The 115,343-nt window shown below is 59.8% G+C and carries 94 protein-coding genes and 19 pseudogenes (2 of these 113 cut by a window edge); 27 read left to right on the top strand and 86 right to left on the bottom strand.

Annotation, left to right across the window (positions count from 1 at the left end; translation table 11 throughout):
• The 4 genes from IVB45_RS38500 to IVB45_RS38485 form a co-directional block, all read right to left on the bottom strand.
• Window positions 1–252, bottom strand: partial view of a substrate-binding protein gene (locus IVB45_RS38500; protein WP_247337861.1) — the 5' end (the start) only. Its footprint begins 969 nt before the window's first position; 252 of the gene's 1,221 nt are visible here — the first part of the coding sequence; the start codon lies at window positions 250–252; its stop codon lies off the left edge, out of view.
• A gap of 4 nt (window positions 253–256) precedes the next feature.
• Window positions 257–1,114, bottom strand: coding sequence for a branched-chain amino acid ABC transporter permease (locus tag IVB45_RS38495; RefSeq protein ID WP_026233434.1), 858 nt, complete (start codon window positions 1,112–1,114; stop codon window positions 257–259).
• Between the two features lie 36 nt (window positions 1,115–1,150).
• A complete protein-coding gene (locus tag IVB45_RS38490) occupies window positions 1,151–2,665 on the bottom strand; it encodes an amidase (RefSeq protein WP_247360286.1) in 1,515 nt (504 codons plus the stop codon).
• Between the two features lie 420 nt (window positions 2,666–3,085).
• Window positions 3,086–3,235: an AraC family transcriptional regulator gene (locus IVB45_RS38485; protein WP_247807639.1), complete on the bottom strand. Its 150-nt coding sequence runs from the start codon at window positions 3,233–3,235 to the stop codon at window positions 3,086–3,088.
• Between the two features lie 103 nt (window positions 3,236–3,338).
• On the opposite strand from IVB45_RS38485, the gene IVB45_RS38480 reads away from it, so the two are divergent.
• Window positions 3,339–4,471 (top strand): IS3 family transposase gene (locus tag IVB45_RS38480; protein ID WP_247360333.1). Its coding sequence is split into 2 segments (ribosomal slippage): window positions 3,339–3,594 and window positions 3,594–4,471, totalling 1,134 coding nucleotides; the frame shifts between segments, so codons are not numbered across the junction.
• Window positions 4,472–4,514: 43 nt separating this feature from the next.
• On the opposite strand, the gene IVB45_RS38475 is transcribed toward IVB45_RS38480, so the two are convergent.
• On the bottom strand, window positions 4,515–5,261 hold the full coding sequence (locus IVB45_RS38475; protein ID WP_247360817.1) for an AraC family ligand binding domain-containing protein: 747 nt from the start codon (window positions 5,259–5,261) through the stop codon (window positions 4,515–4,517).
• Window positions 5,262–5,507: 246 nt separating this feature from the next.
• Between IVB45_RS38475 and IVB45_RS38470 the strand changes: the two genes are divergently transcribed.
• From IVB45_RS38470 to IVB45_RS38445, 6 genes are all read left to right on the top strand, one after another.
• Complete coding sequence (locus tag IVB45_RS38470; RefSeq protein WP_247360814.1) at window positions 5,508–6,443, top strand: ribokinase; 936 nt, start codon at window positions 5,508–5,510, stop codon at window positions 6,441–6,443.
• Between the two features lie 336 nt (window positions 6,444–6,779).
• Entirely contained in the window at window positions 6,780–7,610 is an 831-nt protein-coding gene (locus IVB45_RS38465; RefSeq protein WP_247360826.1) for a 3-methyl-2-oxobutanoate hydroxymethyltransferase, read from the top strand.
• A 109-nt stretch (window positions 7,611–7,719) separates the two neighbouring features.
• Complete coding sequence (locus IVB45_RS38460) at window positions 7,720–8,715, top strand: sterol desaturase family protein (protein WP_247360810.1); 996 nt, start codon at window positions 7,720–7,722, stop codon at window positions 8,713–8,715.
• Window positions 8,716–8,869: 154 nt separating this feature from the next.
• Window positions 8,870–9,190 (top strand): Rieske 2Fe-2S domain-containing protein, encoded by a 321-nt coding sequence (locus tag IVB45_RS38455; protein ID WP_018457738.1) that lies wholly within the window; start codon window positions 8,870–8,872, stop codon window positions 9,188–9,190.
• A 28-nt stretch (window positions 9,191–9,218) separates the two neighbouring features.
• Window positions 9,219–10,094: a sugar phosphate isomerase/epimerase gene (locus IVB45_RS38450; protein ID WP_247360808.1), complete on the top strand. Its 876-nt coding sequence runs from the start codon at window positions 9,219–9,221 to the stop codon at window positions 10,092–10,094.
• Window positions 10,091–11,326, top strand: a complete 1,236-nt coding sequence (locus IVB45_RS38445; RefSeq protein ID WP_247360806.1) for an FAD-dependent oxidoreductase — start codon at window positions 10,091–10,093, stop codon at window positions 11,324–11,326. The genes IVB45_RS38450 and IVB45_RS38445 overlap by 4 nt, the downstream gene beginning before the upstream one ends.
• 154 nt (window positions 11,327–11,480) lie before the next feature.
• Here the strand turns inward: IVB45_RS38445 and IVB45_RS38440 are convergent, their stop codons facing one another.
• The 4 genes from IVB45_RS38440 to IVB45_RS38425 form a co-directional block, all read right to left on the bottom strand.
• Window positions 11,481–11,663 carry a hypothetical protein gene (locus IVB45_RS38440; RefSeq protein ID WP_247360803.1) on the bottom strand — a complete coding sequence of 61 codons (183 nt, stop codon included), beginning with the start codon at window positions 11,661–11,663 and terminating at the stop codon, window positions 11,481–11,483.
• Between the two features lie 161 nt (window positions 11,664–11,824).
• Entirely contained in the window at window positions 11,825–13,150 is a 1,326-nt protein-coding gene (locus IVB45_RS38435) for an MFS transporter (protein WP_247360801.1), read from the bottom strand.
• A gap of 1,228 nt (window positions 13,151–14,378) precedes the next feature.
• Window positions 14,379–15,158: an enoyl-CoA hydratase-related protein gene (locus tag IVB45_RS38430; protein ID WP_247360798.1), complete on the bottom strand. Its 780-nt coding sequence runs from the start codon at window positions 15,156–15,158 to the stop codon at window positions 14,379–14,381.
• Between the two features lie 74 nt (window positions 15,159–15,232).
• A complete protein-coding gene (locus tag IVB45_RS38425; protein WP_247360795.1) occupies window positions 15,233–16,444 on the bottom strand; it encodes a CoA transferase in 1,212 nt (403 codons plus the stop codon).
• Between the two features lie 237 nt (window positions 16,445–16,681).
• Here IVB45_RS38425 and IVB45_RS38420 point away from each other — a divergent pair, with 237 nt between their 5' ends.
• The gene (locus IVB45_RS38420) at window positions 16,682–18,127 is read left to right on the top strand and encodes an aldehyde dehydrogenase family protein (RefSeq protein ID WP_247360793.1); all 1,446 of its coding nucleotides are present in this window, start codon (window positions 16,682–16,684) and stop codon (window positions 18,125–18,127) included.
• A gap of 58 nt (window positions 18,128–18,185) precedes the next feature.
• On the opposite strand, the gene IVB45_RS38415 is transcribed toward IVB45_RS38420, so the two are convergent.
• From IVB45_RS38415 to IVB45_RS38405, 3 genes are all read right to left on the bottom strand, one after another.
• Window positions 18,186–19,538 carry a PLP-dependent aminotransferase family protein gene (locus tag IVB45_RS38415; RefSeq protein WP_247360790.1) on the bottom strand — a complete coding sequence of 451 codons (1,353 nt, stop codon included), beginning with the start codon at window positions 19,536–19,538 and terminating at the stop codon, window positions 18,186–18,188.
• A gap of 226 nt (window positions 19,539–19,764) precedes the next feature.
• Window positions 19,765–20,757, bottom strand: a complete 993-nt coding sequence (gene araD1 / locus IVB45_RS38410; protein WP_247360786.1) for an AraD1 family protein — start codon at window positions 20,755–20,757, stop codon at window positions 19,765–19,767.
• Between the two features lie 10 nt (window positions 20,758–20,767).
• Window positions 20,768–21,919: a glycoside hydrolase family 88 protein gene (locus tag IVB45_RS38405; RefSeq protein WP_247360784.1), complete on the bottom strand. Its 1,152-nt coding sequence runs from the start codon at window positions 21,917–21,919 to the stop codon at window positions 20,768–20,770.
• A gap of 1,092 nt (window positions 21,920–23,011) precedes the next feature.
• Between IVB45_RS38405 and IVB45_RS38400 the strand changes: the two genes are divergently transcribed.
• Complete coding sequence (locus tag IVB45_RS38400) at window positions 23,012–23,686, top strand: hypothetical protein (protein WP_247360781.1); 675 nt, start codon at window positions 23,012–23,014, stop codon at window positions 23,684–23,686.
• Here IVB45_RS38400 and IVB45_RS38395 read toward each other — a convergent pair.
• From IVB45_RS38395 to IVB45_RS38320, 16 genes are all read right to left on the bottom strand, one after another.
• The gene (locus tag IVB45_RS38395) at window positions 23,661–25,436 is read right to left on the bottom strand and encodes a phosphoenolpyruvate hydrolase family protein (protein ID WP_247360778.1); all 1,776 of its coding nucleotides are present in this window, start codon (window positions 25,434–25,436) and stop codon (window positions 23,661–23,663) included. The genes IVB45_RS38400 and IVB45_RS38395 overlap by 26 nt on opposite strands.
• 33 nt (window positions 25,437–25,469) lie before the next feature.
• Window positions 25,470–26,582, bottom strand: a complete 1,113-nt coding sequence (gene ugpC / locus IVB45_RS38390; RefSeq protein ID WP_018457745.1) for a sn-glycerol-3-phosphate ABC transporter ATP-binding protein UgpC — start codon at window positions 26,580–26,582, stop codon at window positions 25,470–25,472.
• Entirely contained in the window at window positions 26,582–27,409 is an 828-nt protein-coding gene (locus IVB45_RS38385) for an HAD-IIA family hydrolase (protein WP_247360775.1), read from the bottom strand. Before IVB45_RS38385 ends, ugpC begins: the two co-directional genes overlap by 1 nt.
• A complete protein-coding gene (locus tag IVB45_RS38380) occupies window positions 27,402–28,172 on the bottom strand; it encodes an SDR family oxidoreductase (protein WP_026233437.1) in 771 nt (256 codons plus the stop codon). Before IVB45_RS38380 ends, IVB45_RS38385 begins: the two co-directional genes overlap by 8 nt.
• Window positions 28,169–29,110, bottom strand: coding sequence for a ribokinase (locus tag IVB45_RS38375; protein ID WP_018457748.1), 942 nt, complete (start codon window positions 29,108–29,110; stop codon window positions 28,169–28,171). Before IVB45_RS38375 ends, IVB45_RS38380 begins: the two co-directional genes overlap by 4 nt.
• On the bottom strand, window positions 29,107–29,937 hold the full coding sequence (locus IVB45_RS38370; RefSeq protein ID WP_247360773.1) for a carbohydrate ABC transporter permease: 831 nt from the start codon (window positions 29,935–29,937) through the stop codon (window positions 29,107–29,109). Before IVB45_RS38370 ends, IVB45_RS38375 begins: the two co-directional genes overlap by 4 nt.
• A 40-nt stretch (window positions 29,938–29,977) precedes the next feature.
• Window positions 29,978–30,913 (bottom strand): sugar ABC transporter permease, encoded by a 936-nt coding sequence (locus IVB45_RS38365; protein ID WP_247285568.1) that lies wholly within the window; start codon window positions 30,911–30,913, stop codon window positions 29,978–29,980.
• Between the two features lie 82 nt (window positions 30,914–30,995).
• A complete protein-coding gene (locus IVB45_RS38360) occupies window positions 30,996–32,381 on the bottom strand; it encodes an extracellular solute-binding protein (protein ID WP_247300021.1) in 1,386 nt (461 codons plus the stop codon).
• Window positions 32,382–33,147: 766 nt separating this feature from the next.
• Window positions 33,148–34,866: an ABC transporter ATP-binding protein gene (locus IVB45_RS38355; RefSeq protein ID WP_247360770.1), complete on the bottom strand. Its 1,719-nt coding sequence runs from the start codon at window positions 34,864–34,866 to the stop codon at window positions 33,148–33,150.
• A 1-nt stretch (window position 34,867) separates the two neighbouring features.
• Window positions 34,868–35,740, bottom strand: coding sequence for an ABC transporter permease (locus tag IVB45_RS38350; protein WP_247360766.1), 873 nt, complete (start codon window positions 35,738–35,740; stop codon window positions 34,868–34,870).
• A complete protein-coding gene (locus IVB45_RS38345) occupies window positions 35,737–36,693 on the bottom strand; it encodes an ABC transporter permease (protein WP_247360764.1) in 957 nt (318 codons plus the stop codon). The genes IVB45_RS38350 and IVB45_RS38345 overlap by 4 nt, the downstream gene beginning before the upstream one ends.
• Window positions 36,690–38,393: an ABC transporter substrate-binding protein gene (locus IVB45_RS38340; RefSeq protein WP_247360762.1), complete on the bottom strand. Its 1,704-nt coding sequence runs from the start codon at window positions 38,391–38,393 to the stop codon at window positions 36,690–36,692. Before IVB45_RS38340 ends, IVB45_RS38345 begins: the two co-directional genes overlap by 4 nt.
• 47 nt (window positions 38,394–38,440) lie before the next feature.
• A complete protein-coding gene (locus IVB45_RS38335) occupies window positions 38,441–39,775 on the bottom strand; it encodes an NtaA/DmoA family FMN-dependent monooxygenase (protein WP_247360760.1) in 1,335 nt (444 codons plus the stop codon).
• 1,168 nt (window positions 39,776–40,943) lie between these two features.
• Window positions 40,944–41,264 carry a hypothetical protein gene (locus tag IVB45_RS38330; protein ID WP_247360758.1) on the bottom strand — a complete coding sequence of 107 codons (321 nt, stop codon included), beginning with the start codon at window positions 41,262–41,264 and terminating at the stop codon, window positions 40,944–40,946.
• A gap of 142 nt (window positions 41,265–41,406) precedes the next feature.
• Window positions 41,407–41,799, bottom strand: coding sequence for a tautomerase family protein (locus tag IVB45_RS38325; protein ID WP_247285611.1), 393 nt, complete (start codon window positions 41,797–41,799; stop codon window positions 41,407–41,409).
• A gap of 169 nt (window positions 41,800–41,968) precedes the next feature.
• Window positions 41,969–43,651 (bottom strand): methyl-accepting chemotaxis protein, encoded by a 1,683-nt coding sequence (locus IVB45_RS38320; RefSeq protein ID WP_247360755.1) that lies wholly within the window; start codon window positions 43,649–43,651, stop codon window positions 41,969–41,971.
• 325 nt (window positions 43,652–43,976) lie between these two features.
• Between IVB45_RS38320 and IVB45_RS38315 the strand changes: the two genes are divergently transcribed.
• A complete protein-coding gene (locus IVB45_RS38315) occupies window positions 43,977–44,840 on the top strand; it encodes a LysR family transcriptional regulator (protein ID WP_247360753.1) in 864 nt (287 codons plus the stop codon).
• A gap of 15 nt (window positions 44,841–44,855) precedes the next feature.
• Here the strand turns inward: IVB45_RS38315 and IVB45_RS38310 are convergent, their stop codons facing one another.
• From IVB45_RS38310 to IVB45_RS38275, 8 genes are all read right to left on the bottom strand, one after another.
• Window positions 44,856–45,908 carry a phenylacetaldoxime dehydratase family protein gene (locus IVB45_RS38310; protein WP_018458442.1) on the bottom strand — a complete coding sequence of 351 codons (1,053 nt, stop codon included), beginning with the start codon at window positions 45,906–45,908 and terminating at the stop codon, window positions 44,856–44,858.
• Window positions 45,909–45,923: 15 nt separating this feature from the next.
• Window positions 45,924–46,661, bottom strand: coding sequence for an ABC transporter ATP-binding protein (locus IVB45_RS38305; RefSeq protein ID WP_247360751.1), 738 nt, complete (start codon window positions 46,659–46,661; stop codon window positions 45,924–45,926).
• Complete coding sequence (locus IVB45_RS38300) at window positions 46,658–47,437, bottom strand: ABC transporter ATP-binding protein (RefSeq protein WP_247360749.1); 780 nt, start codon at window positions 47,435–47,437, stop codon at window positions 46,658–46,660. Before IVB45_RS38300 ends, IVB45_RS38305 begins: the two co-directional genes overlap by 4 nt.
• A complete protein-coding gene (locus tag IVB45_RS38295) occupies window positions 47,434–48,663 on the bottom strand; it encodes a branched-chain amino acid ABC transporter permease (RefSeq protein ID WP_247360746.1) in 1,230 nt (409 codons plus the stop codon). The genes IVB45_RS38300 and IVB45_RS38295 overlap by 4 nt, the downstream gene beginning before the upstream one ends.
• Window positions 48,635–49,555, bottom strand: coding sequence for a branched-chain amino acid ABC transporter permease (locus tag IVB45_RS38290; protein ID WP_247360745.1), 921 nt, complete (start codon window positions 49,553–49,555; stop codon window positions 48,635–48,637). Before IVB45_RS38290 ends, IVB45_RS38295 begins: the two co-directional genes overlap by 29 nt.
• A 38-nt stretch (window positions 49,556–49,593) precedes the next feature.
• The gene (locus IVB45_RS38285; RefSeq protein WP_247413208.1) at window positions 49,594–50,760 is read right to left on the bottom strand and encodes a branched-chain amino acid ABC transporter substrate-binding protein; all 1,167 of its coding nucleotides are present in this window, start codon (window positions 50,758–50,760) and stop codon (window positions 49,594–49,596) included.
• A 390-nt stretch (window positions 50,761–51,150) separates the two neighbouring features.
• Window positions 51,151–52,509, bottom strand: a complete 1,359-nt coding sequence (locus IVB45_RS38280; RefSeq protein WP_247360740.1) for an MFS transporter — start codon at window positions 52,507–52,509, stop codon at window positions 51,151–51,153.
• A gap of 100 nt (window positions 52,510–52,609) precedes the next feature.
• Window positions 52,610–53,599, bottom strand: coding sequence for a nitronate monooxygenase (locus tag IVB45_RS38275; RefSeq protein WP_247285549.1), 990 nt, complete (start codon window positions 53,597–53,599; stop codon window positions 52,610–52,612).
• A gap of 114 nt (window positions 53,600–53,713) precedes the next feature.
• Between IVB45_RS38275 and IVB45_RS38270 the strand changes: the two genes are divergently transcribed.
• The gene (locus IVB45_RS38270) at window positions 53,714–54,661 is read left to right on the top strand and encodes a LysR family transcriptional regulator (RefSeq protein WP_018458434.1); all 948 of its coding nucleotides are present in this window, start codon (window positions 53,714–53,716) and stop codon (window positions 54,659–54,661) included.
• On the opposite strand, the gene IVB45_RS38265 is transcribed toward IVB45_RS38270, so the two are convergent.
• A complete protein-coding gene (locus IVB45_RS38265) occupies window positions 54,627–55,514 on the bottom strand; it encodes a LysR family transcriptional regulator (RefSeq protein ID WP_247360738.1) in 888 nt (295 codons plus the stop codon). The genes IVB45_RS38270 and IVB45_RS38265 overlap by 35 nt on opposite strands.
• A 106-nt stretch (window positions 55,515–55,620) precedes the next feature.
• On the opposite strand from IVB45_RS38265, the gene IVB45_RS38260 reads away from it, so the two are divergent.
• The gene (locus tag IVB45_RS38260) at window positions 55,621–57,120 is read left to right on the top strand and encodes a CoA-acylating methylmalonate-semialdehyde dehydrogenase (RefSeq protein WP_247360736.1); all 1,500 of its coding nucleotides are present in this window, start codon (window positions 55,621–55,623) and stop codon (window positions 57,118–57,120) included.
• A 220-nt stretch (window positions 57,121–57,340) separates the two neighbouring features.
• Here IVB45_RS38260 and IVB45_RS38255 read toward each other — a convergent pair whose 3' ends face one another.
• The 11 genes from IVB45_RS38255 to IVB45_RS38205 all read right to left on the bottom strand — a co-directional run bounded on the left by IVB45_RS38255 (window position 57,341) and on the right by IVB45_RS38205 (window position 67,811).
• Window positions 57,341–58,327: a pyridoxamine 5'-phosphate oxidase family protein gene (locus IVB45_RS38255; protein ID WP_247360733.1), complete on the bottom strand. Its 987-nt coding sequence runs from the start codon at window positions 58,325–58,327 to the stop codon at window positions 57,341–57,343.
• A 27-nt stretch (window positions 58,328–58,354) separates the two neighbouring features.
• Window positions 58,355–58,966, bottom strand: a complete 612-nt coding sequence (locus IVB45_RS38250; RefSeq protein WP_247285543.1) for a glutathione S-transferase — start codon at window positions 58,964–58,966, stop codon at window positions 58,355–58,357.
• Window positions 58,967–59,165: 199 nt separating this feature from the next.
• On the bottom strand, window positions 59,166–59,399 hold the full coding sequence (locus IVB45_RS38245) for a hypothetical protein (RefSeq protein ID WP_247360731.1): 234 nt from the start codon (window positions 59,397–59,399) through the stop codon (window positions 59,166–59,168).
• Window positions 59,400–59,516: 117 nt separating this feature from the next.
• Window positions 59,517–60,593, bottom strand: coding sequence for a carbon-nitrogen hydrolase family protein (locus IVB45_RS38240; RefSeq protein WP_247285541.1), 1,077 nt, complete (start codon window positions 60,591–60,593; stop codon window positions 59,517–59,519).
• A gap of 91 nt (window positions 60,594–60,684) precedes the next feature.
• Complete coding sequence (locus tag IVB45_RS38235; RefSeq protein WP_247360728.1) at window positions 60,685–61,668, bottom strand: molybdopterin-dependent oxidoreductase; 984 nt, start codon at window positions 61,666–61,668, stop codon at window positions 60,685–60,687.
• 88 nt (window positions 61,669–61,756) lie between these two features.
• Window positions 61,757–62,650: a LysR family transcriptional regulator gene (locus IVB45_RS38230; protein ID WP_247360822.1), complete on the bottom strand. Its 894-nt coding sequence runs from the start codon at window positions 62,648–62,650 to the stop codon at window positions 61,757–61,759.
• A 189-nt stretch (window positions 62,651–62,839) separates the two neighbouring features.
• Window positions 62,840–63,640, bottom strand: a complete 801-nt coding sequence (locus IVB45_RS38225) for an ABC transporter ATP-binding protein (protein ID WP_247360726.1) — start codon at window positions 63,638–63,640, stop codon at window positions 62,840–62,842.
• 4 nt (window positions 63,641–63,644) lie between these two features.
• On the bottom strand, window positions 63,645–64,493 hold the full coding sequence (locus IVB45_RS38220; RefSeq protein ID WP_247285537.1) for an ABC transporter permease: 849 nt from the start codon (window positions 64,491–64,493) through the stop codon (window positions 63,645–63,647).
• Window positions 64,493–65,818 carry a CmpA/NrtA family ABC transporter substrate-binding protein gene (locus IVB45_RS38215; protein WP_247285535.1) on the bottom strand — a complete coding sequence of 442 codons (1,326 nt, stop codon included), beginning with the start codon at window positions 65,816–65,818 and terminating at the stop codon, window positions 64,493–64,495. Before IVB45_RS38215 ends, IVB45_RS38220 begins: the two co-directional genes overlap by 1 nt.
• Before the next feature lie 124 nt (window positions 65,819–65,942).
• The gene (locus IVB45_RS38210) at window positions 65,943–67,508 is read right to left on the bottom strand and encodes a cation acetate symporter (RefSeq protein WP_247360723.1); all 1,566 of its coding nucleotides are present in this window, start codon (window positions 67,506–67,508) and stop codon (window positions 65,943–65,945) included.
• A 9-nt stretch (window positions 67,509–67,517) separates the two neighbouring features.
• Complete coding sequence (locus tag IVB45_RS38205; RefSeq protein WP_247285533.1) at window positions 67,518–67,811, bottom strand: DUF485 domain-containing protein; 294 nt, start codon at window positions 67,809–67,811, stop codon at window positions 67,518–67,520.
• A 400-nt stretch (window positions 67,812–68,211) separates the two neighbouring features.
• Between IVB45_RS38205 and IVB45_RS38200 the strand changes: the two are divergent.
• The 3 genes and pseudogenes from IVB45_RS38200 to IVB45_RS38190 form a co-directional block, all read left to right on the top strand.
• A pseudogene (locus IVB45_RS38200) lies at window positions 68,212–68,491 on the top strand (IS110 family transposase); the annotation flags it as partial.
• Window positions 68,492–68,516: 25 nt separating this feature from the next.
• Complete coding sequence (locus IVB45_RS38195; protein WP_247360828.1) at window positions 68,517–68,798, top strand: hypothetical protein; 282 nt, start codon at window positions 68,517–68,519, stop codon at window positions 68,796–68,798.
• 184 nt (window positions 68,799–68,982) lie between these two features.
• Complete coding sequence (locus IVB45_RS38190) at window positions 68,983–70,530, top strand: Fic family protein (protein WP_247285532.1); 1,548 nt, start codon at window positions 68,983–68,985, stop codon at window positions 70,528–70,530.
• Window positions 70,531–70,794: 264 nt separating this feature from the next.
• On the opposite strand, the gene IVB45_RS38185 is transcribed toward IVB45_RS38190, so the two are convergent.
• The 6 genes and pseudogenes from IVB45_RS38185 to IVB45_RS38160 all read right to left on the bottom strand — a co-directional run bounded on the left by IVB45_RS38185 (window position 70,795) and on the right by IVB45_RS38160 (window position 76,360).
• Window positions 70,795–70,953: a transposase domain-containing protein gene (locus IVB45_RS38185; RefSeq protein WP_247360820.1), complete on the bottom strand. Its 159-nt coding sequence runs from the start codon at window positions 70,951–70,953 to the stop codon at window positions 70,795–70,797.
• Window positions 70,954–71,022: 69 nt separating this feature from the next.
• Window positions 71,023–72,374, bottom strand: a pseudogene (locus IVB45_RS38180) (IS66 family transposase); the annotation flags it as partial.
• Between the two features lie 69 nt (window positions 72,375–72,443).
• Window positions 72,444–72,797: an IS66 family insertion sequence element accessory protein TnpB gene (tnpB, locus tag IVB45_RS38175; RefSeq protein ID WP_007601228.1), complete on the bottom strand. Its 354-nt coding sequence runs from the start codon at window positions 72,795–72,797 to the stop codon at window positions 72,444–72,446.
• On the bottom strand, window positions 72,794–73,216 hold the full coding sequence (locus IVB45_RS38170; protein WP_247807638.1) for a transposase: 423 nt from the start codon (window positions 73,214–73,216) through the stop codon (window positions 72,794–72,796). Before IVB45_RS38170 ends, tnpB begins: the two co-directional genes overlap by 4 nt.
• 619 nt (window positions 73,217–73,835) lie before the next feature.
• Window positions 73,836–74,915 carry a hypothetical protein gene (locus IVB45_RS38165; protein ID WP_247360299.1) on the bottom strand — a complete coding sequence of 360 codons (1,080 nt, stop codon included), beginning with the start codon at window positions 74,913–74,915 and terminating at the stop codon, window positions 73,836–73,838.
• Window positions 74,916–75,118: 203 nt separating this feature from the next.
• On the bottom strand, window positions 75,119–76,360 hold the full coding sequence (locus IVB45_RS38160) for a hypothetical protein (protein WP_247360301.1): 1,242 nt from the start codon (window positions 76,358–76,360) through the stop codon (window positions 75,119–75,121).
• Between the two features lie 356 nt (window positions 76,361–76,716).
• Here IVB45_RS38160 and IVB45_RS38155 point away from each other — a divergent pair, with 356 nt between their 5' ends.
• Window positions 76,717–77,016 (top strand): hypothetical protein, encoded by a 300-nt coding sequence (locus IVB45_RS38155; protein ID WP_247285503.1) that lies wholly within the window; start codon window positions 76,717–76,719, stop codon window positions 77,014–77,016.
• Between the two features lie 11 nt (window positions 77,017–77,027).
• On the top strand, window positions 77,028–77,882 hold the full coding sequence (locus IVB45_RS38150) for a hypothetical protein (RefSeq protein WP_247360303.1): 855 nt from the start codon (window positions 77,028–77,030) through the stop codon (window positions 77,880–77,882).
• Window positions 77,883–78,061: 179 nt separating this feature from the next.
• On the opposite strand, the pseudogene IVB45_RS38145 reads toward IVB45_RS38150, so the two are convergent.
• Window positions 78,062–78,497, bottom strand: a pseudogene (locus tag IVB45_RS38145) (nitrilase-related carbon-nitrogen hydrolase); the annotation flags it as partial.
• 91 nt (window positions 78,498–78,588) lie between these two features.
• A complete protein-coding gene (locus tag IVB45_RS38140) occupies window positions 78,589–79,005 on the bottom strand; it encodes a hypothetical protein (protein ID WP_247285501.1) in 417 nt (138 codons plus the stop codon).
• Between the two features lie 413 nt (window positions 79,006–79,418).
• Between IVB45_RS38140 and IVB45_RS38135 the strand changes: the two are divergent.
• A pseudogene (locus IVB45_RS38135) lies at window positions 79,419–79,628 on the top strand (transposase); the annotation flags it as partial.
• Between the two features lie 2 nt (window positions 79,629–79,630).
• Here IVB45_RS38135 and IVB45_RS38130 read toward each other — a convergent pair.
• A pseudogene (locus IVB45_RS38130) lies at window positions 79,631–81,012 on the bottom strand (IS110 family transposase).
• A 222-nt stretch (window positions 81,013–81,234) separates the two neighbouring features.
• Between IVB45_RS38130 and IVB45_RS38125 the strand changes: the two are divergent.
• The 3 genes and pseudogenes from IVB45_RS38125 to IVB45_RS38115 form a co-directional block, all read left to right on the top strand.
• Window positions 81,235–81,381 (top strand): annotated as a pseudogene (locus IVB45_RS38125) (IS3 family transposase); the annotation flags it as partial.
• A gap of 265 nt (window positions 81,382–81,646) precedes the next feature.
• On the top strand, window positions 81,647–82,552 hold the full coding sequence (locus tag IVB45_RS38120) for a hypothetical protein (protein ID WP_247360304.1): 906 nt from the start codon (window positions 81,647–81,649) through the stop codon (window positions 82,550–82,552).
• Window positions 82,553–83,996: 1,444 nt separating this feature from the next.
• Window positions 83,997–84,089, top strand: a pseudogene (locus IVB45_RS38115) (ATP-binding protein); the annotation flags it as partial.
• On the opposite strand, the pseudogene IVB45_RS38110 reads toward IVB45_RS38115, so the two are convergent.
• The 6 genes and pseudogenes from IVB45_RS38110 to IVB45_RS38085 all read right to left on the bottom strand — a co-directional run.
• Window positions 84,088–84,189: pseudogene (locus IVB45_RS38110) on the bottom strand (IS21-like element helper ATPase IstB); the annotation flags it as partial. The pseudogenes IVB45_RS38115 and IVB45_RS38110 overlap by 2 nt on opposite strands.
• A gap of 404 nt (window positions 84,190–84,593) precedes the next feature.
• Window positions 84,594–85,010: a hypothetical protein gene (locus tag IVB45_RS38105; protein ID WP_247285498.1), complete on the bottom strand. Its 417-nt coding sequence runs from the start codon at window positions 85,008–85,010 to the stop codon at window positions 84,594–84,596.
• Window positions 85,011–85,036: 26 nt separating this feature from the next.
• Entirely contained in the window at window positions 85,037–85,237 is a 201-nt protein-coding gene (locus IVB45_RS38100) for a hypothetical protein (RefSeq protein ID WP_247285497.1), read from the bottom strand.
• 678 nt (window positions 85,238–85,915) lie between these two features.
• Entirely contained in the window at window positions 85,916–86,221 is a 306-nt protein-coding gene (locus IVB45_RS38095; RefSeq protein ID WP_247285496.1) for a hypothetical protein, read from the bottom strand.
• A gap of 446 nt (window positions 86,222–86,667) precedes the next feature.
• A complete protein-coding gene (locus IVB45_RS38090) occupies window positions 86,668–87,117 on the bottom strand; it encodes a CopG family transcriptional regulator (RefSeq protein ID WP_247408862.1) in 450 nt (149 codons plus the stop codon).
• Complete coding sequence (locus IVB45_RS38085) at window positions 87,101–89,071, bottom strand: conjugal transfer protein TraG (protein ID WP_247285494.1); 1,971 nt, start codon at window positions 89,069–89,071, stop codon at window positions 87,101–87,103. The genes IVB45_RS38090 and IVB45_RS38085 overlap by 17 nt, the downstream gene beginning before the upstream one ends.
• Window positions 89,072–89,510: 439 nt before the next feature.
• On the opposite strand from IVB45_RS38085, the pseudogene IVB45_RS38080 reads away from it, so the two are divergent.
• Window positions 89,511–90,334, top strand: a pseudogene (locus IVB45_RS38080) (polysaccharide deacetylase family protein).
• A 178-nt stretch (window positions 90,335–90,512) separates the two neighbouring features.
• Here IVB45_RS38080 and IVB45_RS38075 read toward each other — a convergent pair.
• The 10 genes and pseudogenes from IVB45_RS38075 to IVB45_RS38030 form a co-directional block, all read right to left on the bottom strand.
• Window positions 90,513–90,720, bottom strand: a pseudogene (locus IVB45_RS38075) (cold-shock protein).
• A 276-nt stretch (window positions 90,721–90,996) separates the two neighbouring features.
• A pseudogene (locus IVB45_RS38070) lies at window positions 90,997–92,721 on the bottom strand (DUF3363 domain-containing protein).
• A 546-nt stretch (window positions 92,722–93,267) separates the two neighbouring features.
• Window positions 93,268–94,356: an IS110 family transposase gene (locus IVB45_RS38065; protein WP_247476073.1), complete on the bottom strand. Its 1,089-nt coding sequence runs from the start codon at window positions 94,354–94,356 to the stop codon at window positions 93,268–93,270.
• Between the two features lie 202 nt (window positions 94,357–94,558).
• Window positions 94,559–95,461: a lytic transglycosylase domain-containing protein gene (locus IVB45_RS38060; protein WP_247282171.1), complete on the bottom strand. Its 903-nt coding sequence runs from the start codon at window positions 95,459–95,461 to the stop codon at window positions 94,559–94,561.
• Window positions 95,458–95,964: a S26 family signal peptidase gene (locus tag IVB45_RS38055; RefSeq protein ID WP_247282172.1), complete on the bottom strand. Its 507-nt coding sequence runs from the start codon at window positions 95,962–95,964 to the stop codon at window positions 95,458–95,460. The genes IVB45_RS38060 and IVB45_RS38055 overlap by 4 nt, the downstream gene beginning before the upstream one ends.
• On the bottom strand, window positions 95,964–96,428 hold the full coding sequence (locus tag IVB45_RS38050) for a DUF2840 domain-containing protein (protein ID WP_247358142.1): 465 nt from the start codon (window positions 96,426–96,428) through the stop codon (window positions 95,964–95,966). Before IVB45_RS38050 ends, IVB45_RS38055 begins: the two co-directional genes overlap by 1 nt.
• A 455-nt stretch (window positions 96,429–96,883) precedes the next feature.
• Window positions 96,884–97,786, bottom strand: coding sequence for a replication initiator protein A (locus IVB45_RS38045; protein WP_247282174.1), 903 nt, complete (start codon window positions 97,784–97,786; stop codon window positions 96,884–96,886).
• Window positions 97,787–97,789: 3 nt separating this feature from the next.
• Entirely contained in the window at window positions 97,790–98,068 is a 279-nt protein-coding gene (locus tag IVB45_RS38040) for a helix-turn-helix domain-containing protein (RefSeq protein ID WP_247282175.1), read from the bottom strand.
• Window positions 98,069–98,449: 381 nt separating this feature from the next.
• The gene (locus IVB45_RS38035) at window positions 98,450–98,722 is read right to left on the bottom strand and encodes a DUF2285 domain-containing protein (protein WP_247282176.1); all 273 of its coding nucleotides are present in this window, start codon (window positions 98,720–98,722) and stop codon (window positions 98,450–98,452) included.
• Window positions 98,719–99,084, bottom strand: a complete 366-nt coding sequence (locus IVB45_RS38030) for a hypothetical protein (RefSeq protein WP_247282177.1) — start codon at window positions 99,082–99,084, stop codon at window positions 98,719–98,721. Before IVB45_RS38030 ends, IVB45_RS38035 begins: the two co-directional genes overlap by 4 nt.
• On the opposite strand from IVB45_RS38030, the pseudogene IVB45_RS38025 reads away from it, so the two are divergent.
• Window positions 99,077–99,299: pseudogene (locus IVB45_RS38025) on the top strand (helix-turn-helix transcriptional regulator). The gene IVB45_RS38030 and the pseudogene IVB45_RS38025 sit on opposite strands and share 8 nt — an antisense overlap.
• Window positions 99,300–99,481: 182 nt before the next feature.
• On the opposite strand, the pseudogene IVB45_RS38020 reads toward IVB45_RS38025, so the two are convergent.
• A pseudogene (locus IVB45_RS38020) lies at window positions 99,482–99,758 on the bottom strand (DUF2285 domain-containing protein).
• A gap of 77 nt (window positions 99,759–99,835) precedes the next feature.
• On the opposite strand from IVB45_RS38020, the gene IVB45_RS38015 reads away from it, so the two are divergent.
• Window positions 99,836–100,099 (top strand): helix-turn-helix transcriptional regulator, encoded by a 264-nt coding sequence (locus IVB45_RS38015; protein ID WP_247282301.1) that lies wholly within the window; start codon window positions 99,836–99,838, stop codon window positions 100,097–100,099.
• 514 nt (window positions 100,100–100,613) lie between these two features.
• Here IVB45_RS38015 and IVB45_RS38010 read toward each other — a convergent pair.
• From IVB45_RS38010 to IVB45_RS37965, 9 genes and pseudogenes are all read right to left on the bottom strand, one after another.
• A complete protein-coding gene (locus IVB45_RS38010; RefSeq protein ID WP_018458991.1) occupies window positions 100,614–100,934 on the bottom strand; it encodes a DUF736 domain-containing protein in 321 nt (106 codons plus the stop codon).
• 1,170 nt (window positions 100,935–102,104) lie between these two features.
• Window positions 102,105–103,028, bottom strand: coding sequence for a DUF2493 domain-containing protein (locus tag IVB45_RS38000; RefSeq protein WP_247282302.1), 924 nt, complete (start codon window positions 103,026–103,028; stop codon window positions 102,105–102,107).
• Window positions 103,029–103,358: 330 nt separating this feature from the next.
• A complete protein-coding gene (locus IVB45_RS37995; RefSeq protein WP_247282178.1) occupies window positions 103,359–104,420 on the bottom strand; it encodes a toprim domain-containing protein in 1,062 nt (353 codons plus the stop codon).
• Window positions 104,421–104,510: 90 nt separating this feature from the next.
• Window positions 104,511–104,687, bottom strand: a pseudogene (locus IVB45_RS37990) (DNA-binding protein); the annotation flags it as partial.
• A 107-nt stretch (window positions 104,688–104,794) separates the two neighbouring features.
• Window positions 104,795–104,935, bottom strand: a pseudogene (locus IVB45_RS37985) (antirestriction protein ArdC); the annotation flags it as partial.
• Window positions 104,936–105,027: 92 nt separating this feature from the next.
• On the bottom strand, window positions 105,028–106,032 hold the full coding sequence (locus tag IVB45_RS37980; RefSeq protein WP_247358141.1) for a tyrosine-type recombinase/integrase: 1,005 nt from the start codon (window positions 106,030–106,032) through the stop codon (window positions 105,028–105,030).
• Window positions 106,029–107,405, bottom strand: coding sequence for a tyrosine-type recombinase/integrase (locus IVB45_RS37975; RefSeq protein WP_247358140.1), 1,377 nt, complete (start codon window positions 107,403–107,405; stop codon window positions 106,029–106,031). The genes IVB45_RS37980 and IVB45_RS37975 overlap by 4 nt, the downstream gene beginning before the upstream one ends.
• A pseudogene (locus IVB45_RS37970) lies at window positions 107,402–108,633 on the bottom strand (site-specific integrase). Before IVB45_RS37970 ends, IVB45_RS37975 begins: the two are co-directional and overlap by 4 nt.
• A gap of 119 nt (window positions 108,634–108,752) precedes the next feature.
• Window positions 108,753–108,977: pseudogene (locus IVB45_RS37965) on the bottom strand (zincin-like metallopeptidase domain-containing protein); the annotation flags it as partial.
• A gap of 144 nt (window positions 108,978–109,121) precedes the next feature.
• On the opposite strand from IVB45_RS37965, the gene IVB45_RS37960 reads away from it, so the two are divergent.
• From IVB45_RS37960 to IVB45_RS37950, 3 genes and pseudogenes are all read left to right on the top strand, one after another.
• Window positions 109,122–110,333 carry a tyrosine-type recombinase/integrase gene (locus IVB45_RS37960; RefSeq protein WP_247358139.1) on the top strand — a complete coding sequence of 404 codons (1,212 nt, stop codon included), beginning with the start codon at window positions 109,122–109,124 and terminating at the stop codon, window positions 110,331–110,333.
• Window positions 110,330–111,269 (top strand): annotated as a pseudogene (locus IVB45_RS37955) (tyrosine-type recombinase/integrase). The gene IVB45_RS37960 and the pseudogene IVB45_RS37955 overlap by 4 nt, the downstream one beginning before the upstream one ends.
• The gene (locus IVB45_RS37950) at window positions 111,266–112,258 is read left to right on the top strand and encodes a tyrosine-type recombinase/integrase (protein WP_247297730.1); all 993 of its coding nucleotides are present in this window, start codon (window positions 111,266–111,268) and stop codon (window positions 112,256–112,258) included. The pseudogene IVB45_RS37955 and the gene IVB45_RS37950 overlap by 4 nt, the downstream one beginning before the upstream one ends.
• A gap of 88 nt (window positions 112,259–112,346) precedes the next feature.
• On the opposite strand, the pseudogene IVB45_RS37945 reads toward IVB45_RS37950, so the two are convergent.
• The 3 genes and pseudogenes from IVB45_RS37945 to IVB45_RS37935 form a co-directional block, all read right to left on the bottom strand.
• Window positions 112,347–112,994 (bottom strand): annotated as a pseudogene (locus IVB45_RS37945) (ArdC-like ssDNA-binding domain-containing protein); the annotation flags it as partial.
• A gap of 813 nt (window positions 112,995–113,807) precedes the next feature.
• Window positions 113,808–114,323, bottom strand: coding sequence for a thermonuclease family protein (locus tag IVB45_RS37940; RefSeq protein ID WP_247282180.1), 516 nt, complete (start codon window positions 114,321–114,323; stop codon window positions 113,808–113,810).
• 291 nt (window positions 114,324–114,614) lie between these two features.
• Window positions 114,615–115,343, bottom strand: the 3' portion of a protein-coding gene (locus IVB45_RS37935; protein ID WP_247358136.1) for an AAA family ATPase. The gene runs 1,743 nt beyond the window's last position; only the last 729 of its 2,472 coding nucleotides appear in the window; the start codon falls outside the window, past its right edge — the gene reads right to left on this strand; it ends in the stop codon at window positions 114,615–114,617.

Below are 115,343 nucleotides of genomic sequence, written 5' to 3'. Positions count from 1 at the left end.
CCGGCCCAAAAGTCCGCCGGAATTGTTGATTTCCTTGATCACCATTCTGGCGACGTTGGCATCCGCCTTTCCGGCAAAGCCGATTGGGCCGGTGAGATCGATCGCGATGCCGACCTTGATGGGGCCTTCGGCCGCATTGGCCCAGTCGGGGCGGATCACCCAACTGCTGGCTCCTGTGGCGATCGCACCAGCCGTGAAAGCGAAGTTCGAAAGGAAACGACGACGTGTGAGTTGGACGCGATCAGCAATCATATGACTACACTCCCCTTTGCGCGATGAGGCCTTGCGGGCGGAACTTGATGAAACAGATGGCAAGCACGAAGACGAGCACGTCGGCGACTACCGGTGCCACTGCCCAAGGTAGCGCCGCGGTAAGAGCGCCGATTACGCCAGCCCCTGCCACCGGTCCGATGAAGGAGCCGACGCCACCGACCATGACGGCAACAAATCCCTGGATCAGAAAACGAATTCCGAGATCGGCAAATAGATCGAAAACCGGCACGATAAGCGCACCGGCGAGCCCCGCTAACGCTGCGCCGAAAGCAAAGGTGGCGCCATAGATGAACGTCGTCGAAACGCCAGAGGCGCGCGCCAGCGCTGGATTTTCCAGCGTCGCCCGAACGCGCAGGCCGAAGCTTGTGCGCGACAGGAGCAGATAGCAGGCCCCCATCACCAAACCCGTGATCACGAGTATCGCGAAGCGCCAGGCCGAGATGTGCATCGTGGCGATAGCGATAGATCCGCCAATCGGCTCCGGAACCGTCAGATAGAAGCCGCCAATCAGGCCCCGCACCGTTTCTCGGATGATAAGACCGAGGGCATAGGTGCCGAGCATCGCCACGATCGGTGCCGCATAGAAGCGGCGGATAATGAGTGCTTCGAGTACAAAACCCAGCAATCCGACGAGGATCGGTGCGGCCGCCATACCGACCCAAACGGGGAGACCATGGCTATAGGCGAGATACGTAATATAGGCACCGAGCAACACGAACTCGCCTTGGGCAAAATTGAAGATGCCCATCATGCTCGCTATGACTCCGAGGCCCAGTACGATCAGGACCATGATCGCGCCGAAGCTCAGAATGTCGAATGCCGCCATGAATGCGTTAGTCATATGTTGCGATCCACCCGGACGCCATCGCAGCCCGTCTCACATCTTCTTCCAGTCGCCCATCTGTTCGAAAGCATGGGCGGCGCGGTAGACGGTGGATTCCTCGAAGTAACGACCGACCAGCATCAGGCCCACTGGTAGGCCGTCGACCATTCCGCAGGGCAGTGACATGGCTGGATGATGCGTAATGTCGAATGGCGCGGTATTGGTGAACATCTCGATGGCGCGCGTGAAATAGTCTTCGCGACTGGCGCCGGCAGGCGGCAGCGGCGTTGCCTTCATCGGCGTCGTCGGCATGAGTAGAAGGTCATAGGTCTCCAGAGCCTTGTCGTATGTTGCAGCGAGGCGGCGAGAAATATTGACGGCCTTGCCGTAAAACCTGGAACCAAAAGTGTTGTTGATGTACGTGCCGAGCAACAGGAACAGCTTGTTCGTCTCGGACAACGAGTCTGCCTGCCGCCGCCACCCGCGATGGAAATCCATCAGGGAGGTCGGGTAGAGATCGCCTCGGCTGAGACCATAGCCGTCGCCGAACATCATGGTCTGGACGGCGCCCTCGGTTCCGATCGGGGTCCAGATCGCCGCCCCCAGGAGATGCATCGGAATGGAGACGGTCTCAACAGTCGCACCGAGATCTTTAAAGCGCTTGGCTGCCTCGCGTACGCTTTCATTGACCGCAGCCTCCGCGGACGGCTGCTCGAAACCTTCCTTAAGGATGCCGATCTTCATCCCTTTGATGCCTGCACCCAAGGCCTTGGTGTATTCGTCAACCTTTGGTGCCTTGATGCGCGAATCGTAGCCGTCGTCACCGGCGATCACCTCGAGCAGCAGCGCGTTATCGGCCACTGTTGCCGTGATCGGTCCGGTGTGATCAATAAAGACCTCGATCGGCATGATGCCCGTGTAGGGAACGAGACCCCAGGTCGGCTTCATACCGTATGTGCCGCAAAACGAGGATGGCATGCGGATCGAGCCCCCCTGGTCGCCCCCGATCGCCATGTCGACCTCGCCGAGCGCGACCACAACCCCGCTTCCCGAGGAAGAACCGCCGGCCGAATAGCCCATCCTGTGTGGATTATGCACCGGACCGGTCGCATTGGTGTGGCTGCCACCCGAGAGACAGAAGGCCTCGCAGTGAACCTTGCCGGCAATCTCGGCACCAGCATCGAGCATGCGCGTAACGATGGTGGCGTCGAAGTCGGGTACGTAGCCTTCGAGGGTGGCCGACCCATTCATCATGGGCACCCCGGCCAGCATGATGTTGTCCTTCAGGGCCACCGTCTTGCCCTTGAGCTTGCCGCTCGCCGCGCCCTTCACCGTCGACTTGCGGTACCAGGCGTTGCGCGGGTTCTCCTCCGGTGACGGCCGATAGCCCGGAGTGCGTGGATATTTGACCACCGGCAATTCGTCGGGCATTGCAGCGACGAGATTGTACGCTTCGAGCGAGCCCTGCATCAGGCCTCGGAACGAGGCAACGTCCTCATCGGTCAGTGAGAGACCACACTGTTCGGCGATGCTACGAAGCTGGGTTGGCGTGGGAAGGGCGACTGACATGAGGCTCTCCTAAGAAATTTCATCCCGGCATTTGGACGTGCCGCCCATCGATTATTCTACGATGGCCACTTACTCGCCACATACTGCGGAGCAAGTGCATTCGCCCGAAGTGGGCGCGCAACGTGATCTGGGTAATATTGGGTAAAACGACTCCGGTGCTGAATGCGTTTGGCGGTGTGGAGCCCCTGCCGACCCCGCACACCTTGCCACTTCCTGTCGCGGTCACGTCGGATGTTCCGAAGATGCGCGGCGATTCAAGCAAACCAGCATCATCAGCTTGGAGTTGCAATGTGGCAGCGATCTGACAGAGTAACGCGCTGCATTAGCAGCTAGTTTCCGCAGGGAAACATCCAGCTACTTCATCTTGGAGATGTGCCCCAAACATTTAATGGCCAAACGTTGAAGGCTGCGACGTTCGATTCAGTTCCCTTCGGCGCGCCGCCAAGTATGGGGGGCCGTGCCAGTGCTGCGCTTAAATTCACGACTGAAGTGATAGACGTCGCAGAAACCGCAGCGTTCGGCGATAGCATCGAGCCCCGCGTCAGTTTCCAAAAGTAACTTTTGCGCCATCAAAATGCGCTCTCGGAGAGCCGGCTCCGGAAATCTGAACAGGGCGATAAGTGGAGTTTCTGCCTGACGGCGGGCAAGATTGGCCCGCGAATCAGGAGAGACGATGACGAGACGCGCACGCCGGAACCACACACCGGCTTTCAAGGCGAAGGTGGCGCTGGCCGCTGTCAAGGGCGACCGAACGATAGCTCAACTGGCCGAGCACTTTGACGTTCACCCCAATCAGATTACGGCATGGAAAGCCCAGCTGGAGGGTGGAGCTTCCGGAGTTTTTGGACCTGGCGGCGCCGCGCCCGCCGTGCCTGCGATCGACGTGAAGTCGCTGCACGCCAAGATCGGAGAACTGACGCTGGAGAACGATTTTTTAGAAGGAGCGCTCACCAAGGCGGGATTGCTGAGCGCAAAGCGATGATCGACCGTGAGCACGATCTGTCGATCACCAGGCAGGCGGAAGTTTTGAAGATCAGCCGTAGCAGCGTCTATTATCTGCCGCGCCCAGTGCCGCCCGACGATCTCGCGACAATGCGACAGCTTGATCGGCTACATCTGGAGTTTCCTTTCGCCGGTTCGCGAATGTTGCGAGGCCTGCTGGCTGCCGAGGGGTGCAAGGTCGGCCGCCGGCATGTCAAAACGCTCATGCGGCGGATGGGGATAGAGGCGCTGTACCGTCGTCCGCGCACCACCAAACCTGAGCCCGGGCACAAGATCTATCCGTATCTGCTGCGCGGCGTGGAGATCACGCGCCCGAACCAGGTCTGGGCAATGGATATCACCTACATCCCGATGGCGCGCGGCTTCGTGTATCTCGCTGTCGTGCTGGACTGGGCGACCCGCCGGGTTCTGTCGTGGCGGCTCTCGATCACGATGGAGGCGGCGTTCTGCGTCGAGACACTGGAGGACGCTTTGGCGCGTCACGGCAGGCCTGAAATCTTCAACACGGATCAGGGCTCGCAGTTCACCGGCTCGGCCTTCACCGGCGCGCTCGCCACCAACGGCATCGCCATCAGCATGGACGGTAAAGGAGCTTGGCGGGACAACGTGTTCGTCGAGCGACTGTGGCGCAGCGTCAAATACGAGGAGGTTTACTTGCGGGCCTACGACAGCGTGTCCGATGCCCGCGCCTCGATCGGCCGATACCTCGACTTTTACAATAGCCGACGTCCTCACTCGAGCCTTGACGGCGGCACACCGGATCAAGCCTACTTCAACCCGCTGCCAATCCGCATGGCGGCCTAACTAACCCCGGCAGAGCCTCCACTTATCGACGCGGAGATTCTGTTCAGACAACCGGGACCAGCTCTCGGATCAGCCAGCGCCGCGGACTGATCTGTAGATACCTTTGGAATAGCCGCCGCGTTTGCGCGGCACTGAGCCCGGTGACGGAGGCCAGTTCCTCGGCATGCCAGGATCGCGCTGGAGCCTGCCGCATCTTTGAGACGATGGCGCGCAATGGGTCTGGAAGACGAGACTCACCGTGCTTGGGTGAAGGCGCTGCTATGAGGTGCAGCAGTTCTGCCACAAGGTGATTGAGGGCCATATCGACGTTATCATCTCGAGCGCGCAAGACACCAAACAGCTCTTCGAACCACCGGTCGATGTTGTTCGGCGCCAATATTGTTGCGAGGGTTGCACCACCGCCGAACACCTTTCGCCGAATGGCTGCACAGTTTGGTCCGTCGATCCGTACCCATAGAACGGTCCAGGGATCGCTCTCGTCGGGCCAGTGCGCATGCGGTGTCTCGTTGGCGATCCACATCAACTGATTGCGCCCAACACTCAATGTCCGTCCCTCACTCGATACGAAGCCACGACCCGCTGTGCAGTAGAGAATGTCCTGGCCCGGATAGCTATCTCGCGCGATGTGATGGTCAGGGGCAGTGATGACTTTACCAGCCCTCAGCACCGTAAAGGCGCAGCGAGTCCAGGCGACATCAGGAAGGACATACTGATGGCTCTCAGGGAAAAATGTGCGCTGCGGTATTTTTACCATGCGCGTTTTATATAAATCAGAGCGTGCTTTGTCCATTTCTACGCACGAGCTGCACATCTATGCTCGCTCACAACGACCAATAAGCAAACTCGCCGATGGGCCATCCTGGATGCACGTTTTGTCTCCTTGGGCGGCTGCTGCGAGTATTTAGGGAGGAGCTGGTGTCAATACTCAGCGCCCGCGAACAGCGCCGTCACACTGAGCGCCGCACTTCCCTTATGCCGATATCGTGGAGGCAATCCACACAAGCGCGAGCTTTAAGCACCTTCAAGGGAGGAATCGATGGGTAAACCGAAAATCACCGTCGTTGGCAGCTTCGCAGTGGGACTTACCATTCGGGCTCCGAACATTCCCGTCTTTGGCGTCACAATGCTCGGCAGCAGTTTCGATATGGGGCCTGGCGGAAAGGGCTCAAACCAGGCGGTTGCGACCGCGCGGCTGGGGGCGGACTCCTCGCTGGTGGCCATCATCGGCAAAGACAAGTTCGCCGATATCGCAACCGATCTGTTCAAGGCCGAGGGCGTTGGTACAGCGCATGTCAAGCAGATCGCTGAAAGTCCGACGGCGGTGGGCTTCATCATTCTCAACGAGCGCGGTGAGAACTTCATCATCATGGACTATGGCGCAACCAACGCTATGGATCCGGCTTATGTAGATCGCGCCGAGAGCCGCATCCGGGAGAGCGACGTCGTCATGGCGGTGCTCGAACCCCCGGTCGAGGTAGCAATGCGAGCCATGGAGCTGGGCCGAAAACATGGCAAGAAAACTGTCCTTAATCCAGCTCCCGCCGCGCCGCTTCCTGATGAGATGTTCCCGCTAGTCGATTACCTGACGCCGAACGAGAGCGAACTTCGTATTCTGCTCGGTCTACGGCCGGACGATCCGCGCCCTTCGCGCGAGCTAGTGGAGATGCTGCGCAAGCGCGGCGCCGCCAATGTGATCGTAACCCTTGGCGACCGCGGCGTGCTCATTGTGACCGACACGATCGATACAGCCATCCCAGCCGCCGAGGTCGAAGTCGTGGACACGACTGGCGCTGGCGACGCGTTTAATTCCGGCTTCGCCGTGGCTCTGGCCGAAGGACGGGATGTGATCGAAGCCGCGCGGTTCGGGGTTTGCTGCGGCGCCCTGGTCTGCACCAAGCTCGGGGTCATTCCAGGCATGGCAACACGCAGAGCAGTCGAAGAAATGTATCGTACGATTTTCGCGTCGGCTTGAAAGGAATCAGAATGAGCCTGAACCATATGCTTCCAGATGCCGACTTGGCCTGCTCCGTCGTCAAGAGAAGCAATAGCGAGGTGAGGATCGGCTGTCAGCCAGCGTGTCGAAACCCGCCGCACTCCGTTTGGCATGGTCTCGCTGTCGCTGCAGGGCATCCGCATATCGAACCATGTGCACAGTGATGGCCGGCGGCTTGACGACTTTGTACATGAACACTCGACCGCAGGACGACACGCAGTTGATAGGTGGCAAGGCGACCCTCCGAAATTCCTTCACAGGCGCCGAATCGACGCGCCGGACCTTTGGCAAAAACTTTGAGAGCTAGTGAGCAAGATGCCGCGGATTTACGATTGGGCCGCGCGCGAAGCTGAGCGCACGGTGACCGTAGCCGATCTGTGCGCGGCCCGAGACTCGGGCAAGCGCTACACTCAAGTCACCGCTGAGACGGCGGACGAGGCAGCAGCTGCGGAGGAAGCTGGTGTCCAGATGCTGGTTGCCCGCGCCCGTAACGTGGAGGCCGTGCGCAAGGGTTCGAAACGGCTTTTCGTCACTGCGGCGCTGGGCTTTGCCGATGCCGTAACCCGGGACGATATCCTACGCACCGCATTGAAGGCGCTGACGGACGGCGCCGATGCGGTGATCACGGCACGCGGCATGGCGACTGTCTCTATGCTCGCAGCCGAAGATATCCCGGTCGTGGGTCACCTGGGACTCGTTCCAAGGAAATCGACCTGGGTCGGAAAGCTTCGCGCTTTCGGCAAGAATGCCGATGAAGCCTTGACGCTTTTTCACCGCTTCCGCCGCCTCGAAGAGGCCGGCGCTTTTGCAGTCGAATGCGAGGTTATCCCCGCCAGAGTCATGGCAGAGATCCGTCGGCGAACCGGACTGGTGACGGTTTCGCTCGGCTCCGGACCTGATGCCGACGTGATCGTTCTCTTCACCGAGGACATATGTGGTGGCGAAGGCCGGCGGCCCCGGCACGCCCGGACCTATGGGAACCTGCAAGCGCTGCAAGAGCGTGTCAAGGAAGAGCGTGTGAAAGCCCTCAGTGCATTTCGCGCTGACGTCAGTGCGAATGCGTTTCCGGGGCCGCAGGAAACCTCGATTATCCACGACGACGAATTCGCCGCGTTTATGTCAAGGCTGAAGCAAGAGGGCTTTTGAGTTTTGATCTGAGTCTCGTGCGGGCGATAACCGCGATGATGTCTCGGCGCCTGAGGATCTGGCCGCGTAGGCGAGCCTCTCTCTTCAAAACGTTGATGGAGTAGCAAATATGGATGACATCTTATACGGGGCGCGCGACAAACGCGGGAATTGGACACCGAACAAGAGGCCCGAACGCGCGCCGATTTTTGTCTGGCCAGTGCAACCGAAGAAAGTTATTCGTTGGTTGCCGGGGTACTTCTTGCCCTGGAATACCCTCTATTTCGTGATCTCGCTTGTATCGTGGATCTATCTGACACCCGCGCTTGATACGATGCGGGAATTCCGCGCTGACTGGATTTTGCTCATTCTGCTGCGCAACGCTGGGCTAACGCTCCTAGTCTATGGCAGCGTTCACTTCATCCTCTATATCCAACGGCGCCAGGAAACCAACTTCAAGTATAATGCAAAGTGGCCCGACACCGACAATACGGCCTTTATGTTCGGAAGCCAGACGGCTGAGAACGTGTTTTGGACCATGTGTAGCGCGGTGCCGGTATGGACCGCATACGAGGCGGCCACCTGGTGGCTCTACGCTAACAGCTATCTGCCGTACGTCGATTTCGGACAGCACCCGGTGTACTGCGCCATCCTCGTGTTGGTGATGCCGGTCTGGCGCGAGTTGCACTTCTATCTGATTCACCGGCTCATTCATATCGGGCCGCTGTACCACATCGTACACAAAGTACACCACAAGAACGTAAACCCGGGGCCGTGGTCGGGCTTGTCAATGTCTCCCCTTGAACACATCGCCTATTTTTCCGGCGTGCTGATCCATTTCGTCGTGCCCTCCCACCCGGTGCATGCAATGTTTCAGCTCATGCACGCAGGGTTGTCCGCCGCGAAGTCTCACACCGGTTTCGACCGGGTGGTCGTAGACGATGCGAAGGCCGTCAACACAGACAACTTCTATCACTACCTCCACCACAAGTATTTCGAAGTGAACTACGGTGAGCGTCGCATCCCGCTCGACGAGTGGTTCGGCACAGCTCACGACGGTTCTCCGGAAGCGGACGAGAGGATGTACAAACGCATAAGGGCCAAGAAGTGGGCGCGCGGCAGTTAGCTCTGATGTTGCGGAATGTCCGTCCGGCTCTCTTCTTACTAGCACTGCGCAGGCGCGGGAGCCTCCCGTCCGCCCGCCAAGGACATTTGCGCGGGTCGCGGATTTGCCAAGGCATCGGTGCAATTGTTGCGATTTAGATTCAGAGGGATAGGGAATGACTAGCCAAGGAGAATGGGTTGCCGCCTGTGCTACCAATGCATTGATGCCCGAAGAGACCCTTCGCTTCGATCATGGTAGCTGCACGTTTGTAGTTGTTTGCTCTCCCGAGGGAGACTACTTCGCGATCGATGGCCACTGCTCCCACGAGAAAGTCCATTTAGCGGATGGCATCGTTGACGGCGGAATCATTGAGTGTCCCAAGCACTTCGGGACCTTCGATTACCGAACGGGCGAGTCGCGTGCTTTGCCCGCATGCGTCGACTTGCGCAGTTACGAGGTGAAGGTCGAGAACGACACCGTCTTCATCAAGCTCTAATTGGAGCCAAAGGGCGGAATGCAGGACAATGTCGAAGCAGAGCTTGCTTATACTACAGTCCCTTTGGGCGATGGAACGGCGCCAGCCCGACGGGGTCGAACGTTCCATCGATCAGAACATAGCGATGATCCAAGAAGCCGGGTTCGACGGCATTAGCACCTCGTGCACCGATCCTGCGCGCGTCGCCCTGATTGCACGTGCCCTAGCCGGCTCGGGACTTGCAGTCGAGGGTATGTGCTTCCCGCAGACGATCGATCACCTGAAAGCTGCCATTGACCTTGCTCGGCGCCTCGATGTCGTGCATCTCGACGTCCAGCCTGACATTCGCCTGCGCCGTGTCGCCGACTGTGTCCCGCTGCTGGAAGGCTGGATCAGGGTGGCGCAAGATGCGAACATGCCGATCTACTTCGAGACGCATCGCAATAGGATGACGACAGATCTCCTGTTTACACTCGAGTTGATGGATCAGGTTCCCGAGATGCGCATGCTTGCTGATCTCTCGCACGTCCTATTGGGCCGCGAGTTTTGGTATCCGATCTCGGACGAAGACGAAGCGCAGGTGCGGCAGGTGCTCGACCGCACCTGGGCATTTCATGGCCGCGTTGCATCGCGCGAGCAGATACAAATTGAGATCACGTTCCCTCAGCACAAAATCTGGTTGGATCTGTTTCTCTGTTGGTGGAAGTATGGATTCAAGAGCTGGCAAAGGCGCGCTGGTGCGGATGCTCGTCTCGCTTTCGTCTGCGAACTTGGTCCGCAGCCTTATGCAATTACCGACCGACAAGGCAACGACAGCACAGATCGCTGGAAGGAAGCTCTCTTACTCAAATCCCTCGTGCGCAACGTGTTCGAGAGTGTGGCAAACGATGCGCCGCCTTCAACTGGCGATCGGGTGGCCACTTGAGTGCAAAATCCACAATAGTGATTGTCGGCGCGGGCGAAGCCGGCACAGCCGCCGCCATCGCCCTGCGCGAACGTGGATGGCGGGGCAGACTGGTCTTAGTAGGCAACGAATCTATACTGCCGTATGAGCGCCCGCCTCTATCCAAGGCGCTCCTGCTCGACAAAATGAACCCTGGACCCAAGCTCATTGTGACGTCACAACGCCTTGCCGAGTTGGAAATAGAGTATCTTCAGGGAAGCGAAGCGGTCTCAATTGATCGCGTGACCAACATGGTTACGCTCTCAAACGGCTCAGCGATAGCGTATCACCGTCTCCTACTGGCCACGGGAGGCCGACCTCGGAAACTGAGCGTTCCGATCGCCGAAGGAGCCGAGGTGGCGACACTACGGACGTACGAGGACGCCACGCGCATCCGCTATGTCATTGGTCAAGGATGCGACGTGATCGTGATCGGAGGCGGCTTCATCGGGCTTGAGGTTGCCGCGAGCGCCGTCTCGAGAGGTGCTTCGGTGACCGTACTCGAGGCAGGACCGCGGCTACTTACGCGGGCAGTGCCAGCTTCTATGGCCGAGTTGATCAAAGCCAAGCACGAACGTTCTGGCGTGCGCATCGAGATAGCCGCGATCGTCAAACGCATCGATAGGAGCGAAGGCCGTTCCAAGGTGGTAATGGCCGACGGTCGCTCACGCGACGCCGATCTCGTGATCGTTGGAGTCGGAGCGACGCCGAATGTCGGCCTTGCGCAAGCGGCGGGACTAGCAATCGAGGACGGTATCGCTCTGGACGAGACGCTCGCGACTTCAGATCCGCACGTTTTCGCGGCGGGTGACTGTTGTTCGTTTCCTCACCGCCTCTATGAAAGGCGAATCAGGCTGGAGGCCTGGCGCAACGCCCAGCGGCAAGGTGCGGCGGCGGCGGCGAACATGCTGGGCGAGAACCGTCCTTACGAGGACGTTCCTTGGTTTTGGTCGGATCAATACGACGAGACACTGCAAATCGTGGGCCTCGTTCCGGAAGGAGGAATCCCCATAATCAGAGACTTTGGTGCGAGGGCTCAGATCTTGTTTTACCTCGCAGCAGATGGGCGCCTGGTGGCCGCATGCGGATTCGGGAGCCTAGGTGTCGTAGCGAGAGAAATTCGTGCCGCCGAAATCATGATCGGGAGGCGGCTTAGACCTCCAGCAGACGCGCTCGCAAGGCCCGAGATGAACATGAAGAAACTAATGGGTTAGAATAGAATTCGGTATCCAAGACCGCCTCAGCGCCGATCCTGATTGCAGCCGGAGAACTGGCGTTAATCCGATGCCTATACTGCTCGCCGCTCGGGCGCGCTACGCGCCTGGCCTACGTGGTCCTCAATGACGCTGGAGCTATACGAGTGCGGGGCTAGAACGGCTGGATGCTGATGGCTGTGCTCCCTGCGCCGATCAGCTTGCGCTCGACGTCGCGCCAGGATCCATCCGCGGCCGACTTCGGGGGCGCCGCGGCCACCATCGACTGGTCGTAGATACGAGGAACGAAAACCTGCCCATTGTGCCCGCCGAGGCGAAGATTGCGACTATAGATCACAAACGTCCTTAATCTGCGGATGACGCTCGATCCAGAGCGGGCCATTTCTCCGTGTTGCAATCGGTCTGAATGAGAAGGGCCCCGTCCAAAGGCGGGGCCTTTCGTGCTGGGTATCGTTCACGCTGGGGTAGGCAGAGGTAGGAGACGAAGCCGCGCCGTGCCTAATCCCCGACGTACACGCCGCCTCGTTTCTTCGCGATCAGATAAACTATGATGCTAAGCAACGCGACGGCTGTGCCATAGAATGGAAACACCCAGGACAGATTAGAGCGTTGGAGCCATAGCAGCAGGAATGGTGTGGTACCGCCGAATATCGTTGCGCCAATAGCGTACCCGAGGGCGACGCCGGTGGTCCGAATATTTCTGGGCATCAACGTTGTGGCAATAAAGTTATATAGCGCCATATTGCAGCCGACCAGAGTTCCGCCCACCAACATAACGATGGAGAAGGTCAGAATGCTCTTCTCGGCATAGAGCAGGGATAGAAAGAACGACGGGATTAGCAGCAGGCGCATCATCACGAACGCACGCGACGGTTTCACCTTATCCGCAAAGGCACCGATTGTCGGCGAGAACACCATCCAAATCGCGCCCATGACCGTCACGATGCCATACACATAAGTGCTGTTCTCCTTGAATACGCCGTTGGCAATGTTAGGCAAACCGAAATTGTACGTGTAATTAGCGATCTGCACGCCGCCAACAACCAGAATCGCGGCGAAAAGCGACAGCCTTGCTTTCCAAAGCGCTTTCCACACTCCGCCAGTCGTTTGTTGGATGCGCGAGTCCTCGTCGACGCGATGCATAGCGCGAGCGATTAGGGTTTCTGGAAGGGTCTGCCGAAGATAGATGATGAGCAAGCCTAGAACACCTCCGACTCCAAACGGAACGCGCCAAGCCCAATCGCGCATGACTTCAGGGGACACGGCGCCGCTGACCAGGAAAGCAACCAAGCTGGCTCCGATCGAGCCCACCATGATGAATGTGCCATTGACCAGTCCAAGGTATCGTCCCTCCTGACCTGCCGGTGCCAATTCGATCGCGATCGCATTGGCAACGCCCGCTTCGGCGCCTACGGCGAGGCCTTGCACCAGGCGGAGGGAAACCAGCACGATGGTGGCAGTGATGCCAAGATCCTTGTAGCCTGGCAGCACTGCGATCATCAGCGACGATAGCGCCATAGCGGAAACAGCGATCAGCATCACGGCTTTGTGGCTGATGCGATCTGCGATGGGGCCGAGCAGCGCCGCCCCTAAAGGCCGTGCGGCAAACCCTGCTCCGAATACTGCCAGTCCCGCGAGCAGCGAGACGACAGGGTCAGTGGCTGGAAAGAAGTGCGGCGACAGGAATGCCGCCATGAAGCCATAGAGCTGCCAGTCGTAGAATTCGAGGGCGACGCCTCCGCCGAGGCCCAGAGTCATTGACCTCGTCGCGACGGACTTTTCAATCTCAACGACGTCGCCTACCGGGTGTGCTGTCAATTGCATGGTTTGCTTCCGCTCCTTTAATCAATTCGTCATGGATGATGGGCGCAGGAGTGCGAGGCGAGAGGTCATCGCCGTTCGTCGGCTTCAGTGGCGCTGATGCGGAATACAAGCGAGCACCTCCGCGCTGTGCGCGGCGAACTCAGGCGAGAAGACAGAGGTGCGCGGAGATGACGTCCCCGAGCCGTTTCGTTTTGATGTTGCAAGCAGCCTGCAATATGCGAGCGTCTGGCTCATTTCACCGTTCCCTCCTGTTGCACCCGCGCTTTGCGCGTCACGTTCGTCTTTCTATGGCGATGACGCGGTGAGTTGGCGGCATCCCCCGCGGGCGAAAAGTGCCTCTCGCTCACGGTCGCTATTTCCCAACGCCGGTCGTACTTGCCCTAGTCCGTACGTGAGGAGCACAACATGCAGATAGCCCAATGTCAATATTGCGACACAGCAATACGATATTGGGCTAGCTAATACTAAGTCTGCGAGCAGCAGAGCTCCTGGGGAAATAAGGAGCGCCTGTAAGGCTTTGGAGAATCAAGTATTATAGCTCAGCCGCCGCATTTCCCGGTCCGCTTGCGCTATCCCAATGCGCGCGTTGCTTGCCTTGCGGGCCTGAAATGCCGAACGTCTCGACGAAAAATGGCTCTTAACCGCGGACTCCGCGGGAGCGATCAGCGCCCGCCTCTCTCAACGTCCGGCGCAACTGACAACACCAACAATTCAAGTGCTAAGAGCAAAGGCAATGGACAGCGGCGTTACGATGGGCTGACTCGGGATCTCCGGTCGCCGTCCATGGGACTCACGCGCACGAGGAGGTGATCGCGTTCGCGGACATGTCGCTGTAGTCCCTAACCACCTTGACGAAGCATAGTGGAAGGCAAACGGCTGGGCCGCCGTCATCCAAGGTGTCGGCAATACTTCAGTAAATCGCTGCGCGGCCCTGTCATACGGCGAAGGCGGTTTGCGCTTTTTTGCGAGGTGCGACGAAGGTGCGCATTACTAACAGTGCGCACGAGTCAGTCGCCGTGGCGTCGCACATCGCCCGTTTTAGGAACTCAGCCACTGGGCGGTTACATCGCGAACCTAATACTGCGAACGGCTCCCTTACTCTCAAGCCGAGAGGGGAGCATGGCCAGGTAGTGGCATTTCAATTGGTAAAGACCGCCGCCTTATGGCTCGTTCTGGTGGAGCCGTTCCGCACCAACGACGGAAGGCAAAGGCCCTTCCGTCGAATATCTCATTCTCCCCGATATCTGGGCGGGCGTTTTTCAAAGAAGGCATCCATGCCCTCTTGCTGGTCCGAAGTCGTGAAGGCCACCCGAATTGCCTGTCGTTCGAATTCCACACCCGCATCCAGAGGCGTCTGATACGCGGCGAGCACCGCTGATTTGGCGAGTTCGACGGAGCGCGGCGGCTTCTGCGCAATGAGGCCTGCGATCTCGAGCGCTCGCGCGCTCGCCGTACCGGTGGGGACGATGTCCGCGATGAGCCCGGCACGCAGCGCGGCCTGAGCAGAAATTGGCTGACCGCCCAGAACCATCAACATTGCCAATGATTTTCCTGCTACGCGGGTCAATCGTTGAGTGCCGCCGTCGCCAGGGATCACGCCTATATTGATTTCTGGCTGCCCAAACTGTGCATTCTCGCCCGCCACCACGATGTCGGCGAGCATGGCCAGTTCGTTCCCGCCGCCGAAACATACACCTTCAACGGCTGCAATGATGGGCTTCACGCAGGTCGTGATATCTCTCCAATCATTCCGCCTGATAGGGTTGTTGATGGCTTCGAACCCGCGCTGCTGCATTTCCTTGATGTCCGCGCCCGCACAAAAGAAGGCGTCGCCTCCTGTGAGCACGATGCAACGTACCTCCTCGTCGGAAACGGCAGCGCGGCAGGCTTGCGCAATATGTGCGATGAGTTCATTGCTCAGAGCGTTTCGTTTCGCATGTCTATTCATGCTCAACAGCCGAACATGTGGGGACGGCGTGGACGCGATGACGAGGTCTGATGTGGTCAAAGGGTGATCCGTGAAGGTTTGGCTTGGAGTTTATGGCGCTTCTTCGCGCAAGCCGCGAACGAAGGTCACGGCGGCTAGCCGAATGCCCTTCTATTGCGGGCATCGGCAATGGTCTCGACTGAAAATCCGAATGAGGACAACACCTCGTCGGTGGCAGCACCGATCGGTGCTGGGTGGATCCGGATGCCTGGTGGGGTACGCGACAGGCTAATCGGAAGACCGGCCAACGGGACGGTTCCGCGCCCCGGTACATCTACTTGCCACATGATGCCATTGTGCGCAGTTTGGGCCTGACTGACGGCGTCCGCGATCTCATTGACGGCCGTGCAAAGGAGATCCACCTCAGACAGTCGCTGCACCACCGCCTCGGTCGTGAGTGAGGCTATCGCCTCCGCGCAATGTTCCTGAACCCTCGAAAGATTCGCAACCTGACCTTCGCGGGTTGACAGCTCAGGTCGCGTGCTGATGTCGGGTAGACCGAGCGCTTGGCACATCAGCCCAAGCGGATTGTCACGGAACAGCATAACGACCGACACCCAGCCGTCTTTAGTTTTGAAGAAGATCGACTGACTGATCCAGTTCGTCTTCGTTCCGTAAATGCTCTCGCTCGCAATTTCACAGAGTTGCATGGCGAGTGCAACATCGTACAGACAGGTCGAAACGACTTGGCCGAGCCCGGAGGTTTGACGTTCAATAAGGGCCGCGAGAACACCTTGTACAAGCGACATAGCAGCGCCGTAGTCAACGATAGGCGAATTGGTCAAGTGAGGCGGTTGATGCTCTTCAAGCCCGCCGCGAGCAAGCCCGCTGAAAGCCTGCGCCAACATATCCTGGCCGGGCCGGCTCGCCAGAGGCCCGCTTTCACCGAACCCGAACCCAGCGGCATAGACCAACCGAGGATTGCGCGCGCTCAATTCGGGGAATCCGAGGCCTAGTCGCTCCATCACGCCCGGTCGGAAGTTATGCATGAGCACGTCGGCCTTATCGACCAGCTGAAGCAGGATTTCCTTGGCGACTGGGTTCTTGAGATCCAGGGCGAGTGTACGCTTATTGCGTCCCATGGCTGCATAGTAGGAGCTCATTCCGCCAACCCGAGTCGCCTCGAAATCGAGCCCACGGGTGATGTCGCCCTGGGGTCTTTCGACCTTGATGACGTCCGCGCCGAGATCGCCCAAGACTTGGCCGGCAAGAGGGACCTGCATCACCATTCCCACTTCCAGCACGACAATTCCATTAAGGGCGCCGGCTTTCTGGGTGAGCGTGTTGTCTGCGGGTTCAGCGATCACTTGGCGACCTCTCTGATGAATCTGATTTTGGTCGGCCACGAGCCGACACACGAAAGCTACAGCACAACCCTAAGCAGGTCAAATGATATGCTAGCCCAATCAGACATTGATATATCCCAATATATGTGGAATTGGATCCCGCGGGAATTCCGGTACCAACGCCGGCGTAGAGCGATGATGAATTCGCCATCGCGCCCGCATGGCATTTTTCGACGAACCTAATTTGGATGGACACCGATGAATTTGAATTACATCGCCGGGGAATGGCTTGCTGCGTCGAACGCAGTGCCGAACGTGAATCCTTCGAACACGTCCGACGTGGTCGGGGAATTTGCGCAAGCTTCGGCAAGCGATGTGGAGCGAGCGATTGACGCGGCATTCGACGCTTTCCGAGCCTGGTCCCGTTCAACCATCCAGACCCGGCACGATTGCCTCAATGCGATCGCCGCCGAGATCCTTTCACGGAAGGAGGAACTTGGGCGGCTTCTCTCCCGCGAAGAGGGTAAGACCCTTCCAGAGGGGATTGGCGAGGTCACGCGTGCAGGACAGATCTTCCAGTTCTTCGCGGGTGAATGTCTGCGTCTTGCAGGCGAGAAGCTGCCGTCCGTTCGCGCTGGGGTGGACGTCGAGATTACCCGAGAACCCGTGGGCGTTGTGGGGCTCATTACGCCCTGGAATTTTCCCGTCGCGATTCCTGCCTGGAAGATTGCTCCTGCTCTCGCCTGCGGGAACACGGTCGTATTCAAGCCAGCAGAGCTGGTGCCAGGATCGGCGCACGCGTTAACGGAGATCATCTCGCGCGCAGGTATTCCGCCAGGTGTGTTCAACCTCGTCATGGGCCGCGGCTCCGTCGTTGGTGAGGCCATGCTGAAGAATATCAAAATTGCCGCGATTTCATTCACCGGCTCGACCTCCACGGGGGAACACATCGCGCAAAGTTGTACGACGGCTCATCCGATGAAAAAGGTTCAGCTTGAGATGGGCGGGAAAAATCCGATGGTCGTTCTGGACGACGCCGACCTCAACGTCGCCATCGAATGTGCAGTGAACAGCGCCTTCTTCTCGACGGGCCAGCGTTGCACTGCCTCCTCCCGCTTTATCGTGACAGATGGCGTCCACGACGATTTCGTTGCAGCAATGGCAGAACGTATGAAATCCCTTGTAGTGGACGACGCCTGCAGAGCCGGAACCCACATTGGCCCGGTGGTCGATCAGCGTCAGCTCGATCAAGATCTCAGCTATATTCGTCTAGGCCAGGATGAAGGCGCCAAGCTCGTGGCTGGCGGCGAACTGCTTAGTCGAGATATGCCGGGCTTCTATTTATTTCCTGCCCTCTTCGCGGAAGTCGACAATCGAATGCGAATCGCACGGGAGGAAATATTCGGACCCGTTGCAACGGTGATCCGTGCTCGTAACTATGAAAATGCCCTGGAGATCGCAAACGATACCCCGTTCGGACTGTCGGCTGGGATCTGCACTTCGAGTCTGAAGTACGCGAGTCACTTCAAACGCAATGCTCAAGCGGGGATGATCATGGTCAACCTGCCAACCGCGGGGGTGGACTACCACGTTCCGTTCGGCGGCCGTAAGGGCTCGTCCTACGGACCGCGCGAACAGGGCAGATATGCCGCCGAGTTCTACACGACAGTCAAGACGTCCTATTCCTTCGGCGGCAACATCTGACCAGGTGCCACTCCCGGAAGACACAGCACAACCAGAATGCGCTTGGCGCATTCTGGTTTCAGATGATGGACATGTCAGCTTCGTTGGTGGGCTCTAACGATCCGGCCAATTGCCGCAAGGCCCACTCGAGATCCTCGATACGATCCGGCACGCCGATCGAGATTCGCAATCCCGAGATCAGCGACGGATCGACAAGCAGAGCGGAAGACGGCGTGGTGATCACTCCGCGTTGCAATGCTCTGGCGGCAACATGCTCGACGGCGCCACTCGGCAAATCCAGCCAGACGTGAAAGCTCGGTGGATGGTTGGCCCTAACATGCGGCCGTAGGATCTGTGAAGCGAGTTTGACGCGGTTCTTCGCTTCTTGTGCCAACGACTGACGCACCTTAGCGGCAAGGCCGTTCTCGATCCACTCGGAGGCGATCATGGAGGAGATGGGAGACGCCATCCAAACGGTCGCCCGCATGGCCTGATGGATACGGGGTATATACTGTTCGGGCACGACGAGCATGCCCAGGCGTAGGCCGGGCGCCAGACATTTCGACAGCGTATTGACGTAGAACGTCCGCTCCGGAGCCAGCGAGGCGAGAGGAATGCTGGCCTGGTCCAAGAAGCCGTAGGCATCGTCCTCGATGATTAGGATGTCGTGCTTGCGTGCAATTCGCACAATGTCCTGGCGGCGAGCCGCTCCCATGATCGCGGCCGTGGAGCTCTGGACCGTGGGCATCGTGAACAGCACTCGCGCAGCGCCCGAAGCTGCCGCTCTATCGAACGCTTCCGGAACGAGGCCTTCGCTATCCATTTGAAGCCCGACCAGCTCAAGCTTGGCGAAATGAGCGTACGATTTCATGCCATGGTAAGTGGCGGCCTCGACGAATACCTTGTCACCCGGCTGACAAATGGCGCTCAGTGTCAACGAGAACCCGTGTTGCGCCCCATTCGTGACGACGAGATTGTCAGGTCCGGTATCGAAGCCGGTATCGCGCAACAGCCTGGCGAACTGGCTGCGATGATCCATCACCCCGGACTGAGAGAGGTAGCCGACATAATCGGAGATGTCACTGGGGAACGTCCACCTGCTATCTGCGAGCGCTTTCGGCAACCGCGAGGGGCCTGGTATGTTCAAGCTCAGGTCGATGACCCGCCCGCGAGACTGGAAGCTCTGGCGCTGTTCTGCAACAAACGTCCCCCGGCCAACGTGGCCAACGAGCAGGCTTCTGCGTTGCCCCTCTGCGTAGGCCTTGATCACGGTGCCGACGCTGAGACCGAGACGCTCCGCCAAGTCACGCTGAGTCGGGAGTTTCGCCCCGACAGCAAGCGACCCGGACGAAACATCCTTCTCAATAGCCTCGAGTAGACGGAGAAAAGCGGGTGCCTTGCCGGGGCGCAGTTCGGGATACCATTTTTGCATTTCAACCGCTTATCTTAGAGGACCTTGACCTTCAACTCCCGAGGCCGAGCTCGCAATCACGAATTTGGGCGAGAAGCCGCTGATTTTCAACAGATTTCCGACGTGTCGAAAGACGGCGGAGCGCTCCGGATAAAGGAGAGGTCAGTGACCGCCGCCTCGCCGCACGGTCACTCGCTCCATGAAGGACCCAAGCGTCACTTAGGTAGACCTGCCTCGATTGTGAAACCTACAGTACCTTGACTGAAAGGAGCTCCGTCTTTTCGTCCGCGATAAGTGGGTTGCGCAATGGTCGGCCAAACGCTTTCGATTCCACCTCGAAGACGTCACCGCTGCGCGGCCTGACCCCGGCGGCGAAGCTCAAAACGCTCGCGCCGAAGAAATGCACGTGAACATCACCCGGCCGACGGAAACCGCGATATTTGAAGTTGTGATGTTCAAGGTTGCGGATGGTATGTGACATGTTGTCTTCGCCGGAAATGAATTTGTCAGACCAGATCGTTGAACCGGCCCGCGATACGCGCACGGTACCCGTTACGTCACTCGGGAGCTCGCCGAGCAAGGCTTCGGGACCGTAAGAGCACTCGCGCAATTTTGAATGGGCGAGATAGAGATAGTTCTGCTGCTCCATCACGTGATCCGAGTACTCGTTGCCGAGGCTGAAGCCCACACGCAGGACCTCCCCTTGGTCGCCGATGACGTAGAGGCCCACGACCTCTGCTTCATCGCCGCCATCTTCGGCCCACGCCGGCAAACTAAGCGGATGCTCGGGAGGCACCGCCCACGAACCATCCCCCTTGTATGCCCACTCGGGCTGCACCCCGATGCTTCCATGATTCGGCTTGCCACCTTCAAGACCGAGTTTGAACATGCGCATCGAGTCGGAGAGATCATCTGCTGCTAATTTTGCGTGCATGGCATCTCGAGATTCGGCGCTTCCGAGATGCGTTAGGCCCGTCACGGAAATGGTGCAGCGGGACGGCTCCGCATGATCGAGCGGCAGAAGCAACCTCTTCTCGGCAACAATTTCGTCATAATCGACTTCTCCCACACCCCCCCGTGCCGAAATAAGTTGTTCCAAGGACGCATCCGAGCGCGCGGCTTCCAGCGCAAGCTCGCGGACGCTCGTCGCATCTTTAACGACCACCGGCCGGGCACCATCATTGAGAATGGCGCCCACCTGCCGACGGCCTTCCGGCGTCACAAATTGAACTAGTCGCATCTCGCGTTCCTTACACCTCAGTGGGCTGCAGGCGACCGCTGAGCATCAGCAGCGCCTCAAACAAATAATAGCTACCGAAGATAAGCTCGGCGTTTTTGACGTAGTCCTCGGGCCGAGAATCTTCCCGCTTGTTGAAGCAGCCCTCGACCAGCATGCCGACGGGTCTGTTGTCATCGTCTCCCAACGGGGTGAGATAGCCATCGACGAGAGCGGCGGCCGTCTTTTCCGCAGCATCTTTGTATTTTTGACGCTTGCCTTCACAGGGCGCGACCGTACTCAGCTTGAACAGAGTAGATGCCATGAAGGCGCTCGCGGCTGTGTCTCGTTCAGTATTCGGGGCCGCAGGATCGTTGAAGTCCCAGTAAGAAATGCCATCGGCTGGCACGTGATCAATCCACCAATCCGCACCCTTGACTGCGGCAGCAAGGAAGCGCTCGTCGATGCCTCCCGAGAGGCAACTGATGGTCGCACCCAGCACGCCCCATGCCTGCGCCCTCGCCCAAACGCTGCTTTCGCTGTATCCCTTATGCGTATAGCGTTGAAGCACTTCGCCACTCTGCACGTCTAGGGAAGAGGATTGAACGAAGGCACCATCTTCTCGTTGATGGATTGAGAGAACCCGGGCTGTATGTTTGGCGGCGACGTCCAGCATTTGGCTGTCGTTCGACTCCCTTGCAGCCCAAAAGAGCAGCAGAGATACGACCAAGCTATCGATGCTGCTTGCGGTCGCTCCAACATGTGATCCTTCTTCGGCATTCGCTCCGAGCGGCACCAAACCCAGCTTGGGGTCGAATCGATGTTTGATATCTCTTGCCGCCGCGAGACCCAACTCTCGCGCTGACTTGCTTCCTCCGAGCAGCGCCCCCAGGCCGGCACCGTAGTAGAACGTCGCAGCCTTGAAGGCTGTGTCGGCATTTACGCGGGATACGAGACGCTTACAGACTTCGTCAGCCAAATGCTTGTAGCGCTCGCTTTCCTCGTCTCGCGACGCAAGCCACAACATTCCGAGCCAGTAGCCGCCGGTCCAATCACCATGAGCTGTCGTTTTCCAGATTCCGGTATTTGGATCAGCCCAATGCGGGAAACCATCGCCCACCTGCTGCGCTGTCGAACGAATGCGATCTTTGATGCGCTCGATCGCTTCATCCCAGTTCCTAGTCATCTCACGTCCTTGTTGCCAATTATCGGGGCGCCCTCTGTGGCCACTCCATACACATGGCAAGGGTTGCACGATTATTGAGATATATCAATTGCGGATTGGTTCAGCTCTCTTGGTTGACATCGGGGCATTGCCCTCTTATGGTCGCCCGACTAGCCCGCACTTGCTTGCCAAATTGCTCGTCGGGTCACGATTGATGCGACGGTCTCGATCACTGTCCTAAACGGCGCTCACATGGCCACTCGCGACCGGCTATCGGTCCGAGCCGCAACGGGCATCGGCCTCGAATACTGCGAACGTTCCCCCTGCAGGAGCCGCGCGAATTCGTCCTCACAAGGCTAACGCAACGCCCAACAAGTTTCGGCTACGATCTGGCCGGAGGCTTCGCGGTCGGAATGTACGAAGATCGGGCGGCGCCACCCGGCAAGAGCTCTACAATTGGTACAACCCTCTGTCGTGCCTAACAGGAGGCCGGACATGCCGAAGATCACCCTTCCGAGACTGACGCGCGTGGAGGCTGAGCAGATATCAACGAGCATTGGAACGAAGACCTGCAGGTGCGTCGAGCCTGCGAGCGCCTCGGCCGACATGAGAGACCAGCTTCAGTAGATCGTTCGAGACGAACATTCCGCAGGTCATAGCCAAGATGAACAAGTTCTATCTTGAGCACCAAGAAAGTCTGCGTGCTTCTCCATCGCCGTCCTAGTTGTGTCCGGGATCGAGGACTTCGACTAGGAGGAGATCGCCGCGCCGTACAGACTTATCGGGTGTCGCACGCAGAATGCCGACCTGCTTTTACCTGCAATCTGATTAGTATGTCCGCGGAAGGACCGGATGGAGCCGCACTCCTGCGAGTGCTTCGAAGATGGTCCCCCGCAGTTCAAAAAAGCACGCCTGCTCGGAAAGCTTCTGACGGAATGGGTGGCATCGCATGCCCTCACTGGCCCGGAACCTGAAAAAGAGGCCGCTGCTGGACTTCTCCAACAGCGGCTTAAGTCGAGGGAGGAAGCAGACAAGCCCGGTCTGCCAGCGGATCCGGCGTGCGCTCACATGTAGACCGGGTTCAAATCACGTGTAAGATCGGCGAATGATACGATGAGTAAAATCGGGTATAATGCGTTGAAAGTGACAGGCGTCGGGAAACTTGCCAGTCTTCTGCCCGTCGGCCGTAAAGGTGCGTCGTTGGAAATCTACGCACCATCTTTGCGCAGCCTTCCGAAGGGCTCCATACTCGTGATGGCTACCTTGCCCATTATCGATTGGAATGACTGTCTGCTGCGCGGCTTGCAAAACGTTTCCGAGATAAAGCGCGCCCACACGTACGCGGCCATCATGATGATCGATCCGTTCGCGTGTTGGGAGGACGTTGCCGAAGCGTTGAAAAAAGCTGGGGTCAGCGGAGTAGTAAATTTCCCACCAGCGTCCATGATTGAGCGATCTGCGGCTGGCGAACCGGTCGATTCCGGCCAGGAGCTCGAACTTCGGCGCATGGAATGGTTTGCTAGCCTGGGGTTTAAGATCTTGTTCGCCGCTGCCGATGATGCTGCGATGATATCGGCAGAGAGACGACTTGGTCCGCATCTCCATGGCATTGTCTACTTACCGGAAACGGCTCTCACGCTGAGGATTTGCGACGAGATGGAATTGGCCAGGCTTGACCAACAGGGGTCGTCGATCCCGAAGTTCGCGCTCTTGGACGTGACAGCTTCAAGGCGGCCGGTGGGCAAAAACAAGAGGGCAACTGCTACTCCAAGATCCTCAGCCCCTTGATCTTGTTGTACAGAGTTTTTCTTGAAAGCCCCAGATACCGGGCAGTCTTCCCTCGATGCAGCTTGTTTCGTTTCAAGCCCTCGATGATCCACTCGCGTTCGGAGAACGCGCTTGTCGGCTTCAGAGGTGATGACGCCGTCAAGAGTGGCCTCAGGACATCAGCCGTAATGTGCGTTTGTTGCAACGTCACCAGCTGATTCACGATCTGGCGTAATTCTCTCAAATTGCCCGGCCAGTTGTGGCCTGCGAGCGCCAAGAACGCAGAATTTTCTATACCGAGCGTTTGGGCATTCGAATCTCCTTTAGCCTCCACCGTGAAATGCTGAACAAGTTGCGGAAGGTCCTCGAGACGATCGGGCAGCGGGGGTAACCCAATATCCAGCCCGGCAAATAGCGCAACAAGCCGAGGGCATAGTACAGCGTTAAGAGCCCCCCCGCGAGCAACGGTTGCAGTTGCAATGATCCGTGCAGAGGAACGTGCCAGTGCTACGCTATTCAGCGGCGTGAAACTGCCGGTTTCCAGATAGTCGGCAAGACGCTCTTGCCCGTCCCGCGACAATTGATCGACATGCATGAGCAGGATCGTAGAATCCGTTGCGGTTTCCAGGAGCGACACTTGGCGTCGCCTGGTCTCAGTCTGCCCGGCGCCGAACAGGACGCCGACCGTATCGATGGCTGGGCCGGGCCGACATTGAAACAGCGCAGGCTTGGTCAGTTTCTTGTCGCTGAAGGCGTGGACCAGACTGGCTATTCGTCGCTTTCCTGACCCCGCCTCGCCCCACACCAGCACAGGACTGGGATGGCCTGCCAAGCGCCTTGCGGTCTCGAGCACGCGCTTCATGATTGAGGATTGCGCGATCACACCGTGCCTGAATCCGCTCAGTTGGAGCTGACGCTCGAGAAGATCGACCTTCTCCCGCAACAAGTGAATGGTCTTGAAGCCTGAAGTCACCTCAAGGACCGACATTTCCAACGGGACGCGGTCGAGCGACGAGCCGCCGATGAAGCCCTGAACACCTGTTTCGCGGCAGATATCGAGGAGTTCGTCAGGCTTCGTAATTGGCCCGCCCCCCATCAGGCAGATCGTGTTCCTGTCGATGGATTGAGCGACGCGAGCAACAGCGCTTGTGCGCGCGGCAAGCTCCGACAGGCTGATCGTGGGGTCGCATCCGCTTTCGATCGGCCGGTTGAGATTGAAATTGATGCAGATGGCCTCGACGCCGGCTTCGACCATGCGCCTTGCCTCGGGCTGGGTGCGCGTATAGCCGATTGCCATCAGGCCGTGTTGTGCAGCTTTGACCAGGAGTTCGATTTCCCGCTCGTAGCCAAGGCCGGACTTTTCCAGCAGAGATCTTCTGTAGTCATCGATGTGGATCACGGAAGGAAAGTTGGTGACCCCGGAAAAGCCCCACCTGATAATGCGCTCGAGAAAGCGGTCGATGTCGAGCTTTGGATCGAAGGTACAGGCCCCGAAAAAGACTGGCAATTTCGTTGAAGGCAGGATCTCGGTCCGACCGAAGCCAGCCACGAATTCGTTGCTGTTGCGGATCGGAAGAATTGAGGCAGGTGAAGAGCCACCCATTGCGCGAAACCGGCCAGCATTGAGCGCAAGCACGAAATCCGCGCCCGCCCGCTCGGCAGCTCTGGCGGCCATGCCTGATCCGATCCCCGCCCCGAGTACAAAAGAACGAGAGTTCCGGAAGAACCGCCTGATCCCGCCGCCCTTGACCTGGTCCACCCGCGTGTGCATGCCGTCCCGCCTCCTGCAGGGCAGGTCGGAAGGCTAGCTCCAATTTGCCGGCGCATGCAACCGTCGCAGCGCATTTCCGTTCATCATGAAGAGGTGGCAGTCCGCCGGCGAAGCCGCAAGACGGACCTTGCCCGACCTACTGGGCGCCGCCGCGTTCGGTGCCTTGGCAACCATCGATTCTCTGCCAGCATTGCCGTAGATGTAGGTGACGCTGCCAAGATGCTCGACGAAATCGACGTCGATCTCGATCCCAATATCGGTCTTCTCCGCCGCGGATGGAGAGAAATCATCGGGGCGAATTCCGACCGTGATCGGCTTGCCGACAAGCGACTGGTTCGGCTGGACGGGAACGAGGATTGTCGCGCCTGCATCGAGCTTGACGCCCATGCCCGTCGCGTGCGCTGATTCGATGTGGCCGCTGAGAAAATTCATCTTAGGCGATCCGATGAACCCGGCGACAAAGCGAGATGCCGGATTGTGATAGAGGTCGTGCGGACTGCCCACTTGCTCGATATTGCCGTCCTTGAGTACGACGATCTTGTCGGCCATTGTCATTGCCTCAACCTGATCGTGGGTCACGTAGATCATGGTGTTGCCAAGCTGCTTGTGTAACTTGGCAATCTGCACCCGCATCTGCACCCGCAACTCAGTATCGAGATTCGACAGCGGCTCGTCGAACAGGAACACTTTGGGTTCGCGTACAATGGCACGCCCAATAGCTACGCGTTGCCTTTGTCCGCCTGAAAGTTGCCGGGGCTTACGTTCCAGCAGATGATCGATCTGCAAGAGTGATGCAGTCTCGGTGACTCTGGCCTCAATCCCGGCCTTCGGAACTTTGGCCATACGCAGGGGGAAGGCAAGGTTCTCGCGCACGGTCATGTGCGGATAGAGTGCGTAGCTCTGAAACACCATGCCGATGTTTCGGTCGGCGGCATCAACGTCATTGACGACTTCATTGTCGATCAAGAGCCGCCCGCCGCTGATACGCTCGAGCCCTCCGATCATTCGGAGCAGTGTCGACTTGCCTGAACCCGATGGTCCAACGAACACGACGAATTCGCCATGTTCAATGATCAGGTCGACATTCCGCAGGATTTGGATCGTCCCATAGGCCTTATTGATACCTTCCAGGCGGACATCGGCCATCACGCTCTCCTCGGTCGCTGGCTTCCAATGGTGGCTCGGGCTATCGCAACCTCAGACAGGCTGGAGACGATGAAATCGGGCGATACCAGTGAGGGATCATCTCGGGGCGGCACGCCGGTCGTGACCAGCACGGTCGGAAGCCCTGCTCTCTTGCCAGCCTGAATATCAGTCTGAATCTGGTCTCCGATCATCAAGGTGGCGCTGCGTACCGTGCCCAGGCGGGAAAGTGCAGTCTCGATCATATGCGGCTCCGGCTTACCAACAATCAAAGGCTCCACTTTCGTGGCGGCAGCCACGGCGGCGATCGTAGCTCCTGCCCCGGGCTCGAACCCACCTGCCGTCGGCAACAGGAGGTCGGGGTTGGTGCCAATAAAGGCTGCTCCATTTAGGATCGCGTCGACCGCAATCCGCAGCTTCTCATGCGTAATTTGTCGATCGAGCCCCATGACCACGGCGTCGGGCTTTCGATCCGTCACCTCGAGCCCCGCGTCTGTCATGGCTTTCGTAAGGGATGGCGCGCCGATGACGAATATACGCCCAAATTCCGGGTATGTAGCGCGGATGAGCTCGGCGGCGGTGATGGCGCTGGTGACCACGTCGTTCGGCGCAATAACAAGCCCAAGGCCTGCCAGTTTGCTGACGACATCCGCTGGCGTGTGCGTCGAGTTGTTCGTCACGAAGCAGATGGGCAATCCGGCCGCCTGCCACCGTCCAAATGCCTCCACGGAATCGACGATAGCCGCGTTGCCGCGGTAGACGACGCCGTCGAGATCCGAAATGATACCGTCCACTGGCGGCCAAATGGGGGGAGAAGCGACACTAGCCATTCATCAGCATCCCGCCATTCACGTGTACGATCTGCCCGGTCATGTAGGAAGCTGCAGGACTTGCAAGAAAAACAGCAAGACCTGCGATATCCTCCGGCACGCCGACCCGTCCGAGCGGGATACGGCCCCCGTGACGTGCCTCGGTTTCCTCGCGCGGGCGCCCATGCATCGGTGTATCGATGATCCCGGGCGCAATGGCATTCACATTGATCTTGTGTGGGGCACATTCATAGGCGAGCAGCTTGGTGAGGTCGTGAACAATTGCTTTCGACAAACAATAGTCGGCGCCGCCCGCCTGGTAGTTAAAGACTGCACCTTGGGACGATAGCGAGGATCCGATATTGACGATCCGGCCCCCTTTGTCCTTCATGAAGCGCTCGATCGCGAGCTTTGAGCAGCGCAGGACCGCGACCGAGTTGATCTGGATGGTCCGCTCGATTTTGTCCGCATCGCCATTCAGGAGCGGTTGGGCAGATTTGACGCCCGCATTGTTAACCAGCACATCGAGCCGGCCAAAGTGCTTGGCGACCGCGTCCAGAACCCTGTTAACATCGTCCTCACTTGCGACATCCATCGCCATCGGTAGTACGCCGTTGCCATGGGGCAGGCTTGCCAGAGTGCTCCTGAGAGTTTCCAGGTTGGCATCGGTGGCAAGGACATTCGCTCCACCAGATCGAAACGCATTCACGATGGCAGACCCGATGCCGCCCCCGGCACCGGTCACGAGCACCGTTCTGTTTGAAACTGAGAACTGTTCGGTCATTCCAACTCCAGGATCGTTTGGGATTTCAGAAACTCGTCAACGGTCTCGGCGCTCGGCATGGAGCTTTGCGCGCCGCGTCTAGTCACACAGAGCGCGGCTACCGCCAGCGCTTTCCTAACTGCTTCTCTCAAGGGCAGCCGTTCGGCCAGTGATGCGGCGAATGCTCCGTTGAAGGCATCGCCTGCGGCGGTAGTATCGACCGCTCTCACGGGAAAGGCTCGCAGGGCAAAAGAGCGGGTCTTATCAGCATAATAGGCGCCCTGTGCCCCGAGGGTGATCAGCGCGGCACCTGGCCCGAGATCAAGAAGCTTGGACGCAGCGTGGGCGGCACCTTCAAAGTCGTCGACCTCGATACCTGTCAGCTCAAAAGCCTCTGTCTGGTTCGGTGTGACGAAATCGACACAGCTCCACGCTGTCGACGGAAGCCCGGACCTCACTGGCGCCGGATTGAAGATCAGCTCGAAGCCCTTGTCCCGCTTCAGCTCGAAGAGCCTGTTGAGCGCTCCGACCGGCATACCCATTTCGGCGACCACGATCGCATTGTGCTGAATGAATTCCGCGGCGTTCTCAATCATCTGCGGCGTGACGTTTAGGTTGGCGCCGGGATCTATGACAATCATGTTAGTGCCGTCGTCACCGACCATGACCAGAGCGGAGCCGGAGACTTCGCCCGGCGCGATTTTGATCGCGTCGGCGCAAACGCCGGCCTCTGTCAGGGACTGCAGGAGCCAATGACCCGCATCATCATCGCCAAGGCGCGTGTAAAAGTGCGGTCTCAAGCCAAGCCGAGCCGCGGCCACAGCCTGATTGGCGCCTTTCCCTCCAGGGTGACGGGTCAGCGTTCCCATCAGGCTTTCACCTGGCGTTGGCAGCCGCTCGACATTGAAGCAGAGATCGAGGTTTGTCGTTCCGAAGAACATCAACGGCCTGGCACTCATTTTACAGCACCAAAGGTAAGGCCACGCTCCAGGTGGCGCTGGCCGATGACGATCAGGATCACGGGAATGATCATCGTCACGACCAATCCTGCCGCCATGACGGGATAGAATTGCACGCCCGGGTTTAGCAGCTTGAGCAGAGCGACGGTTACCGGCGCCTTGGTCGAAGAGAGGATCAGGCCGAGCGCAAAATTGTGCCACGCGAGCAGGAAGATGAGCAGAGAGGCCCCTATCAGACCGGGCTTCAAAAGCGGCAGCACGATGTGCAACACGACCCTGACCGGCTTGGCGCCATCCATGGCAGCCGCCTCTTCGATGTCCTTTGGGATATCTTCGATATAGGAGCGGCTCAGCCAAACGATCATCGGCAGTGTGACGACCTGGTAGACCCAGATCATGCCGATATAGGTGTCATACAGGCCAATCGTCTGGAAAACGCTGAACAGGGGGATGACGACCAGTAGGACCGGGGCAAAGCGGAAGCCCAGAATGAAGAAGGCAATGTCTTCTTTGAGGGGAATGTCCCGCCTTGCCAGCACGTAGCCGGCAGGGACCCCCACGAGCAGGGACACGAAGACAGAGCCAAGCGCTATGACGACGCTGTTCGTGATCGGGGTCAGGAAATCGATCTTGATAGTGCCGTAGCTGGTTGCTCCGGCTTGGGCGACGTCAAACAAGACGCGAAAGTTTTCCAATGTCGGCGAGAACAAGAAGGTCGGCGGCCAGGTCATGACCTCTGCCTGCTGCTTGAGCGACATCATCACGATCCAGACAAGCGGGAAGGCGAGGATCAATGCGCAAATGCCGACGAGCAGGTTCAGGATCAAATTGACGGAGGCGGCGCGTTTCAGTCGCATACGTTGGCCCTCAGCTGACGCGCTGCCGCACGACGCGCCACAGCTTGACCATGGCGAACGTTCCCACCAGCACGATCATCCAGTTGACGACCATGAGGGCTGCACCACGCCCGAAGGCGAGATTCTGGAATGCGATAATGTAGGCGCGCACGGAAAGAACGGAGGTGCTATCTCCAGGCCCGCCTTGCGTAGTGCCAAAAATGATGTCGAACTGATTGAGCGATTCGATCAGCCGAAACACCGCGGCGATCAGAATGTAGGGAGCGATCAGCGGCAACTCGATATGCACAAAGGTTGCCCACCCTTTTGCGCCATTGACACGCGCGGCCTCCCTGACTTCTTCATTGATACCCTGAAGGCCTGCGAAAATGATCAGCGCAAAGAATGGCGTGTAGGTCCAGACGTCAATCAGGACGAGCGAAAACATTGCGGTGTTGGGATCTGAAATCCATGCAAAGCGGGCGATTCCTGCAAGCGAGAGCAGATAGTTAAGGATTCCGCTTTGCGGGTCCATCATCGTCGTCCACATGAGCGCTACGCTCATCGGAGGCAGCACGAGGGGCAAGAGGATGACCGGCCGCATCAGCCGTGCAACGATGACTTCGGTCGCGAACAATTTTGCAAGTGCAAGACCGAAGGCAGCCTCCGCAACCACCGCCGATCCGGCGTAGACAAGAGTGGCCCGAATGCTGTTCCAGAAATCATCCGACTTGATCAGCGCTGCATAGTTGTTGAGGCCGACGAAGTGGACCAGCGGCCGACCGAACTTGAGATCCGTTAGCGACTGAAAGACGCCATAGAAGAACAGAAAAAGAAAGCCGAGCAATATCGTGATCGCTGGCGCTATGGCTGCGATGCTCCACCAGTCAAGATGCGACTGCTCGGCGCGCGCGACCGCCTTATCGTTTGACGCAACAAGTGGGCTGGCTGAAGACTGCAGCGTCACGAGCCCGTCGGATCCTCGAAGGTCCATCTCGGTCTATCTCTAAAATGCATGGGGCGGCGATGAGCTCGCCGCCCCGTTTGTTTCACATTGACGAACGGATTTCCGAGGCAAGGGCGGCCAGCGTCGCCTTCACGTCGGCTCCGTTGACCATTTTCTGCATGGCTACGGCCCATGCGTTCATTGCTTCGGCAAAGCCGACGCGGGCTGTGAAGGCGAGTTGCGCCCGTTCCTGCACGGTTTTAAACGTGTCTACGAAATTGTTGAACTCTGGCTTTGCCGCATAATCGAGCCAGGCCTTGTCGCTCCAGGTCGAGGCGCGCGGAGAGTTGACGAGCTTGCCGGCGATGGCGCCGTTCAGCTCGACTTGCTTCGATGTCGCCCATTGGATGAACAGCCAGGCGGCTCCTTTTTTCTGGGACGCAGCGTTCATCGCAAGCGACCAGATCCAGATATTCGACTCGAAGTTCTTGCTAGTCGGAGCGTGCAATGGGGGTGCGAACGCGATTTTGCCGGACGCGGGCTTGCCAGCCACGTCGTTCCAAAACCCGAACATGTTGGAATCAATCGCCATCGCGGTGCGCCCTGAATTGATGCCATCAACGACCTGGTACCAGTTGTCATTGGCAAAGGACGGCGCCGCGCATTTCTTGATCATGTCCACATAGTCTTTGTGGAAGGCGATCGACTCGGGCGAATCCAGCCCTGTCTCCAACTTGCCGTCCTGGACGACGAAATCATGCACGCCATAGGACCTGGCAATCGAGATGGCAGCTGTGTGGATGCTGCTCCAAAAGCGCACGCCGCGCACGCCCAAAGGGGTGATGGCGGGATCCGCAGCCTTCAGCTTATCGCAGGCGGCGGACATCTCCGGCGGAGTCGTTGGGACCCCGATGCCGTATTTGGCAAGTATGTCCTTACGGTAGAACAGCTGGATGTTCTCAAAGCCATGCGGGATCGCCCACACCTGCCCGCTTCCCGGCTCGATTTGGCCTTCCTTGACTTTCCAGGTCAGCGCATCCCGCAATGCAGGGAAGAAATCCTTGTAGTCGTAGCCCGCGGCCGTGAGCTTAGCGTCGTTCAGATACTGATCGAGCGGCTCGAGCAACTGGCCCGGTGCGAGATCCCAGGCCGGTTGAATGCCCGTGCCCACCACGTCCCAGCTGCGGGATTTTGTACTGAGCTGGATGGTCAGCTTATTCCAATAGGCATCGTCGGGATAGAGTTCGGGCGTCACCTTGATGCCGGTGAGTTTCTCGAATTCCGGCAACTGGGCCGCGACCGCGTCGGCATACGGATGAATGTCGTAGGCCCAGACGATCGACGTGCCTTCGAACTGGCGCCAGTTGATGTCGTCCGCCTTAGCTTGAGAAAACGCCATGGCCGTTCCGGCCAAAAGCGTCGAGCAGATGAGAGCTTTTTTTGCAAAACTAGCCGTATGGCCGCGCAAAGCGGCGAGCGTCCTTGGCATGATTCCCTCCGATGGGCTCTTTGGCCCGCAAACCACGCGCCCCCTCCTCTTCAAGCGGCCGCGGCGTTGCCGAGGCTAATCTTCGCGCATCCAACGAAAGCGGCCTTTGAGGCTCGGATTGGGTAAGGTTGGGTAAGTCAAAAAGTCGGGCGATTGGGAAAGTATCAATTGGAAGAAGCGGAGTTTGGAATGGGCCCCGGTTGACGCCACAGCCTGGCGAGCGCTGTGATGGCTGCGTTTATACCCCAGTTCGAGACGAACAGCACTAAGGCGCACAGGGCGAGCATCGCGATCGGTGCTCCGTTGCCGTATACGATATACGGCTTCTGGAGCGCGATCCAAGCGGCGATATGATGGGCGTTAGTGCAGCCAAGTGGTATGGGCGCAGCAATATTCGCGTTGAAGCGGTCGCCGCCCTGCACGGCAATCGTGTCAGGAGAAGGCGTTCAAATGAGTCTGCACCTACTCCATCCCGTCACAGGTGGAGAAGTCGTGAGATGCCCGGACAGATCGTCGTGCATGGCAATCAGCAAGCAACATAGACTCTAGAGAAGCTTGTGCGGCTTGGACCGCCCGCATACTCGCCTTCAATGAGCCGGCTCAACCATATCGGGAGGGTTCTCGTCTATTGGTTGAGACGGATCCTCCGATCTGTTTGCGGGCAAGAGGTATCAGCAGCCCCGATGGGATTGGCGGGACATCGGTCTCGGTGGGCAGTCTATTGGTCCCCAATCCACGCTAAACCTAACCGAAAGTACTGGCGCATTCATGCGACCTCTCCGCTGACGAGGCTCGAGGAGCGATCGGTTGCGACTGGTCGGACGAGGCGAGGTACCGCAGCAATCAGACGCTTGGTATAGTCGGCCCGTGGATTGAGGAAAACCTCATCCGTATCGCCACTCTCGACGACGCGTCCATGGCGCATGACCATGACCCGGTCGCTGAGATGGCGAATCACGCCGAGATCGTGCGAGATGAAGAGATAGCTCATACCGAGCTGCGCCTTGAGATCCCCGAGCAGATCGAGCACCTGCGCCTGGATCGAGACATCCAGAGCGGAAACCGGTTCATCGCAGACGATCACGGCTGGCTTTGGCGCGATCGCACGCGCGATCGCGACGCGTTGGCGCTGGCCGCCCGAGAGCTCCAGTGGCCGGCGATCCAGGAATGCTGGCGATAGGCCCACCGACTCGAGCAGCTCAATAATGCGCAGGCGACGCTCCGACCCGGTGTTCAAATCAAGGAGGCTGTCAGATATGATGCGGCCGACGGTCCAGCGTGGATCAAAGGAGCTGAGCGGATCTTGATAGATCACGGAGATCGAGCGGCGTCGCGCCCTACGCTTGCGTTCGGCGATTTCGCTCCACGCCTCTCCCTGGAACAGGACGGCTCCCTCGTCGGGAGTATCCAGAGCCATCGCCAGGCGGGCTGTGGTGGATTTACCTGATCCTGATTCCCCCACAAGGCCCAGCGTTTCGCCTGACCGAAGCTCGAAGGACACACCGTCAACCACCGTCCGCGGGACGCCATCGGGGCCGTTGAATCGCTTCACAAGATTGGTCGCACTGAGGATGATTGCAGTGGATTCAGGCGAGGGTTGTTGTTGCAGCGGGCTCAGAGACTTGGGTAGCCGTGCAATCGCCGTGGACGACAAACGGGAGCCGCGGGGACGTCCCGAGGGTACCGCGTTCAGGAGCTGCGAGGTGTAATCGTGTTGCGGGTTGCCGAAGATCTGCGCAGCTGGTCCACGCTCGACGACCTCGCCTTCGCGCATGACCAGAACATCATCCGCCATGCGCGAGACCACCGCCAGGTCATGGCTGATCAGGATCAGAGCCTTGCCCCGTGCCTTGGTTTCCTCCAGCAGCGCCAGCACCTGCGCCTGCACGGTCACGTCGAGCGCGGTGGTTGGTTCATCGGCGATCAAGAGGTCTGGATCGAGTGCGAGCGCCGACGCAAAGAGGGCTCGCTGGCGTTGGCCACCGGACAATTGATGCGGCAGCTGCCGGGCTTTGATCTCAGGCTCAGGAACCCCAACGAGTTCGAGCAGCTCAACCACGCGGCGTTTGAGCTCCTCACGGGAGTGGACAGCACGATGGAGAAGGAGGCCCTCGCCGATTTCTCTGCCGACCTGACGGAGTGGATCGAGCGAGAGAAGGGCGTCCTGCAGCACGAAGCCGATCTTCTTGCCCCGGATGAGCCGCCATGAACGTTCATTGAGGTCAGTCAGGTCTGTCCCTGTGAAGTTCATCTCGTGCGCATGAACATGTGCGCCATGGCCCGCAAGCCCGACGAGAGCGCGCGCGGTTACGCTCTTGCCCGAGCCGGATTCGCCGACGATCGCGAGGCAACGCCCCGGTCGAAGCGAGAACGACACGCCACGCACGGCCGTGCCGTTTGGATTGTCGCGTCCGAATGACACGCGCAGCGAATCTACGTTGAGAAGACTTGGCTGAGGAGGCTGGGGAGGAAGAACATGCAACATGTCAGCCCTTTCCTTCGAGGCGGTTCTGCAGATAACGTCCGATCACCGTCACGCTGAGAGCAAAGATCACCACTGCCAGACCCGGCATGATCTCGAGCCACCACGCATAGATCACGTAGTTGCGGCCAGCATTCAGGAGCGCCCCCCATTCAGAGGCTGGAGGGGGAACACCGAGTCCCAGAAACGCAACGCCCGATGCCCAGATGATGGCCTGGCCGACGCCAAGCGTGATCATCGCGGTCAACGGGTTCATGGCATTCGGGAGGATGTGCCTTCGCACGATACGCCAATAAGGGTGTCCAAGCGCCTTGGCTGCCTCCACATATCCTGCGCCTTTAACAGACAGGACCTGCCCCCTGATCATCCGGGCATAACCCGGGGCCGTTCCGATCCCGACCGCGATGACCAACGTCAGCACAGTCGTGCCGAAAACGGCCACGAACAGAAGCGCAAGGAAAAGCACCGGTAGCGCGAAAAGTGCGTCGAGCAAACGGCTGAGAACATGATCGATGACTCCGCCGCAAAGACCGGCGGCGAACCCCAGAACGAGTGCAATTGACGCGCTCAACGCGGTCGCGCCAAGGCCGATGGTCAGGGACTGCCCTGCCCCTTCAACAATGCGGGAGTATAAATCGCGACCGGACTGATCAGTCCCCAGCCAGTGGCTGGGCGACGGGGCCTGTAGTGAGGACGTCAGGTCAATCGCCAGCGGATCATGGGTCTGTACCAGCCAGGGCGCGGCCGCCGCTGTTAAGAAGAACGTAACGATGGTTATGGCCAAGCAAACCCGCAAAGGAATTGCCTGCGCCGTTGAAAGTGCTTCCTTCCAATAGCGAGATTTGAGGACGTCTGGTAGCGCGGCAGAGCAGGTCATGCCAATTTGATCCTTGGGTCAACGATACTGTAGGCGAAATCGACGGTCACGCTGACAATGACAAACAGGCCAGCGGAGACCAGAATGACGCCGGAGACGACGGGAACGTCGCGCGTGGATGTAGCGGCGACCAGGACGCCGCCAAGTCCCTGTCGGGCAAAGACGGCCTCAATTAAAACGGCACCGGACAGAAGCTTACCGAACGCCCAGCCTGACAAGGTGATTGCTGGCAAAGCTGCATGGCGCAGGACATGACGAAACCGCACGCCGAGATCGCCCATGCCTCGCGTTCGGGCCGAAGTTACAAAGGGCAACTCGAGCAAACGCGTGAACTCACTCGTAACGACTTGCCCGAAGAGCCCAGACAGTTCCAACGCCAGCGCCAGGGTTGGAAGAATGAGGCCGATCGCCGAATTGCCTCCCACCACAGGAAAGATGCGAAGCTGTACGGCAAAGACGACGAGCAGGATGGTAGCTAGCCAGTAAGGCGGCACGGTCGCCAACAGAACCTGCATCCCGCTCAGCAGCTTCGCCCAGAAATTATCTCTCCCGGCTGCAAAAACTGTGGTCAGAATAGTGATCACCCACGCGGTTACGAGCGCGGCGACCGCAAGGAGGACGGTTGGCCCAATCTGTTCGGCAATGATGGCTGCCACTGGCCGATGCTGGTGGTAGGATTGGCCAAGGTCCCCCTGCAAAATCCCGGAGATGTATTTCGCGTATTGCAAGAAAATCGGCTGGTCGAAGCCATATTTTGCGTTGATTGCCGCAAGCTCTTGTCGAGCGGCCGCCCCTACATTGCCGCTGACGACGTTGAGGATGATTTGGGCGCGCTCACCTGGCAGCAGACATTGGACAAGGAAGGTGAATGTTGCCGCAGCCCATACGGTCGCTGCGGCGGACAGGATGCGATGTGCGAACCACACGGCCTGTCTGCGGGCTGCGACTTTCACGGGGCGGATTTCTTGTCGAAATAGCTATCATAGAAGACCGGCTCGCCGACGGAGCCGCGGTCGAGCCAAATGTCCTTTAGATGTGCTTGCACAGCTAGAGTGACGTCAAGGACTGCGAACCCCACGACAGGAGCGTCAGCGACGATCTTGCGCTCTGCTTCCTGATAGAGCGCGGTTCGCTCAGCATTGTCGAAGTGTTTTTCGGCCTTCTGAATAATGTCCCACAGTGCCCGGTCCTGGTAGCGTGAGGGATTGAAGCGATTGAGCTCACCATTAAGGTCAGGCTTCCAGGAGATGCGGAAGATTTCAGCGCCGGGAGCAACCCAGTAGAGAAGGACGACCTCGTAATCGTTCGGACCGAGATTTTTCCCGGCGAAGAAATCGGCCTGGTTCGTTGGCTGAAGCCGCACGTCGAAGCCGGCAGCCTTTGCCTGCTGTTGGATCACCTGCACGGCCTGCTCACCGTCGGGCTTCAAGAACGAACTCGAATAGGAGATGCGTACGACGAGCGGCTTGCCATGCTTGAGGCGAACGCCCCTGCTGTCACGCTCGGTCCAACCTGCCTGATCCAGGAGCTGATTGGCTTTGCCGACGTCATACCTGTATGACGGGGCAAGCTCGCTGATATATTCGGGCGAGCTTTGGCTTAGCGCGCCATTGCCTTCAAACGGCAAGGAGCCCAGGAACGAGGACTCGACCGCGGCTTTTCGGTCGGCGGCATAGGCAAACGCCTGGCGAACGAGCAGATCGTCAAAAGGCGAGCGAGCCGTATACAACGCCAAGCGCAGGGGCGTGCCACCCGTAATGTGCCGCAAGACAGTGAAGCGCGAGTTGGCATCTTTCCAAGCGACGGCTGGAACGTCGTAAGCTGCATCAGATTCCCCGGTTAGCAGAGAGCCATACCGAACGGTCTGATCGGGGAAGAACTTCCACTGGATCCCGTCAACGTAAGCCGGTCCCTGGTGCTTGGCTGTTGCCGGCGCGGAGTTGTAGTCGGGATTGCGGCGGAATATAACCTCTTTTCCCCGATTCCACTTCTCGACGATGAATGGACCCGATCCGACCGGGCTCTCGCAGTTCACCGCAAGTCCACGCTTGAGCGCCGTTGGCGACAGAATGCCCTGGGACGACTGGGCCAGAACATTGAGCAACGGCTGGAACGGCGCCTTTAGCGTTAGTCGAAGTGTCGCGGGCGCGATTGCCGCTGCCGATTCAAAGTTGTCGCTGAGATAAGGAGCGGCCGTCGGATTGCGGAGGTCCGGATTGGTGCTGAGCCAGCCATTGATGTTGTCGGCAACTGCCTGTGCATCGAGCGGTGTCCCGTCGGTGAATTTCACGTTCGGCTTGATCTCAAACGTGTACACTTTCTTGTCGTCGGAGATGGTCCATGATGTGGCCAGCCATGGCACAATCTCCCCGTCCTTGGTCCGGGCGACTAGATTGTCGCTATATTGCCGCTGTAGATACCATTGCTGGACCCATCCTCCGAACAAGCAAGGCGGCTCCTGAAAGTGGCCATATCGAATAATGCCACCGCGCCTCGTACTATCGCTCGAACCGTCCTGAGCAAAAGTGCTGGGCGCATAGGCGATCTGCGACAGCGTGGAGAGCGCGATTGCAATGGCTGCTGCCTTTTGCTTTCTGTAAGCGTGTGGCTGGCGCGCGAGAAACGCAGATGATTGTGTGTCGGACAGAGACATATCGAACTCCAAGCTATTGATAGTGAAACCGCGAGGCAGACGGGCGATCAGGCCGTCGCCCGCTCTTGCGACGGAACGCCCCCTGGGAGCGAAAGGCCGAAACGGTCACGCAAGGTTTCTTCCCGATACTCGGTGCGAAACAGTCCGCGGCGCTGCAGTATTGGAACGACATGATCGATGAAGGCGGGCGCACCATCCTCCAACACATCTGGGATGATGTTGAAGCCATCAACTGCGCCGGCGCGGTACCATGCCTCGATCGAATCGGCGATCTGTTCCGGTGCGCCCGCGATCACGCGATGGCCGAAACCCTGAACGCTGCTTATGATCTCCCTAACTGTCCGGCCTTGGCGTGCCAAGCTTTCGATGGTGCGGTGATGACCGACCGAAAATGGGACATCATTCGGATCGGGCAGCAGTTCCTCGGGAATGGGTTTGTCAAGGCTGAGCTTTTCGGGCGCCACATTGATGCCTCGCGCCAAAGCGACGAGCGCGCTGGGCAGATCGAGTAATTCGTCGATCGCTCTCTTGCGGCGATACGCCTCCTCTTCCGTGCCGCCAACGAAGGTGACCAGGCCCGGCAGTATGATCGGCGCCGTCCGCCGGCCGAGTTGATGCGACAGCGCACGCAGGCGTCCGGCCTCGCGCAGCGCTGTCTCCAGGTCGCCCGCAGCAGCGAACACCAGATCGGCGCTGCGCGCAGCGAGCCGCAATCCGTCGTCCGAGCCTCCCGCTTGAACGATGATCGGGTGCACTTGTGGCGAACCGGGGTGCGTGAGCGGACCGCGGACGCTAAAGATATTGGTGTTGGGGTCGAGCAGTCGAAACTGGGGATTGGCGTAGATTCCAGAGGTCTGATCCCCGACGATTGTTCCATCTCCCCAGCTCAGCCATAGCCCTCGGACGGTTTCGACGAAGTCTTCGGCGCGCTTGTAGCGCTCCTCGCGACCGAGCTCGCGCCCACCGAAATTGCCGACCGTCGCGGGGCTGGAGGTGGTGACTGCATTCCAGGCGACGCGGCCGCCGCTAATGACATCAAGTGATTGGAAACGACGCGCCAGGTTGTACGGCTCATTGTACGTCGTCGATGCGGTTGCAATCAGTCCGATGTGTTTCGTCTCACGTGCGATTACCGTGAGAACAAGCGTAGGTTCAAGCCCGTTGAGCGGCGGTCGGCGGGTAATATCCCAAGATATTGCCGGGGTATCTGCAAGAAACACCGCGTCGAGCAAGCCGCGCTCGGCCACCTTCGCTGCCCGAAAATAATGCTCGATGTCAAAGAAAGCGCTCGGATTGGTGCTCGGCCAACGCCATGCTGCGGCGTGTCCGCCTGCGCCGTGAAGATTAAGCCCAAGATGAAGCGTTCGGATTGCAGAAGACATGAATTCTCCAGGCGCGGGATGGCATGCGCAGTTCAAGGGGTGTGTTGGCTCGGCTACGCTATCTGGCTGCTTCTTGCGCTCCCGCGCAGAGAACGTGCGGCATCTGAGGACGCGGCGAGGGCGCCGGTCGAGATTAGCGGATCAGGTGAAGCAACTCGCGCGCTCAAAGAGCCCGAACACTCGCCCAAGCGCGAGCCAGCTGGACCTCTGACGAATTCGATCGAGCGACGGTTGGCCGGGGGACATCGCGTATTGTACCTGCCCGAACCTCTGCTGGTGAGCCTTACAATGCGTGCAACTCGCGCGATGACCAAAGCTGCTGTCATGACAACTCCACGGCCGACACCGGCGGCCTTCGATCGCGAGAGAATCAAGCGACGGGACATCAAACGCAATAGTTGCGTATTTCAATCTGCTACCGCGCGCTGGCATACTCTTCTACGACAGCCTTGTTGTCTTCGAGCTTGCAGGATTTGTGCGCGTGCAGCCTGCTTGTCGCAGTTTCGGAGCACGATCCCAAAGTCACGCCGAGGCGAGTGATTGCAAATCTGGTATGTCTCTTGGAGCACCGTCGTTCGGGGCGCGCGCACGGTGTTGGCGAGGGATCCTCGCGTGTCCCTCGATAGGGTAGAAGAATTCTCGGGCCGATCGGCAAGGGACATAGCCCCGCGGCTTGCCGGGCCCCCTTGTTGCGCGGGCAGCGCTCTCCGCCCGAGCATCGCCAGCATGAGCTTTAGTGGCCTCGCGTGCCTCTGTGGGGTGACTGTCAAAGCGTGTCACTCGAAACGTGATCGACTTGGGCGCGCGAGATCAAGCGTCTAGAGCAATCGTCTTGCCTCCTGACCAAGCCTGCGCTCGCATGTCTCTCGAAACCGGCGCGATCAACAGGGAGCTGAGATAGGGCGCTCCGCCAACCCAGCAGCGACGCCGCTGCGCGCTGCTCGATAGCTCGTTCGTCGCGGCGCTTTGCTCGTCAATCGCCGCGGGCTGCCGACGTCACATAGTTGCCCACGTTGCTCACGACCTTCTTGATCGAGGCAGGATGCTGACGACTTCGCCGGAGATGCCGTCGGCTCAGCCACCCGGGTTGCGCTGCGCTTCTGGGACACCGACCTGACTGGTCCACCGCTGCTGTTCATTCGTAAGCAGCTCTTGACGTGTAATGGAATTAAAGCCCGCTTGAAGCGAACCTGTCGCGTGCATCCTGAATAGAATGCGACAGATCCCGCGACAGCTCAATGATCGGTCCAGCTGCGGACGCACCATCAAGGTCGCGCATAATGGCCCCGATGCAGCAATCGGCTGCTTCCAGCACCGCTAATGAGACCGACATTTCTGCGGGGGTGCGAACCCGAGCAAAATCGAATTGCGCCAGAGCGGCACCTAGTTCGCGAAGGTGTTCAGCGGCGGAATTGTACGCTGCCAACCTGGGTTTGGGAAAGCAAGGAGAAATCTTGTTGGCCTTCTGGGGGAGGAAATCCGCAGCCAAGCGGCAATTCCGGCCCCGAATCGCTTATGTCAGTCGAACGGGACAACGCGTTTCCGTTCATGGGCGAGGCAGGCGTCTCGGCTCGGTGCGGGCCGGCGGGGTCGGTTCCCTGCATCAACACTGCGGGAAACTTGCTCCAGGCCTAGTGTAACTCGCCGGTAACGAACTGGGCTCGTCCCATGCCGAATGACCAATCTTCGTCCGCATTGATCACGAAGCTTATCATGAGGTCAGTTGGCGCTACTCCACAGGACGACGACAGCCTCTCGGCCAGGACGCGATAAAACTCCAATTTGGACGCCTTGTCGCGCGGTCGGCTCGTCAACTGCAACATGACCAATTTATCGGTCCGATTGATATCAAGACCTGTGTCAAGCGCGACGATGCTGGACTTGGGGTGCTGATGCACCACCTGATAGCGGTCGCGGGGCGGCACGTGGAGCGTTTCGACCAGAACTTCGTGAGTGACATCCAAAAGCCGTTGGATCTCCGCATCACTTCGTCCCTCGATCAAATCGAACCGTAAAAATGGCATGGCGATGCTCCTCACTGCCGGCTCAACTAACAAAGCTGCGGCGGGCAACCAAGGTGGACCGAGCAATAAAAAGCTGCAATACTCGGTGTATGTTTTCTCTGGCGAAATCGACATCATCATTCAAGATGACGGTCATCTATCTTTAAGATGGACGACGGAGCACTCCAACTCACGCGGCCCGAACACTTGCCAGGAAGCGATCGACATCCGCTTTCAGCAAAGTGGACTGGTGGTTCAGCCCACCTGCAGCCGCAAGCACACCAGCCGCAGCCACCCCGGTTTGGGCAGACGCCTCGCTCACCCCGACGATGTTGCGCGTTACGTCTTCGGTGCCTTGCGCGACCCTCTGGATGCTGCGTGCGATTTCGCGCGTCGCGACACCCTGTTGCTCCACGGCGGATGCAATCGCAATTGCGATCTCGTTGATCGAGGATATCGTGCCGCTCACGCCCTCGATTGCTTGGACAGCCTCGCTCATGGCGCCCTGCATGCCGTTGACTTGGGTCGAGATCTCCTCCGTTGCACGTGCGGTCTGCCCTGCGAGCGACTTCACCTCGCTTGCCACGACGGCAAACCCCCTTCCCGCCTCGCCGGCACGGGCGGCCTCGATGGTTGCATTTAGCGCCAGCAGGTTCGTCTGGCTTGCGATCGCAGTTATTAACTGAACCACGTCTCCGATCTTTGATGTCGCGGCTACAAGACCTTGAATTGTGATATTAGTCCGTTGCGCCTCTTCAACGGCGCCTCCGGCGACCTTGGTCGAACGCGCCACCTGATTGCCTATCTCGGCGATCGAGGCCGAGAGCTGCTCAGTGGCCGACGCGACCGACTGCACGCTTGAGCTGGCCTCTTCTGCAGCAGTCGCAACCACTCCGGACTGGCGGCTGGCAGATCTCGCCGTCTCCGACATGCCTTGGGACGTCGTCCTCATAGCGGAAGCCGAGTGAGAGAGGGCATCGAGTGACGTGCTTACACCTTGTGCGAACTCGTCGGCCAGCTTGCCCAGGAGGCCCCGTTTTTCCGTCTCGGCCATCAATTTCATCTCGTCCTGTTCCTGGCGAAGGCGAGCGGTCTCTATCATGGCGTCCTGAAACACTTTGACGGTCGTCGCCATCTCTCCCACTTCATCCGCACGCGAGAGCGCAGGAATCGCCGATCTTGTATCGCCACTGGCGAGCTTTCGCATCGCCCGCGTGAGACTGGCGATCGGCCGCGTGATACTGCGGCTGAGAAGAATTGACGTGGCCACGACAAGCGCAAGGGCTATAAGGATGAGAAGGCCAATGCGCTTTGCTTCTGCCATGAATATCGCGTCTACGTCGTCCAGATAGATGCCGCCCGCGACTGCCCAGTCATAGGGCTTGAACCCCACGACATAGGCGATCTTGGGAAGTGGGTCGCCGACGCCGGCACGGGGAAAGCTAAAGGCGACAAAGCCGGATCCGCCGGACTTCACAAGATCGACTTGCAGCCGGGAGAAAAAGACACCGTTGGCATCCGAGGTGTCCTTCATGCTCTTGTTCTGAAACTTGGGATTGGGATGCGCGACCAGTACGGAATCCATGTCGAGGGCATAGAAATAGTCGTCCTTGCCGAAACGCAATGATTGAAGCAGTTGCTTGCTCCGTTCCAAGGCCTGCGCATCGGAGAGCCCTGCCGCTCGGGATCCCTGGTAGTCCAATTCAAGCACCTGCTTCGCCAGGAGGACGAGCTGCTGAAGCTTGTCTTTTCGGTCCTCGAGCAGGCTGCTCTTGAGGGCCGACAAGCCGACCCCGGCCACGGATGCAACACCTAGAACAGAGAGAACCACCATCAACATCAGCCTGGAAGAAATCTTGAACTTGGCAAGCATGAAAAATCCTCAACACGCTGAGTCCGACCATCACTCCGCCTCATCTATCGCACATTGATAAAAATTGCCTTTAGCCCACAGGGCCACCTTGATATCAGCGCCAGTCGAACAAGGGCGCAGGGATGCGAGTTTATGCAAGCCTCGTTGCGATGACTCCGGTTCGCGGCGAACCATTACCAGTTGAGATGACGGTCATCTCTTCTCTAGATGACGATGCGCGCCGCATCGTTCCCCAATGCGTCTTTCACGCGGCCCACATTGGTCGTTAGGATGTTTGTGACGACATTCAAAATGTTGCCGCTGCTGGCTTCAAGAGTGGACTGGAATGGATCTCTCCGATCTCAAAGTGTTCGAGACGGTTCTGCGTCTTGGAAGTATCAGCCGTGCGGCAACGCAGCTGTGTACTGCTCAATCCAAAGTCACAACTCGTATCCGAGTGCTTGAGGGCAAGCTTGGCATTTCACTCTTCGAGCGTCACGCACGGGGCGTAACGCCAACCCCGGCAGCCCACAGGGTCCTCCCCTATGTCGCTAGGCTTTCAAAACTTGCCGCGGATGCCCGAGCTGCGGCACGGGATGATGGTGTGCCGAGGGGCACTCTGCTGATCGGAAGCCTCGAGACGACCACCGCGTTGCGATTGTCTCCGCTTCTGCCAAGGTTTGCCAGCGCCTGTCCCCACGTCCAGCTCACGATCACGACCGGAAACACTACACGCTTGTTGAATGACGTCCTCGAGTATCGTCTCGACGGCGCGTTTGTCGCGGGCCCGGTCGATCACCCGGACCTGCATCAACGGCCTTTCTTCCACGAGGAGCTCGTGCTGGTAACGGCCCCTTCGGTCCGGACAAAGGACCTGGCTGCCATCGGGCCCTTTAAGATGATCGTCTTTCAGACCGGCTGCTCTTATCGCACCCGTCTGGAGACGATGCTGATGGAAATGGGGATCACTCTGTCCGAGCCGCAAGAGCTTGGTTCTCTCGACGCCATCATCAGTTGCCTCTCCGCCGGCCTTGGTGTCACCTTGATGCCGCGAGGTGTCATTGCAGCTGCCGCCCGGGACGGCAGGGTCGCTGCGCATGCGTTGCCGCCTTCCCGGACGGCCGTTGAGACGGTGTTCGTCTGGCGAAAGGATGTCTATGTATCGAGCGCGATGACAGCCCTGTTCGATCTGATCGAATCCTGGCCGTAACTCGAGCCGTCCAGCCTAGGACCGCCGCTCGCCTTCGAAGTAGTTCAATAGGCCCGTGCCTGGTGCGCAGTTGACATACTCGAAAAGCTGGTTGTTCTCCGGCAGCACGAAGACTTCATGCCAGGTTCTGAGCTGGTTCTTCGCGCCGAACTTGCGGTAACGGGCCATTGCGGCGCGGAAGATCGCCCCGTGCGACGGATGATGCTCAGCCCAGTTCTCCATGTGGCCGAGCGAGAGAAAATATCCGAGCGCATGAGTCTCGAGCTCGGGTGCCCCGCCGACATCGCATGTTTGCTGAAACCGCAGCGAGCAGCAACCCGTTGCCTCAGGACTTTCGCGCAAGAAGTCCATTCCGCGTTCGAGGGGAGCTCGCAGGTCGCGCATGTAATCTTCGGTTTGGTCGGCATCGCAGCGCCCCCAAAAGGCCGCCGATCGAATGACGGTGAGGTTCCGGGGCGTAGCGATCCGCCACCGATTGGACCTGGTCTCGCGCGGCGTCGCCGATGGGAGCTCAGGCAGCGCCGACGGCAAGGGATCGACCGCGGCGAGTGGGATCCGGTCGCGCATCGCGCCGTAGTAGCCGCAATACGGTGTCGGATAGAGCGCCACTTCGTTAGAGCGACTCATTCCGGCTGGATAATCGTTCCAATACAGCGTCTCAAGGCGCTCGATCGGAACGGTCAAGCTCTCACGGAAGTAGCCCGTTGCCTCCGAACACCTCGCCGAATCGTTCCACCAATTTGCCACGCGACTATCTTCGAGCCAATCATCACGACGGGTCCGGTCAACCCAATAGCTCGCAACCACATGCGTATAGAGGCCGTTGTGATCGACGAACCACGCATGATCGTGCACGTGCGGGCCGTTCGGCAGGCTGACGGCTTCGGACATCCACCGTATGAAGCCGGACTTGTAGACGGCTTCCGCGTTCGGTCCCTGGATGCCGTGAAATGCAACACACAAGGCGTCGCATTTGCGTGGGAAACCGACGGACCAACGCTGGACCACCGGCTCGAAACCTTTCGGCTTACGCAGCGGATTGATCCGCTCCAACACCTGAAAATTCATAGCGAGCTCCGTTCCCTAGTGGATTCCAAAATATGCCTTGTGAAGCTCGGAGTTCTCTTTCAAGAGTTCAGCGCTTCCTTTGGCGACAACGAGTCCTTGTGCCAGCACGTAGCCGTAATCGGCCACGTCGAGCGTTTGACGCACGTTCTGCTCGATCAGCAGAACCGAAAGTCCGGCTGTCTTCAGTTGTCGGACTATTCCGAAAACCTCCGAGACAAATAACGGCGACAGTCCGAGCGAGGGCTCGTCGAAGATCACGAGTTCCGGATCGGCCATCAGCCCTCGCGCGATGGAGAGCATCGACCGCTCACCGCCGGACAGTGTTCCCGCGAGCTGGCTTCGCCGCTCCTTCAGACGCGGGAACACCTCGAACATCTCCTCCATCCGGGTCGCAACGCGCCTGTCGTCACGCATGATCAATCCGCCCACCTTGAGGTTATCAAGGACGCTCATGCGCGGCATCACGCGATTGCCTTCTGGGACCGTCGCGATCCCGAGGGCCGCGATCTTGTGGGTAGGCATGTTTGTAGTCGCTACGTGCCCAAAGCGAACCTCGCCTTTCCGGATCCGGGTCAACCCGAGGATGGCCCGGATCAATGTGCTTTTGCCGGCGCCGTTGGCCCCCAGGATGGCCGTTACCGTACCGGGCCTGACCTCGATGGTCACGTTCTTCAGAACGTCAGCGCGATCGTAGCCGGCGTTGATCGCATTGGCCGACAACGTCCGCGCCGCGGTTCGTCGCACGCTGATCATTGCCCTATCCCGAGATAAGCTGCCTGCACTTCGGGGTCGGCTATCAACCCGTCAAAACTGCCTTCGAAGACTTTTCGGCCGAAATTGAGCACGATGCAGCGATCGGAGACACGCCGGATAACGTCCATTTCGTGCTCCACCAGGACCACGGCGAGTTCCGGCATCTCGGACCTGAATGCGAGGAGATCGTCCATGAGTTCGCGCGTCTCATCCGGGGTCATACCGGCGGAGGGCTCATCCAGCAACAGCAGGCGCGGCCTGCCGATTAGCGCCCGGCAGATCTCGATCCGCCGACGATCGATCATCGGGAAAGAGCTCACAGGCTGGAACAGCCGGTCGGCAATCGCGGCGTTGAAGCGGGACGCAATCTCGCGTGCGCGATTGACCGTCTCCCGCAGCTCTCTGCCCCACCGCGCGCGCCGAAACAGATTTGTAAGGAGACCGAGATCGCAATGGCAGAGGGCTCCGACCGCAATATTGTCGAACACGCTCTGATCGAGCATCAGCCTCGATCGCTGAAAGGTTCGCGCGACACCGGCACGACCGATCATCTGGGGCGCACAGCCAAAGAGGTCGCGGCCATCGAGCCGGATCGTTCCCGCGTTCGGGTCGTAAAGTCCCGTGATGACGTTGAAGAATGTCGTCTTGCCCGATCCGTTGGGCCCGACCAGCCCGATCGTCTCGCCGCGGCCGATTTCGACGTCGAAACGGTCGAGCGCGACCAGCCCGCCGAATGTCTTGGTGAGACCGGAACAATGCAGCAGAGTGCTACTCATTTTGGCGCTCCGTCGATGAAGCGGGACAGGTCCCTCACCGGACGTGGCAGGATGCCGCCCGGGCGGAACAGCAAGATGACGAGCACGAGCAAGGCGAACAGCAACAGGCGGAATTCCTGGATCGACTGCAGTTTTTCCGGCACTTCCAGGATGATCAGGGCGGCTACGACGGAGCCCCACAAATTGCCGATTCCGCCCAGCACCACGATTGAGAGCATCAGCAGGGAGTCCCCGAGGCTCGCGCCGTTGGGTGTCACGAACCCGTTCATCATCCCGTAGAGCGCTCCAGCCATGCCGATGATGGCGTTGCCGAGGACAAAGCCGACGACCTTCCACAGCCGGATCGACAGGCCGAACACCGCCGCGGCGGTCTCATCGCTGCGGACAACGTCCAGGGCGATGCCGACCCACGAGTTTTCCAGACGACGGACGAGGATGAACACGAGGCCGAACATGCAGACCGAGAGCGTTGCATAGGGCAGATAGAACGACACGCTCCATGGACCAATCTGTTTGAGCCGGGCGAAATCGAGCCCCATGATCGAGAAGCTTCCGATCTTCAGCCCCTGGGGCCCGCCGAGGACGTCGTTGACTTCGAGCCAGGTCCGCAGCAGCACGCCGAATGCGATCGTCACGAGCGCGGCATAGTGCCCGCGCGTTCGCAGCACCGGCAGCAACAGCACGAGGCCGATTGCACCCGTCACAATCGCGCCGATCAACGGCGCAAATGTGCGCGGAACGGTGGTGTATGCAGTCACTAGGGCGGCCGTATATGATCCCACGACGAAGAAGGCCGCGCCTGCGAAGTTGGCGATGCCGGCGAATGCTAGCTGCAAGTTGAGAGCGATGCAGGCAGTGGAGAAGATTGCTACCGTTGACAACATGAGAAGCGCGTAGTGATCGGCGTGAAACAGGACAATCAGGATCAACGCACACAGCAATGCCATGCCATTGGCAACGCCTCGGTAGTCGCCGCAGGTGGCGGCAATCTCCCGGCCGATCTGCGTTCGATCCGACACTCCAAACGCCAGAACGAAGGCTGCGAGCAAGGCGAGAACGACGGGCTGGGATTCGGCGTGCATCATCACGCCGCCGCCGGAAAACAGGAGCGCCACCACGGCTGCGACGAGGGCGCGCGGATGACGACGAATCCCCGGGACGGAGAGCGAGGGAGCCGGGCTTGAAAGGCTGCTCATGTCACACCCGTTCGCTGCGCTGTTCTGCAATGATTCCTGTCGGGAACAACGCAATCAGGATGATGATGACGGCAAAGGCCACCACATCGCGATAAGCGCTCGAGATCGGCATCGCCACCACAACCAGCGTCTGCACGCCGGCGAATAGAAATCCCCCGATGATCGGCCCGATCAGGCTTCCAAGTCCGCCCACCACAGCCGAGGCGAATCCGATGATGCCGAGCAGAACGCCCATGTTGAAGCTGATCTCGCGGTAATACAGCCCGAGCATGCAGCCGGCAAAAGCGGCGAGCCCCGATCCCAATGCGAAGGTCCCCAGCACCACGCGCTGCTGGTCGATGCCTGCAAGGCGTGCAACCTCGTCATCCTGGGCCACGGCGCGGATCGAGAGCCCGAACCGGGTGCGGGTCACGAACAGATGCGTTCCCACCACCAACAGCAGTCCGGCACATACGATGATCACACTATCGATACCCACACTGAAGGAACCGGCATTGATCATGCCACTCGGCAACAGAGCCGGAAACGGCTTCGGGTTGCCGCCGTTGGGCACGCCAAGCCGGATGGCCTCGCGTAGCACGGTGCCGGCCATTAAGGTCGCGAGCAGCACATTGATGCTGGGGGCGCCGCGCAAGGGGATCACAAGAATCCTCCCGATCACGATGCCCGCGAGCGCCCCGGCGCCGACCGCAGCCGCCAAACCGGTGAGCAAGGCCAGCGCAGGGGGCAGCGCAAAGAGAGCTCCCGAAACGCCGGCGGCTCCCAAGGCTGAAAAACTTCCGAGCGTCACGACGTCACCATGCGAGAACTTGATGACGTCGAGCACCCCGAAGAAAAGCGAAAATCCAACGGCGATCATTGAGTAGATCACCCCCAGCATGAGGCCGTTGAACAGCTGCTGCGCTACGATCCCGATGTCCATCAATGTCTCCGCACGCTAGGGCGACGCATGACGTCTGGTCAATTGAGGCGGAGTTTTCGTTTGCTGGCGGCATATTCGCTATCCGGCCAATAGACCCATTTACCATCCTGGGCGACATAGACGTTGGCCCTCAGAATGTTCTGCCTGTGGTCGTCGAAATTGATCTCGCCGACCAGCGACTTGTATGCCTTGGTCGTATTGAGCAGGTCCTTGACCTTGGCGCGGTCGGGGCCAACCTTCTCGATCGCATCCATGATCAGAGTAGCGGCGGAGTAGGCGAAGGGGCCATAGGCGTCCGGGTCTTCGCGAAAGCCCGCCTTGGCGTATGCGTCGAGAAACGCTTGACCCTGCTCATATTTGGTGATGGGAGCACCGTTGTGGAAGGAAATCGTTCCTTCCGCCGCGGCACCTGCGCCTTCCAGGAAGCCTGCGTTCATGATGCCAGAGACGCCCGCAAGCTGAGCGGTGACACCGACCCGATCCATTTGAGCCCGCAATCGGACGCCTAGCGGCGTCAGGCCGCCCACCATGATCAGATCTGGCTTCAGCTCCTTGATCTTGGTGAGCTCAGCCGTGAAGTCCTGCTGATCCGGGCTGACCGGAAAAGTCGCGACGATCTCGCCGCCGGCCAATTTGAGATATTCGCTGAAATATTTGTTCTGTCCCTTGCCGTAGTCGGTGGTGTCGTGAACGACAACATATTTCAGGAAACCCTGCTTGGTGAGGAACTCCGCTGCGAGCTTGCCTTCATTGATCATCGTCCCGTTGACGCGATGAATTTCGTGGTAGTCGTTGCCATAGGTGATCTCGGGCAGGATGGCGCCCCACACCACGACCGGCAATCCGAACCGGGCATAGGTATCAACCGTCGCGATGCCTACGGCAGAGCAATAGTGGGTCACACCGGCGATGATGCTACGATCCGATGCGGCCTTGGTTGCGACCTGGATGCCGATATTCGGCTTGCATTCGTCGTCCAAGGTGACGAGCTCGAAAATGTACTTTGCCGATGGGTCGGCGTTTCTCAATTGCACGGCCAACTGCGTGGAATTGCGGCCCCCGATACCGGGAGCTGAATTCCCGCCCGACAATGGTCCAATAAACGCAAGCTTTACGGTCTCCTTGGCCAAGACCGGAACTGTTCCGGTCGCCACCGCGACCAGCGCGCCGCATGTCAGCAGCAACAATTTGTTTATCAGCTTCATTGGCAATGCCCTCCCCTGCTCGGAAAAACTGTATCCATCCCGCACGAGCGAGACAGTGCGAATTTTCGCAAATGGGCGTGCGCAACGGAGCACGAGCAGGTGGACCGGCGATGATCGCCTACAATCAAGACAGATTGCTGCTGCTTTGGGCAACGGGTTGCCTTCGACGAGGCGGATGCGGACGCAAAAAAACACCCCGTTGCAATCGGCAACGGGGTGACTGGGTCGCAGGACATCTGCGACAAGTCGAGGGAGGTAGTCTTCGCAATCACGACAGCCAGGGGCTCATCGCAGACGTCGAATTACTCCTTCATACCATCGCCACGGCAAATTCCCGCGGGGTGTTCGTGCAAAGGGTCTTGCACGAACACCTTGATGGCAATTGGCGGCTCATGCGATCTGGCGGCTGGCTGCCGGTGTGTTGCCGAATTCACTGGAAAGGTCGACTGCGACAGTCTTAGGCAGGCAGAGGACATTAACCGCCGCGGTCATCAGTGCGATCGCGATGGGATAGATCAGGCCGGCGTAGATGTTGCCGGTGTAACTGACGAGCGAGAGGCTGATCAGCGGAACGAAGCCGCCGAATATCCCGGTGCCGATGTGATAGGGAAGCGACAGCGAAGTATATCGCAGCCGCGCCGGAAAGAGCTCGACGAGAAATGCGGCATTCGGCCCGTAGACCAGCGCTACGAAGATGAGTTGCGCCAGGATTAGCGCGGTGACGACCACGTAATTGTGCGCAGCCGTGGCGCTTGCAATCCCCATGTAGATGGGGACGTAGAGCGCGGCGGCGAGCAGCAGGCCGGTGACAATCAGCGGGCGGCGTCCGATGCGGTCTGACAGGGCTCCGCTCACGACGATCAGGGGCGTGCCAAGGGCTAGAGCAACGGCGACGCAGACATTTGCCGTCAGGAAGTCCACCTTGAGAACGCTCTGCAGGAAATACAGCGCATAGAATTGTCCGGTGTACCACACGCATCCCAGACCCGCCGTCGCGCCGAAGAGAGCATAGAGCGCATAACCCAACCCTTGTCTCGTGCCAAAACTTTCGCGAACCGGCGCGCGCGAGACCTTGCCGGCCTGGCGCATCTGCTCGAAAACGGGCGATTCGCTCAGCTTCAGACGAAGATAGACCGAAAACACGACGAGAAGTGCAGACAGCAAGAACGGGATACGCCAGCCCCAAGCACGGAAACCTTCCTCCCCGAGCGATAGCCGACACGCCAGCACGACCAGAATTGCAACGAAGAAGCCCAAGGTGGCTGTGGTCTGGATAAAACTGGTGAAGAAGCCTCGACGGTTTACCGGTGCATGCTCAGCCACATAGATGGCAGCGCCACCGTACTCGCCCCCGATGGCCAAGCCCTGTACCAAACGGAGCAAGACCAACGCGACAGGTGCAGCAAAGCCGATAGTTTCATATGTCGGCAAAAGGCCGACCGCGGTGGTCGAAATCCCCATTAAGATAAGTGTCAGCAGAAACGTGTGCTTGCGTCCCAATCGGTCGCCAAGACTGCCGAACAGGATGGCACCGAACGGCCGGATGACGAATCCGGTCGCAAAGGTCGCAACACTGATCAAGACGGCGGCGGTGGGATCATTGGCGGGGTAAAAAAGGGTCGAAAAGAACACGGCAAGGCTTCCATAGAGATAGAAGTCATACCATTCGATAACCGTGCCTGCACTTGAGGCAAGCACCACCGTCCAGATGCTCAGGTTCGGGGCGTCCGCTTTAGATTCGCTCATCATATCTCTCCATCGGCCTTGTTGGGCACGTGTTTTCCCGGGCGCGCGCGCCGCAGCGCACGCCCCTTCTCCACCCGGCAATACGTAGAAAGTTGCGGACCCGTTAGGCCGCGATAGAATTTCGCGTCGGCGCATAGCGCGCAAGACATGCGCTTGCTTCTGCCGAAATTCGCTTCACCAGCTCACCGGCGGTTGGAATGTCGTTGATGAGACCGATTGCTTCTCCGACCGTGACATTGGCCGTATCGTAGTCGCCGGAGACCCACGCCTTCTCGACGCGCTGCAGCTCGGCTTCTTGCAGTGTGCGCAGCTCGTCTTCCCGGCCATGCCACCTTTCGATGAAGCCGTTCTTCATCAGGCGTCCAGTGTACTCAGAGGGCCAAGCCTTTTTGCGGACAACGTCGTAGACACGTGTCCGGATCGTTTCATCGCCGGTGGCTGCCAGCACCTTTTCCTTGGCGTTGCGATGAATGACCGATTCTTGCGTGGCCCAAAACCGCGATCCGATCAAAGCACCGTCGGCACCTAGCATTAGCGCGGCGGCGAGACCGCGCCCGTCAGCAATGCCTCCGGCGGCAAGAAGGAGAACGCGCGGCGCTCGTTGCGCGATCATATCGGCGACTGCAGGAACGAACGGCATCGTCGAGCGCGCCGTGAGTCCGTGGCCGCCGGCCTCCGTACCCTGTGCGATGATAACGTCCGCGCCGACGTCGATCGCCCGCTGGGCATGCTCGAGCGTATGCGCCTGACAGATCAGGGGGATGCCGGCCTGCTTCACTTTCGGGGCATATGGCGCAGGATCCGAGAACGACAGCATGATCGCTTTCTTGTGCCGCTCCAGAGCGAGATCGAGCAGACCCGGATCGTTCGCCAGCGCCCAGGTGATGAATCCACAGCCGACGTCCGGCCGGCTCACCTTTGCGGACTGTTCTTCGAACCAGGCGCGGTTGGCATAGCCGCCGCCGAGAAGGCCGAGAGCACCTGCCGCGGAAACCGCGGAGGCCAGCTCGCCGCCGGAGGCCGGATCCATCGGCGCCAGCACGATCGGGTGCTCGAGCCCAAAAAATTCGGTCAGTCTCGTCTTGATAGCCATGTCTCTTCCTCTCCTAGGCTTATGCCCGTCTCGGATGCTGGGAAGCTAGATTGGCTGTTGACAACATAAAAGTGATTATTATTGATCAGAGTCATCATTCCGGGAGATGACCACATGGACAGCACGGATCTGAATTTCTTTTCCGCGGTCGCCACGGCCGGCGGAATCGGCCGCGCCGCCCACAATCTCCACACTGTGCAATCGAACGTGACCCAGCGAATTCGAGCGCTGGAGAACCAGCTCGGTGTCCGACTTTTTGATCGGTCCAAGAAAGGCGTTACGCTCACCTCCATGGGCAACAGGCTGCTTCCTTACGCCAAGCGCATCAGCGATCTGTTGGCCGAGGCGCATTGCGCAGTGAAGGACGAGGCGTGGCCGGGCGGGGAGCTGCGCATTGGATCAATGGAGACGACGGCGGCGTTGCGCCTACCACCGTTGCTCACCCATTACGGCATCGCTTATCCCGATGTTGACGTCCAGATCGAGACAGGCCCGACCGCAGCGCTGGTCGACTGCGTATTGTCTCGGAAGCTTGACGGAGCTTTTGTCTCTGCACCGGTCACGCACGGTGAACTGACCTGCACACCGATCGTGGAGGAGGAGCTGGTGCTGATCACGCCGCCGATGGTGACGTCCCCCCAACACCTCGGCAAATTCCTGGCTTCGGGAAGCGGCCGGAAGGTGATCGTGTTTCGTGCCGGTTGCTCCTATCGACAGCGTCTGTCCGAATATCTTGCGCATCGTGGTTTCGTCGACCTGCGCTGGATGGAAATGGGAACGCTCGACGGAATCATCGGTTGTGTGGCGGCTTCGGTCGGGCTGTCATTGGTGCCGCGCGTCGTCGCTGATTCTGCCGAACGACAGGGCTTGATCCGCCTGCATTCGCTGCCGAACGGGACCGGCAGGGCCACCACGGTTTTCGTTCACCGCAAGGACGCATTCGTGTCCTCCGCCCTGCGGGCGTTCATGGAATGCGCCGGATCGGGAACGAACCAAACAGCCCCGCCCGAGCAACCGGCAGTGGCGCTCAAGCAGCCTCGAAAGACGACCTCGCCGCCTTGACTGATGCCACGATAAAGCGATGCACTTCTGCAACCCGCCGCGTTTCGTGCGTATCGGGATGCGACGTCAGCCAGTAATTCCGCACGAAACGAATGTCGGGAAGCAGACGCTGCAATTCGGGATAGCGCTGGGCCACGTAATCATGAAGGATTCCGACGCCGTGTCCACCACGAACGGCCTCCATCTGCGCAACGACGCTACCGCATTCATAGCGTCGCGACATGAGCCGGCCGAGCACTGAGGCATAGTCCAATGCCCTGCTGTAGACGAAATCCTCGACCTGGGTGACGAACAGGCGGCCGGCAAGATCGGCCTGCGTCTTGATGGGACCCTCGCGCGCGAGATAAGCATCAGCAGCATAGACACTGAGCGTGTAGTCGGTGAGTTTGGACAGGATCAGCTTACCCTGCTTGGGCCGGTCCAGCGTGATCGCAACGTCGGCCTCGCGCCTTGACAGGGAGAATGTGCGCGGAAGCGGCACGAGTTGAATGACAAGGCCCGGGTGCTTCGCGGCCAGCGCGCCCAGCCGATCGGCCAGGAAGTAGTTGCCAAGCCCGTCCGGTGCCCCTACGCGCACGGTTCCGGTGAGGGCCTCGGCGGCGCCTCCAATGCTCGATCCCACTTTGAGGAATTCGCTCTCTGCGCGCTCGGCAGCGGCGACAAGCGCCTCGCCCGCCGCCGTCAGCGCGCACCCTGTAGTGTGTCGTTCGAGCAGTTTGGCATTCAAGCTACTCTCCAGCGCGGTCAGTTGCCGGGCGACCGTTGCATGGTTCAGCCGTAGGCTTTTCGAGGCCTTCAGAATCTGGCCGGCACGCGCCACTTCTAGGAATATCCGAACGCGCTCCCAATCCATTGACTACACTTTCTGCACAACGGAGCCGCGAATTCGGCCGTTGATGCCGCATTTTTATGCGCTGCATATCTGGCTCGATCAAGCATCATGTTAGGGAGAACAGCCAATGCCCGTGACTATTCTGAACTTCATCAATGGCGAGCTGGTGCCGAGCCGGGGCCCTCGCACCGCGCCGGTTTACAATCCCGCGACCGGCGAGCAATCGGCAACGCTCGGACTTGCCACGACGCAAGACGTGCGGTCGGCCGCTGCAGCCGCCCGCAAGGCCTTCCCGGGCTGGGCAAACACACCGCCACTGCGTCGTGCTCGTATTCTCAACCGTTTCCTGCGGATCATGGAGGATCGAATCGATGAACTTGCCCAAGTGATCACCGCCGAACACGGCAAGGTGCTTTCGGACGCGAGGGGCGAGATCCAACGCGGCATGGAGGTGGTGGAGTTCGCGACCGGCGCGCCGCAACTGCTCAAGGGAGAGATCACCGAGAATGTCGGGACCCGTGTCGACAGCCACTCGCTGCGTCAACCGCTCGGGGTGGTCGCTGGCATCACGCCATTCAATTTCCCGGCAATGGTCCCGATGTGGATGTTCCCGGTTGCGCTGGCCTGCGGCAATACGTTTATCCTCAAGCCATCAGAGCGCGATCCCTCGGCCTCGCTCGTGCTTGCGCAGTGGCTGAAGGAGGCCGGGCTGCCCGACGGCGTGTTCAACGTCGTGCATGGCGACAAGGAAGCGGTGGATGCCATCCTAACGGATCCCGATATCGTGGCGGTCAGCTTCGTCGGCTCGACGCCGATTGCGCGATACATCTATGAGACGGCGACCAGCCACGGCAAGCGCTGCCAGGCGCTGGGCGGCGCCAAGAACCACATGATCGTGATGCCTGACGCCGACATGGACCAGGCCGTCGACGCTCTCATGGGCGCGGCTTATGGCTCCGCCGGCGAGCGCTGCATGGCGATCTCGGTAGCCGTTCCGATCGGCGACACCACCGCCGATCGTCTGATCGAAAAGCTGGCGCCCAAGGTCCGCGCGCTTAACATTGGTCCCGGTACCGACCCCGAGGCCGAGATGGGCCCGCTGGTGACGAAACAGCACCTCGACAAAGTCCGAGGCTATATTGACGCCGGCGTTGACGAAGGCGCGAAGCTGATTGTGGACGGGCGCGATTTCCATCGCCAGGGCTACGAGAAGGGCTACTTCATCGGCGGCAGCCTGTTTGATCGCGCGACCACGGACATGAAGATCTATCGCGAAGAGATCTTCGGACCGGTGCTCGTGGTGGCCCGGGCCAAGTCTTATGACGAGGCGGCCGACATGATCAACCAGCACGAGTTCGGCAACGGCACCGCAATCTTTACCAGGGATGGCGATGCGGCGCGTGAGTTTGCGCATCAGATCCAGGTCGGCATGGTGGGCATCAACGTACCGATCCCGGTGCCGATGGCATTCCATTCGTTCGGCGGATGGAAAGCCTCTCTGTTCGGCGACCATCACATGCATGGCCCCGAGGGCGTTCGCTTTTATACCAAGCTGAAAACGATCACGACCCGTTGGCCGACCGGCATCCGGGCCGGCGCCGAGTTCGTGATGCCGACGATGTCCTGAGCTTCTCCGAATGGAAGGCCGTGGCAGCTCCACGGCCTTCTCAACCCGCCAGTTGGCAGGCCCCCAAATGGTGAACTCTGGCAGTCGCGCCAGAGAGCTGAATTCGGCCGATCAATCCGTGAATATCGCCCTAGAATCGTCGGGCCGCGATCAGATTGGCCCTGCCGATCTCCATCGGCGCCTCGAGACTGTCATGCTGGCTCTCCCCAGCTCCGTTGGGTCACTGGAAACGCTCACCTCTCGGCCAAGCTCCCGTGGTGAGCGCCCTCGGAGAATATTCGACCACCTCTCCGATGAGAGGGATCGCCGCAGCGCGCACTCTCCGGCCGGCCGTGACATGAAGCCGCCAGGCGCGCTCGGCGCCCTTGAAGCCCTGAATCGGCGGATCATTCCAGAGCAACTCGATCGTCCCGTGCAGAATTAGGACATCGCCGACGACAAAGTCGACAAAAAGCAGTCCCGCCCTGGGATTGGACATAAAATTCCCAAGCGTGTTGAAAAAGGAATTACCCGCAAAGTCCGGAACGGTGATCTGGTTATCCGCCACGTGAATGAAGCCTGGCTTACCGCCGCGGTGAGAAATATCGCAATCGAACGATGATCCGTCATCTGAAGCCGCACATGAGGCGACGAAGAAGGTCGCCGACTGGCGGATCAGCTCTCGTGCCGCATCGTCCAAGACGGCGAACGCCTCGACCTCGCCGGGACCGAGTTGCTCCGGCGCAGCGGATGGTGCCGCGCTGATATGGCGCGTGTGGATGTATTGAGGGCAATTGCCAAAGCTCTGCACGACCGCCACCTCGAAACTTGTCTGGTCGAGGGTGATCAGCGTTCCGTTCATGCGGTTTCGCCGACGATTGGTCAGGTCTATGCCCAGCACTCCCAAGCTGGCGCCCACGGAAAGATTCGTTCCGAGCAGGTCGAAGGTTTTCGGTAACGATTCGATGCGCAGCCGTCCTGGATCCGGTGAAGAGACGAATCCGCGCGGGCCAAACAGGACCGAAGGGATCGGCCAGCCCGCTCGGTCCGACGAGCCGACAAGGAGGTATTCGAGTCCTGCGAAGAATTCACGGTGCTGATCGGGCATCCATGTGCGGATGGAGGTTTTCCCGCGCTCGCTCATTCTGTCGGCCACGCCGACGCGTCGCTGCACGTCGATCTCGCCCTGGTGAAAAGGAGACGAGCTCCGTTCGGAAAGGCTGGTCATGACCGCACCTCGAAGAAGATTTGCCGATCAGCTCGCAGGCGCGCTTGGCATCCGCTGAAAATTCGGAAGTGCTTCCAGCCGCCCCAGCCAGGCGACAATGTTCGGGTAGGAGGACAGTTCAATGCCTCCCTCCGGAGCGGCCCGTGTGTAGCTGTAGCAAGCGAGATCAGCCACGGTCGGATGGGTTGCCGCGAGAAATTCGTGCTTCGCAAGATGACCATCCATCACGCTGAAAAGACTGCTGGCGACCCCGGCCGCTTGCCGGCCATCGACGGGCAAGTTGAACACCTTGCCCAGCCGAGCTGTTGCTGGTCCATATGCCAGCTGTCCCGCTGCCACGGACAGCCAACGTTGCACGGCAGCCGCACTGACCGGATCTTCCGGAAGCCACGTCTCGGTAGTGTCGTAGCGCTTGGCCAGATAGATCAGGATTGCGTTGGAATCGGCAACGACGGTGCCGTCATCATCGACGACAGGTATCTGCCCGAACGGGTTCATTGCGAGATAGGCCGGCGTCTTCCGCTCGGCAGGGGGCGTTGGGATCAACTCGTAAGGAAGCGAGAGAAGCCCGAGCATGAGCTCGACCCGGTGGCTGTGTCCCGACAATTTACCGCCATAGAGCTTGATCGTAGCTGACATTCCCAACTCGCTTTCGCTATTCAAACGATGTCTCGGTACTTATCATTTCCCATTCGGACGATAATCGAATGTTCCTTCAATTTACCATTGCGGTTTTTGCAACGATCCAGACGAGCAGAATGACTGGCCGCCTTTTTTCCCTCTGAACTCGCGCAACACGTTCTTCTGAACCTCTCCGATCGTATTCCGGGCAGCTCGCTCACGCAGAAATCGTTGATCGGCAGGTTGTAGGGAACCAGCCGTCCTTCAGCACCGCCACGCCATCCCTTTCCCCTGCAGCGCCTCCTGCCGTCGGGACGGCGGCCGCGACAACTCGCTCGCCGAAATCAGGATGTGGCAGTCCGACGACGGCGCTTTCGAGCACATCTGGAATGCGGTCGATCTCGAGTTCGAACTCCTTCGGATGAACGTTGTAACCGCCCGAAATGATCACATCCTTCGCGCGCCGACCTTCAAAGGGAGCCGACGGCGGAACGCACGAGTTCTGTCGGTCGCTGCTCCAACAGCTCGCTGAGAACGCGCTTCATCTCGGCCCCCTTTGATGGATCACTCAGTCCGCAACTGCCCGCTCAAGCTCGGCCACTCTGGGTCTGACCGTCTCCTGCTGCGAGGACTGGACCGGCCGTTCGTCCCCCTCGCCTGTTTCCATGTCGATAAAAACGGCCGGCTCGCGCTGTGAACGGTCAATCGTCAGCGAAAACACATCGAAACGATTGTAGTAGCCTACGACATCGTGAAATTGCTTCGGTTCGACGCATTGCGCGACGTCAATATCGGCATATGCGATGCCTTCGCTGTCTGAGAGGACGTCGCTGATAATCTGCCCTGTTGGATCGAGGATCATCGATACAGCATGCGGTGTGCCCTCGATCAGATCCAGCATGGCGGGGTTAGCCTGTCCGAGCGCGTCCTTCATACCTACGTCCATGCAGGCGGACGAAACGATGTTGAAGCATTTGGCTTCAAACGAATGAGCTCCAGCCCGGATCTCGATGGCCCTGCGTAGGTCATAGCCCCCCTTCTCCTTGGAGGGACGCGTCGGCCAGATCGGCGGGTAGGTCGAAATATGAACTTGCTCGCCCTGCGCCATCAATGAATAGCGGGCAAGTGGATTCGTATTCTCACCACAAATCAGCATGCCAATGCGGCCGATGGAGGTCTGCGCGACGCGCAACCCACGCGCATCTCCGGCAGCCCAGACCAGCTTCTCGTAAAAGGTCGGAACGAGTTTGCGATGATGATTCAGGATCGATCCATCTTGGCCGATCAAAAGATTGGAGTTCCAGATACAGCCAAGGCTGGCAACCGTCCCTTCCGTAAAACCGATAGAGACCACGACGTTGTGGCGCTTGGCCGCCATCCTGACCTTTGTCAATTCCGCGCTGTCGAGCCGCAATGCCTGGGCCGACAACGCTCTGAAGAAATCATGAGACATGATCGGCGCCTGCAGCGCCGCCCACACGGGAAAGCCGGGAATGAACGATTCCGGGAAAGCAACCAGCGAGGCACCGTTGCGTGCCGCTTCGGCAACGAGGTCGCAGGCCTTGTCTGCACTTTTGGCCGCGTCGAGGAAAACTGAAGATGTGTGGCACGCGGCAGCTTTGAAGCGCGGCAAATTCGACGGCATTTGAGACGATCCTCTCGGTTTCTGACACCACAGGTTAGTCTTTCGCCGGCGGTGGCGAATGCGGAAAATCTGCACGAGCGGTTGCGCGTCTTCAGACGACCAGGACCGGCACGCGATAGATCGCGTTGCGTCGGCCGCCGGCCGGCTGATTCTCGCCCGATCGCGAGATCGCCCGAGACAGGAGACCGCAGCATCCCTCTTTTACTATCCAATCACAGGTGAACTTGGTCCAGGATCGTCCTGACACCTTCTCCAAGCGGCATCCCTGCCAGTTCCGCCCTTCATCGGCGCTCAGTTCGACCGCCGCAATTCCGTCGTCACCCCAGGCCCATCCCCAGACCTGCAAAACCTCGTCACGCCTGAGCTGACGATTCGGCTTTGGCGCCACGATGACCGATTGGGGGGCGATCGCCCACACCGGCTGGGTCGAGCCGTCCGGCGCGAGGTCGTTGTACCATGTGGTGGTGAAGACGCCCGGAGCCCGCTCCGAGCGCAATTCGAGCTTGCGGAGCCATTTGACGCTGTTCGTGCCGTAGAAGCCCGGGACCACCAACCGCAACGGATACCCGTGCTCAGGAAGCAGCGGCGCTCCGTTCATCTCGTAGGCGAGCAAGACGTCGTCGGATATCCGGGAGAGCGGCAGATCCTTGATGTAATGTCCGCACGCGATGCCTCCGAAGTCGCCGGAGTCCGCCCCCTGTGACCAAACGAAATTTGCGCTCCTCGCCACGCCCGCTGATCCTAGCACATGATCCAGACGAACGCCCGCCCAGCGCACGTTGCAGACCCGCTGCGTGGGCTTGTCGGGCGCCAGCGGGCTACCTGCACATTGATGCACCGAGACCACCTCGGTCTTTGGAAGCGACTTGAGCTGACCGACGGAGAAGCTCGCGGGCGTCTCGACCAGGCCGGCGATTTCCAGCGTCCAATCATCCCCATGAGTGACATCGAGAACACCGAGATGGCACAACACGATGCAGCCTTCGACTGGCGTGATGCGGTCGGTCAGCAGATGCGGTTCAGAGGGAATTCGGCCGAAGAAGCCGCGTACCTTGTACGTAAAGTCGTCAGCCATCGCAGCGCTCCCTCGCGCCGGCATTCTAGTACATCACGGGAGGACGTCGACCGTAAGAAATTCCGCAGATACACTTGCGCGTATTCGATCACTCGAATTCGTTCAGGTACGCTCTGTCCGCCTTGAAGATCTCATGAAGGAACCGCAGCAGCGTACGGACCCTACCCATATATTCGATATCCTCATGGACGGAAATGTAGAGCGATCGCGTGACCACCACATCTTTCATGAGCCATACAAGGCGAGGATCCTTTTTTGCCGAGAAGAAGGGCAGAAGGCCGATGCCACGCCCGACAGCGATCGCATTCTGCTGGGCTGCCATGCTGGTCGATCGAAAGACGACGCTCTCCGGCACCAGGACGTCGTGAAGCCACTGCACCGGCTGGATAGCCACGAGATCGTCGACATAATCAATGAAATCGTGACGCTTCAATTCTTCCATGGTGCCCGGCGTCCCCCGTTCCACGATGTACCTGGACGACGCGAACAGCCCAAGCTTGAACTCGCCAGCTTTTTTGACCGAAAGTTTGGGGCCCACGAGGGGAACGAAGCTGATGCACACATCCGCCTCGCGTTTGGTCAGATTGATCAGATGCCTTTCGGTCACAAGCTCCACGACAACGCCCGGGTGCTTCTCATTGAATTGGACCAATTTTTCTGCAAGATAGAAGGCGGCAATACCCTCCATGCTCGTCAGCCGCACGCGACCCGCGGGCTCGGCGGGCGTGGCGCGGAAATCTTCCGATATCACCAGGGCCGCGCCCTCAATTTTCTCGGCCTCTTGGTAGAGCTTGTGCCCGTCCTCCGTCAGCACGAACCCGTTCGGCTTGCGGTCGAAAATCTTGATACCAAGATCTCGCTCAAGCTCTGAAATGCGCCGGCTGACCGTCGTGTGGTCGACTTTGAGGCGCCGCGCGGCCGGCATCAACCGCCCCTGCCGGGCGAGTTCAAGGAAGAATTTCAGGTCGTTCCAGTCGAACATTCGCTCCTGCGTGCCAATCCGGAAGAGGCCAACGACGAAAATCCGACGGTAGGTGACCGCCTCGCCCGCCCGATCAAACAATCTTCTACGGCGGCTTTCAAGGTGCCTGAAGGCGATTTCCGTGCCTTCGGTGCCTGAAGCCACGGGGCGCAGCCCGCTCTCGCGCTCCAGCCGCAACGATCTCGGCCGTTATAGCTCTACCATTCCCTGAGGCACGCATTCTCGTCGATACAGATACTCGAGAATTTCCTTTCTATACTGCAGACTCCCGGCGTGGGTCGCCAGTTTGAGCCGGTCCCGCGGTCGCAAAGTATCAATCTCCCAAATCCGGCCGATTCGCGCAGCCGGTCCGTTCGAGAGCGCGACAATTCGATCGCTCAGGAAGATCGCTTCGTCTATGTCGTGCGTGACCATTACAACTGTGGTCGGGGTCTTTTCCACGATGCGAACCAGTTCGTCCTGAAGGCTCGACTTGGTCAGCGCATCGAGCGCGCCGAACGGCTCGTCCAACAGCAGCACCTTAGGCTCGACCGCAAAAGCGCGAGCGATGCCCGCCCGCTGCTTCATTCCACCTGACACCTCGAATGGGTATTTGTTGATGGCGTGCTCCAGGTGAACAAGCTTCAGCGCCTGCTCTGAGCGATCCTTCAATTCGGATGCCGCGGCACCCTTGAAGGCCTGTTTGACCGCAAGGCGAACATTTTCGTAGCAAGTCATCCAGGGCAATAGAGCATGGCTCTGGAAGACCATTGCGCGCTCCGGCCCCGGGCCAGAAATCGTCGTCCCGGCGCAGCGTATTGCACCCTTTGTAGGCGCCAGAAGGCCAGCAACAATGTTTAGCAACGTGCTCTTGCCGCAGCCTGAATGGCCGATCAAGCAGACAAACTCGCTGTCTTCGATAGCGAGCGAGATTCTATCCAGCGCAAGAAGCCCCTTGCCAGAACGGTCAACAAACGACATTGACACATCGTTGATCTCGAGATCCGCCATGGTTCTATTCCCGGAAGCTGAGGCTTTCGCCTATTCGCTTGAGCAAAATATCTAGCGCCAATCCAATACCGCCGACCAGGACGATGGCGACGATCATGCTCGCGATCTGGAGATTATTCCATTCGTTCCAGATGAAGTACCCGATGCCGCTCTGTGCGCCGACCATCTCGGCAGCCACGATGACGAACCAGGCGATACCGATCGAGATCCTCATTCCCGACAGGATCATAGGCACACTGGCGGGAAAGACGACGCGCGCGACATGCTCTAATCGTGGAAGACCGAATACGCGCGAGACGTTCAGCCATTCAGCCCGCACGGAAGCTGTCCCGGTTGCCGTGCTGATCAACATCGGCCAGACTGCACAGATGAAGATGATGAAGATCGTCGAGACGGTGCTGTCGCGGAACGTATAGAGCGCCAGCGGCATCCACGCGAGTGGCGATACCGGCCGCAGGATCTGAATGAAAGGATCCAACGCGCGATGGCAAGCAGGCCATAGACCGAGCAAGAAGCCTAGGGGCACCGCGACGAGTAAGGCCAGCGTGAAGCCCAGTGCTACGCGGCCCATGGAATAGGCCAGATGCCATGCGATGCCCAGATTGTTGGGATTGTCGTGATCGAAGGCGTGTGTGATCAGATCCCGGCCGCGGAGCGCGACGATCCACGGTGAGGGGATCGCACCGGCCTGCTGACCCGGCGCGCTCTGGCCGGCAAGGCGGGCATATTCGGCGTCGGCAGCGCTAACACCTCCCGACGAACCGGCGGTGAACCAGCCCCAGACGCTTACAAATACGATGAAGATCGCGACCGAGGATACCCAGGGCTGCTGCAGCCGGCGTGACACCTCCATCAGCCCCCCTTCCGGACCGAAGACAGGTAGTCCTGCGGCTTATTGGAATCGAATTCGTTCCCGAGAATCCTTTCGGTGCCGAAGCCGACCGCTGGCGGCGTCACGCCCTGCTCGCGCATGATCCGAGCGGCATCGGTCGCCAGCATCACCTTTTCGGCGAGCACCTTATAGTCGACATCCTCCTTTAGCATGTTCCAGCGCCGGAGCTGGGTCATCAGCCAAACTGCTGCCGAATATTGCGGAAACGGCTGATAATCAACCCGCCGCGGATCTTTCCGGATGGTGCCAAGGCCGTCGGCATACGTGCCGCTCAAAACCTGCTCGAGGACAATTTCGGGAGCATTGAGATATTGCGGCTCTGACAGCACCTTCGCCATGCCGACCCGGTTCTCCGGCTTCGAGACATGAAGACTGGACGCGATGATGGCGCGGTAGAACGCCATGAATGTGTTGGGATTTTGCTGGATCCAGCTTTCCGCGGCGGTGACAGAGCAACAAGGATGTCCATCCCAGATATCCTTCGAGATCAGATGAATGAAGCCAGCGCCTTCGTAGACCGCGCGCTGACCGCCCGGCTCTCCGCCGAAAAAACCATCGATGCTTCCGACGCGAAGGCTCGCCACGTATTCGGTCGGAGGTACGATGCGGTATTTGACATCTTGGTCCGGATCGAGCCCGGCGGTAGCCAAATAGTTGCGCAGCTGCAGGGTCTGGTGACTTTGCTCGAACGGGACCGCGAATGTGAAGCCCTTCCAGTTCTTGGGATCCCGATTGTCCTTGTGCTTGTTGGCCAGGACGAGGGAGTTGCCGTTCTGGTTCAAGATGGTCAGCACCTTGATTGACTGGACGTTACCGCCGAGGCCGGCTGTCATCGTCAGGGGGACCGGCATCACCTGCTGCGAGACGTCCAGCTCGCCGTTGAGCATCTTGTCGCGGATCAGCGCGATACCGGCGATCTTCTGCAGACTGACATCCAGACCTTCCTTGCGGTAGCTGCCGAGCCTTTCGCCGTAGATCAGCGGAACGGCGCAGGTGATCGGGAGGAAGCCAACAGCCAGCTTGGTTTTCTCGAGAGGCCTTCGCTCCTGGGCAATTGCCTTCAAGGTGTCGATTGGCAGGATGCTGGAGAGAGCGCCGATGATCACCCCAGCGCCAACGGTGCGAAGCAGTTCCCGCCGCAAAACCGGCTGCGGGAAAAGGCCATGCAGAAGTGCCTGCTGGACGCTTTCGGACACGGCCTCTTCGACAGTCGGCTGCGCGGGAGCATGCGCTCCGCAACTGCACAGGCTGCCGATGAAGCGATGGTGATGTGATGCGTCGCGCATTTCTGTCCCCCTGGTCAAAATGTCCGGCTCAAAATCGTAACATTGACGCTCGAAGGGCCAACGGCGAAATTGTGCAGGAGCATCTGCAGTTCCGCGCATGCCATTCGGAATTCCCAGCTCTGGTTCACTCCGCCGATTGCGGCATCGTCCTTGAGCGCCCGAACAGGATGCGATGCTGCATCTCGTCGAAGCGGCCATCCGCGTTCGTTTCCCGCGTTAACAACGACACCGCGATCGCCACGGCAAACGATAGCGGCATGCTGATGATGGCCGGGTTACGCAGCGAGACGAACCACCAGGCGCCGCTCACCTGGGCCAGCGGCTTACCGAGCACATCGACCTGGATGGTCGGTGACAGCGCAATGAGCACCAGCGAGCTTAGCGTGCCGATCATGATGCTAGCGACGGCCGCTGGCGTCGTGAAGCGACGCCAGATGATAGCGAGGACCAGTGATGGAAAATTGGCGGCACAGGCGATGGAGAAGGCGAGCCCGGCCATGAAGGCCACGTTCTGGCCTTCGAAGGTGATGCCGAGCACGATTGCCAGCACCGAGATGGCAACGGTGGCGATCCGCGCCACTTTGAGCTGCTCAGCCTCCGATGCCGTACCGTGGCGAACGACGTTGGTCCAGACATCATGGCACAACGTAGCCACACCGGAAAGCGTGAGGCCTGCCACCACCGCCAGCATGGTGGCAAACGCAACTGCGCAGATGAAACCGAAGAAGGCGTCGCCGCCGACTGTGAGGGCGAGCAGAGGTGCAGCCATGTTGCCGCCACCGCCGGCTTTCATCACCGCCTCCGGGCCGACCAGCACCATGGCCCCAAAGCCGATGATGAACACCATCAGGTGGAAGAAGCCGATCAGCCCGGTGGCATAAAGTATCGATAGTCGCGCGGCCTTGGAGTCCCGAACCGTGTATACCCGCATCAGGACGTGCGGCATCGCCGCGGTGCCGAACATCAGCCCGAGGCCGAGTGAGATCGCGTCCCATTGCCCCGAAACCACCTTCGAACCTGGCTGCAGCACTCTTGTGCCGTACTTCTCCGCCGCTGCGGCGAACAGCTTGAGCGGGTTCATTTCGAAATGCATCAGGACCAGGACTGCCAGGATCACTCCGCCGGCGAGCAGCAGCGCCGCCTTCACCACCTGCACCCAGGTGGTGGCGAGCATGCCGCCGAACAGCACATAGATGAGCATGGCAGCACCGACCAAAGCCACCGACCAAGTGTAGGGCAGGCCGAACAGCAACTTGATCAACGATCCGGTCGCGACCATCTGGGCGATCAGGTAGAACAGGATCACCGCCAGCGTACCGACCGCCGCGGCGAGCCGCACCGGCTTTTGGCTGAGCCGATAGGCGACCACGTCCGCGAACGTGAATTTCCCGACATTGCGCAGTGGCTCGACAATCAGAAAGAGGATGATCGGCCAGCCGACCAGCCATCCAATCGAGTAGACCATGCCATCGAAGCCATTCGAGGTGACAATGCCGGCAATGCCGAGCAGCGCGGCCGCGCTGAGGAAGTCGCCAGCGAGCGCCCAGCCATTCTGCCATGCAGTGATCTCGCCGCCCGCGGCAAAGAAGTGCTCCGTGGTACGGGTGCGCCGCGCCGCCCAGTAAGTAATCAGGAGCGTCAGGACCATAAATGCGAAGAAGAAGCCGATCGAGAGCGAGTTGTTGGCCATCGCGAGGTCCTATCGTTCGAGGTCACGAAGGCTGGCATCAAATACCCGGTTCGCCCACAGCACATAGATGAGGCAGAGCAGGAACGATGAAACGATGACGAGAGGGCCGAGCACGATGCAAAGCGAGAGCCCGGGCGCAAGCACAGTGCCCAAAAGCGGCTTGTCGAATGCGAACAATGCCATGAAGCCGAAATAGATCGTGATCATCGTCGCACAAAGCAGCAGCGCGATCCGGAGGCGCCTCCGCGCGAGGGTGACAGAACGAGGCGCGACGCCGGAATTGACGGAAGTCTGCGCGTCCATCCACCCTCCAGAAGGTCTTGATATCGACTACCGGTCAGCTTCCGCCGAGCCGCAAGCGTCGGGAACCACGAAACTTTGCAATGTACTGTGCAGATTTGCGGCCTCGTCGAAGGCGATGCTGTGTCGTCTCGACGGTCGCGGCGACAACAACCATGCCGGCAATGACGGCGCGCCTGCGACGGCATTGATCCTTGCATGCAAGGATTACGTTGGCGGCGCGGGCTTGGGCAGGCGTGAGGGCGGCACCACGATGGGTGGCGTGAGTCCGAGCTGCGGACATGCAGTCAAACCGGAAACCTCGCAGAATAGCGGGCGCGACCTCCATCGGTACCGGAAGTACAAGAGGAGTTCTATCGGGGTTCTCGCCCAGCGCGTCACACTGCCGATCTACTCGACTTTCCAGGCCCTGCACCGCGTCCGCGGTCGATTTGTCGGTCAGCGCACCCGTCCATCAAACAGACCCGTGCGTTCCTCTTGGAGCGAGGCATGGTGTGCGGCAAAGCCTACATTCCCTGTTCGAGTTGCCCGGTATCTTGGCAATTAGCGCCAATGTTTTTTCGCCTTGCATGTTGCGCATCATCGAGGGTTTAGCGGAAGACTCGCGTCGACTGGATGGGCGTATCGAGGGACTATCGAGCGGGATCGAAACGCTGGCCAGTCAAGACCGGGCCTGCCAGCGAGCCGAGCTAAGCGGACCCCACCAGCATGACGAACACGCTTGCTCATCCCGATGTCATCGGCGACGGCCTCTCTCTTGCGGTCAGGGTCGGAGCCGGGATTGACAAGGATGTGGCCTCTGCGGGCTTCTGGACGCCCGGGTCAATCTTCAAGAGCGGCAGCGCCTCGCAGGTCGTGCCGTACGGTTGGCTGGACCGCGGTCGTATGCCAAGAGAATTCGTCGTCTTCAGCGGAAAATCACGATCGGAACGTCATGAAAATGATGGCGAATTTGAAAACCAGAACGTCGGCAGATCACCGGCGCCATGACGGTTCCATCCCGGAGCGACCTGGTCCGCTACTGTAATGGCGGCCGGGTTCTCCGTCCAAAGTGAACCATTTTCATGATTATTCCGTTGAGAGATTATTTTTCACGTGGTATGATGGAATTTCGAAATCCAAGCCCTCAGTGACCAAAATTCGAGGACGGGAAATGTTTTTCAGAGGAATGTAAGTGAGCGCAGAATTTTCAGGATCGGTGAATGTTTTTCACGATAGGCGATTGCCTGAGCCCGCTGTCCCCGCGGGTTATGCCGCGCTCATCGACACTTACAAGCTGGCCGTGCCGGTCCCCCGCACCCTTTCGGCCATCGGAGCCCGGCACCGTATCATTGAACAGGATGGTTGGCGGATCTACACGCCTCGCCATGCTCCCCAGGCCTCGCTTGAGGGACACCTGACTTTTGCCCTCAAGAACGAAGGAGTCGATCTTTCCGTCCTGAAGCGGCTTTTCCTAGTCGTTAACGAGGGTGACATCGCGGAGCTTGTCCGGCAGAAGCCGACCGGCATTTACACACGACGCATCTGGTTTCTGTACGAGTGGTTGCTTGGCTGCGAGCTGAATCTGTCGCTTACAGACAAGGTCTCATATGTAGACGCCATCGATACCGACCTCCAGTTCGGAGGGATTGGCACGAATTCCGCCCGGCATCGCGTTCGCAACAACCTTCCCGGCACCCCGGAATTTTGTCCGCTCGTTTTCAAGACGGCCGCGCTGAACCAATTTCTCGCGCAGAACTGGAAGGAGCGGGCGCGCGCTGTCGTCAGCGAAGTCCCGAAGGATTTGCTCGCGCGCACCGCCGCCTTTCTGCTGCTGAAAGATTCAAAGTCTAGTTACATCATCGAGGGAGAAAGGCCGCCTCAGGATCGCATTCAAAGATGGGGACGCGCCATCGGCGAGGCTGGGCGCGCGCCGCTCGATGAGCGGGAGTTTTTGCGCCTGCAAGGCATCGTCATCGGAGACGAGCGTTTCGTGAAGCTCGGGTTCCGGCAGGAAGGAGGCTTCGTCGGAGAGCATGACCGCGATACACAGCGCCCTATCCCGGACCATATCAGCGCGAGGCATGAAGACATCGCCTCTCTTATGGCAGGATTGATCGCATTCGATCTCGCCGCCGAGAACGAGCTCGATCCCATTATCGCGGCGGCGGTGCTCGCGTTCGGCTTTGTTTATATCCATCCATTCGAGGACGGCAACGGACGCATCCATCGATATCTGATGCATCATGTCCTCGCGCGGCGCGGATTTAATCCGGCCGGGGTCCATTTTCCAGTGTCATCGGCGATTCTTGACCGGATCACCGAGTACAAAGGCGTGCTGGAAAGCTATTCCAGCAGGCTACTTCCGTGCGTTCAATGGGAAGCGACCCCAAAGAATAATGTGAAGGTTTTGAACGATACCGGCGATTTCTACCGCTTCTTCGACGCCACCCCGCATGCGGAATTTCTCTACGAATGTGTACGCCAGACGATTGAGCTGGACCTTCCGAATGAGACGAGCTTCCTGCGCAACTTTGATATGTTCCGATCCGGAGTCGAAAACATCATCGACATGCCCGAGCGAACGCTCAACAACCTGTTTGGCTTTCTGCGACAGAATCAAGGAAGACTTTCAAAGCGGGCACGAGAGAACGAATTCGCCGAGCTCACTCAAGATGAAGTTGTGAAACTTGAGCAATTGTACGCGGACTCATTCGGTCAAAGCGGAGCCTTAAGTGACTAACGGCGCGTCTTGCGCAGAGACAGGAAGCCCATTCTTTCCAGCGGTGGTACGGGTCGTGTCCACGGTTGTGGTGTAGCTCGGTAGAGCAAAGCCACCCGGTCGTGCGCCTCTAATAGCGCCGTACCAGGCGGGCGCCATTGCACTGGCCACCGGAAATTCTCCCGTAGGATCGGGTTGCGACACGCCAACGGCAACAACGCAACCAGAGGCACCACCGATGATCGACGACATAATGCGAGCAGGCGTAAGCGCTTAGCCGCAACCCTATTGAGGCTGGCTTGACGTTTTGCGGAATCGCCACGGCATGAGGTCTTCGATGCGGCTATGGGGATGGCCGTCGATGATCGTCTCGAGTGTTTCGGCGATGTAGGCGGCCGGGTTGACGTCGTTGAGCTTGCAGGTGGCGACGATCGAGGCGAGCAAGGCCCAGTTTTCGGCTCCGACCTCATGACCGGCGAAGAGCGCATTTTTTCTGGTCAGGCAGACTGGCCGGATGGCGTTCTCGACAGGGTTGGTGTCGAGCTCGAGGCGCCCGTCTTCGAGGAAGCGGGTCAACCCCTGCCAGTGATTGAGCGCATAGCGGATGTCCTCGGCGAGCGTTGAGCCGCTGGAGATCATGGAAAGCTGCTTCTCAAACCACGGTTTTAAAGGGGCAGCGAGTGCTCCTTGCGCGCGGCCAACCGGATGTCTGGCGACGAGCCGCGCACCATGGCTTCGATGGCGTAAAGCTGCGCGATCTGCCGGACGGCGGCCTCGGCGATCGGAGACTTGCTGTTGCGCACCAATTTGACGAAGCGCCGGCGCAAATGGCTCCAGCAATGCACGAGCGTCCACGGCCCTTGCGGTCGAACGACTTCGGTCAGTCGATCATAACCGTCATAGGCATCGCATTGCAGGAAGCGTCCGCCAAAGCCATCCAGGAACTGCTCAGCGAAGGCACCGCTGCGACTGGGGGCATATCGGAACAGCACGATCGGCGGACTTGGGCCGCTGTGGCCGCGGTCGTCTGAGGCAATCGCCCAGAAGTAGCCTTTCTTCGTTTGGCCGCGCCCCGGATCGAGTACCGGCGCCTTGGTCTCGTCCATGAACAGCCGATCCGCCGTGGCCAGGTGGTGGCGCATGTGTTCCGCGATGGGCTGAAGATGGAAGCAGGCGCGGCCGGACCAGTTGCCCAGTGTCGCCCGATCAAGCCGGATGCCCTGGCGCGCATAGATCTCGGCCTGACGGTAAAATGGCGTATGGTCGCCAAATTTGGAGACGATCACGTGCGCGATGGCCGCTTCGGTCGGCAGCCCGCCGGGCACGACGTGCTCCGGTGCGTGCGCCTGCACGACGGGGCCGGAGCAGCGGCGACAGATGTATTTTGGGCGGCGTGTGATCAGCACGCGCCATTGCGCCGGGATCACGTCGAGGCGCTGGCTGACGTCCTCGCCGATCTTCGTCATGGCGCCGCAACCGCACGGGCAAAGCGTACTCGCAGGCTCGATGATCCGTTCCACCCGCGGCAAATGGGCAGGCAGGCAGCCGCGATTGCGATGAGAACCTTGATCCGGCGCGCTCCGCGATCGGCCCTTGATCACAGCCTCGGCTCTCTCCTGCGCCGCGTCCAGGATGCCTTGCGCGATCTCCACGTCTTCCAGCGGCAAGTGATACTGATCTGGCCGCAGCTTCTCGGACTTCGCGCCGAACTTCTCGCGTCGCAATTCGCCGAGAATGACCTCCAACCGACGCCGCGCCTCTTCCGACGTCGCCAGCGCCGCCTGATGTTCGCTCAAGGCCGCCTGCGTTTGCGCCAAAAGCGCTTTCAATTGTTCATTTTCGTCGCGCAGCGCCGCGATGCTCATGCGCTATTTCGAGCACATCGCCGCCGCGCGTGCCACATTCAAAATAGCTTCCGAGTCATTCTGCCGCAGTTATCCAGCCGCCTGGGGACGCCGCGCTTCTTCCGGGCGGACCAACCTCCAATCCAGCCCCTCGAACAGGGCTGCGAACATCGCCGGCGATATCCGTATCACGCCGTCTGCGATCGTTGGCCAAACGAACTTGCAACCTTCAAGACGCTTGTGCACCAACACCAGACCCGTTCGATCCCAGACCAAAATCTTGATCCGGTCCGCTCGTTTCGATCGGAACACGAAGGCTGCGCCGCTGAACGGGTCGAGACGAAGCATCTCCTGCACCTTCGCCGCAAGCCCATCGTGGCCACAGCGGAAGTCGATCGGCCGCGTCGCGATGTAAATCTTCAGATCGGCACCGGCCGCGATCATCGTGACGCTCGCATCGCGCGGATCACACGGGACAGCTGCTCGCCATCTATGGCTGTGTCCGTCCGCAGCACGACATCGCCGATCGCGATCTCAAGCTTGATCGCCGGAACCTGACGCTCCTCCAACGCACCTTCCACGACTAGCGGCGCGAATGTCGGCTGCGATACCTCGCGCGGCGGCAACACGCCTCGTTGCCGAAGCCGCCGTCGCCAATCGTAGATCTGCCAGCGCGTCGCTCCGTGCTTGCGCGCCACCTCGGACACCTGGGCACCGGGTAACAGACTCTCGGCGACGATCCGAGCTCTCTCAGCTTCCGAACGTACGCGGCGCCCCGATGGTCCTTCAAGAACCTCCAGCCGGCTCACCGATCCCCTCGTTGAGCCGTCCAAATGGACGTCCTTTTTGCTGTCCAATCCCATCCGAAACCTCCGTCCAAGCCGGAGGCTTCTTTCCCACGTTCATTCGAATTCTGAAGCAAGGGTATCGGCTTCGCGCTTACGGATGACCGCCATGGCCGAGCGCTACGTTAATCAGGCCCGCGAACGCGAGTTCGCCAGGATTGTCCGGGACGCTTGTCACAACGCGGCATCACGGGAGATGTCGATCCCATTCCCGTCGACAGGCTCGAAGAGATCGCAAGCGAAGTCGCTGCAAGAGCCTCGGCGCACTCAATCGGTCTCCCGTACGAGGATACGCTCAACTGGGAGCGCCTACGCGAACTGCTTCGCGTAGCGCACGGCGAGTCTGAGTAGGTAGCCAACCTCAATCTTCCTTCGCTCGCCTGCCCAGCGCATTAAGTCTCGGCGGTTGCTGGTAACGATCCCTCGCGCGGGTGAGGCTTACGGGCAGACGGGTCCCTGTCGCGAAAGCCAAGGTTAACGAGCTCACGCGCGGTAAGAAGAACGAGCGACGGGATAAAGTCCATGCGCCATGTCCGGGAAGGAATCGATGGCTCGCGGCCCAAGATCAAGTTCGGTGCCCATGCCGCTTGAAAAACGCTTCGCGCTGAAGCACTACCCATGCGTCGCGAACGTGCCCTCAAGGAGCCGCGGGGTTATTACCTGCAACAACTGGAACAGTCGGCTGCGGCGCATATTTAGCGGCGAAGTCCGAGCAGAGCCTGTTTCGATATTCGGCAGGCAAGGACGCGAGCACCGATGCGGCAGCCGCCGCCCTTGCGTCTCCCTTCGATTTCACGGTCAGGTAGGCGATCAACCGATGAAGGGTGAGAAAGATGGAGAAAAAATTCCGCGTATTGACGTAGAAGCAATGATTGCCTTCCAGGCTGCCCTCCCGGTCCTGCCGATGCCGCTGAACGATTGCTGTTCCCGCATCAAAGTCGGTGACAGCAAAATTGCCATCACCGAGCGGCGTGAATAAGGGAGGATTGCTGAGAAACTTGCTCAGGTCGAGCTCCTGTCCGCGCACAGCCCCGATCAGCGACATTCGATCCGCCATGGAGATGTTGCGGCGAACTTGAAATCCTTTCTGCAATTCAATGGCGCACACGACGTAGCGCGGAAGGCGAGTAGATTCCATTGCCTTTCCTTGAGCGGCCGGCGTGCACAGATCCTGCTTGACGAGCTGAGCCAGATGGGCAAGCGCGCCGGACACCCCGACCGCCTTCCCCTTCAGGAGCAGAGGAGCAGGATCTTTCTGACGGAGCTTGATTCCAATATCCAGCAGGTCGTCAAACTCATCGCCTGCAGGAAGGTCCATCTCGAGCAGGGACGACCACCCGAACGGCCAAAGCCAGATCGTCGACCGCACTTTCCGGTTCGTGTTCCACACGGCTCCATTTAGCGTTAAATCGAGATTCTTGGGCCTGCAGCGTACCGGCCACACAAAATCGCTGGCTTCTCCAAACGGAGTTATACTTCCTGGTACATTGCTAGCGACCGTCTGATAGCGCGGCCAAAGGTGATTCCGTCGCAGATCGAGTTCATTATTCAGAGGAAGCAGGACCAGGTTCGCAAGTTCGATCTTGGTGCCGCGGGTGCGCATCTGGCGGAAATCAGAAGCGGACCAAAGGAAATGGACCCTTGGATCGAAATCGGCCCCAACGAACGGCTGCGACCAGAGATGAACGTCAAAAACACAATAAACCACGCGCGCCATTTCAAATTCCTCGCAAGCGCCGCATCGGGGGTGACCACCTTCTATTGACCGTTTACCGTTTGTCTTCTCGCCCTTGGCGCGATATTCTCACAACGCTGTACAGCTGGGCTACGTGCCCAAAGATGCCGCCACTGCTTGCCACACAAGGCGAGCAAGGCGGCAACTATCTCCTGGGGCCGGCCGCAAGGCCGGTCCCAGCCGCATCATTTGGTCACGATGACAGGTTTGCTCTCTTTAAGCTCATCTCGCATGACCGCCAAACGCACGGCCTTCTCATCGAAGTACTTACCAATCGTATTCGTTGCTTTGAGACCGCCAGCGTCGTCCGGTTCCTTGACCGGATCATCCATTTCCGGCTGAATCTTCCACCAGGCAGCTTTTCTCATGAGTTTGACGAACTTGTTCTTTCTGACCAATTCCTCCGCTTTCGATCGCTTCGTCTCGTCGGATATCTTGAGCTTAAACCATCCGAGCAAAATCTTGCCGCCGTCGTACGTGGGCACTGCAAGCGAACCGAAAAACTGCTTATCGCCCTGGATCATCATGACGGGCTCGAAGTTGCCCCCGGCAGCGCGCAAAGCTTTCCGGAGCATTCTGCCGGGACTGTCAGTTTCCTGGACAACGCGGGCTTTGCGCCATTGACTGGCTATAAATGACAAACCTTGCAAAACGACGGCTGCAATGAAAGCAAGCGCGATCGCAGCGCCACAGAGCGCGAGAAACGCAATCGCACTTACACTTGATCCGATCCCTGCGAAACGCAGCTGCAAGGAAGGAAATCCAAGCGCCGCCAGAAGGAACAAGAGAACCGAGATAAAAATGCTGAGTGTGACGGACTCCGTCGCACCGAGTTCTACTTTCCATTTGGGAGCGAATAATCGCAAAATCATCAAGAAAAGCGTGCCGGGAATGATGTACGACGCAAGACGCAGCGAAACACCGCCAACGCTTTCCGTTCCGAATAGGCCGATGCTCAACTTCTTTTCCGCAACAAGCGCGCCGGCAGTCGTTTTGTTGTCCTTCACGTTCTGAAGTGAATAGCTGAGACCGAACCCCAGATTCTCGTCACGCTCTTCGATGCTGGAATCTGCCTTCAGGCACAATTTGTTCCGCACCAGCGTCGAACCGGGCTCAACGCTGCCGAGAACTATAGTGTCTTTTGTGGAGCACACGCCGCTTGTGTCGAGGGTGCCGACTTTCAAGAAGGTCGGCCCAAACAAGCTGAGACCCGCATCGATTATCCTGGCCTCGGTCGCATTCTCGATCCACACGTTGAAGCTCATCGTCTGGCCGGCGAGAATTTCATTGCGCTCTAGAATAACCGTCAACGCCGGCTTGCCGGGAGCATCGGCCGAGGCCGCAACGCCAGGAAGCACACAGGTCACCAGCTGAAGGACGATGGTCCAAAAAAAGCCACCCGGCCTACGATTTAAAAAAGAGCGCACGTGCCGCTCCCATTGAATTTCACGGTGCAGGCCCCGCGGCGCGTCACCGCATCAAATTGCGTTCTACTAAAGCTTGCAGTAAGCTAGACTTGCTCGGAGGGTAAGGCAAGCTCGTGCGGCAGCCTAGCCCAGCACCGCAAAATTGGCGCGAAAACGATCGAGCCCTTTTATGGCAACGACGCACCGCAGCCCGGTTCGCTTTTGAACGCGCTTGCCTGGTGTGGCCCCCCGGATACAACTCGACATTTTTCGTCAAGGCTCCTGCTACTCAGACTTGCCAAGACGGCATTACGGCCCGATCGTATCGGTTGCGACGAAAATCTATTGCGAGGAAAAACTTTTATCGGGAGACGGATATGGCCCCTCATCCTCCACCCTGCGCCGCCAATGAAGTCTTGTGGGGAAACCTGTGCTACCCCCGCATCGATGCGATCCGTATCGAGAGGGTCGGCGCCGACTACAAGTTCATCCTTGAGGAAGTGCCCGGCGAGCTGCTTCCCGGTTTAGCGGACAAAGCCGGCGATCAGGCCAATTTGCACGTCAAGAAGGCGGGCCCCGGTTTTGAGGTAACGATCACCTCGGTCCCGCACGGGGATGCGACCGATCTACTCAAGCAGCTGCGGCCTGATGAGCCGAACCTCAAGCTGCCAGACTGAGGCATGCCATAATGCTAAGTTTGTCCTTGAGGGTGTGCACGGCAGCGCTGCTCCTGACGATCCCCCTCGCCGGCTGCGGCCTTGTCCCGCCTACGCTCACAGAAGCGTGGGAGGCGCAAGATGTCGGCCCCGACATGGTGCTTAAGATAAAGCGCAATATTCTGTGCGAAACCATCAAGGGGATACGCAGGGTCAATCAAACTCCAACCGGATTCGGACCGCCGATACCGCCAGACTATGGCATTCAGTTGCAGTTGACCCCTAGCGTTGTGGAAAGCTCGGGCTTCACGCCGAACCTGACTTATAATCGTACGCTTACGAACGGATCGGAATCGGGCCTCTCGATCGGTAGGAGCTGGAGCGTAGGCCTTTCGGGAGAGCTTTCATCGACTGCAACACGAACGGATACAGCCTACTCCTACTGGAGTGTCGGCAGCATTGCGGGCCCCGGCAAGAACAAAGACATGTGCGACGAGCAGGCGTGGCCTATCGAACGAGACGCCAGCTCACTTCTCGTGAAGTCGGATTTGGGTATAGCGCGTTTTTTGGAGGACCACGTAAAGGCTGCCGATCTGCTCCATTCATCAAAGCCGCAGGGTGCGAAGAAGCCTGAAAAGATCGACGTTTACAGTTACGATCTGAAGTTCGTGGTTGTCTCCAGCGGCGGCGTAACCCCTCAATTCAAGCTTATTCCGCTGTCCGGCGGCGGAACGCCGATCCTGAACCTGAATCGCTCCCGCACACATGAGCTGCTGCTTACCTTCGGGCCAACGGGTCCCAATGGCTTCGCCCCGTCCCAAATCTCGTTTTACCAGCACATCAATACCCAACTGGGATCGACCCTCGCGCGCAGGCCTGGGCCCTAGAGGCGCCAGTTTATTAGCCGCAGTTGACTGCAGCAGCATCGCCGCGGGGAGCAAAGCGGACATCGCTTATACTTCCGCTCATGCCCGTTTTGACCGAGTAGCGCGGCGCTAGCGGCAAATGTCCGCGGGTACAGCCCTCCCGGTGCATGCGCTCCTCGAAGCGACTTCCGGTCGTCGCTTCACTCCGCACCGTTCAGGTCGGGCGCAAAAACATCGTGCGGAAGCGAGAAGTGCTCCACCCTCTTCGCCGGCTTGTTATTTAACAACAACCGAACGACGTCGGGGCGGGAGTAATGCCCCGCAGGGTCAGCCGCGTTCTTCGCTATGCCGATCGCGGCAAGATCGATAGTGGCATAGACGATCCCTACGCTGGTTTCAGGCAACTTCTCCGCGAGCGGACTGCCGTCAGGACCGTAGATTACGGCATGTCCGCCGCCCTCATGCACCAGGTTGCGCTTGTCCTCTGTATCGCACATCTCCTCGACCATCTCCCGGGAGATAACGGCGCAAGGCGCCAGCACGAAACAGGATCCTTTCGACCGCATAAATCTTGCTGACGGCATTGTTGGTCTCCCAGCCAAGCGCGTACGCAAAGGGCTCGTACATGGAGAGCGTTCGATGAACGCGCGGACCTGCGGCATGTAGCGTGGGACCGGCGGCCTGTTCTCCTTGCCCTTGCACTGCAGAAGCTCGTTGCCGTCCGCCTTCACGTCAAAGTGACATGCGCTTTGTTCTTTGCGTCGCGCAGCGAGTAGATGATCCGGCTACGGTCTTTGACGGCCGCGTCATACGCGCCCTGCCCGACGCAATGACCCATCATCGCGCTTTCGCGATCGAGCGCCGCCGGCGTCAAAAGACGCACGATCCGGCTGCCGTCGGCGAACGTCATCACCGATTCTTCGCCCTCGCCGTCGATATGGGGCGCGGCCGCCGCATTGAAAGCGAACCGCCGCATCGCCTTGTCGGCTTCAGCGATCGCCTGCGCGAGCGAGCCGATCTTAAGGAGCTTCAGCGGACGGCCTTGCTCGTCGCAGCGCTGCAGCCATTCTTCGTTGTTCACCCGCGCAGCTTCGATCCAGTCGGCAACGTGGCGCACACGCGCCTCGAGCGCGGCATTCGGCACGAAGCGATGAAACCTAACGCCGGACGCGAACTTCTCGCGCAGCCAGCCCGGTGCGTCAGGATCTTATTTTTCGAGAGGCTGAAGACCGTCCGGCCCATTGCGCAACGCGCGTTCCAGACAAATAGCCAGCAGTCGCGCTGTGGCCTGGTTCTGAGAACATCCGGCGAGGAAGGTGTTGATTTCACCACTGTCGACTACGTTGTATTCCAAAAACGGCGTGGGGCAAAGCCCGGTAAAGGTTTAACAACGCCACGGTTATAACACGCGCGCTTTCCTGTTTTCCAGCAAATCCGTTAAATCATTGAATCGTTGGAAAATTGTTCTGCACAGCGAGATAGATATTAGTGCGTGCTCATAAGGATTCGGCGGCCTGGTGATCGAAAGACAACGGTCCGGCTTTAACGCCGGCGAAGGTGGCGCTTGCCGCCGTCAAGGGCGACCGGACGATCGCTCAACTGGCCGAGCAGTTCGACGTCCACCCCAATCAGATCACGGCCTGGAAGGCCCAATTGGAAGGCGGCGCGTGCGGAGGTTTTTGACCTGGCAGTGCTGCGCCCGCCGCGCCTGCGATCGACGTAAAGTCGCTGCACGCCAAGATCGGAGAGCTGACGCTGGAGAACGATTCCTAAGAAACGGCAGCACCAGCTTTCGGCAACACGGGCTGGAGAACAAACCCGAATGCCTTGGCACGCCGATGCAGATTGTTGACGACCCGCGTGCGGTAGCGCGTCTCGTAGGATGAGCCCCCGGATCGACATACTCCATTCCGTGTCGCACCGCGTTGTAGAATAGGACTGCGATCTTGCGGGCCGTGGCGGTCACCGCCTTGGCCTTGCCGATGCGGGACGAGAGGCGCCTGTAAAAGGCGCCGAGCGCGGTGTCAGTGCGTCCGACGGTGACGGCAGCGAGGCGCAGAAGAGCCGCGGCCCGACCGCCGGATCGGCGCGTTCGTGACGAGAGCACTTTGCCGCCGGAGATCTTATTGCTCGGAGCCAACCCCAGCCAGGAGGTAAAATGCTTTGCACTTGGCCATGAGGTAAGGTCGTCGCCGCATTCCGCGATCAACTTCAGCGAAAGGTAAGGGCCGAGGCCGTCGATCATAGTGATGTCCTTTCCGAGCAACACGAACAGCGCCGCCCGCATGTCGAAAGCCAGAGCGTTCGCCTGATCGGTTCTGTTCCGACGCCGCGAGACTGGCGGTGCTGATCCATGATCACGACCCCTGTGGGTGCTGAGTTCCTTCAACACAGCTTCGATCCGGACATCGCAGGCTGATGCCTTCTCGCGATAGGCGTCGTAAAGGGCGAGTGCCTGATCGAGCGCATAACAGATGCTCGGCACGGTAGCTACCGGTGAGCGCCTTCGCGATCGCCTCGGCGCTGGAGTGGCAGCTGTAATGGCGTAAGCACGCCAGCGCCTCAGGGTCGCGCTCGCCGGCAAGGATCGCGCGAATGATGCCCAGGCCGGTCGCACCGGTGATGTCGGCCACAACGTGGTGGAGTTGAAGATTCATCTCAGTCAATGCTTTCTGCATATGCTGGATGTGTGAAGCCGCGTACTCCAGCAGAAGCTCCCGCTGACGCACGTAGGCTCGCAGTTCGGCAATCTGCCCTTTGGGTCGAAAGCCGGCTCGCAGCAACCCGAACGAATGGAGCCGCTGCAGCCACTGCGCGTCGCTGACATCGGTCTTGCGCCCCGGCACGTGCTTGGCATCGCGCGCGTTGACAAGAAACACAGTGAACCCCCGTGCATCGAGAAGCTCGAAGATCGGGATCCAGTAGACACTGGTCGATTCCATGACGGCGGTCTCGACGCCGCATTCTGAAACCAGTCGACCAGCCGATGCAGATCAGCCGTGAAGGTACCAAAGCTGCGTACTGGCTCAGGTGCGCGATCTGCCCTGACGGCAGCCATGTGCATGGTCGCGCCAATGTCGATGGCAGCCGCGTTCGGGTGCACCATGGGCATCGTGCGGTCGGCCCTGGATTTCGATTTGTTGCGGTTCATCTCCAATCCTCCTGCTGACACGGCGGAAGGGCTGGGCTACGCAATTTATTCATATTCCTAGACGGGATCGCCGGGACGGCGTCACCACTCTCACGTACGCAACAGCCCATGGACCAGGTTTTCTAGCGGGGTCACATGCCACCAAAATCATATCGGCCGCTCCCTTCCGGCCGCAGTCTAGCGGCAATGCGTTTCTATCCCACAGGGAGCGAGCAGCGCTGAGACCAGTTTTTTAGAAGGCGCGCTCACCAAGGCGGGATTGCTGAGCGCAAAGCGATGATCGACCGCGAGCACGATCTGTCGATCACCAAGCAAGCGGAAGTTTTGCAGATCAGCCGCGGCAGCATTTATCACCTGCGGCGTCCCATGAGACTTGGGCGAGCAAAGCATGCCGTCACCGCCGGGGTAGTCAAGAGGCTTTCTACCAAGAGGTGTGAGTTGCTTCACAATCGCGCTATGCAATGTTGGGTCGTCACGCTAGAATGCGCTCCTTGGACACATTGCGATGTGTGAAGTGGGATCACGCTTTTCACTTGCGGCCCAGCGTTGCTCTAATAGCGGGGCCGTCTTCTTAATTTGTCGCAATGATGCCCGTGCGCCGACCATGGCAGTCTGAACAAGCAGAGGGGGTAACATGCAGAGGATGGCCGTAGTACGCCTGTCACTGCCGAGCACATCTCCCAGTGCAACAAAGAAAGAGTTTTGGACCAACTATTGGCAGAGCAGCAGCCCGACTCGATCTCCCGCACCCGATGACAATGAACGGGCGCTCATTCAAGAGTTCGGGACAAAGCTCGCGCAGAAGATTTCTCGTGTGGATCGGAGTTGGAGGGACGTCCGCATCGAAGTACGCGGCGTGCGGTATGGCTCCATCGAACTGTTACTACTCGTCATCGGCGGGGAAGAGCTATTAAGCGAGATGTTCTGGACGGTGCTCGAATTCAGTGCGCCGGAGGCGTTCAACGACACCGTGAATGGCAACGTAGCCTTGCAAGCGCACGTCTCGCCAGGGCAAGGGGGACTTGCCGGCGGCGCAGGTGGGCATGGTGGGGGCGCAGGTGGGCATGGATTTAATCGGGCTCTTGCGGCCGCGAGGACGCCACTGACCGCGCTCATACTCGGCGCAGTGATCATCATCTACCTTTTGATGTGGAGGGTGGAATCGCTCGAAAAAGAGTACACCGCGTTGCACCACGACCACACGTCGGTGGTGAACAAGCTGACCGAGCAGAACACCGTGCTGACCACAGGACTAATGCTAAGGCTTGGTATTCCCGTGCCGCCCGGGAAAGACGAGCACAAGCAGGAAGGCAAAGCTGAAACTTCGACGCCGTCGCACAGTTCGCAGACGCAGGCTCCTCCCGCCTCTTCCCCGCTGCTTCCTCCTCCGGCTGGATCGCCACACACGAAAGCGGAGCCAGCGCCGCCGACACAGATATCACCATCTCCTACCTCTGAGCCACAGACGGGAACATCATCGTCCCCACAGCCAAACGTGCAGTCATCTCCACAAGGCGAGAAGCGCGGAGAGTCCCACTAATCTCTAAGATGTTCGTTGCCGTAGAAACTCGGTGGGCTGCTTGCAGTCCTGGCGTTGCCTAAGGTGCGGAATTCCTCGCATCTGAACCAAAAAGGAGGCTCAAGGTCCCATCTTCCCATTGTGAGTGAATCAGGAGGTCAACCATGTCCTACCCGATCTACCGCAGACCGCAAAGAGAGGAACTTCTCAGCCAAGGTGACATTCTGGATCCCGAGCCCTTGCGGACAACCTTGAAGAGGCATCAGCGCCGATCATTTACCCTATCGATCTCCATCGCGACGGTGGCATCAATCTCCGCGGGTTCGTGCGTGGTTGCCGGAGGACCGTGAAATTCGAAATGACTAGGCTTCCCAAGCTTGGGCGGAGGAATGGGGGACTTGCGCTGGGCGCGGATTGCGCCATCGTCGCCGGCGCGACAGACAGAAAGGCGACGGCATGAACGGCCTCGGTCTCTCAGGACGCATCACCGTGATTTCCGGCGGTTGCGGCGACATCGGCCGAGCCGTGCGCGAGCCGCAAGTCTCCTCGTGCGCGAACTAAGGTTGAATCTGATGCTTCGCCTCGCTGGTCAATTTGAAGGCACAAGCGACGCTTTCGCGGACAACGAAAGAATTGGGTTGGAGGCGTCGCGTGCAAGAGGTCGTGATGCACGCCAATCTCCGCCTCGCCCGGATCGGCTATTCAGCCCACCCAGTCAATGGCCGTGCACTCGACGAAGTTCTAGTGATGAACGCGAACTATAGACTATCTCAACGAACTTCCACGCTGAAGGCAGGACCGTCTCATCCCATGTGTTACCGAGTGGGTCCGGGTCCACATCGATGCGGGTTGCCACAATCATAAGGTAGTGTCTTACATATGCCGAGCGAAGCTCGGCAGCTTGCACACGTAGTCAACTTCCATTTTGGAACCCTGAACCCATGCTCCCTTGCAGAGTCGGTAAACCGGGCGTACCGCTGAGGTTGATGTGAAGATCAAAAAGAACTGGTTGAGTGTCGGCGGGACGTGCTCGAGTAAGGCGCCACTTTCGCCCGTGTTCAGCACGAGACAGCTTGCCGCCGAGGCTGCCGTCAACGGACATGTATTTTGCTTCAAGCGGAGGATTGAATGGGACACGACGGGCCCCGTCTTTTGCAGTGTCTGTGACCACGATCGAGCCTCGCCGGACTTAATCTCTTGGAGAGCGACAATTTTGGTCGCCCTTGCCCGATGAACTCAGCACGCAATGGAACGAACAATCTCGCTTCTCACCTGAGTGTGTCGTCTCGGCTTCCGATCGGAGCATTTCGTACCCAACACTTGACCATGCGCCTTTCGGACGTCTAGCTCTATTGTTGTATTATACCGATGTCGATTGATGCAACTCTCAGCGCATTCACGCTGAAATCTCGCGTTTGGCCCCCTTTCTTCGGCTGATTCCAGCGCATGCGCCCGACTGCTAACGCAGCGGAATGCCGTTTTGGTGGGCGGCGCCGGTACCGGCAAGACCCATCTGGCTATCGCTATCGCCACAAGCTGTATCCACGATGGTGCCCGTTGTTGGCGAGCGGAAGCTTAGCGATGCTGAGCTGGTACTTGATCGATCTTGCCTGCTTCTCGCTGATGTCGGTGGTGAGCAGATCGCCGACAACGCGCTGCGACGCGGCTATCAGGCCTCTGTCGAAGAACGGCATACCTCTCTGGCGCCCGCACGCATAGGACGGCATCGCAGCGGAAGCGGCGGGCGATTACCTGAAGCTGGACGACCGCACCGAGAGCGGCAGATGGGTCAGCCTCGCGACTACCGGCTATGGACACGTCGGGACACCGTTCCGGACGATGGACACAGGACCGACGCTTCACGCGTCAAAATCGAGGTCCAGCGCACCTCGCATCCGGGATCTTGGAGCTGATCGAAGCAACAGCACCTCTCCCCGATATGTGCTCCGATATGTGCTGAGATGTCAGCACTTCTCGTTCCAGCTCTCCAATAAAAAGAAAGCCACAACGGCATCGAAAATCCTCCTTCGGCAACCTGATTGTGGGGCGCGGCCATGATCACCTACATAGTCGGAGAGTGCGGTGCGCACGATCGGCTCTTAGAGGACCGGCGCCGCCCCAGTCGTTCGGGCTCGCGCCGGCGTAGTTCGACAGAAAGGGATCGTGCCGGCACTGGCGATGGCAGCTCAGGAGCTCTCGGGTCCTCTCGCTGGACTTGGCCCGTGCTCGGCCGCGGCTCCATCAGCTCGAGCACCGCTCGTCCCTTGTCCGTGATGCGCCACCCTCGATTCACTCGCTCGACGAGTCGCTGCGAAAAAAGATCGAGCTCGGGCACGCGGGCGCCCATTCTCTTGGTGCGCGCCGCCCAATCCGGACCGCTCGTGGCCAAAATGGCCATGTCTCGCTTGAGATCCGGCATGGATGCGAACCCGTCCGGGTAGCCGACAAGGATCTTCAACACCGTGACCTGGAAATTCACATGAGCGCTATCAGAGTTGTCTGCATCTACCGCCACATCGTTGGCGCGGAGCGAAGAGCTTCCATGCCGACCTGCCGAAGGCGGTTCACCGTGATCTCACCTCTGTTGGCGGCCTCCAAGATCTTGGAAGCGACATGGGCCCGAGTGCCGGTTTCGCTGCGAGGCAGACTGTCGCAAACCTCCTCAAGAACAGCACGCAAAAGCGCAGTGGTCGTTGCGTCCAACACTTGGCGACTCCGGAAGGCGCAAAGAATGGTAGCAGAGAAAGCACGGTGAACCCCTCAAAGAGACTACTAGCTGATTCCAAAGTCGAGTATGAACTTCACCACAGTCGTCGTTGCTTGTTGATTGTCCAAGACGTTGCCGCCATGCCGTCGAAGCAGGACAGTTGTGCTGGTCTGGCTCCGCCACGCCAGCGCTGGAGGAACCGCCTCCGTGATGGTATTCAGCGCTGGAGCGGCTCTTTTTGACGATTTTCGCCGCGATGTCGGTGCGATGTCTCGCCACTTGCCAGAGTGTCTATTTTCCCGCGGCGAATCCATCTCCGGGGCAGCCGCAGCGGGCGTTCCGGTCCAGACAGACCGCCGGTGTTTATGTCCGATCGTTTTTCTTTCTTTGAGATTTCCTTTAAGCGCCGTGGGCGAAGCTGGTCATGGTCCGTCAGCACGAGCGAGGGCACGCCGGTTATAGCAGGCTCACGAAGCAGTCGAGCCGCCGCCGGATAGGAAGCGAACAGGGCGATATTTCTGCTGCTAAGCACGCCAATGGGCCCGCCTGTGTCAGTTTCGTCACGCCGAGCTGGCGAGCGGTGTCGGTCACGGCGTTGGCTCCCGCGCCATTAGGCCCTGGTCTGTGAGTGGCCATGTCATGACCATGTCCCAGTCCTCGTATTTTGCTGAATGCATCTAGGGAATGTCGCTGGCCGCCGTAACGGTGAGGTGATAGCGCGCATGCAGGGCCACTGTCTCGGCAACGATCGCGACCTCGCGCTCGAGCCTTGCCATCTGACCACTGAACCGGTCCGGAGTTTCACGAATGAGCCCTTCGGCCGCTGGCGCAGGAGCCAGAAAACGCTGAAGCGCCGTGTCGACGACCATGCTCTTGCCGGCTCCCGCGCGTTCGGTCGCGGCTTCAAGCCGCTCGAAGATGCTTTCGGAGAGCTGAACGATGATCTTCTTGGTTCGCAGACCTTCGTTCGAGCTCGGCTCCACCTGCCATCGGAACTTTTCCCAATCGAGCTGGCCTGACCTTCAGCCTCACCATCGATCTGCATTGTTTCTTCAGCTCCTCAATTGCGACCGCACGAAACGGCACACGCTATCCGTGCGGCGTGGCTTTCCGGTCGAAACAGATGAATCGGCCCAGCGATGATGCGTCGACAGAAGGGTCAATCCGACCACGACATCAATCGCGCCGACATCGGCGTCGTAGTCTGGCGTAGCCAAAGAAAGACGAGGCGGGCTCAAGATGAGCCGGATCTTTCAGCCTCCTGCGCGGCAGCTAGGGGCGACTCGCGATGGCCTTCTGGGACGTCAAGAAAGCTCCCCGCGCTTCACGACTCTGTGTCGGTCTGCCTTCGCGCGCGCCCGCTCGGCTCACCTAGGCCCGGCGCTCGATCGCCAAGGAGCCGTCACAGGCACTCTGCGCGGAGAAGTTTCTATTCGGGCTTCTTGGAGGCTTGCACGTCGATGCTTACCTCCTTCAGGACGCTGGATCCGCTCGCAAGTCGTCGTCCCAGCGCTTCGACAAAGCGGTCGTACCGCTCACCGCCCTTGGCGCGGGCGGCAGGGCTCGAATGCTCGGGCAATGCCGGAGTTGAGGTCAGCCAGAACCGGATGAAGAGCGCGACGGTCTCAAGCGTGATGCCATCATTGCGTTCAAGACGCTCGAGCACCCGCACAATCCGATCCAGCCGTTTTGCTATCACAGCCTCGCGCCGATCGGAATCGTCCGGAGAAAGGAAGGAACCTATTGCGGCCTCGACCACCAGCGACTTGGACCGGCCACCGCGGCTTGCGAAGGCCTCAAGCGTTTTGAACGTTCCGGGATCGAGATAGATGCTGAGCTGGACCTTTTTCACGCTGCCTCGCTCACAGGTCCATTCCATCGTCGGGATCGAGGGTGACGGTTCGCGCAACTCCCTGCATCGACCGGCTCATCAGTTGCGCCTGGACGGCATCCTCGTCACCCTCGTCGAGCTCGGGGTCGAACTCGTGCTCGCCGGCCGGCGTCTTGATCTCGATTTCCTCATGCAATTCCGGCTCGCGGCGTAAGCCGCCGTTCGCCTCGTCGCTCCTGCCCGTGCGCCTGGTCAGCAGCTGGCCCGACGGCGATATTTGGGCGCGGGCTGACCAGTCATCTGGGCGGGTGGGCTGCTTGTTCGGCTCCAAGCGGGGCGGCTTCAAGACACGTCGCTGGAATTGCGGATCCTCATAGTAGCGGACCTTGTTAGCACGGACCGGGTGCACACCGGAAATCATCACGACCGCGTCTTGCGGAGACAGTTGCATGATTTCGCCGGGAGTCAGCAGCGGACGAGAGGTCTCCTGGCGGCTGACCATCAAGTGCCCAAGCCACGGGCTCAGGCGGTGGCCCGCATAGTTCTTCATGGCTCGCAATTCGGTCGCAGTTCCGAGCGCGTCGGAGACGCGCTTGGCGGTGCGCTCGTCATTGGTCGAAAAGGCGATCCGGACGTGGCAATTGTCAAGGATCGCATGGTTCGGACCGTAGGCGCGTTCGAGCTGGTTAAGGCTCTGCGTGATGAGAAAGCTGCGGATGCCGTAACCTGCCATAAAGGCGAGTTGGCTCTCGAAAAAGTCGAGCCGGCCGAGGGCTGCAAACTCGTCAAGCATCAGAAGCAGCTTCTGCCGGCGCCGGTCGGGATCAAGGCTCTCGGTCAAACGCCGTCCGATCTGGTTCAGGATGAGCCGCATCAAGGGTTTGGTGCGGACGATGTCCGATGGCGGCACCACAAGGTACAGTGAGACGGATTCAGGACGGTCGACGAGATCACGGATGCGCCAATCGCTTCGCGCGGTGATCTTGGCAACTACCGGATCACGATAGAGCCCGAGGAAGCTCATCGCCGTCGAGAGCACACCCGAGCGCTCGTTCTCGCTTTTGTTCAAAAGTTCGCGTGCCGCTGATGCGACGACTGGATGGATGCCTGTCCCAAGATGCGGAGTCGCCAGCATTGCGTTGAGCGTAGCCTCGATCGGGCGAGATGGATCCGAAAGGAAATTTGCAACCCCAGCGAGAGTCTTATCGGCTTCGGCGTAGAGGACATGCAGAATTGCCCCCACCAAGAGTGAGTGGCTGGTCTTTTCCCAATGATTGCGGCGCTCGAGTGCACCCTCAGGATCGACGAGAATATCGGCGATATTTTGAGCATCTCGCACCTCGCAGTCGCCACGGCGGATCTCGAGGAGTGGATTGTAGGCGGCGCTGGCCGGATTGGTCGGATCGAACAACAGCACGGGCCCAAATTGCGCGCGCCATCCGGAGGTCAACTGGAAGTTCTCACCCTTGATGTCATGGACGATGGTGGAGGCCGGCCAGGTCAGAAGAGTCGGAATGACGAGGCCAACACCCTTGCCGGAGCGCGTTGGCGCAAAGCATAGCACATGCTCGGGCCCGTCGTGGCGCAGATAGTGACGTCCGAACCGGCCGAGCACGACGCCGTCAGGGCCTAACAGTCCCGCCCGTTTGACTTCGCGTAGATCGGCCCAGCGCGCCGAGCCGTAGGTGGTGACGTCCCGCCCTTCATGGGCCCGCAGGACCGAGAGCAACATGGCCATCGCTATGGCCGCGATGCCGCCGCTTGCAGCAATCGCGCCACCCTCCACAAAAACGACGGGCGCGTAAGCATCGAACTTGAACCACCAGCCAAAGAAAGCTGCCGGCTGATAAATTGGCCAATGTCCGAGCTTGAACCAGGGAGCCCCAAGCTGCTGCTGGAAGGCAAGCCGCCAAGCTGTCCATTCGGTCGCCGCCCACAGGAACGCGAGCACGATGAGGCAGACCAGGATGACCTGGTGCCAAATGATTTTTGTCGCCGACATGATCGGGTTATCTCGGCATATCGACGTGCGCACACAACTAAAATGGTGCTCGCGTCGCAGTGGCGCGCGTGGCAGCGCAGAGATCGGCGGGGACAAAGCCGAGATACGTAGCCAACCCATTCAAGTTAAGCGGGACTGATCGATCGAGGTTTGCATCACGAGACGGCGCCGAAACGCCGATTATGTGCGTGAGAGCTCATGGATAGGCAGAAAACGCTGACTTCGCTCAAGTAATGTGAAGCGTTCCTGAAGATTGCCCCTCCTGGAGCATTCAAACCCTGGTGTCGCTGAATGCGTCCCGGAGTTCTGACGATCGCGCAATAGATAAGCTCACCCGCGGCCAAGCGACCTTCCCCAAGAGCCACCTGAATCGCATGAGGTTATCGTACTTCGGCAATGCTGGTGGCTCAGGTAAGGTGGAGGTGTGGCGCATTCAAAGATGCGCCTGCTCAGATTGACCACGCCGCTTGCTGGTGCTGTGACCCTGCTACTTGCCGGGGTGGTCGTGACAGACGCGGCCGACTGCCCGCGGCAGGATGTGCTCGGCACCTCCCGCGTCCTCGAGGTCGATGCAAAGGCGTACCCGCGCGTTGGGTTGAACAGCTTTCGGGAAACGCTCCCTTTGGCCGACCATGAGGTCGTCCTCACCTTTGACGACGGGCCGCGGCCGCAATCACGCAAAAGGTACTGGCGGCGCTCGCCGAGGAATGCGTGCGGGCCACGTTCTTTCTGGTCGGCAAGTCCTCCGCAAAGTCTCCAGAGCTTGTTCGCCGAATAGCTGCCGAGGGCCACCATCGCACACCACAGCTGGTCGCATACGATGATGTCGAAGATGACCTTCGAACAGGGCAAGAGGGATATTGATCGCGGAATTGCCGCTGATGAGACGGGCTCAAGGGCGTCTCCGCCCCAAGCCCGCCATCCCGCTTTTTCCGGTTTCCGTATTTCGACTCGAGCCCAGTGACGCTCGAATTGTTGCGTTCGCGCGGGATGGTCGTGTTTGGAGCTGACCTTCCGGCGGGCGACTGGGAGAACCTAACCCCAGAACAAGAACTAAAGACCGTTACCGGGCGATTGGAGGTCGCAAGCAAGGGTATCATTCTCCTGCACGATGCCCAGGCCCAAACGGCCGCAATGATGCCGGCGTTCTTGCGCTATCTGCACGAGAATGGCTATCGCATCGTGCATCTGGTGCCGGCTGGCGCGATCAAGAGCAACGCTGAAGTCATCCCAGCGGCAAGCCGCAGCAGTTCGCGGCAATGACAGCGGGTAGATTGGGTTAATCTAACCAGCTGGTTCTCACGGTGAGCCCGGGTCCACATCGATACCATGGCACGGCCGTATCGCCCACTAGCGAAGCTCTCTTTCTTTGGCGAGATCGGGTCTCATTTCAGGAGGGATCCCGATCCAACCGTTGCCGCCGCGGTCGGTGATGTCGGCCTTATCCAATCCGGAGATTCTCGGCTGATACTTTGCCGGACCGACCAGCCTTGGCCTCGAAGCTGATCCGAGCGCCTTCTGCCAAGCCGGTGTATCCGGCCGTTTCAACGGCGCTGATGTGCACAAAGACGTCGGGGGCCGCCGTCATCCGGCTTGATGAAACCGTAGCCCTTGGTCGTGTTAAACCACTTTACAGTACCGATCGTCACCGTCACTTCTCCTAAATGAACACATGCGATCTAGCGAAAACTCGCACCGGCATCAAGATCTCCAGGAGGAGACAGTTGCTCGGAACCGGGCACGCAGAAGGGTCGAACCAGCGAACGTCCCGGCCCCCGAGACCCGCTGGGACATGGTTGCAGTGAGCGCGACTACGGCGAACTTCTTCTAGCGACAAAAGGATAGCGGGCTTCACTTGTACGTGGGTGAGCGCAGCCCAGCTAGGGCGGCAGTCTTGCGTCGTAGCCCAGCAAAGAGACTGCCAGTCAAAGTGACAGGCCCCGTTTGCGGTTCCAGGACCAATCGACATTGCCTGGACCTGCGATCCCGCTCACCTGTTTGCCCAGTTCCCGTTCTAGTGAAGGAGCCCATGGCACGAGCTGAAAGCCGAGTCCATTGTCGATCATGGCAAAGCGCCCCGAGGCGAGGGAAAGCCGCTGACGATATGTCCCCGAAACCTGTTCACCTGATTGAGCAGGTAGATGCGTAAGCCCGGTCTCCTCCGCAAGGCGCCGGCCGGCGCTATCGAGCTCGCGGCTTCGCAAGGTCTCGATCAGATCGCGGCCAAGCCGCACTCTGTCGCCGTGCCGCTGGGCAAGTCCGTACTCTGTCAGCACATCAATTCGCTGTTCCAGGGCTGCCCGGACCTCTGCGCCGAAACCGGCGCGCGAGAACTCAGCAGGTTCGCGCGCCACAAGCTGCCGGTCGAGCCATGTGGCGCCTTCCGCGGTGACCTGCTTGTCGAGGACGAGTTCCGATCTTACCGCGAGTGCGATGCGTGTCCGTCCCTTCGCATCCTCAAAGCGGCGGAGCTCCACGACGCCTCCAATCGGTCCGTCGCCAGCCGCCTCGATATCGGGGAGTTTGAGGTGATGGATGCGCCCGTCTATGCCGTCGACAATGGCAAAGGCATTGCCCCTCAGCTCGTCGTCGTGTCCGCGGGCGACGAGACGGCCAATGATCGGTTCACCGTGATGCTCGCCTTCGAGCGCAAAGGAGGACGGTGAGCGTGCGATACCATCCTTGGCAATCGCCTTGTGCAGCCGCTTGATGATGTCGCCGCGCTCGCCAAGCGCCCTCAGGCGTGGCTCGGCGTCTTCGGCCAAGACCCAGCGAGCGGGCCCCGCCGGCTCTGCCACACCCAGGCGCTCCAGCATCCGCATCCGCCCGATCCGAATGTCTCGTAACGGGTCCCGGGCACCATCCCGTTCCGGCTTTAAATCGATGACCCCATCGGCCGATCCCGCTTGCCGCGCGAGCACCCGGTCGAGCCTGGTCCAGCGTTCGGCGGTCACCTCGGCTTCCAGCCCTTCCCGGATCTGGAGCTCGGATCGGGGACCCAGTTCGCGGGTGACGAGATCGCCGGCCCGGGCGCGCAAGCCAGTTGCGATGTAATCGCGGCTGATGACGAGATCTTTTCCATCATCGGCGCGTCCGCGCACGAGAATATGAATGTGCGGGTGCTCCGTATTCCAGTGATCGACCGCGACCCATTCGAGGCGCGTTCCAAGGTCGCGCGAGGCCTGATCCATGAGCTCACGGGTGAAGCTGCGCAGGCTGGTGAGCTCGCCTGCATCATCGGGCGAAACGATGAAGCGGAAATGGTGTCGGTCACCCTCGCAGCGTTCGGCGAAGGCGCGGCCGTCTGCTTAATCTCCGAGAGCGTCAAAGAGCTTGCCTGGCGCTCCGTCCTGGGTGACCCCGTCACGCTGCAGATAACCAAGATGGGCCCGCAGCGCCCCGGGCGTGCGCATTCGGCGAACCACCCGCGCCTTGACCATGGCGCCGCGAGCGCGGTTGTTGAGCAGTCTGGACGCTGCAAGGCTCGCGGCGCGCCCACGCCCGAAGTTTGTTCCACGACGATAGCCGCGTGACAGGCCGCCGGCCTTCTGCGCGGCTCTGAGGGCCTGCGCCAGAAACGGCTTTGCCCGCGGCGCTCGCGTAGAGCGAATGCGGCCAGGGCGGATTCGGAAGTCGTCCTTACCGGCCATCGTTTGCCGGCAGAGTGCAAAAAGCTGAGCCGCGGCTGCAATTTGGCAAAACTGAAAATGTGCGCTCAAGATTCGCAAGTTGCACCGGATGATTGAAACTAAGGCAAGATTTCTCGCAACCGACCGGCCGCACCTTGCGGCTTTTATCCTGCCGTCTTAATCGGTCGTGTCGTCTGTCTGACCTCAGCCATTCTCGCTTCCTTTCTCGCTTGCGACAAGCCTCTCTGATCCACGCCATGACACGATGCGCCGCGAGGCTTGCGAGTCCTGATGCGCCGTGCAGTCTTCCGCGCTCAGCGACGGCACAGTTTCGCTGCAGCAAGGCAGCGCGGACGCCGTCGCGGCGCATCTTTCCATCGGTGTGACGGAGCCACATCACAGGCAATCCGGCGCGATCGGTCGGCATCCGAAGATGCATCGTCGCAGGCAAGATAACGTGCGTTCCGTCGTGTTGGTGCTGCACCAGTCCTCATCCGCCGGCGGCGGAGCTCCGTGTTCAGGTCGCGGCCATCACCGCGTCGTTGCCAGGTTGCAGGATCACGCGCCTCATGCGTAGGGCCCGAGCAATTTGCGCTGCTTAGCTGTTGTTTCGGCATGCATCTCCGCCGCCGAGGCGTCCGGATCGCCGCAGTAGAACGTGCCGCTGGTCCACATCGCATGCATGATCACAGCGAGCTTGCGCGCTACCGCCACCGTCGCCTTGCGGTGCGAGGAGCGCTTGGCCAGCGCCAGCCCCCACGCCTTGACCTTGTCTTTTTTCTTGTAGCGAGTCAGCAAAGCGCTGGCCGCCTCGTACAGCGCCCGCCGCACGTCACCGTCGCCCGCCTTGCTGATCCGGCCCTTGACGTCGATAGACGAGCCGGACTGCCAGCGCCGCGAGGTCAGGCCAAAATAGGCCGCCACGTCGCGCGAGCGCCTGAAGCGCGAGGGATCGTCGACCGCGGTCATAAAGCTCAGCGCCGCGATCGGGCCGACGCCAGGAATCTGCATGAAGCGCCGGCACAGCTCATGGCCGGCGACCAGGCGAACCACCAGGTCGTGCAGCCGGCAGTACTCCTTCCACAGCGCCGCGCGCGCATTCAGCATGGCGTCGATCAGCTCGCTGACAAGTGCATCGTGGGCCACCGCCTCGCGCACGACTTGCGCAAAGCCGCCGCGCCCGACCCGGTTCAGCCGGATGCCAAACACTTTCAGCGAGTGCCGGATCGCATTCTCGAGGTCCACAAACTTGCGCTTCAGATTGCGCCGGTGCGTCAACAACAGCCGCAGCCGGTAGCAGGCCTCGCTCTTGATATGGGCGCGCCGGAACCAGCCGGTGCGCATGATGTGGGCAATCCCGAGCGCATCTGCCCGGTCGGTCTTGTTGCGCTGCGCCTTCAGCGCCGCGCGAACATGCAAAGTCTCCAGGCAGACCGCCGGCAGGCCAAGCCTGAGCAGCTCCGGATGCAGCCAGGGCGACAGCGATCCCGCCTCATGACCAAGGCGTCGCAAGCGGCCAAGATAGGGCGTCAGCGCCACCTTGATCGCGTCCGGATCGGTCACCACCGCCGTCTCCAGCATCACCTTGCCGGTCGCATCCACCACGCAGATCGCCGTCTCGTCCATGCCGACGTCCAAACCACAGAAGAATTCCATCACACGCCTCCCGCGTTGCTGAGCCGGTGCAGTGTGCGCAATATTCATCGCGCAGACCATCTGCTCCGCCGCCGCAAGTTCTGCAGGAGACCGATTACGGGCGGCCATCCCCGGTCTGCTCCTTCCGCCCGTCCTCATCACTTTCCAAAATGCGAGACCTTGCGATGGCATGCGAGGAGATGCGATTATCGTCATTGAGACTTCACCTCCCCGATCGCGGCACGAACAGGCCACTCGCATGGGGCAAAAGTTCAGTCGCGTGGGAATTCAGCGCGTCTTTCGATGAAGGCGTTTCGTGCAGAGCGGATGCCGAGCTCCGTTCGCGCGACCAGCGATAAAATCGCGGAACGAACAGCTTGGCTTGCTTCCAATTTGTGCCGTGACCAGGGACCGAAGTATCGCGCCAGCGCTGTATCATGCCGGTCAATGGCTCGAGTTTGTTCAGGTAGGCCAGGGTTTCTTCAGGCAGCGCGCGCCCCGTCGTCAGATGCTTCGCGTAGCGCTGGGGGCCTGCGTTGTAGGCAGCGAGAAATCCGTCCGAGCCGAACCGGTCCAGCATCTCTCGCAGGTAGGCGGCCCCCGCGAAAATGTTGTCATGGGGGTCGAAGGGGTCGATGCCTAGATTGTAGCGGGCGCTCAGGTCGACCCACGTCCCTGGCATGATTTGCATCAAGCCCAGGGCACCTCGAGATGACACGGCGTGCGCTTTGCCACTGCTTTCGACCTGGATCACGGCACAAACCAATTGCACGGGAACTGCAAACCGGCGGGACGCCTCGGCAATGAAGGCCGCATATGGGACGAATTTGCCAAGGCACGTTGAGGGCGGAGCAGGCGCCTGCAATTCGGATTGGGCTCGACAGCTCCACGGCAATTCGACAGCTGCCAAAGCTGCCAGGAATGCCACGATGATACGGAAGGACGGACGGCATGCCCGCATCGCCTCGAGCGCAGCCTGGGAGAAGTCAACGTGCGGCCTTTGCAGCTGATCATCATCGGCGCGCCCGCATCTGCTGACGAGCTTGGCCGGGAAGGAGCAAGGGGATTGCGGTCCGCGGAAGCATGATGAAGCTGCAAGTCGATGAAGCAAGGCAAGCATGGTCATTCGTCCTTTGTCCACACTGGCAAGGCCTGGCCGATGACGGCGGAGGCCGCGATCGGCCCGAAATAGCGGCCGTCAAAAGAATCGGCCGATTCCCAGTTCATCAGAAAGATCTGGTCGGCCGTCAGGACGTGGCATCCTTGCCATGCGGGCAAAGGCCGCCCACGGCCATCGCGCTCGCGGGCCTCGCCCATCTCGATGCCGTCGACGAGGATAGTGAGTTCTCGTCTGCAGACGGTGTGCCCAGGGAGCGCCAACACCCGCTTGAGCATGGGAATGCCGAGCGGCAGATAGCCGTTCAAATCAAGGAACGACGCAAGCGGCTCAGGCGGGCGAACGGCTACGAGCGAGGTGACACGGAGACGCTCTACCGGCTGCAAGCGGTAAAGACCGATCGGCACGCTATGCGAAGCGTTCCAAATATACCATGGCGCTGTGCACCGGTCGGCGGAGAGCGCAAGAGCCGTGCCACCGCACATGGCAAGAAGTGTTATGAGCCGGCCCATCAGAGTGTCGCCCTTTGGCGCCGGAGCCACGCCTGGTGACGCGCACGGGTGTAGCTTCGCGGAGTTTCATTCACGGAAAGGCGATTGTGCGCGTGGTGCCAGTAGTCGGGCGCCGCCTCGGCAGGATCGATGCCCAGTGCTTCCACCGCGCCGATCAGCTGCAGGACACGTTCGACCTTCGGCCAACCTGACAATCTCAGCAGGCTCTCGCCGCCCGGACTGATCCAAGGCACGGTCGAGTAGCGTTGCCCCGGCGCGCACGCGCGCAGAATATCGATGCGTGACAGTACAGTTCCGAAGTCATTGGAGCTCCAGCGTACGAACGCAAAAATGCTGCCAGGCGCAAATGAAAGAACACGCCGGTGATGGTCGATGATCGTTTCCGATGTAGGCCGGCCGAACCGAATGCGGTTTTCGATGCGTTTCTCGAGCCACAGGAGCTCAACGGTCGTGAGATCATTCATATTGAAATTCCATATCGCAAGACGGCAGGCGCGGTGCTGAGACGATGGCGATCTGAAGTCCAGGACGAGGAGGCGTGATAGGCAAACGACAGGCGGGGCGAAGCACGACTGCTCCGCGCTCACGGCCGCGTCAGAACGCCAAGCGCGCCTTGGGAGGAGATAACGCTCCTGCAGGTCCAGGACTGCGAAGATCCATTTCCAGGAAGCAAGACGCAGCTCAGCCGCTGTCGTGCGGAGGTTGGCGCAGGCGGTAGGCTGACCGGACAGCCACGAACTCTGCCGCGACGTGGACTGGGGGTCCGTTAGAAGGAATCCGAAGGATTCCTGGTTAGGAAAGTTAGAGGAAGCGGAAGCTCGTCTGTGGCAAGGGCTTTTCCGCGATAGCGGTCCCTGATGGCACGCGTTTTCGGTCCCCGATGGCACGGTGGCGCTGGTCCCTGATAGCACGGCGGGATTCACAGGTTTTCCCCCGAGCCGGAGATAAGCCCGCGCTTGCGCAGCCGGTGGGTAAGCGGGTCGACCGGAGTGGGAGCGAAGTTCAGCCGTTCCGTCCCATTTGGGTCGTGCGAGATGACCAGTTCATATCCTGGCAATCTCTGCTGTCGAACGATCTGGCGCAGGTCGTATGCGAAGTGCTTGAGTGGCGATAGGCAGCCCGATTTGGCGTGGAGGTGCACAAGATCAAAGCTCCAGCCGCCCTTTTGGCGACCGCCGTGCTTGCGCACGAGGCGATAAAGCCAGCGCTCCAGTCCGCCAGTCAGATCGAAATATGCGCGGTCGATCGTCAGCACGAGCGCTTCGTTCAGAACACCCGTGTAGAACCAGTCTGGCAGGATCAGCTCGAGCCCGCGGGCGCGGCCGTGCATATCCGCCGTCTCTTTCCATTCGTTGATCCACGAGAACCGATGCTGCCGGCGCTCAGTCGGCTGGCGAATGGATGTCATCACAGTGGTCGATTGCAACCGGTCGAGCGCAGCCTTGAGGCGATCGTAGTCGCGCACGCTTGTGCCGCGTCCCACGAAGGTCAGGATCTCGTAAGGGGTGGCAGCCATCAACCGCGACGTCTTCAAACCCGCATCACGCGCCTGGATAATTTGCGAGGCGGCCCAGATCAGCACGTCCGCATCCCAGATGGTCGCCATGCCATGTTCCGGCACAGCTTCGACACGGATCTTGATTGTCCCGACCCCAAAATCGATGGGAACGGTCCGTTTCGACTTCGCCAGCGAAAAGAACGGATAAGCCATTAAGTCTTGCGCGTCGCGCGGCGCGAGATCACCGGGAAGAGCGCGAAACAGATCGAGCTGATCCCGTTCTGAGTTGCGCCGCGAGCGCGCAAAGGAGTTGCTGTCCGGCATGGGTCAGCGCCGCTCCTTGCCAGCGTAAGGGATGGGCGGGTGCCGCTTGGCGGGCAAGACCGTGCCAACCCCGGGATCGCTGGTCGACGTTTTGGCGCCGCGGTCCACCCATGCTTTCAGGTCTTCGAGCGCGTAGACGACGCGGCCGCCCAGCTTGCGGTAGGTCGGACCTGTGCCATAGGTGCGATGCTTTTCGAGGGTGCGGCCGGAGAGGCCAAGAAAGCGTGCCGCTTCTGGTGTGCGAAGATAGCGCTGCGGCGTGCCGGCGTTCGGGTCGGGCATCGGATCGCTCCCGTGATGTCATGGAGCGCGACGGAGTTTGATCGCGCGTCAAGGGACACCATGGAGGAGCGAACGCACGTGAGGGGATGCCGAACATTGTTAGGGCGATTTCGGCACCCCTCCTTTGCTTTCGCGCTGCGATCGGCAAAAGAGGAATGCAGGCTTGGTAGTCCAGCAATCGGCCGACGATTCTGCTGCGCAGCCAGGGACGTCTCAGTTGTTAGGCGTGGTGCGGGGGAGCTCGAAGCGCTCCGATGCGACGCAGGCGATCGGCGCGCATGAGGCGTAAGATCCAATCGCGGGCCGCCCGCCGGTGCAGTCAGCGGGAGGGCTAGAGGCGCCAAACCTGACCTGATTGCATCAGTTGTACGCTATGCAGATCTATCTCTGGCGGGATCTCGACCGAAACAATGAACGGTAGCCAGCGCGCACGATGAAGCGACCGGCTTTGACCAGGCGAATGGTACGGCTGCGCACGTCGTGGGTCTTCCAGCCGCGCTCGATGAGTCGCTTTTTGCCGAACATCACCTCCGCGATCGTTCGATAGGATGCGCCATCCTCATGCCCATCCCGCGCTCGCAGAGCCAGGCCGAGCCTTTTCCGCTGCTGGGCCGAAAGCCGGTGAAAGGCAGGTCCCGGCGGGCGGCCGTTCAACGTTCGCCATAAGCGATGCGCGGCGTGGGCGCGCGCGACGAATTCTCGTCAAGCGGCAATTCGGTGGCATATCCGGTGCCGAGGTGCGGGGCCTCACTGAGCCATAATCGATGCTGCGTGCCCTGGACCAGCAAGAGGGCATGCCAGCCGTCCGGTGCTTGCCTCATGGTGGCCGACGTGAGGTCAGCAAGCGGAAGTACTACGTCCGAACCTTGACGGCCGGACGCGCTCCGAACGACCGGCACCACCGTTGGCATCGCCTCGGGCGCCCAGAAGATGGTCTGCTCGTAGAAAGACCCTTGCGGGTCATGGGTGAAAGCAGCGCCAAATACGCGAATGCTTCCTATCCTGCGGATGGACATCCGCAAGCTTTTTGGAGCAAACACGCGTCGATTTCGGTTAGACCTGCGCCTGACCCAAGAGGCGGTGGCAGAGCGCATGGGTGTCGACCGCGCGTTCATCAATGGAGAGAGGGTTGCAAAACGTGACCCTGCTTACGATCTGGCAAGTCTCGCAGGCTCTGGGAGTTCGACCCGCCCAACTGGTCGAGGAGAAGGCGAGCAAAATTCGTGCGTGATTGTGCGCTCGACCGCATCTACTCCGGGCTGAACTCTCCGAGCGCGATTGACTCGATAGCCGGTCAATAAGGGCTGTGGGAGTGCCAAGTTGCCGTGGAAGCGATCACCAAGTGATGCTCAAGAAGATCCATGATGGTCGGAGAGAATTGACTTCTCAACTCGGATGGCCAAATCCTGCTATCTACCTGCGCCACCGCGCAACCAGATGACGGTAGCCGTGATCTGCCAGCCATCTAGCGCGCCTCAAATAGCTCTCGAATGCAGTTTGCGCCCGCATCGATTCTCGGTCCGGATCAAATGTGCAGCGCGATTCGGGCCACTTCCTTCCAGTCGGCGCCATCTGCCGCGGCGTCGAGAAGGCGCCAGTACGTCACCAGATGCTCCTCATCATAGGATGTGAGCGCTGGATCTGTGGGGGCGCAGGCGGCGACATGCGGCTCAAGGGGCGGTGTTTGCATGATAAATCTCGCAAGAATGACAATAGACGTGCGCAGGCACGGTTCCTCAGTTCAATGTGAAGAAGCAACTTGCGCCGATGGATATGCGCAAGTTGGTGGGTCGGAATTTTTTAAAACTGCGGAAGCAGAAAGGCTTCACGCAGGAGAAATTCTCAGAGGCGTCCGACTTCACGCAACAATATATCAGCGGATTGGAACAAGGTCGGCGCAATCCCACCGTGGTGACGCTGTTCGAACTCGCAACCACACTGGGTGTTAGCCACGTGAATCTTGTCTTGCCGGACCAGGAGTTCTCCAAGAGCTTCCTAAAGCACCGAAGAGGAAAAAAGATTGACCAGTAGAGCATCGTACCGCGGCGAGACGTTCCCCTGCGCCTGCAAGAAGCCTCGCACGAGCGGTTCGACGAGGTTTTTGTTCGAGCTCTGCTTGCCGGTTTTATGCGGTCGGACCTAAGGAGGGTGTAGCCTCCTGCCCTTACAATCCATCCGGCAATGCTCAAGCGTGAGTGAAGGGCTTCAAGATGATGGTCAAAACGGGACCGCGTAGACGCCGGACTTGCCATTCCGATTGTGCCTCCGCCCGATTAGACGCCCGATGCAAGGTCAGCAAAGCGTTAGCGCCGCAGCGGTGACTTATGAGGTTGAGGCGCTCGGTCCCCGGGCTCCGCAAAGCCCCTCGCTACCCCAAGAGCAAGCTGTCTACGATACCGGCATTGACCAGACCAAAATAGATATCGGTACCCACGAGAGGTGATGTGAGAACCGCTCCAATGGAACAGCAGCGTGATCATCTTGCCGCCTTAGGCTGGAAAAGAAGCCCCGCCCGATCAACTCAGGCGGGGCTTTGGACCGAGCCTCACTCCCCGTTCTTGCGCGGGCGCGACCAGAGGAGCGTGTAGCCCTCTCCGCCTTCGTCATCGAACAGGTTCGCGTAGATCGGCGCGTTGAACGACGGGTCGTCAAGCTTGAGCGAGAGGTAATCGCGGCCCTCCTCGGAGCGCTTGGACCAGGCTGCCCCGATCTCCGCCCGGCCCACATAGATGCGGTGGCTGGGAGCGTTATCGTTGGAGCGGTTGGTCTCGGCGACGATGCGGACGCCCCTGGCCTGCAAACTCAGGGTGACGATCTCGCCCTGGAAATCGTTGCCGACTTTCTTGAAAGAACCGATGTTAGCCATGTCACTTCTCCTGTTGTGTTTCGAGCCCGCGACCACCGCGGCCTCGATGGCGATCTAAAGGCCGAAGACGATCGGCGACGCACCCGCTAGCAGGCCGGAGCGCAGCGGAGGACGCCGTTGGAGCGACTTTCTTGTCTCGCGAGGAATGGGCGCAAGCCCAGGGGAAGAAAGTCGCATCAACGGCGTTGCGGCTCAGACGATCGAGGCGCAGCCGCTCTTGGGCCAGATCGAGCCATCAAGGAGGCCACGTGCGTCCGCGCGCTGAACCGCAATCCTAAGGAGATGAGTGGCAAATTTCGGTTGTTCTGAGCAAGAGGTCGGGACGGGCCGGCGCAGAAGGAGAAACAATCTGCCGCAAAGGGCGGTATCGTCTCCCGCAGGAATGATCGAGCGCGGCGCGCCCCACCCAGCTATGCGAGCCAGACAGAGATTGGTGGGCCTTGCATAAAGGCTTCGAAGGGAGACGCGGTTGCCTTTCGCTCGAGCTCGACGCCGTCTCGTTCAACCTGGTCTCTGTGCGAGCTTGCTCGACCTGATGACGACGAAGCCTCATCGCTCGAGCGTGGCGGCTGGAAGAATTGGTCGAGGTGTATTCTCCACCACCCCGGCCGAGTGAGACGGTGGGGGGCCTCGCGAAGCGGTCAAACGCGCCCATGCCGTGCCGCCGATGCAAAGCGCACCTACGCAAGCGAAGGCCTCCCGCCAGCTCGGCGAACGCACCCCGATCTGGGACAGGGCAAACACCACATGGTAGCCGGCGATTGCCGCGGGACCGCGAAGACGGTTGCGACCGGGACGCGCAAGGTCAACGACCGATTAGCCGCGAGAGTGAGCTGACCAGCGGCAAGCGTCAGCGCGCCAGAAGCAATTCCGATAAGCAGTGCGCCGAAGAGGCCCGCGCCATCGCGAAAATGCCGATATTCCGACACTGAGCGCGACGAAAAACGGCAAGGCATAGACCGCCAGCGCAAGGATCAGCCAGCAGAACAAACCGATGCCGAGCGTGTTGAGGGCAAGCCCAAGGGCGAGCATGGTGGTGGCTCCAATGCACAGAGGTATTGGTCGCGCCTCCACCACCACCGCGGCGCGGCTTCGGACCGAAAATCGGAAGTAGGCGGAGTTGCGGCGCGCAACTCCGTCTTCGTCGTCTTCCAGGCGAGTAGACGGCGCTCATGAGCCGCCGAACTTCCAAACGGGAATACCGAGCCGCTTCGCCTTGTCAGCGATATTGTCCTGAATTCCCGTGCCCGGAAAATGCATGACGCCGATCGGCAGGAGTTCGAGCATCGCGTCGTTGCGCTTGAATGGCGCCGCCTTGGCGTGTTTCGTCCAGTCCGGCTTGAAAGCGATCTGTGGGACCTTGCGATTGGTCGCCCATTTGGAGGCGATCAGTTCGGCGCCCTTGGGAGAGCCGCCATGCAGGAGGACCATGTCCGGGTGCTTGGCATGAACCTTGTCGAGGCGATCCCAGATGAGGTTGTGGTCATTGAAGTCGAGCCCGCCGGTGAGTGCGATTTTCGGCCCGGGTGGCAACAAGACCTCGGTTTCGGCGCGGCGTTTGGCGGCAATGAAGTCGCGGGAGTCGATCATCGCTGCGGTGAACGTGCGGTGGTTGACCAATGATCCCGATCGCGGGCGCCAGGATGCGCCGGTGTTGACCTCAAATTGTTCGATGGCCTGGTCACGGAAGAGTTCCAGGCAGTTGCGGCGTTCGATCAGCGTGACGCCTTCGGCGGTCAGGCGCTCGAGTTCGACCGATCGCACCTCGGACCCGTTCTGCTCGCGTTGGCTCTTGTGCTGCGCTTGTTCGTTGTTATCGAGCTGCCTTTCGACGCGCTCGACGGCACGATGGAACAGGTTGACGGTCGACCAGAGCAGATCGTCAAGGTCCGGCTCAAGCCGGGTGTCGCTCAAGGTCGCGACCAGGGCGTCGAAGATATCGGCGACGGCGCCGCCAACCATCTTGCCCTCTGGGAGCGGTCTTGGATCGGGCTGGTCGTCGAAGGGGTGATAGCCGAAGAGCTGGAGTTCGGTGATGACTTGGTCGGTCGGAGAAGAGTTGTGCAGCGGTTCGACGTCGTCATGGTCGGTCATGGGAAGAGGTCCTTTGCCGGATCGGCCGCGACTATCGCCGCCTTCGTGGCGATCCTCTGACGGCGGCCGAAGCGTGCCAGAACCCGAAAGGGCCGAAGCGGCAGCGGAGGATGGCGGAGGCCGGCTATTTTGCTTCGCGATGCAAAGCGCGCGGCGAACCCAATGATGTGTCTTCACATCACTGGCGCGCGGCGGAAAATAGCCGGCCGTAGCCATTGCCGGCGCGCTCCGCCTGCCGTCCGATCGCTCTCTAGAAGGCCGAGGTCGCGTCCTCTTCCGGTATTGGCCTCGCCTATGACTGGCCGATCGACGTCGATCAAGGACCGGAAGCTATTCCGCGGGTACAGTCGAGGGATGCAGGAAGCGAACGACGTCCTCTGGCACGAGCTGGAGCTGCAACGCTGCTTGGAGAGCATGGACACCGAAGACATGCAGATCTTCGTTGAAGTCGCCCAGCCGGGGCGACAGCGTGACCGCTTCAATGCCGGCGTCCGCTGCGCGCTGGCTGAGGGTCGCCTGCACCGCATCGCCAGCGGCATCGACATCGCGGGCGATGTAGAGCCGGCGCAGCCCGGTCGGAAGAACCATGGCGGAGAGATGATTGGCCGAGAGCGCAGCCAGCATTGGCATTATCGGCAACACGTAACGTAGCGACAGCATGGTTTCGATTCCCTCGCCGGCAGCGAGCACGTCGTCCAGCACGCCGAAGCGAACCGCGTTCCCCAGGAGATCGCCCATCGCGCGTCGCGGCGTATCGATCGGAGCTTTGCCCAGCCGAATGCGATCAAAGCCGTCAGGGTCGAGCCAGGTGCGATGCACGCCAGTGATCCTGCCTTCGAGATCCGTGACGCAGGCGATCATCGCCGGCCAGGTCTCGGCTGGCAGGTGTTCGTCGGGCCGATAATAGCAGCGCGGATGGAAACGCAGGCTGCCACCATGGTGCAGGTGGGCGATCCCGCGACGCTGCAAATATGTCTCGGCCAGCGTCCCCTCGATCGGTTGCGATCTCATAAAGAGCCGTCTTGCCGCGTCTTGCGATCCGGCCGGTCCTAACGGACGAACGGGTTTCGGGACGAGTTCCGGTTCAGTACGAGCCAGCCTCAGAAAGCGCCTCGCCTCCTCTGCGACCTCCCGGAAATCGCGCAAGCCGCAGGTTTCACGGATGACGTCGAGGAGATCGCCATGTTCCCCGGTTGCGGCGTCAGTCCATTTTCCGGCGGAGCCTTTCCGTGAGTCCTGGAGCCGCACGAACAGTGAGCGCCCTGGGGCGTTGTGGACATCGCCGACCAGCCAGTACCGCCCCTCCCTCTTTCCATTGGAGAGATAGTGTCGGCACACCGCCTCGGCCTCGCGCGCGAGGCGGCGTGCTAATTCGCAAGGCTTGCTGAACATCAGGCGGCCTCCCGCTCACTGATGCGCGTGATCGGATAGGGGTCGAGCACTTTCGACAGGACCTCCACGCCGCTCGCAACCGTACGCACGAACAACCGCCCGCACGTTGAGACTCTGCAGGAGCGTACGCTGCGCGATACTTTCGGCGAGTTGCTCGATGGAAATGCCCGCCGTCACATGCCGGACGTTGGACTGGCTCAGCACCAGCTTGTTGAACGGAATATTACGCGAGGGCGACAAGGTGATCTTTTGGACAGCCTTCGTCATGCCGATTCTCCACGACGGGCGGCCGAGAGCCTCTCTCTCGACCTCCAACCCATCGCGGAAAACGACCCGCCCTCTCACTCTCGTTCCCGCGGTGACCGGGCGGAGCCTCACGCCGCTTCCTGGTCCGCTTTTTCCGCCTTCATGTGGGCAGCGGGTGCTGGCAAGAATCCAAGGAGATAGTCCGCGACCTTGCTGGCCTGTGAAGCGGCCCGCACAATTGCACGATTGTCCTCGCGCAACACATCGAGTAATCAGCAGCAGATCATAATGTGAAGGAGCACCACGTTTCCGGTGTTATGCTGGGATAGTGCGCGATCTCCTCCACATTATTTCCTTGCCGCTAAAGGGTATCGAGCCAGGCCAGAACGCTCTGGTCCTGTTTCCACGATGGTCGTTTTGCCGATCGTGACGGGCTTTCGAGGCGCTCCAACGCCAGGCGCTTTGTTTCCAGATTTGCCTGAGCGTAGTGGTTTGTGGTGTCGAGGCTGACATGGCCGAGCCAGCTTCGGATCACAGTGACGTCAACGCCTGCCGCTACCAGATGCACCGCCGTCGCATGACGGAAGCTATGAGGTGTTACGTGCTTTGAGGCCAGGCTCGGCATGATCTTCGCTGCCGCTTCGACGTATTGCGCCAGTTTGAAGCGGACGCCCGATGCGCCGAGCGGGACACCATACCGATTGACGAAGATGGGCTCGTTGTCGGCCCTCGGCTGTCGCATGAGCTGCGATCTTAGCAACGACACGGTTTCTGGCCAAAGAGGGCTCAGCCGTTCTTTTCGTCCCTTGCCGTAAAGACGCACGCAGGTTGGCGAGTCGAACCGGATCGCCCGCAGGCAAACATCGAGCGCCTCCTGGATGCGCGCGCCGGTATTGTAGAGGAAGCAGAAGAGCGCGTGGTCGCGTTGCCCCTCAATCGTCGAGCGGTCGGGCTGCGCCAGAATGGCCTTCACCTCCTCGGGCTCCAGATAGCACGGCGCATGGATCGGCGCTTTCTTCATGGGCACGTGCAGAATCTGGGTGCATTGCTCGATAGCCGTCGGCTCGCGGTCAGCAACGAAGCTAAAGAAGCTACGTAATGCGGACAGGCGACAGTTGCGCGTGCCAATCGTATCTCCGCGTTCCTGCTCGGTGTATTGCAGGAAGGTCTTGACCTCGGAGGCCGTCAGGTCCCCCAGTGCGAGCTGGGCTATCGGCCGGCGTCGGCGTTGAGCCACGAACCTGAGGAACAGGCGCCATGTGTCACGGTAGGACCGAACGGTGTGCGCAGAGGCATTTCGCTGCTGAACCATCCACTCGTAAAAGAAGGCATGAAGCAGCCTCGGGAACGGGTCGACCGGTTTCATGGCTGCACCCCCTCTGACGCGTGCAGGCAATGTGACGCGAACGTCCGGAAGCGTTCGTTTGCTTGCTGAAGGAGTTCCTGGGTGACCGTGATGTAAACCAGCGTCGAGTGGATATCGCGGTGCCCCAGATATGTCGCGAGGAATGGAAGCTTGTCCTGCGGATTGATGCCGGCGCGGTACCATTCGAGAATGCGGTTCACCACAAACGAGTGACGCAGGTCGTGGATGCGAGGGCCAGTCTTGCCTTTCGCCGCCTTGAGTCCGGCACGCCGCAGGATGTCGACAAGGCAACCGGCGATGGCGTGCGACGTGTAGCGCGCATTGCCCTGATCGTGCCAGAACAGGCCAGATTCGGGGCTTTGTGGCATCTTCGCCTTGCGTCTCGCCTCCAGATATTCCCGCAGCGCCGACAACGCACTGTCAGCCAATGGCAAGATCCTCGATTTGAAGAACTTCGTCTCCCGGATGGTAATCGTGCCAACCTGCAGATCGATATCGGCAAGGTTCAGGCGTGCGAGTTCTCCCAACCGCAATCCCGCGCAATAGGTCAGGACCAGCATGGTGTAGAGGCTGATCGGCCGCAACGGTGAGCGTGGAGAGGGGTAGGTCAGAGCGATGTCGAGGAGACGGCGAACCTCTTGCGCGCTGTAAATATATGGCCGACGCCAATGTCGCGCGACCTGTTGTGCAGGACGGGGATCCGGACGTCTTGGTTTGGTGCTGGGATCGAGATGATGCTGTGCCTTGGCCAAGGCACGAGCGAGCTTTTCGCATTCGGCGGCATGGTTGGCGGTTGATCGCGCGGCCGCCCAGTGCTGCAACATGATCGATACTGACTCTCCCGCCAACTCCGGATGCGCTTGCAAGAAGCGATCGAACCGCCAGAACCAGCGGGTCTGCGTCTGATAGCGATAACCTCTCGCCTGCATCAGCGCGATGTGGTTGCGCATGAGGTCGCCGAGAACACTGCTGAACGGTGGGAACTGCCGTAGCGCTTCGAGTGCCTGATCGGGATCGGGCGCGAGCAGCGACCGCACGATAGCCTTGTCGCTTTTCGCATGGTACTCGGCACGCAAATCAGCAATGGGATTGCTGACGATCAGCGCTTCCCCCACGAGGAAGTCGAGGAAGCGATTGACGATGCGGGCGCGATGCAGCAGCGTCGCCATGGGCCAGTGCATGGCATATTCGCGCAACCACGTTTCGAGCACTTCTCGGCCAAGCTGTCCGGGTGTGCGCTGATCCCGGACAACCACTTCCTGGAAGGTTCGGAGCGCCTGACGGTAATAGATCGGACTGGTCGAGCAGCGTAGCCGGAGCCGACCAAGATAACGGGCAATCGTTCTGCCATCGGTGTCGGGCCAAGCGTTCATGAGCGCACCTCCTGTCCCGGGATCTCTAGGGCGATTGCGCGCAGGTCCTCCGTGGCAAGTTTCAGGTAGGGGATCGTCGATTCCGTTGAACGATGACCCAATACGTCTCCGATCAACTTTCGCGGGACCGACGCCCGTAGCAGACTGACTGCACGTGCATGTCGGAAGGTATGCGGGCCGCGTTTGCCGCTTGGTGTGACGCCTGCCGCCTCAATCCGCCGGCTGACTTCGTTATAAATACGCACCATGGGAACGTAGGGTGCGCGGGTGCGAACAAATATCTCCCGCACACCAGTTTCAGGGCGGCCGTGCCGGAGGTACTCGATCAGCGCTTCCCCAACGGCCTCAAACAAGGGCAGAAGAGAATGATCACCCGTTTTGGAGCGGCGGATGTGCAGAATGTCCGCCCGCCAATCGATGTCTTCTAACCGCAAACGGCTTATCTCGCCGGAACGTAACCCATAGGTCGCAAGAAGCTGAAGGATGGCATAGTCGCGCAAGCCCATCGGCGACCGGTCTTTTCGAACAGATTTCAGGACAATCGAGATATGATCCGAACTTAACGCGGACGGGATGCCTTCATAGGCATAGAGCAGCGGAGCAATAACGTGCTGGGAGAGATCGGCCGTGGTGCGACCTGTCCTGTGAAGATGTTTCAGCAGCGAACGAAGCCGCTCGGCGACATCTTTCAAGGATTTCCGCGTCAGCCCGCGAGCCCGCGCATATCCATGTAAATATCGAGATCGCGGACGGTCAGGCCTGCAAAATTGGCGTTCGAATGCTTGATGAGCCAAGCACAAAAATTTCGAGCTTCCCACAGTAAGGCGTCGACCGAGGCCGTGGCGAGCCCGCGTTCCTCCCGCAGCCATGTCTGATACTGATCGCACACCTCTCGACAAAGACGCCCGCCAGCATTGATGGCCGCAGTTTCAGGTGGCCAGCGCTTCAACGCGAGTTTCAGCAGCGCGTGGATTCCTGATCTGGGAATGCCTATCCAATAGCGAGCTGGAGCGCGGCCATGACGCTTGCGAAATTGTCGAACCGCAAACCGCAGATAAGCCGTTACGTCGGCCGGCGTGACTGCTTCGAGAGCAATTGCGCGTACCGTCAGATACGCAAGAAAGTGGTCGGCGTTGCGGCAATAGTTATGAACTGCAACTCGGTTATATCGCAGTCGCGTGAGAGCATCCCTAAGCTCCGAGACAAGGGCGCTGTATCCATGTGTCATGAAGGCTTCCTCAACTGTGTTTGATCAACAGCCGAGGGTCTCATGCCGGAAATAATGCGCAGCAGATCGCAAGCCGTTTTAGCCGATCTCCACAAGCCGGCCGCGCTAAGAATCTTCCTTCACATTATGATCTGCTGCTGATTACTTGAATAATGGCAAGCTCGCCATTACTCCAACCACGAGCCGATATAATCGGCGTGCCGCACCGTCGGTACGATACCGAGGGACGCGCAACCGAACGCAGAGGCAATTTCCGCGACCAACTCCTCAAAGGCATACTTCCTGGTACCAAAGCTGCCCGACAAGTCGCGGTTGAGACGTGACGGATGGCCGCTGGCATGCGCCTTATGCCGATATCGGCATAAGGCGCATAATGCCGCGATCCAGATTATGCCGCATCTGCTCGGCTGGGCCCGGTTGGCGGCATGATCCCGCCAATCCCATTCGGCATAATCTTCGTCGCTCCAACAACAAGGAGCACGAAGATCATGTCTCAATATTTGCAGACCTGCATCGAGCCGCATCTTGGCTCGTTCGCAGCGAGTTTTGCGGCGGAGAATTACAGCGCCGGCACGGTCAAGACCTACCTATCGATCCTACGAAAGGTGGGTCACGCGATGGATGTCCAGGGCATCGGTCCTTCAGCGTTGACGCTCGATATGGCCGAGCATCTGGGACGCAAGGTGCCGCGTAAGAAAACCGGCACGATATGGCCGTATAGGTTGGCCCGCCGGTTCGCGCAGCATCTCCTCGATATCGGCGTGACGCATCCAGTGCCGTTGAGCGAGGCGCAGCAAGCGCGTGCGGCCCTACTGGCGGACTTCGAGACCTATTTGGTCAAGCATCGCGGCCTTAGCCCGCGGACGATCTATCACACGCTGCGGTTCGCCAACCGGTTCCTCGATCATCGCTTTGGCGATGCGATGGTTGATCCGGGGCGGTTGCGGCCCGCCGACGTGGGCAGCTTCCTTGAGCACGTAATGGCAAGTGCGCGGCGCGACAAGACGATAGCGACGCATGTTCGTATCTTCCTGCAATATCTGTTCGGCAGTGGCGCGACAGCGACCAATCTAGCTCTGAGTCTGCCTAGAACGGCGAAACGCTGGGGAGCACGACTGCCGCGCCATCTGGTGCCCGAGGGCGTTGAGGCGGTGCTCGCCTGCGTGCGCCACAACCCGCGGCACGGGGCTCGGGACTATGCGATGCTGCTCATCATGGCCCGGCTTGGCTTGCGTGCTGCCGAGGTCATCGCGATCCGGTTGGACGACGTCGACTGGCGCGCGGGCGAACTCTTGGTTCGTGGCAAGGGCAAACTCCACGATCGCGTGCCGATCAGCTCGGAGGTTGGCGATGCGCTGAGCCGCTATCTGCGCGAGGAGCGCGGCCCCACGTCCTGCCGCATGATGTTCGTTACCCATCGCGCGCCACATCGTCCGTTCAATGACGGCCAAATCGTCAACGCCGTCCTAAAGGATGCCCTGAAGGCGACCGGCCAGAAACCGGTGACGCCCTATGTGGGATCGCACCTGCTGCGTCATAGCCTTGCGGTCCAGTTGGTGAACTCGGGTGCATCGCTCGACGAGGTGGGTGACGTGCTGCGGCATCGCTCACGCACATCGACCATGATATATGCCCGTCTCGACATAGATGGGCTGCGATCGATAGCAATGCCCTGGCCCGTAGTGGGAGGCGCGCAATGAGCCTCACCTCCCAACTCGATCGCTATCTGGCCGTGCGGCGCAGCCTCGGCTACGACCTGAGCACCAGCGAGCGCATCCTCCGCCGCTTCACGCGGTTTGCCGACCGCGAGCGTGCGACGCATATCGACACGGCGCTGTTCCTGCGCTGGCATGCTACGCTCGACGAGGCCAACGGCAGGACGCGAGCGGCGCGGCTTACCGTCGTGCGCCTCTTCGCGCAGTGGCTAAGTAGCTTCGATCTGGCGCATGAAGCCCCGCCCCGGGGATTGTTGCCGAATACCGTGATGCGCTCCCGACCGTATATCTACAGCGACGCGGAAGTCGCTTCGATCATCGCGGCCGCAATGGCACTTCCGTCGATTTGCGGATTGCGCGGGCTGACCTGCTCGACGCTGTTCGCACTCATCGCGATCACGGGCCTGCGCGTCAGCGAGGCGCTCGCGCTCGATGGAGACGACCTCGATGCCGATAATGGTGCGTTACGCGTCCGACAAGGTAAGAACGAAGGAGCGACTGCTGCCGCTCGACCCCAGCGCCGTCGAGCGACTGCTAGACTATCGCGTCAAACGCGACCGGTTGATCGGTCATCCGGCGAAGCCGATGTTCATAACTGACAAGGCGACTCGGCTCACCGACTGTGGGGCCCGCTACAACTTTGCGCAAGCATGCCAGCAGATCGGATTGCGATCCGAGCAGCAGTACCAGCGGCACGGCCGGGGACCGCGCATCCACGACCTGCGCCACACCTTCGCCGTGCGTACGATGATCAACTGGTACCGGACTGGCAAGGACCCGGCGCGCGAGATGATCCGGCTGACGACCTATCTGGGTCATAGCAACCCTTCTGGAACATATTGGTATCTGGAGGCGGTCCCGGAGCTGCTCGATCTAGCGATGGGCCGCGCCACCGCGAGCGGCGGGGAGATGGCACAATGAGCACCATCGCCTTACCTGCGCTGATCCAGCGCTTCTTCACCGAGCGGCTTTGCACGCAACTGGAGGCGAGCCGACATACGGTCGCTGGCTATCGCGATACGTTCCGGCTACTGCTCAGGTACGCGAGCACTCGCCGCAACAAGCCGCCAGTCAACCTGACGGTCGAAGATATCGACGCCGATCTGGTCGCGGACTTCCTCGCCCATACCGAGACCACGCGGGGCAATAGCGCCCGCAGCCGCAACACCCGGCTCGCGGCGATCCGATCGTTCTTCCGCTTCGTCGCGATGACCGATCCGACCTGGCTACTACACTGCCAGCGTATCCTGGCCATGCCCAACAAGCGCTATGTGAAGCGTGCAGTTACGTTCCTCGATGCCGAAGAGATGGCGGCGTTGCTGGCGGCTCCGGATCGCACCACATGGGCGGGCCGGCGCGATCATGCTCTGCTGTTGCTCGCAATCCAGACAGGCCTGCGAGCTTCCGAACTGGTCGGCCTTACCCGGGGCGATGTCGCGCTTGGAACCGGCGCTCACATCCGTTGCATGGGCAAGGGCCGCAAGGAGCGCGCCACCCCACTTCGCCGCGAGACAGCCAAGCTGCTGGCGACGTGGATCGGCAACGACAAAGACCAGAGCAAGCCGCTGTTCCCGTCGATCCGGGGCGAACGGCTGAGCCGTGACGCTCTTGAGCATCTGGTCCGCAAGCACTGCCTCACGGCGTCGCGCGCGTGCCCGAGCATCGGCACCAAGCGGGTCACACCGCATACGCTGCGCCACAGCACGGCGATGGACCTGCTCCATCATGGCGTCGATCCTGCGGTGATCGCGCTCTGGCTTGGTCACGAGAACGTCGAGACCACCCAGATCTACATCCACGCCGATATGCGGATGAAGGAAAAGGCGCTCGCTCTCGTCGCCGCACCATCCGCGCCGCCGGGTCGGTTCCGGCCGGACGACAAACTGCTCGCGTTCCTTGAAGGGCTCTGATTATGCCGAACAGCCGCATGGCCAACACCGGGATATCCAGCCTCCAACAGAGGCCATGCGGCATAATCTGGATCGCGGCATTATGCGCCAGCTCATGCAAGGCCGTTCGATGCCAGTTGATCGGCTCGAAATAGGCTTGCGGTGGCGGCACCTGCACATAATCTTCTGTCGGCGCATAAAAGGCGCGGTTGCCGCCGATGCGGAAGTCGATGCCAGTCGCCTTGATGAGCTTTTCGACCTTCGGCTCGATCAGGTCTGGCGGCGGAGGCGGCGCTGTTGTTGCGATGTCCGGAGGCAAGCCCTCGCATTGATCGATGTTGAAAAGTGTGAAGCGCTTGAGGAACGGAATGGTCTGCGCTTCCTCACCGTTCTCGCTCGCGCGGCGCTGTTCGTCGACCGGCACAAAGCGGTCGGCATAGACGACGGTCGTGCCGCGCTCGCCCTTGCGAACGTGACCACCGAGCGATAGCGCCTGGCGGAATGTGAGCCAGCTCTGACCTGTGAATGCGTGTTCAGTGGCAGCCCCCCAGAGAATTAGTATGTTAACGCCGCTGTATTGGCGGCCGGTCGCGGCGCTTTTCGGCATGGCCAAAGGCGCCGTCGCCGCCGCGGTGCCCCAGGGCTGCACCCACGGCACACGGCCGGCCTCCAGTTCGGCGATGATCTTGTTGGTGATGTCGTCATAAAGGCTCGTCCGGTCCTCACCGGTGCGCGCCCGATAATGATGTCTGGACATCGCGGATCTCCGCGACGGGCGCCGCGAGCCTCTCTCGCAGCCTGTAACCCGTCACGGCAAAACCGCGCGACACTCTTACTCTCAGCCTCTCATTCAGAATGCGACATTTGCGACCCGGTCCGCCTTCCGTCCCAAGTTTTCAGAACTAGATACTGAGATGCCTGGGGCCGCAGGCCCGACCGGGCGTGCGCCAAGAGCGCATCGCCTCGACGGGAAATGGCACCCGGAGAGCGTGAGCATAGCGACCCGAAGGGGCACGCGGGTCCGAGTGCAGCGACGAGACCGGTTCAATAGTGGCACCCGGGAACGGGGCAGTGATAGCGATCGCCGCAGGCGAGCCCCTTTCCCGAGTGCCCCCGGCGAGGAGCTCCGCGGCTCTTGCGCGAGGGATCGAAGCCGGACGGCCGAGACGCAACGCGGCTCGGTTCAACGAGAGCCCGATGCGGCGGAAGCCGCACGCGCACAAGCGGAAGAATTCCACCAGGGCTTAAGTCGGAGGACCTAGATTTCCTCGCGGCATTGGTTTGCGCCTCATAGATCCTGATCTGAAGCATGGGAAAACGCTTCTTTAGTTCTTCCACCTGCCCTGGCGCCGTCTGTGGTTGCAAATTCGGCGTTGAGCCGGCCGTCCACTTCAAGCGCGTAACCAGAGGCCGGCAATTCACCTGTCGCTGCAACCATTTCATTCCCATTTGCAGTGAGGTGATTGGGAATGATGGGTAGCGTGAGCCGCCTAAACGGCCCCAGAGCCACCTGCCCAAGTGCGGTGATCGGCCAACCCACGTTGTGGATTGGCGCCTTGCGAGGATCGCATCAAGGATGGGCATCGTCCGAACAGGCGGACGGCTTTCCACTTGCGCGGATGCATGCACGATAGAGCCACGGCTCGACGTAGCTGCCCTTCCAAAGTCCTCGGCCCGCGCGCTCAGCCTCGCGCTGAGCTTCGTGATACCTGCCCTTCGAGTATTGGGGCCAATCCAGCGCAAGACCGTTGCGTACAAGCCAACCACCGAGATCCTTGCCTGCGACCGAGCAGGTCGCGACGGTGCGGCCATACGGGTCGAGGCTGACTGGAACACAATTGACGGCACTGCGGCCAATGAAGGCGTCAAGGTCGTTCGCCGCCTGAGCACCACACCGATATTGTAAGCTGTCGTCGCCACGGCACAGCTGGCCGCTCTCCGGTGCATCGATGCCCCAGAGCCGGATGCGCACTCCATGTATTTCCAATGTGTCGCCGTCGATAACACTGGCCTGGCCGACAAAATCGTCGGCCAACGCTACGCTCGACAGAATGGCGATAATCAATGCGACAGAGGTTCGACGCATTCCAATGACCTTCTAGCTACCGCAAATCTCGCGGCTTGAATTGTGGCCAGTTCGCGAGTGGCTTCAGCGCTGGCAGGTTCGCAGGCCGCTCGGGATAGTGAAACTCCGCAAGGAGGCCGAGGACAAACCTGACCATCAGGCTGAGTGGAACTACATGTCTCCAGTTCCGCGCGAACAAGAACCGAAGCCGGTTGCACCTGCGGCTCCTGCGAGGCGATCTATTTTCGATGGCGTTGACCGCTAATCAGGCCGGGCTCATCGGTGCCGGCAAGAGGACCTCACCACCGATGTTCAAAACTTTTGGCTAAGCGAGCGATAGTAGCGGTACTGACCCGAGCCGGCTGGGTGCTCGAACTGAAAGCAGCTTGCGAAACTCTCAATCGCCTGCATCACCCCTTTCAAGGAAGGGGCAGTGAAGGCGTGGGTCTGACCAGTGGACCAGTGGGACAGGTAGTTGCTCACGATGGTCGCTACAGCGGTGCCGAGACCGGTGATCTGGGCAGGCTCCAACACCAGGCGGCGAGCAGCATCGTGGAGATCGACAGCTGCCTTGATGGCGTCGATCAAGTTCTTTGCCATATGTTTGTCGTCGTTAAAAGCAATGGCAATCGGTACGGGTACGCCGACCTTTGAGATGACTTCCTCGAGTTTGAACTCCAGATACTGCCTGATCCGCGGAGCAGCATCGTCCGTATTACCGGTGTCGAGAAAGGCGTGGGTTGCATCGCGGACTTTGTGGATCGCACCCGACTGCGGCAGGACGGCCGTCCGCGCGGTGCCCTGGATGCATTGATGCCACCACTCTCCCTCATTCGCGTTAGTGTTGAACAGCTTTTCGAGAACGGTGTCATGGCTCAGCAGAACTACCTGTGGACCGCTGGGGACGCCGGGGCGGGCAAATTGTCCTTTGATCACGTTCATCAAATGAAACTGGTGCCCGGAATCGAGGCTCGATGTTACATCATCGAGAATGAGAAACTTGGCCCCCGCCCCGTAGAGCGACGCTGCCGCCAAGTAGAC

This window comes from Bradyrhizobium sp. 4 (assembly GCF_023100905.1).
Taxonomy (GTDB): Bacteria; Pseudomonadota; Alphaproteobacteria; order Rhizobiales; family Xanthobacteraceae; genus Bradyrhizobium.
The sequence above is the reverse complement of the archived record's forward strand: the minus strand, read 5'-3'. Positions and strand labels throughout refer to the sequence as shown.

Coding starts and splice junctions, on each gene's coding strand:
- IVB45_RS38495 (WP_026233434.1), bottom strand. CDS start 1,114: ATGACTAACGCATTCATGGCGGCATTCGACATTCTGAGCTTCGGCGCG.
- IVB45_RS38490 (WP_247360286.1), bottom strand. CDS start 2,665: ATGTCAGTCGCCCTTCCCACGCCAACCCAGCTTCGTAGCATCGCCGAA.
- IVB45_RS38485 (WP_247807639.1), bottom strand. CDS start 3,235: ATGGCGCAAAAGTTACTTTTGGAAACTGACGCGGGGCTCGATGCTATC.
- IVB45_RS38475 (WP_247360817.1), bottom strand. CDS start 5,261: ATGGACAAAGCACGCTCTGATTTATATAAAACGCGCATGGTAAAAATA.
- IVB45_RS38470 (WP_247360814.1), top strand. CDS start 5,508: ATGGGTAAACCGAAAATCACCGTCGTTGGCAGCTTCGCAGTGGGACTT.
- IVB45_RS38465 (WP_247360826.1), top strand. CDS start 6,780: ATGCCGCGGATTTACGATTGGGCCGCGCGCGAAGCTGAGCGCACGGTG.
- IVB45_RS38460 (WP_247360810.1), top strand. CDS start 7,720: ATGGATGACATCTTATACGGGGCGCGCGACAAACGCGGGAATTGGACA.
- IVB45_RS38455 (WP_018457738.1), top strand. CDS start 8,870: ATGACTAGCCAAGGAGAATGGGTTGCCGCCTGTGCTACCAATGCATTG.
- IVB45_RS38450 (WP_247360808.1), top strand. CDS start 9,219: ATGTCGAAGCAGAGCTTGCTTATACTACAGTCCCTTTGGGCGATGGAA.
- IVB45_RS38435 (WP_247360801.1), bottom strand. CDS start 13,150: ATGCAATTGACAGCACACCCGGTAGGCGACGTCGTTGAGATTGAAAAG.
- IVB45_RS38420 (WP_247360793.1), top strand. CDS start 16,682: ATGAATTTGAATTACATCGCCGGGGAATGGCTTGCTGCGTCGAACGCA.
- IVB45_RS38415 (WP_247360790.1), bottom strand. CDS start 19,538: ATGCAAAAATGGTATCCCGAACTGCGCCCCGGCAAGGCACCCGCTTTT.
- araD1 (WP_247360786.1), bottom strand. CDS start 20,757: ATGCGACTAGTTCAATTTGTGACGCCGGAAGGCCGTCGGCAGGTGGGC.
- IVB45_RS38405 (WP_247360784.1), bottom strand. CDS start 21,919: ATGACTAGGAACTGGGATGAAGCGATCGAGCGCATCAAAGATCGCATT.
- IVB45_RS38400 (WP_247360781.1), top strand. CDS start 23,012: ATGAGTAAAATCGGGTATAATGCGTTGAAAGTGACAGGCGTCGGGAAA.
- IVB45_RS38395 (WP_247360778.1), bottom strand. CDS start 25,436: ATGCACACGCGGGTGGACCAGGTCAAGGGCGGCGGGATCAGGCGGTTC.
- ugpC (WP_018457745.1), bottom strand. CDS start 26,582: ATGGCCGATGTCCGCCTGGAAGGTATCAATAAGGCCTATGGGACGATC.
- IVB45_RS38385 (WP_247360775.1), bottom strand. CDS start 27,409: ATGGCTAGTGTCGCTTCTCCCCCCATTTGGCCGCCAGTGGACGGTATC.
- IVB45_RS38380 (WP_026233437.1), bottom strand. CDS start 28,172: ATGACCGAACAGTTCTCAGTTTCAAACAGAACGGTGCTCGTGACCGGT.
- IVB45_RS38375 (WP_018457748.1), bottom strand. CDS start 29,110: ATGAGTGCCAGGCCGTTGATGTTCTTCGGAACGACAAACCTCGATCTC.
- IVB45_RS38360 (WP_247300021.1), bottom strand. CDS start 32,381: ATGCCAAGGACGCTCGCCGCTTTGCGCGGCCATACGGCTAGTTTTGCA.
- IVB45_RS38355 (WP_247360770.1), bottom strand. CDS start 34,866: ATGTTGCATGTTCTTCCTCCCCAGCCTCCTCAGCCAAGTCTTCTCAAC.
- IVB45_RS38350 (WP_247360766.1), bottom strand. CDS start 35,740: ATGACCTGCTCTGCCGCGCTACCAGACGTCCTCAAATCTCGCTATTGG.
- IVB45_RS38340 (WP_247360762.1), bottom strand. CDS start 38,393: ATGTCTCTGTCCGACACACAATCATCTGCGTTTCTCGCGCGCCAGCCA.
- IVB45_RS38335 (WP_247360760.1), bottom strand. CDS start 39,775: ATGTCTTCTGCAATCCGAACGCTTCATCTTGGGCTTAATCTTCACGGC.
- IVB45_RS38325 (WP_247285611.1), bottom strand. CDS start 41,799: ATGCCATTTTTACGGTTCGATTTGATCGAGGGACGAAGTGATGCGGAG.
- IVB45_RS38320 (WP_247360755.1), bottom strand. CDS start 43,651: ATGCTTGCCAAGTTCAAGATTTCTTCCAGGCTGATGTTGATGGTGGTT.
- IVB45_RS38315 (WP_247360753.1), top strand. CDS start 43,977: ATGGATCTCTCCGATCTCAAAGTGTTCGAGACGGTTCTGCGTCTTGGA.
- IVB45_RS38310 (WP_018458442.1), bottom strand. CDS start 45,908: ATGAATTTTCAGGTGTTGGAGCGGATCAATCCGCTGCGTAAGCCGAAA.
- IVB45_RS38305 (WP_247360751.1), bottom strand. CDS start 46,661: ATGATCAGCGTGCGACGAACCGCGGCGCGGACGTTGTCGGCCAATGCG.
- IVB45_RS38300 (WP_247360749.1), bottom strand. CDS start 47,437: ATGAGTAGCACTCTGCTGCATTGTTCCGGTCTCACCAAGACATTCGGC.
- IVB45_RS38290 (WP_247360745.1), bottom strand. CDS start 49,555: ATGGACATCGGGATCGTAGCGCAGCAGCTGTTCAACGGCCTCATGCTG.
- IVB45_RS38285 (WP_247413208.1), bottom strand. CDS start 50,760: ATGAAGCTGATAAACAAATTGTTGCTGCTGACATGCGGCGCGCTGGTC.
- IVB45_RS38280 (WP_247360740.1), bottom strand. CDS start 52,509: ATGATGAGCGAATCTAAAGCGGACGCCCCGAACCTGAGCATCTGGACG.
- IVB45_RS38275 (WP_247285549.1), bottom strand. CDS start 53,599: ATGGCTATCAAGACGAGACTGACCGAATTTTTTGGGCTCGAGCACCCG.
- IVB45_RS38270 (WP_018458434.1), top strand. CDS start 53,714: ATGGACAGCACGGATCTGAATTTCTTTTCCGCGGTCGCCACGGCCGGC.
- IVB45_RS38265 (WP_247360738.1), bottom strand. CDS start 55,514: ATGGATTGGGAGCGCGTTCGGATATTCCTAGAAGTGGCGCGTGCCGGC.
- IVB45_RS38260 (WP_247360736.1), top strand. CDS start 55,621: ATGCCCGTGACTATTCTGAACTTCATCAATGGCGAGCTGGTGCCGAGC.
- IVB45_RS38255 (WP_247360733.1), bottom strand. CDS start 58,327: ATGACCAGCCTTTCCGAACGGAGCTCGTCTCCTTTTCACCAGGGCGAG.
- IVB45_RS38250 (WP_247285543.1), bottom strand. CDS start 58,966: ATGTCAGCTACGATCAAGCTCTATGGCGGTAAATTGTCGGGACACAGC.
- IVB45_RS38240 (WP_247285541.1), bottom strand. CDS start 60,593: ATGCCGTCGAATTTGCCGCGCTTCAAAGCTGCCGCGTGCCACACATCT.
- IVB45_RS38235 (WP_247360728.1), bottom strand. CDS start 61,668: ATGGCTGACGACTTTACGTACAAGGTACGCGGCTTCTTCGGCCGAATT.
- IVB45_RS38230 (WP_247360822.1), bottom strand. CDS start 62,650: ATGTTCGACTGGAACGACCTGAAATTCTTCCTTGAACTCGCCCGGCAG.
- IVB45_RS38225 (WP_247360726.1), bottom strand. CDS start 63,640: ATGGCGGATCTCGAGATCAACGATGTGTCAATGTCGTTTGTTGACCGT.
- IVB45_RS38220 (WP_247285537.1), bottom strand. CDS start 64,493: ATGGAGGTGTCACGCCGGCTGCAGCAGCCCTGGGTATCCTCGGTCGCG.
- IVB45_RS38215 (WP_247285535.1), bottom strand. CDS start 65,818: ATGCGCGACGCATCACATCACCATCGCTTCATCGGCAGCCTGTGCAGT.
- IVB45_RS38210 (WP_247360723.1), bottom strand. CDS start 67,508: ATGGCCAACAACTCGCTCTCGATCGGCTTCTTCTTCGCATTTATGGTC.
- IVB45_RS38205 (WP_247285533.1), bottom strand. CDS start 67,811: ATGGACGCGCAGACTTCCGTCAATTCCGGCGTCGCGCCTCGTTCTGTC.
- IVB45_RS38195 (WP_247360828.1), top strand. CDS start 68,517: ATGACGAACACGCTTGCTCATCCCGATGTCATCGGCGACGGCCTCTCT.
- tnpB (WP_007601228.1), bottom strand. CDS start 72,797: ATGATCGCGGCCGGTGCCGATCTGAAGATTTACATCGCGACGCGGCCG.
- IVB45_RS38170 (WP_247807638.1), bottom strand. CDS start 73,216: ATGGGATTGGACAGCAAAAAGGACGTCCATTTGGACGGCTCAACGAGG.
- IVB45_RS38165 (WP_247360299.1), bottom strand. CDS start 74,915: ATGGCGCGCGTGGTTTATTGTGTTTTTGACGTTCATCTCTGGTCGCAG.
- IVB45_RS38155 (WP_247285503.1), top strand. CDS start 76,717: ATGGCCCCTCATCCTCCACCCTGCGCCGCCAATGAAGTCTTGTGGGGA.
- IVB45_RS38150 (WP_247360303.1), top strand. CDS start 77,028: ATGCTAAGTTTGTCCTTGAGGGTGTGCACGGCAGCGCTGCTCCTGACG.
- IVB45_RS38120 (WP_247360304.1), top strand. CDS start 81,647: ATGCAGAGGATGGCCGTAGTACGCCTGTCACTGCCGAGCACATCTCCC.
- IVB45_RS38090 (WP_247408862.1), bottom strand. CDS start 87,117: ATGGAATGGACCTGTGAGCGAGGCAGCGTGAAAAAGGTCCAGCTCAGC.
- IVB45_RS38085 (WP_247285494.1), bottom strand. CDS start 89,071: ATGTCGGCGACAAAAATCATTTGGCACCAGGTCATCCTGGTCTGCCTC.
- IVB45_RS38065 (WP_247476073.1), bottom strand. CDS start 94,356: ATGGAATTCTTCTGTGGTTTGGACGTCGGCATGGACGAGACGGCGATC.
- IVB45_RS38060 (WP_247282171.1), bottom strand. CDS start 95,461: ATGACCATGCTTGCCTTGCTTCATCGACTTGCAGCTTCATCATGCTTC.
- IVB45_RS38055 (WP_247282172.1), bottom strand. CDS start 95,964: ATGGGCCGGCTCATAACACTTCTTGCCATGTGCGGTGGCACGGCTCTT.
- IVB45_RS38050 (WP_247358142.1), bottom strand. CDS start 96,428: ATGAATGATCTCACGACCGTTGAGCTCCTGTGGCTCGAGAAACGCATC.
- IVB45_RS38045 (WP_247282174.1), bottom strand. CDS start 97,786: ATGCCGGACAGCAACTCCTTTGCGCGCTCGCGGCGCAACTCAGAACGG.
- IVB45_RS38040 (WP_247282175.1), bottom strand. CDS start 98,068: ATGCCCGACCCGAACGCCGGCACGCCGCAGCGCTATCTTCGCACACCA.
- IVB45_RS38030 (WP_247282177.1), bottom strand. CDS start 99,084: ATGTCCATCCGCAGGATAGGAAGCATTCGCGTATTTGGCGCTGCTTTC.
- IVB45_RS38015 (WP_247282301.1), top strand. CDS start 99,836: ATGGATATGCGCAAGTTGGTGGGTCGGAATTTTTTAAAACTGCGGAAG.
- IVB45_RS38010 (WP_018458991.1), bottom strand. CDS start 100,934: ATGGCTAACATCGGTTCTTTCAAGAAAGTCGGCAACGATTTCCAGGGC.
- IVB45_RS38000 (WP_247282302.1), bottom strand. CDS start 103,028: ATGACCGACCATGACGACGTCGAACCGCTGCACAACTCTTCTCCGACC.
- IVB45_RS37995 (WP_247282178.1), bottom strand. CDS start 104,420: ATGTTCAGCAAGCCTTGCGAATTAGCACGCCGCCTCGCGCGCGAGGCC.
- IVB45_RS37980 (WP_247358141.1), bottom strand. CDS start 106,032: ATGAAACCGGTCGACCCGTTCCCGAGGCTGCTTCATGCCTTCTTTTAC.
- IVB45_RS37975 (WP_247358140.1), bottom strand. CDS start 107,405: ATGAACGCTTGGCCCGACACCGATGGCAGAACGATTGCCCGTTATCTT.
- IVB45_RS37960 (WP_247358139.1), top strand. CDS start 109,122: ATGTCTCAATATTTGCAGACCTGCATCGAGCCGCATCTTGGCTCGTTC.
- IVB45_RS37950 (WP_247297730.1), top strand. CDS start 111,266: ATGAGCACCATCGCCTTACCTGCGCTGATCCAGCGCTTCTTCACCGAG.
- IVB45_RS37940 (WP_247282180.1), bottom strand. CDS start 114,323: ATGCGTCGAACCTCTGTCGCATTGATTATCGCCATTCTGTCGAGCGTA.